123 protein-coding genes and 8 pseudogenes (1 of these 131 running past the window's edge) are annotated in these 115,343 nt (G+C 40.1%); 26 read left to right on the forward strand and 105 right to left on the reverse strand.

The genetic code is table 11. The annotated features are described in order from the left end of the window. Both LC033_RS00005 and LC033_RS00010 read right to left on the reverse strand, forming a co-directional pair. On the reverse strand, positions 1–389 hold a 389-nt coding region (locus LC033_RS00005), incomplete at its 3' end, for a helix-turn-helix domain-containing protein (protein WP_226566266.1). 66 nt (positions 390–455) lie between these two features. Next, positions 456–1,724 carry a C40 family peptidase gene (locus LC033_RS00010; protein ID WP_226566267.1) on the reverse strand — a complete coding sequence of 423 codons (1,269 nt, stop codon included), beginning with the start codon at positions 1,722–1,724 and terminating at the stop codon, positions 456–458. 546 nt (positions 1,725–2,270) lie between these two features. Here LC033_RS00010 and LC033_RS16740 point away from each other — a divergent pair. Next, positions 2,271–2,396 carry a hypothetical protein gene (locus tag LC033_RS16740; protein WP_264188571.1) on the forward strand — a complete coding sequence of 42 codons (126 nt, stop codon included), beginning with the start codon at positions 2,271–2,273 and terminating at the stop codon, positions 2,394–2,396. Between the two features lie 59 nt (positions 2,397–2,455). Continuing rightward, a complete protein-coding gene (locus LC033_RS00015; protein ID WP_226566268.1) occupies positions 2,456–3,826 on the forward strand; it encodes an MATE family efflux transporter in 1,371 nt (456 codons plus the stop codon). Positions 3,827–3,847: 21 nt separating this feature from the next. Here the strand turns inward: LC033_RS00015 and bshB2 are convergent, their stop codons facing one another. The 3 genes from bshB2 to rarD all read right to left on the reverse strand — a co-directional run bounded on the left by bshB2 (position 3,848) and on the right by rarD (position 5,980). Beyond that, positions 3,848–4,513, reverse strand: coding sequence for a bacillithiol biosynthesis deacetylase BshB2 (gene bshB2 / locus LC033_RS00020; RefSeq protein WP_226566269.1), 666 nt, complete (start codon positions 4,511–4,513; stop codon positions 3,848–3,850). An 18-nt stretch (positions 4,514–4,531) separates the two neighbouring features. After that, complete coding sequence (locus tag LC033_RS00025) at positions 4,532–4,882, reverse strand: YojF family protein (RefSeq protein ID WP_226566270.1); 351 nt, start codon at positions 4,880–4,882, stop codon at positions 4,532–4,534. 186 nt (positions 4,883–5,068) lie between these two features. Beyond that, positions 5,069–5,980, reverse strand: coding sequence for an EamA family transporter RarD (gene rarD, locus LC033_RS00030; protein ID WP_226566271.1), 912 nt, complete (start codon positions 5,978–5,980; stop codon positions 5,069–5,071). Between the two features lie 86 nt (positions 5,981–6,066). Between rarD and LC033_RS00035 the strand changes: the two genes are divergently transcribed. Then, the gene (locus LC033_RS00035; RefSeq protein ID WP_226566272.1) at positions 6,067–6,540 is read left to right on the forward strand and encodes an Hsp20/alpha crystallin family protein; all 474 of its coding nucleotides are present in this window, start codon (positions 6,067–6,069) and stop codon (positions 6,538–6,540) included. Positions 6,541–6,580: 40 nt separating this feature from the next. Here LC033_RS00035 and LC033_RS00040 read toward each other — a convergent pair whose 3' ends face one another. Both LC033_RS00040 and LC033_RS00045 read right to left on the reverse strand, forming a co-directional pair. After that, entirely contained in the window at positions 6,581–6,796 is a 216-nt protein-coding gene (locus LC033_RS00040) for a hypothetical protein (protein WP_226566273.1), read from the reverse strand. Positions 6,797–6,871: 75 nt separating this feature from the next. After that, positions 6,872–7,204: a winged helix-turn-helix transcriptional regulator gene (locus LC033_RS00045; protein WP_226566274.1), complete on the reverse strand. Its 333-nt coding sequence runs from the start codon at positions 7,202–7,204 to the stop codon at positions 6,872–6,874. Between the two features lie 139 nt (positions 7,205–7,343). Here LC033_RS00045 and LC033_RS00050 point away from each other — a divergent pair, with 139 nt between their 5' ends. Both LC033_RS00050 and LC033_RS16960 read left to right on the forward strand, forming a co-directional pair. Continuing rightward, the gene (locus LC033_RS00050; RefSeq protein ID WP_226566275.1) at positions 7,344–7,961 is read left to right on the forward strand and encodes a nitroreductase family protein; all 618 of its coding nucleotides are present in this window, start codon (positions 7,344–7,346) and stop codon (positions 7,959–7,961) included. Positions 7,962–8,281: 320 nt separating this feature from the next. Then, positions 8,282–8,628: pseudogene (locus tag LC033_RS16960) on the forward strand (sodium:solute symporter family protein); the annotation flags it as partial. A 37-nt stretch (positions 8,629–8,665) separates the two neighbouring features. Here LC033_RS16960 and LC033_RS00060 read toward each other — a convergent pair. Then, entirely contained in the window at positions 8,666–10,051 is a 1,386-nt protein-coding gene (locus LC033_RS00060) for a S41 family peptidase (protein ID WP_226566277.1), read from the reverse strand. Positions 10,052–10,201: 150 nt separating this feature from the next. Between LC033_RS00060 and LC033_RS00065 the strand changes: the two genes are divergently transcribed. Both LC033_RS00065 and LC033_RS00070 read left to right on the forward strand, forming a co-directional pair. Continuing rightward, positions 10,202–10,900, forward strand: a complete 699-nt coding sequence (locus tag LC033_RS00065; RefSeq protein ID WP_226566278.1) for a class I SAM-dependent methyltransferase — start codon at positions 10,202–10,204, stop codon at positions 10,898–10,900. A gap of 92 nt (positions 10,901–10,992) precedes the next feature. Continuing rightward, positions 10,993–11,256 (forward strand): hypothetical protein, encoded by a 264-nt coding sequence (locus tag LC033_RS00070; RefSeq protein WP_226566279.1) that lies wholly within the window; start codon positions 10,993–10,995, stop codon positions 11,254–11,256. A 50-nt stretch (positions 11,257–11,306) separates the two neighbouring features. Here LC033_RS00070 and LC033_RS00075 read toward each other — a convergent pair whose 3' ends face one another. The 11 genes from LC033_RS00075 to cgeC all read right to left on the reverse strand — a co-directional run bounded on the left by LC033_RS00075 (position 11,307) and on the right by cgeC (position 19,711). Further along, positions 11,307–12,137, reverse strand: a complete 831-nt coding sequence (locus LC033_RS00075; RefSeq protein WP_226566280.1) for a M15 family metallopeptidase — start codon at positions 12,135–12,137, stop codon at positions 11,307–11,309. Positions 12,138–12,205: 68 nt separating this feature from the next. Further along, complete coding sequence (gene deoD, locus LC033_RS00080) at positions 12,206–12,901, reverse strand: purine-nucleoside phosphorylase (RefSeq protein WP_226566281.1); 696 nt, start codon at positions 12,899–12,901, stop codon at positions 12,206–12,208. Positions 12,902–13,014: 113 nt separating this feature from the next. Beyond that, the gene (locus LC033_RS00085; RefSeq protein WP_226566282.1) at positions 13,015–13,332 is read right to left on the reverse strand and encodes a YodL domain-containing protein; all 318 of its coding nucleotides are present in this window, start codon (positions 13,330–13,332) and stop codon (positions 13,015–13,017) included. A 54-nt stretch (positions 13,333–13,386) separates the two neighbouring features. Further along, positions 13,387–13,986: a phosphatase PAP2 family protein gene (locus tag LC033_RS00090; protein WP_264188578.1), complete on the reverse strand. Its 600-nt coding sequence runs from the start codon at positions 13,984–13,986 to the stop codon at positions 13,387–13,389. A gap of 57 nt (positions 13,987–14,043) precedes the next feature. Next, positions 14,044–14,214, reverse strand: a complete 171-nt coding sequence (locus LC033_RS00095) for a YozD family protein (protein WP_099680891.1) — start codon at positions 14,212–14,214, stop codon at positions 14,044–14,046. A gap of 250 nt (positions 14,215–14,464) precedes the next feature. Then, complete coding sequence (gene yodN, locus LC033_RS00100; RefSeq protein ID WP_226566284.1) at positions 14,465–15,145, reverse strand: germination protein YodN; 681 nt, start codon at positions 15,143–15,145, stop codon at positions 14,465–14,467. A 143-nt stretch (positions 15,146–15,288) separates the two neighbouring features. Next, positions 15,289–15,513, reverse strand: a complete 225-nt coding sequence (locus tag LC033_RS00105; protein WP_226566285.1) for a YozE family protein — start codon at positions 15,511–15,513, stop codon at positions 15,289–15,291. 79 nt (positions 15,514–15,592) lie between these two features. Beyond that, positions 15,593–15,874 (reverse strand): YokU family protein, encoded by a 282-nt coding sequence (locus LC033_RS00110; RefSeq protein ID WP_226566286.1) that lies wholly within the window; start codon positions 15,872–15,874, stop codon positions 15,593–15,595. Between the two features lie 2 nt (positions 15,875–15,876). Next, on the reverse strand, positions 15,877–17,277 hold the full coding sequence (gene kamA, locus LC033_RS00115) for a lysine 2,3-aminomutase (protein WP_226566287.1): 1,401 nt from the start codon (positions 17,275–17,277) through the stop codon (positions 15,877–15,879). Positions 17,278–17,394: 117 nt separating this feature from the next. After that, positions 17,395–18,771, reverse strand: a complete 1,377-nt coding sequence (locus LC033_RS00120; RefSeq protein ID WP_226566288.1) for a sigma-54 interaction domain-containing protein — start codon at positions 18,769–18,771, stop codon at positions 17,395–17,397. Between the two features lie 619 nt (positions 18,772–19,390). Beyond that, on the reverse strand, positions 19,391–19,711 hold the full coding sequence (cgeC, locus tag LC033_RS00125) for a spore maturation protein CgeC (RefSeq protein ID WP_226566289.1): 321 nt from the start codon (positions 19,709–19,711) through the stop codon (positions 19,391–19,393). 205 nt (positions 19,712–19,916) lie between these two features. Between cgeC and LC033_RS00130 the strand changes: the two genes are divergently transcribed. Next, positions 19,917–20,318: a hypothetical protein gene (locus LC033_RS00130; RefSeq protein ID WP_226566290.1), complete on the forward strand. Its 402-nt coding sequence runs from the start codon at positions 19,917–19,919 to the stop codon at positions 20,316–20,318. A gap of 15 nt (positions 20,319–20,333) precedes the next feature. Next, on the forward strand, positions 20,334–21,296 hold the full coding sequence (locus tag LC033_RS00135; protein WP_226566291.1) for a CgeB family protein: 963 nt from the start codon (positions 20,334–20,336) through the stop codon (positions 21,294–21,296). Positions 21,297–21,311: 15 nt separating this feature from the next. Here LC033_RS00135 and LC033_RS00140 read toward each other — a convergent pair whose 3' ends face one another. Continuing rightward, positions 21,312–22,034, reverse strand: a complete 723-nt coding sequence (locus tag LC033_RS00140; protein WP_226566292.1) for an acylneuraminate cytidylyltransferase family protein — start codon at positions 22,032–22,034, stop codon at positions 21,312–21,314. Positions 22,035–22,290: 256 nt separating this feature from the next. On the opposite strand from LC033_RS00140, the gene LC033_RS00145 reads away from it, so the two are divergent. Next, entirely contained in the window at positions 22,291–23,319 is a 1,029-nt protein-coding gene (locus LC033_RS00145; protein ID WP_226566293.1) for an SDR family NAD(P)-dependent oxidoreductase, read from the forward strand. A gap of 53 nt (positions 23,320–23,372) precedes the next feature. Here the strand turns inward: LC033_RS00145 and msrB are convergent, their stop codons facing one another. Then, the gene (gene msrB / locus LC033_RS00150) at positions 23,373–23,804 is read right to left on the reverse strand and encodes a peptide-methionine (R)-S-oxide reductase MsrB (RefSeq protein WP_226566294.1); all 432 of its coding nucleotides are present in this window, start codon (positions 23,802–23,804) and stop codon (positions 23,373–23,375) included. Further along, positions 23,804–24,337 (reverse strand): peptide-methionine (S)-S-oxide reductase MsrA, encoded by a 534-nt coding sequence (gene msrA, locus LC033_RS00155; RefSeq protein ID WP_226566295.1) that lies wholly within the window; start codon positions 24,335–24,337, stop codon positions 23,804–23,806. The genes msrB and msrA overlap by 1 nt, the downstream gene beginning before the upstream one ends. Before the next feature lie 136 nt (positions 24,338–24,473). On the opposite strand from msrA, the gene LC033_RS00160 reads away from it, so the two are divergent. From LC033_RS00160 to LC033_RS00170, 3 genes are all read left to right on the forward strand, one after another. Next, positions 24,474–24,905 carry a MarR family transcriptional regulator gene (locus tag LC033_RS00160; RefSeq protein ID WP_226566296.1) on the forward strand — a complete coding sequence of 144 codons (432 nt, stop codon included), beginning with the start codon at positions 24,474–24,476 and terminating at the stop codon, positions 24,903–24,905. A gap of 54 nt (positions 24,906–24,959) precedes the next feature. Further along, entirely contained in the window at positions 24,960–25,220 is a 261-nt protein-coding gene (locus LC033_RS00165; protein WP_226566297.1) for a DNA alkylation repair protein, read from the forward strand. A gap of 119 nt (positions 25,221–25,339) precedes the next feature. Continuing rightward, positions 25,340–26,002: a DUF4397 domain-containing protein gene (locus tag LC033_RS00170; protein WP_226566298.1), complete on the forward strand. Its 663-nt coding sequence runs from the start codon at positions 25,340–25,342 to the stop codon at positions 26,000–26,002. A gap of 29 nt (positions 26,003–26,031) precedes the next feature. Here LC033_RS00170 and ypmT read toward each other — a convergent pair whose 3' ends face one another. The 7 genes from ypmT to ilvA all read right to left on the reverse strand — a co-directional run bounded on the left by ypmT (position 26,032) and on the right by ilvA (position 30,863). Beyond that, positions 26,032–26,229 carry a protein YpmT gene (ypmT, locus tag LC033_RS00175; protein WP_226566299.1) on the reverse strand — a complete coding sequence of 66 codons (198 nt, stop codon included), beginning with the start codon at positions 26,227–26,229 and terminating at the stop codon, positions 26,032–26,034. A 24-nt stretch (positions 26,230–26,253) separates the two neighbouring features. After that, complete coding sequence (locus LC033_RS00180) at positions 26,254–26,820, reverse strand: YpmS family protein (protein WP_226566300.1); 567 nt, start codon at positions 26,818–26,820, stop codon at positions 26,254–26,256. 9 nt (positions 26,821–26,829) lie between these two features. Next, positions 26,830–27,591 (reverse strand): SGNH/GDSL hydrolase family protein, encoded by a 762-nt coding sequence (locus LC033_RS00185; RefSeq protein WP_226566301.1) that lies wholly within the window; start codon positions 27,589–27,591, stop codon positions 26,830–26,832. Between the two features lie 69 nt (positions 27,592–27,660). After that, entirely contained in the window at positions 27,661–28,212 is a 552-nt protein-coding gene (gene scuA, locus LC033_RS00190; RefSeq protein WP_226566434.1) for a cytochrome c oxidase assembly accessory protein ScuA, read from the reverse strand. A 63-nt stretch (positions 28,213–28,275) separates the two neighbouring features. After that, complete coding sequence (locus tag LC033_RS00195; RefSeq protein ID WP_226566302.1) at positions 28,276–29,118, reverse strand: fatty acid kinase binding subunit FakB; 843 nt, start codon at positions 29,116–29,118, stop codon at positions 28,276–28,278. Positions 29,119–29,306: 188 nt separating this feature from the next. Beyond that, a complete protein-coding gene (locus tag LC033_RS00200) occupies positions 29,307–29,558 on the reverse strand; it encodes a DUF2535 family protein (protein WP_312887849.1) in 252 nt (83 codons plus the stop codon). A 36-nt stretch (positions 29,559–29,594) separates the two neighbouring features. After that, positions 29,595–30,863, reverse strand: a complete 1,269-nt coding sequence (ilvA, locus tag LC033_RS00205) for a threonine ammonia-lyase IlvA (RefSeq protein WP_226566303.1) — start codon at positions 30,861–30,863, stop codon at positions 29,595–29,597. A 181-nt stretch (positions 30,864–31,044) separates the two neighbouring features. Here ilvA and LC033_RS00210 point away from each other — a divergent pair, with 181 nt between their 5' ends. Continuing rightward, the gene (locus LC033_RS00210) at positions 31,045–32,016 is read left to right on the forward strand and encodes a sigma 54-interacting transcriptional regulator (protein ID WP_226566304.1); all 972 of its coding nucleotides are present in this window, start codon (positions 31,045–31,047) and stop codon (positions 32,014–32,016) included. A gap of 13 nt (positions 32,017–32,029) precedes the next feature. Continuing rightward, the gene (trhA, locus tag LC033_RS00215; protein WP_226566305.1) at positions 32,030–32,668 is read left to right on the forward strand and encodes a PAQR family membrane homeostasis protein TrhA; all 639 of its coding nucleotides are present in this window, start codon (positions 32,030–32,032) and stop codon (positions 32,666–32,668) included. 35 nt (positions 32,669–32,703) lie between these two features. Here the strand turns inward: trhA and LC033_RS00220 are convergent, their stop codons facing one another. From LC033_RS00220 to LC033_RS00275, 12 genes are all read right to left on the reverse strand, one after another. Next, the gene (locus LC033_RS00220; protein WP_226566306.1) at positions 32,704–33,327 is read right to left on the reverse strand and encodes a lysophospholipid acyltransferase family protein; all 624 of its coding nucleotides are present in this window, start codon (positions 33,325–33,327) and stop codon (positions 32,704–32,706) included. Between the two features lie 19 nt (positions 33,328–33,346). Next, a complete protein-coding gene (gene folA, locus LC033_RS00225; protein ID WP_226566307.1) occupies positions 33,347–33,835 on the reverse strand; it encodes a type 3 dihydrofolate reductase in 489 nt (162 codons plus the stop codon). Continuing rightward, positions 33,832–34,626, reverse strand: coding sequence for a thymidylate synthase (locus LC033_RS00230; protein WP_226566308.1), 795 nt, complete (start codon positions 34,624–34,626; stop codon positions 33,832–33,834). Before LC033_RS00230 ends, folA begins: the two co-directional genes overlap by 4 nt. A 102-nt stretch (positions 34,627–34,728) precedes the next feature. Continuing rightward, positions 34,729–35,256 carry a phosphatidylglycerophosphatase A family protein gene (locus tag LC033_RS00235; RefSeq protein WP_226566309.1) on the reverse strand — a complete coding sequence of 176 codons (528 nt, stop codon included), beginning with the start codon at positions 35,254–35,256 and terminating at the stop codon, positions 34,729–34,731. 18 nt (positions 35,257–35,274) lie between these two features. Further along, a complete protein-coding gene (locus LC033_RS00240) occupies positions 35,275–35,892 on the reverse strand; it encodes a YpjP family protein (protein ID WP_226566310.1) in 618 nt (205 codons plus the stop codon). A gap of 280 nt (positions 35,893–36,172) precedes the next feature. Continuing rightward, complete coding sequence (locus tag LC033_RS00245; RefSeq protein ID WP_226566311.1) at positions 36,173–36,967, reverse strand: class I SAM-dependent methyltransferase; 795 nt, start codon at positions 36,965–36,967, stop codon at positions 36,173–36,175. A 66-nt stretch (positions 36,968–37,033) separates the two neighbouring features. Further along, positions 37,034–37,468, reverse strand: coding sequence for a BrxA/BrxB family bacilliredoxin (locus LC033_RS00250; RefSeq protein ID WP_099680918.1), 435 nt, complete (start codon positions 37,466–37,468; stop codon positions 37,034–37,036). 81 nt (positions 37,469–37,549) lie between these two features. Further along, positions 37,550–39,226 (reverse strand): dihydroxy-acid dehydratase, encoded by a 1,677-nt coding sequence (gene ilvD / locus LC033_RS00255; RefSeq protein ID WP_226566312.1) that lies wholly within the window; start codon positions 39,224–39,226, stop codon positions 37,550–37,552. A gap of 313 nt (positions 39,227–39,539) precedes the next feature. Beyond that, on the reverse strand, positions 39,540–40,676 hold the full coding sequence (locus tag LC033_RS00260; RefSeq protein WP_226566313.1) for a conserved virulence factor C family protein: 1,137 nt from the start codon (positions 40,674–40,676) through the stop codon (positions 39,540–39,542). Between the two features lie 34 nt (positions 40,677–40,710). After that, positions 40,711–40,917 (reverse strand): hypothetical protein, encoded by a 207-nt coding sequence (locus LC033_RS00265; protein WP_226566314.1) that lies wholly within the window; start codon positions 40,915–40,917, stop codon positions 40,711–40,713. Positions 40,918–40,930: 13 nt separating this feature from the next. Further along, entirely contained in the window at positions 40,931–41,413 is a 483-nt protein-coding gene (locus tag LC033_RS00270) for a glutathione peroxidase (RefSeq protein WP_226566315.1), read from the reverse strand. A 64-nt stretch (positions 41,414–41,477) separates the two neighbouring features. Beyond that, positions 41,478–42,434, reverse strand: coding sequence for a formate--tetrahydrofolate ligase (locus LC033_RS00275; RefSeq protein ID WP_226566436.1), 957 nt, complete (start codon positions 42,432–42,434; stop codon positions 41,478–41,480). A 166-nt stretch (positions 42,435–42,600) separates the two neighbouring features. Here LC033_RS00275 and metA point away from each other — a divergent pair, with 166 nt between their 5' ends. After that, positions 42,601–43,509, forward strand: coding sequence for a homoserine O-acetyltransferase MetA (gene metA, locus LC033_RS00280; RefSeq protein ID WP_226566316.1), 909 nt, complete (start codon positions 42,601–42,603; stop codon positions 43,507–43,509). A gap of 228 nt (positions 43,510–43,737) precedes the next feature. Then, complete coding sequence (locus LC033_RS00285; protein WP_226566317.1) at positions 43,738–44,889, forward strand: diglucosyl diacylglycerol synthase; 1,152 nt, start codon at positions 43,738–43,740, stop codon at positions 44,887–44,889. Between the two features lie 34 nt (positions 44,890–44,923). Here the strand turns inward: LC033_RS00285 and LC033_RS00290 are convergent, their stop codons facing one another. Beyond that, entirely contained in the window at positions 44,924–45,625 is a 702-nt protein-coding gene (locus LC033_RS00290) for an AIM24 family protein (RefSeq protein ID WP_226566318.1), read from the reverse strand. A gap of 264 nt (positions 45,626–45,889) precedes the next feature. On the opposite strand from LC033_RS00290, the gene cspD reads away from it, so the two are divergent. Next, the gene (cspD, locus tag LC033_RS00295; RefSeq protein ID WP_024422747.1) at positions 45,890–46,090 is read left to right on the forward strand and encodes a cold-shock protein CspD; all 201 of its coding nucleotides are present in this window, start codon (positions 45,890–45,892) and stop codon (positions 46,088–46,090) included. A 51-nt stretch (positions 46,091–46,141) separates the two neighbouring features. On the opposite strand, the gene LC033_RS00300 is transcribed toward cspD, so the two are convergent. From LC033_RS00300 to LC033_RS00310, 3 genes are all read right to left on the reverse strand, one after another. Then, the gene (locus LC033_RS00300; RefSeq protein ID WP_226566319.1) at positions 46,142–46,324 is read right to left on the reverse strand and encodes a hypothetical protein; all 183 of its coding nucleotides are present in this window, start codon (positions 46,322–46,324) and stop codon (positions 46,142–46,144) included. Positions 46,325–46,494: 170 nt separating this feature from the next. Further along, positions 46,495–46,677, reverse strand: a complete 183-nt coding sequence (locus LC033_RS00305) for a zinc-finger domain-containing protein (RefSeq protein ID WP_226566320.1) — start codon at positions 46,675–46,677, stop codon at positions 46,495–46,497. 1 nt (position 46,678) lies between these two features. Then, positions 46,679–47,350, reverse strand: coding sequence for a reverse transcriptase-like protein (locus LC033_RS00310; protein ID WP_226566321.1), 672 nt, complete (start codon positions 47,348–47,350; stop codon positions 46,679–46,681). A gap of 92 nt (positions 47,351–47,442) precedes the next feature. Here LC033_RS00310 and LC033_RS00315 point away from each other — a divergent pair, with 92 nt between their 5' ends. The 3 genes from LC033_RS00315 to LC033_RS00325 are packed head-to-tail and all read left to right on the forward strand — an operon-like array spanning position 47,443 to position 48,698. Further along, positions 47,443–48,132 carry a queuosine precursor transporter gene (locus LC033_RS00315; protein ID WP_226566322.1) on the forward strand — a complete coding sequence of 230 codons (690 nt, stop codon included), beginning with the start codon at positions 47,443–47,445 and terminating at the stop codon, positions 48,130–48,132. A 1-nt stretch (position 48,133) separates the two neighbouring features. Continuing rightward, a complete protein-coding gene (locus LC033_RS00320; RefSeq protein WP_226566323.1) occupies positions 48,134–48,529 on the forward strand; it encodes a reverse transcriptase-like protein in 396 nt (131 codons plus the stop codon). 43 nt (positions 48,530–48,572) lie between these two features. Then, positions 48,573–48,698 (forward strand): small, acid-soluble spore protein L, encoded by a 126-nt coding sequence (locus tag LC033_RS00325; protein ID WP_226566324.1) that lies wholly within the window; start codon positions 48,573–48,575, stop codon positions 48,696–48,698. A gap of 16 nt (positions 48,699–48,714) precedes the next feature. Here LC033_RS00325 and LC033_RS00330 read toward each other — a convergent pair whose 3' ends face one another. The 7 genes and pseudogenes from LC033_RS00330 to LC033_RS00360 all read right to left on the reverse strand — a co-directional run. After that, positions 48,715–49,602, reverse strand: a complete 888-nt coding sequence (locus LC033_RS00330; RefSeq protein ID WP_226566325.1) for a 5'-3' exonuclease — start codon at positions 49,600–49,602, stop codon at positions 48,715–48,717. A gap of 202 nt (positions 49,603–49,804) precedes the next feature. Beyond that, positions 49,805–50,068 (reverse strand): YpbS family protein, encoded by a 264-nt coding sequence (locus LC033_RS00335; RefSeq protein WP_226566326.1) that lies wholly within the window; start codon positions 50,066–50,068, stop codon positions 49,805–49,807. A 41-nt stretch (positions 50,069–50,109) separates the two neighbouring features. After that, positions 50,110–53,703 (reverse strand): dynamin GTPase, encoded by a 3,594-nt coding sequence (dynA, locus tag LC033_RS00340; protein ID WP_226566327.1) that lies wholly within the window; start codon positions 53,701–53,703, stop codon positions 50,110–50,112. 305 nt (positions 53,704–54,008) lie between these two features. Then, positions 54,009–54,518 carry an isoprenylcysteine carboxyl methyltransferase family protein gene (locus LC033_RS00345; protein ID WP_264188573.1) on the reverse strand — a complete coding sequence of 170 codons (510 nt, stop codon included), beginning with the start codon at positions 54,516–54,518 and terminating at the stop codon, positions 54,009–54,011. Continuing rightward, positions 54,515–55,615, reverse strand: a complete 1,101-nt coding sequence (locus LC033_RS00350; RefSeq protein ID WP_226566328.1) for a type III polyketide synthase — start codon at positions 55,613–55,615, stop codon at positions 54,515–54,517. Before LC033_RS00350 ends, LC033_RS00345 begins: the two co-directional genes overlap by 4 nt. Positions 55,616–55,850: 235 nt before the next feature. Continuing rightward, positions 55,851–56,059 (reverse strand): annotated as a pseudogene (locus LC033_RS00355) (purine permease); the annotation flags it as partial. Between the two features lie 69 nt (positions 56,060–56,128). After that, a pseudogene (locus tag LC033_RS00360) lies at positions 56,129–56,206 on the reverse strand (hypothetical protein); the annotation flags it as partial. A 137-nt stretch (positions 56,207–56,343) separates the two neighbouring features. Here LC033_RS00360 and LC033_RS00365 point away from each other — a divergent pair. Next, on the forward strand, positions 56,344–56,763 hold the full coding sequence (locus tag LC033_RS00365) for a hypothetical protein (protein WP_226566329.1): 420 nt from the start codon (positions 56,344–56,346) through the stop codon (positions 56,761–56,763). Positions 56,764–57,039: 276 nt separating this feature from the next. Here LC033_RS00365 and LC033_RS17515 read toward each other — a convergent pair whose 3' ends face one another. The 3 genes and pseudogenes from LC033_RS17515 to LC033_RS00370 all read right to left on the reverse strand — a co-directional run. Then, positions 57,040–57,138 (reverse strand): DUF7878 domain-containing protein, encoded by a 99-nt coding sequence (locus tag LC033_RS17515; RefSeq protein WP_442895644.1) that lies wholly within the window; start codon positions 57,136–57,138, stop codon positions 57,040–57,042. Positions 57,139–57,143: 5 nt separating this feature from the next. Continuing rightward, on the reverse strand, positions 57,144–57,272 hold the full coding sequence (locus LC033_RS16745) for a hypothetical protein (protein WP_264188574.1): 129 nt from the start codon (positions 57,270–57,272) through the stop codon (positions 57,144–57,146). Then, positions 57,248–57,455 (reverse strand): annotated as a pseudogene (locus LC033_RS00370) (SAR2788 family putative toxin); the annotation flags it as partial. The gene LC033_RS16745 and the pseudogene LC033_RS00370, both read right to left, overlap by 25 nt. On the opposite strand from LC033_RS00370, the gene LC033_RS00375 reads away from it, so the two are divergent. Beyond that, positions 57,448–57,516 carry a hypothetical protein gene (locus LC033_RS00375; protein WP_376776388.1) on the forward strand — a complete coding sequence of 23 codons (69 nt, stop codon included), beginning with the start codon at positions 57,448–57,450 and terminating at the stop codon, positions 57,514–57,516. The pseudogene LC033_RS00370 and the gene LC033_RS00375 overlap by 8 nt on opposite strands. A 24-nt stretch (positions 57,517–57,540) precedes the next feature. Here LC033_RS00375 and LC033_RS00380 read toward each other — a convergent pair whose 3' ends face one another. Together LC033_RS00380 and LC033_RS00385 are read right to left on the reverse strand one after the other, a co-directional pair. Beyond that, entirely contained in the window at positions 57,541–57,990 is a 450-nt protein-coding gene (locus LC033_RS00380; protein ID WP_226566330.1) for an OsmC family protein, read from the reverse strand. Between the two features lie 81 nt (positions 57,991–58,071). After that, positions 58,072–58,806 carry a poly-gamma-glutamate hydrolase family protein gene (locus tag LC033_RS00385; RefSeq protein ID WP_226566331.1) on the reverse strand — a complete coding sequence of 245 codons (735 nt, stop codon included), beginning with the start codon at positions 58,804–58,806 and terminating at the stop codon, positions 58,072–58,074. Between the two features lie 565 nt (positions 58,807–59,371). Between LC033_RS00385 and LC033_RS00390 the strand changes: the two genes are divergently transcribed. After that, positions 59,372–60,697 carry a S8 family peptidase gene (locus LC033_RS00390; RefSeq protein ID WP_226566332.1) on the forward strand — a complete coding sequence of 442 codons (1,326 nt, stop codon included), beginning with the start codon at positions 59,372–59,374 and terminating at the stop codon, positions 60,695–60,697. Positions 60,698–60,785: 88 nt separating this feature from the next. Here LC033_RS00390 and LC033_RS00395 read toward each other — a convergent pair whose 3' ends face one another. The 3 genes from LC033_RS00395 to LC033_RS00405 form a co-directional block, all read right to left on the reverse strand. Next, complete coding sequence (locus tag LC033_RS00395; RefSeq protein ID WP_226566333.1) at positions 60,786–61,934, reverse strand: Rap family tetratricopeptide repeat protein; 1,149 nt, start codon at positions 61,932–61,934, stop codon at positions 60,786–60,788. A 242-nt stretch (positions 61,935–62,176) separates the two neighbouring features. Beyond that, positions 62,177–62,362: a poly-gamma-glutamate hydrolase family protein gene (locus LC033_RS17125; RefSeq protein ID WP_226566438.1), complete on the reverse strand. Its 186-nt coding sequence runs from the start codon at positions 62,360–62,362 to the stop codon at positions 62,177–62,179. A gap of 365 nt (positions 62,363–62,727) precedes the next feature. Further along, positions 62,728–63,201, reverse strand: coding sequence for a CarD family transcriptional regulator (locus LC033_RS00405; RefSeq protein WP_226566334.1), 474 nt, complete (start codon positions 63,199–63,201; stop codon positions 62,728–62,730). A 594-nt stretch (positions 63,202–63,795) separates the two neighbouring features. Between LC033_RS00405 and LC033_RS00410 the strand changes: the two genes are divergently transcribed. Beyond that, the gene (locus tag LC033_RS00410) at positions 63,796–64,197 is read left to right on the forward strand and encodes a hypothetical protein (RefSeq protein WP_226566335.1); all 402 of its coding nucleotides are present in this window, start codon (positions 63,796–63,798) and stop codon (positions 64,195–64,197) included. A 149-nt stretch (positions 64,198–64,346) separates the two neighbouring features. After that, positions 64,347–64,861, forward strand: a pseudogene (gene bslA, locus LC033_RS00415) (biofilm surface layer hydrophobin BslA). A 37-nt stretch (positions 64,862–64,898) separates the two neighbouring features. Here bslA and mutL read toward each other — a convergent pair. From mutL to infB, 45 genes and pseudogenes are all read right to left on the reverse strand, one after another. Then, entirely contained in the window at positions 64,899–66,800 is a 1,902-nt protein-coding gene (gene mutL, locus LC033_RS00420) for a DNA mismatch repair endonuclease MutL (protein WP_226566336.1), read from the reverse strand. Positions 66,801–66,821: 21 nt separating this feature from the next. After that, entirely contained in the window at positions 66,822–69,398 is a 2,577-nt protein-coding gene (mutS, locus tag LC033_RS00425; protein WP_226566337.1) for a DNA mismatch repair protein MutS, read from the reverse strand. 125 nt (positions 69,399–69,523) lie between these two features. Continuing rightward, the gene (gene cotE, locus LC033_RS00430; RefSeq protein ID WP_226566338.1) at positions 69,524–70,069 is read right to left on the reverse strand and encodes an outer spore coat protein CotE; all 546 of its coding nucleotides are present in this window, start codon (positions 70,067–70,069) and stop codon (positions 69,524–69,526) included. 262 nt (positions 70,070–70,331) lie between these two features. Next, complete coding sequence (gene ricA, locus LC033_RS00435; protein WP_226566339.1) at positions 70,332–70,766, reverse strand: regulatory iron-sulfur-containing complex subunit RicA; 435 nt, start codon at positions 70,764–70,766, stop codon at positions 70,332–70,334. Between the two features lies 1 nt (position 70,767). After that, positions 70,768–72,294 (reverse strand): tRNA (N6-isopentenyl adenosine(37)-C2)-methylthiotransferase MiaB, encoded by a 1,527-nt coding sequence (gene miaB, locus LC033_RS00440; RefSeq protein ID WP_226566340.1) that lies wholly within the window; start codon positions 72,292–72,294, stop codon positions 70,768–70,770. Between the two features lie 90 nt (positions 72,295–72,384). Continuing rightward, entirely contained in the window at positions 72,385–73,494 is a 1,110-nt protein-coding gene (locus LC033_RS00445) for an MrcB family domain-containing protein (protein ID WP_226566341.1), read from the reverse strand. Between the two features lie 105 nt (positions 73,495–73,599). Then, positions 73,600–74,781 (reverse strand): glycine C-acetyltransferase, encoded by a 1,182-nt coding sequence (locus LC033_RS00450; protein ID WP_226566342.1) that lies wholly within the window; start codon positions 74,779–74,781, stop codon positions 73,600–73,602. Then, positions 74,778–75,842, reverse strand: coding sequence for an L-threonine 3-dehydrogenase (tdh, locus tag LC033_RS00455; RefSeq protein ID WP_226566343.1), 1,065 nt, complete (start codon positions 75,840–75,842; stop codon positions 74,778–74,780). The genes LC033_RS00450 and tdh overlap by 4 nt, the downstream gene beginning before the upstream one ends. 174 nt (positions 75,843–76,016) lie before the next feature. Further along, a pseudogene (locus LC033_RS00460) lies at positions 76,017–79,062 on the reverse strand (efflux RND transporter permease subunit). A 203-nt stretch (positions 79,063–79,265) separates the two neighbouring features. Beyond that, positions 79,266–79,526: a stage V sporulation protein SpoVS gene (spoVS, locus tag LC033_RS00465; RefSeq protein ID WP_003211281.1), complete on the reverse strand. Its 261-nt coding sequence runs from the start codon at positions 79,524–79,526 to the stop codon at positions 79,266–79,268. A 202-nt stretch (positions 79,527–79,728) separates the two neighbouring features. Further along, positions 79,729–80,523 (reverse strand): 2',3'-cyclic-nucleotide 2'-phosphodiesterase, encoded by a 795-nt coding sequence (gene ymdB / locus LC033_RS00470; RefSeq protein ID WP_226566344.1) that lies wholly within the window; start codon positions 80,521–80,523, stop codon positions 79,729–79,731. Positions 80,524–80,612: 89 nt separating this feature from the next. Further along, positions 80,613–82,175, reverse strand: coding sequence for a ribonuclease Y (rny, locus tag LC033_RS00475; protein ID WP_226566345.1), 1,563 nt, complete (start codon positions 82,173–82,175; stop codon positions 80,613–80,615). Positions 82,176–82,475: 300 nt separating this feature from the next. Beyond that, positions 82,476–83,519, reverse strand: a complete 1,044-nt coding sequence (recA, locus tag LC033_RS00480; RefSeq protein WP_226566346.1) for a recombinase RecA — start codon at positions 83,517–83,519, stop codon at positions 82,476–82,478. 177 nt (positions 83,520–83,696) lie between these two features. Further along, the gene (locus LC033_RS00485; RefSeq protein ID WP_226566347.1) at positions 83,697–84,947 is read right to left on the reverse strand and encodes a competence/damage-inducible protein A; all 1,251 of its coding nucleotides are present in this window, start codon (positions 84,945–84,947) and stop codon (positions 83,697–83,699) included. Between the two features lie 16 nt (positions 84,948–84,963). Continuing rightward, positions 84,964–85,545, reverse strand: coding sequence for a CDP-diacylglycerol--glycerol-3-phosphate 3-phosphatidyltransferase (gene pgsA / locus LC033_RS00490; RefSeq protein WP_226566348.1), 582 nt, complete (start codon positions 85,543–85,545; stop codon positions 84,964–84,966). Positions 85,546–85,618: 73 nt separating this feature from the next. Continuing rightward, on the reverse strand, positions 85,619–86,518 hold the full coding sequence (locus tag LC033_RS00495; RefSeq protein ID WP_226566349.1) for a helix-turn-helix domain-containing protein: 900 nt from the start codon (positions 86,516–86,518) through the stop codon (positions 85,619–85,621). Between the two features lie 23 nt (positions 86,519–86,541). Then, a complete protein-coding gene (locus tag LC033_RS00500) occupies positions 86,542–87,333 on the reverse strand; it encodes a DUF3388 domain-containing protein (protein ID WP_226566350.1) in 792 nt (263 codons plus the stop codon). Positions 87,334–87,464: 131 nt separating this feature from the next. Beyond that, entirely contained in the window at positions 87,465–87,722 is a 258-nt protein-coding gene (locus LC033_RS00505; protein WP_226566351.1) for a DUF3243 domain-containing protein, read from the reverse strand. Positions 87,723–87,794: 72 nt separating this feature from the next. After that, positions 87,795–88,523: an elongation factor P 5-aminopentanone reductase gene (gene ymfI / locus LC033_RS00510; protein ID WP_226566352.1), complete on the reverse strand. Its 729-nt coding sequence runs from the start codon at positions 88,521–88,523 to the stop codon at positions 87,795–87,797. Positions 88,524–88,552: 29 nt separating this feature from the next. Then, a pseudogene (locus LC033_RS00515) lies at positions 88,553–88,759 on the reverse strand (hypothetical protein); the annotation flags it as partial. 140 nt (positions 88,760–88,899) lie between these two features. Continuing rightward, positions 88,900–89,181: pseudogene (locus LC033_RS00520) on the reverse strand (MarR family winged helix-turn-helix transcriptional regulator); the annotation flags it as partial. Positions 89,182–89,327: 146 nt separating this feature from the next. Continuing rightward, the gene (gene yfmH, locus LC033_RS00525; protein WP_226566354.1) at positions 89,328–90,620 is read right to left on the reverse strand and encodes an EF-P 5-aminopentanol modification-associated protein YfmH; all 1,293 of its coding nucleotides are present in this window, start codon (positions 90,618–90,620) and stop codon (positions 89,328–89,330) included. Then, on the reverse strand, positions 90,617–91,897 hold the full coding sequence (yfmF, locus tag LC033_RS00530) for an EF-P 5-aminopentanol modification-associated protein YfmF (RefSeq protein WP_226566355.1): 1,281 nt from the start codon (positions 91,895–91,897) through the stop codon (positions 90,617–90,619). The genes yfmH and yfmF overlap by 4 nt, the downstream gene beginning before the upstream one ends. A gap of 344 nt (positions 91,898–92,241) precedes the next feature. Next, positions 92,242–93,471, reverse strand: coding sequence for a bacillibactin exporter BcbE (gene bcbE / locus LC033_RS00535; protein WP_226566439.1), 1,230 nt, complete (start codon positions 93,469–93,471; stop codon positions 92,242–92,244). A gap of 100 nt (positions 93,472–93,571) precedes the next feature. After that, positions 93,572–94,297, reverse strand: a complete 726-nt coding sequence (locus LC033_RS00540; protein WP_226566356.1) for a GntR family transcriptional regulator — start codon at positions 94,295–94,297, stop codon at positions 93,572–93,574. Positions 94,298–94,461: 164 nt separating this feature from the next. Continuing rightward, positions 94,462–96,831, reverse strand: coding sequence for an FtsK/SpoIIIE family DNA translocase (locus LC033_RS00545; RefSeq protein WP_226566357.1), 2,370 nt, complete (start codon positions 96,829–96,831; stop codon positions 94,462–94,464). Between the two features lie 110 nt (positions 96,832–96,941). Further along, positions 96,942–97,178, reverse strand: a complete 237-nt coding sequence (locus LC033_RS00550) for a YlzJ-like family protein (RefSeq protein WP_226566358.1) — start codon at positions 97,176–97,178, stop codon at positions 96,942–96,944. Continuing rightward, positions 97,175–97,903: a ClpP family protease gene (locus LC033_RS00555; protein ID WP_226566359.1), complete on the reverse strand. Its 729-nt coding sequence runs from the start codon at positions 97,901–97,903 to the stop codon at positions 97,175–97,177. Before LC033_RS00555 ends, LC033_RS00550 begins: the two co-directional genes overlap by 4 nt. Before the next feature lie 119 nt (positions 97,904–98,022). Further along, the gene (gene rnjB / locus LC033_RS00560; RefSeq protein ID WP_226566360.1) at positions 98,023–99,690 is read right to left on the reverse strand and encodes a ribonuclease J2; all 1,668 of its coding nucleotides are present in this window, start codon (positions 99,688–99,690) and stop codon (positions 98,023–98,025) included. A gap of 172 nt (positions 99,691–99,862) precedes the next feature. Next, complete coding sequence (gene dapA / locus LC033_RS00565; RefSeq protein ID WP_226566361.1) at positions 99,863–100,729, reverse strand: 4-hydroxy-tetrahydrodipicolinate synthase; 867 nt, start codon at positions 100,727–100,729, stop codon at positions 99,863–99,865. 30 nt (positions 100,730–100,759) lie between these two features. After that, the gene (gene dapG / locus LC033_RS00570) at positions 100,760–101,974 is read right to left on the reverse strand and encodes an aspartate kinase (RefSeq protein ID WP_226566362.1); all 1,215 of its coding nucleotides are present in this window, start codon (positions 101,972–101,974) and stop codon (positions 100,760–100,762) included. A gap of 92 nt (positions 101,975–102,066) precedes the next feature. After that, positions 102,067–103,086, reverse strand: coding sequence for an aspartate-semialdehyde dehydrogenase (gene asd, locus LC033_RS00575; RefSeq protein ID WP_226566363.1), 1,020 nt, complete (start codon positions 103,084–103,086; stop codon positions 102,067–102,069). A 131-nt stretch (positions 103,087–103,217) separates the two neighbouring features. After that, positions 103,218–103,811: a dipicolinate synthase subunit B gene (dpaB, locus tag LC033_RS00580; protein ID WP_226566364.1), complete on the reverse strand. Its 594-nt coding sequence runs from the start codon at positions 103,809–103,811 to the stop codon at positions 103,218–103,220. Further along, positions 103,808–104,710, reverse strand: coding sequence for a dipicolinic acid synthetase subunit A (gene dpaA / locus LC033_RS00585; protein WP_226566365.1), 903 nt, complete (start codon positions 104,708–104,710; stop codon positions 103,808–103,810). Before dpaA ends, dpaB begins: the two co-directional genes overlap by 4 nt. A 126-nt stretch (positions 104,711–104,836) precedes the next feature. Continuing rightward, complete coding sequence (locus LC033_RS00590) at positions 104,837–105,109, reverse strand: YlmC/YmxH family sporulation protein (protein WP_008344726.1); 273 nt, start codon at positions 105,107–105,109, stop codon at positions 104,837–104,839. Between the two features lie 242 nt (positions 105,110–105,351). After that, entirely contained in the window at positions 105,352–105,534 is a 183-nt protein-coding gene (locus LC033_RS00595) for a phosphotransferase (RefSeq protein ID WP_226566366.1), read from the reverse strand. A gap of 70 nt (positions 105,535–105,604) precedes the next feature. Continuing rightward, the gene (locus LC033_RS00600) at positions 105,605–106,834 is read right to left on the reverse strand and encodes a M16 family metallopeptidase (RefSeq protein WP_226566367.1); all 1,230 of its coding nucleotides are present in this window, start codon (positions 106,832–106,834) and stop codon (positions 105,605–105,607) included. A gap of 33 nt (positions 106,835–106,867) precedes the next feature. Further along, a complete protein-coding gene (locus LC033_RS00605) occupies positions 106,868–107,821 on the reverse strand; it encodes a polysaccharide deacetylase family protein (protein ID WP_226566368.1) in 954 nt (317 codons plus the stop codon). Positions 107,822–107,933: 112 nt separating this feature from the next. Next, complete coding sequence (pnp, locus tag LC033_RS00610) at positions 107,934–110,063, reverse strand: polyribonucleotide nucleotidyltransferase (protein ID WP_226566369.1); 2,130 nt, start codon at positions 110,061–110,063, stop codon at positions 107,934–107,936. A 181-nt stretch (positions 110,064–110,244) separates the two neighbouring features. Continuing rightward, positions 110,245–110,514, reverse strand: coding sequence for a 30S ribosomal protein S15 (gene rpsO / locus LC033_RS00615; protein WP_008354438.1), 270 nt, complete (start codon positions 110,512–110,514; stop codon positions 110,245–110,247). Positions 110,515–110,654: 140 nt separating this feature from the next. Next, the gene (gene ribF / locus LC033_RS00620; protein WP_226566370.1) at positions 110,655–111,620 is read right to left on the reverse strand and encodes a bifunctional riboflavin kinase/FAD synthetase; all 966 of its coding nucleotides are present in this window, start codon (positions 111,618–111,620) and stop codon (positions 110,655–110,657) included. 18 nt (positions 111,621–111,638) lie between these two features. Beyond that, complete coding sequence (truB, locus tag LC033_RS00625; protein ID WP_226566371.1) at positions 111,639–112,568, reverse strand: tRNA pseudouridine(55) synthase TruB; 930 nt, start codon at positions 112,566–112,568, stop codon at positions 111,639–111,641. A 68-nt stretch (positions 112,569–112,636) separates the two neighbouring features. Next, entirely contained in the window at positions 112,637–112,987 is a 351-nt protein-coding gene (gene rbfA / locus LC033_RS00630) for a 30S ribosome-binding factor RbfA (RefSeq protein ID WP_226566372.1), read from the reverse strand. Between the two features lie 17 nt (positions 112,988–113,004). After that, positions 113,005–113,283, reverse strand: coding sequence for a DUF503 domain-containing protein (locus tag LC033_RS00635; protein ID WP_226566373.1), 279 nt, complete (start codon positions 113,281–113,283; stop codon positions 113,005–113,007). After that, positions 113,280–115,343, reverse strand: partial view of a translation initiation factor IF-2 gene (gene infB, locus LC033_RS00640; protein WP_226566374.1) — the 3' portion only. It continues 57 nt past the right edge of the window; the window shows 2,064 of its 2,121 coding nt (coding positions 58–2,121); its start codon lies beyond the right edge, outside the window — the gene reads right to left on this strand; its stop codon occupies positions 113,280–113,282. Before infB ends, LC033_RS00635 begins: the two co-directional genes overlap by 4 nt.

Here is a 115,343-nt window from a genome sequence, read left to right on the forward strand (position 1 = left end):
CCTTTCGTTATTTCTTGTTTTCCAGTTTTCTTTTTCATAGACGGACGCCCCTTTTTCTTAGGTTGAAGGGCGTCTACTCCTTGAGTTTCCATGATGCGTTGCCAGTTCCAAAGCGTGGTATCAGATGGCAGATTAAAGAGTGCAGCTGTTTCCAGGATAGACGTCCCATGTTCATTCATATAGTCAAGTACGTCTAGTTTATATCGGACTGGATAATTTGTATATGACTTTGAAAAAGCTTTTTCGCCATGATATTGATACTTTCTGACCCAATATTGAAGTATACTTTTGTTCACGCCAATCTGTTTTGCAATTCTAAGCAAGCTCTCACGGTCAATGAGGTATCGTTTTACCGCTTTGATTTTATCTTCAATTGTAAATTTAGCCAAAGAAAAGCACCTCCAAATGTTAGACTGTGTCTAATATTTGGGGTGCACTTCAATTTCGGCTTTTTTTTAGAAGAAACGTTTCGCACCGAGATAGGCTTTTTTCCAATATGGGTTACTTAAATTAGAAATACCTACTCCGCTGTCACTTGCATGAAGGAAATCTCCTCCACCAAGGTATAGTCCCATGTGAGAAGGACCCGCTTTGTATGTTGTGAAATAGACAAAGTCTCCAACTTGTGGGGTGCTAACAGGCGTCATCATATTCCAGTAGCCCGCTGTGCTCAATCTCGATACAGATGAAACCTTATTTATGAGATAGTAAACAAAGCCACTACAGTCAAAGCCAGCAGGTGTATTGCCGCCCCATCTATAAGGAACTCCTGTTAGCTTTTTACCTTCTTGAATCATCGTCGTGATTTTTGCATTCATTGGAACATTGGTTTTGTTGTTGTCGGTCGGACTAGTTGCCCCGTTAGACGTAGAACCAGAAGCCGTTCCGTTAATTTTTAACACTTGTCCAATTCTAAGTACATCACTTTTCAGGCTGTTTGCTGTACGAATGGATTGAACCTGCACATTAAACTGATTCGCAATCTTCCATAATGAATCACCTGATTTTACGGTGTAAGAGGTTGTTTTTCCACTTGAGGGCGGGTTGCTTGGATTAGCAGGTGCCTTCGGTTGACTTGGTGTAGATGTAGCTGCCCCTTTGACTTTCAATACTTGATTTGGATAAATCATATCCGATTTTAACTGGTTCAATGTCTTGATTTCACCAATTGACATATTTAACGAATTCGCAATTTTCCAAAGAGAATCGCCTAATTTAACCTTGTATGTACTAGATGCTGATGACGAACTATTTGAGTTCGTTGTCTCATTGTTTGAGCTTGAATTAGATTTTGAATTTGATGACTGACTGCCGCTAGTATTTGTGCTTCCAGACACTTTCAGCTTTTGACCAGGACGAATCAGATCACTGTTTAAGCTGTTTAAGCTTTTCAAGTTTGCGACTGACATTTTGTGATTCTTCGCAATCAGCCATAGTGAATCTCCTAGCTTTACAGTATAGCTAGATGTAGTAGGAGCTTTTGAGCTTTTTGACGAGCTACTTTTTGCCCCAGGAATTTTTAAGCTTTGTCCTGTAAAAATCATCGTCGTTTTTAATTGATTAAGAGATTGAAGCTCCGAGATACTCGTATTGTACTGTCCGGCAATCTTCCAAAGTGAGTCACCGCTTTTCACCTTGATCGTCTGTGCTTCTGCCGGTGCAGCAATAACAGCTGAGCCCGCAATCGCTGAAACTGTGAGGCCGGTTACTACTTTTTTCTTCATAGATGAATCTCCGCCTTTCATAATTTCGTTCAATAAGACTTTTGTGCTAGTTTTGAGTTTAGCATTTAATGGTTCTGCTTCTCTTGCACTATTTTATCTTTATTTCTATTATATTACTCGACATGAAGACGTTAGGCAATAACAAATAGGTTAGAGCAGCAAACTCAAAATGCTAAAACAAAGCCATATAAGTTCTATCGGCCGTTTGCTGTATTTATAAACATTTTTAAGTTGACGTTTAAAAATTTGTCAAAACAAGCACTTTGCTACTTTCATAGTTCTATTCTACATGACAAATTTTTCTGTATCAAATGAATTTTTACTTAATTTCCTTTTTTTCTTGAATGAAAAATCATCCTACCTAATAAAGAATGCCGTCCATTTCCTTCTGTTTAAGCGAATCGACGATTTTCCTTTCATCCATCATGATTTGCATCAAATATTTCTTCGTTTGTGCGATTGATCATCTGACATTTCCTCCTTTTTTGGCTTGTGTCATAAAATAACAAATTATGCACATTCTATTTGTAGGGAGGTGAACTCAATATGACCATTCAGAAAGTCATCCAATATGCTTGCAGCATTTTAGGTGTTGTCAGTCTTTCTTTTATTTATATTCAAATGTTTAGAAAAACGAAGTCGTCAAAAAAAAATAATCCGACGGAGAATTGATTTTTTTACATAGCGTGATATAATTCCTCTCGTTATTTCTGTTCAGAGAGGAACTTAAAATGAGAGAAACGAATAGCATTCTACTAAAGCTGAAACAATTTTTAACCATTTTGATACCGATTTTAATCACACAAGCAGGTCTTTCACTTATTACGTTTTTAGACACAGTCATGTCTGGAAAGGTGAGTGCAGTAGACCTTGCAGGTGTTGCGATCGGCTCTAGTATTTGGACACCTGTTTATACAGGACTTGCGGGTATATTAATGGCCATTACTCCTATTGTGGCACAGCTAATGGGTGAAGGCCGTAAACAAGACGTGCCTCGGGCTGTCTTTCAGGCCATTTATTTATCCTTCCTTTTAAGTGTCGTTGTAATCGTCATTGGAGCGATTAGCATTCCTTTCATATTAGGAGGACTTGGGCTTGAACAATCCGTAGAAGATATTGGCCAGCATTTTCTCAGCTTTCTTGCTTTTGGGATTATCCCGCTTTTTGCTTATTCTGTGATGAGGTCGTTCATTGATGCATTAGGGAAAACACGTGTGACGATGTTCATTACGTTAACAGCACTTCCTATTAACTTTGTTTTGAATTATTTATTTATTTTTGGTCATTTCGGGTTTCCGAAACTAGGAGGTGCGGGAGCTGGCCTTGCATCTGCGATGACGTATTGGGCCATTTTCATCATGAGTATTTGGATTGTCATCAAAGCCGAACCATTTGCTTCATTTCGTTTGTTTCAAAAACTTCCTCGGTTTAACACCTCCCGAATGGGGCACATCCTGAAAATCGGTCTACCTATTGGGTTTGCTATCTTTTTTGAAACAAGCATCTTCGCAGCTGTCACCCTTTTAATGGGACATTTTGATACAATCACGATTGCAAGTCACCAAGCAGCGATGAACTTTGCTTCTATTTTATATATTTTACCTCTTAGTATTTCAATGACTTTAACGATCGTCGTTGGCTTTGAAGCCGGTGCCATGCGGTATAAAGATGCACAAAGCTACAGCTATATCGGAATTGGGACGGCTATTCTATTCTCATTATGTACAGCAGCACTTATTTTGTTATTTAGACCTGAAATCGCAGGGTTATACACTTCTGAATCGTCTGTTTTACAAATGACACAGCACTTTTTGATCTATGCAATCTTTTTCCAACTGTCTGATGCGATCGCAGCTCCTATTCAAGGGGCTCTTCGCGGCTATAAAGATGTGAACTATACCCTGATTGCCGCCTTTGTTTCTTATTGGATCATCGGCCTTCCGGTGGGTTACTTGATTGGTACTTATACTTCTTTTGGAGCGTTTGGGTATTGGATTGGACTCATTGCCGGACTTGCAGTTGGTGCAATCGTCCTCTTTATCCGTCTCAGGTTGATTGAAAACCGTTTACTTCACCTTAAACCGATACAAAAAAGCAACTGACCTAATTCAGCTGCCTTTTATTTAGTCATTCCATTGATACGTCCAGAAAATTTCTTCATCGAACCATTTTTGTACGACTGGTTCTTTGTTTTTCAGCTTTTGCTCAAGTTCTCTCAGCATTCCTTCTGTTTGGGTTCTGTGCGCTCTAAGGGCATTTAATTTAATATCTGCTACATCCGTAATATCAATCACAATATCGGCATTTCCTAGTACTTCTTCTCTATTTTTCGTAATGGCCATGCAGTATGTGACAGGGCGGTCTTCTTTTTTCTTGCGGTAAAGAGCCCGAATGACAGCTTCTCCTGTCGCATCATGATCGGGGTGTACCCCGTGTCCTGGATAAAACGTGACAATGAGTGTTGGTTTGACGTCATCGATAATATTTTCCATCACATGCGCCAAATACTCATCATCTTCAAATTCCAATGTTTTATCCCTGAGGCCAAGCATACGTAAGTCCGTGATATCCATTTCTTTGCATGCGTTGATTAGTTCTTGTTTTCTTAACTCAGGTAGTGTCTCACGGTTAGCATATGTTGGACTACCCATATTTCTGCCCATTTCTCCAAGTGTCCCGCATGCATACGTAACTGGAATTCCGCGCTTTCTGCTTTGTGCAATGAGACCTGCGGCCCCAAAGGATTCATCGTCGGGGTGAGGCAGCATCACAAGTACATGTTCGTTCATCTCTCGTCACCCTTTCTCCTACACCTGAAATGGTCTTTCACTAATTTGAAATGAGATCGCTAGTTTCCCGTCTGACAGGTGCCCAGCTAATAGCAGGCGGTCTTTTTCATCAAACACATAGTCGGTCAATCCTTCTGCGTAAATCCAGCCATCTTCTGTTTTCATCCCAACACGGTACGGCCCTTGTCCTTTTATTTTCACCTGTGAATAGATAACTTTCGCATTGCGGATATACGCCACGATCGTCATATTTTGTTCATTCACATGAGCTGAATAAGAACCAGTTGTCGTTTCAAGATGAACGAAGACTGGACGATTTAAAAACGATTCAAGATGTGCTGTGACATCTTTCGTTTGAATTGGTTTCATGAGTGGTTCCTTCCTCCATTTTGAATTAATTCTCGCAGCTTTTTCGTATGTAAGCTGATAAGCTGTAGTTAATAATCATGCTTAACAGCCTAGTCATTGGCTGATGACATGTGATTACCTCTACAGATTGGTAACAACTTATTATGACATGAACCGCCTTCAAAAAAAAGCAAACTGCTGATTCCCTTAATGAGAATTGGCTGGTTTTTTTATTCGTAGTTGAGAGGTGGTAAACAATAAAATCGCCAACCAAATACATAGGAAAGTCACGATTTTCGCTGCGGATAAGTGTTCATGATACACAAATAATCCTAAGAACAGCGTAATTGTCGGAGCAATGTATTGCAAAATGCCAACCTGATAAAGAGGAATTCTTTTTGCGCCTTCAGAAAATAAAAGAAGCGGCACAGCTGTAAAGACTCCTGCAAAAAATAAGAGACCAAGAGATCCGAAGTTGCTCGGCTGCATCGTGACTACAGGTTCTTTTAAGAAGAATAATAAGAAGATAAGTGCAGCCGGTGCGAGAAGAAGCGTTTCAATGGTTAAACCAATTGCACTCGTGAAGCTCATCCTTTTTTTTATCAATCCATAAATACCAAAGCTAAAGGCCAATAAGAAAGCAACGACAGGAAATGAGCCATACTGAACCGTTGAAATCATCACACCAGTCGCAGCAATAAGAATCGCACTTGTTTGTATTTTATTCAGTCGTTCTTTCAAAAAAATGATGCCTAGTAAAACCGATACAAGCGGATTAATATAATACCCTAAACTTGCTTCAAGCATGAGATGATGGTTGACTGCCCAAATGTACACATACCAGTTGACCGAAATTAAAATAGCAGATAAAAGTAATGAGAAAAGTGCTTTTCCATTCATCATAAGCCCCTTCACAGTCTGTATTGCTGGGCGGACTTGCTTTAGGTATAGGAGGATAAAGCACATAAAAACAAATGACCAAACAATTCTGTGCGCTAAAATTTCGCCTGACGAAATATGCTCCATCAGTTTCCAATATAATGGGAATAGGCCCCATAATGTAAAAGATGATGCCGTATACAGAACACCTTTTGATTGCTGTTCATTCAATCTAACCATTCCTTTCTAAACCTATCGTATATTATAGCACGCCTACCGTTGAATGGGCATATACTAATTTAGGGCATTTAGAAAGGATGATTTGCATGTTTGACTGGAACCGATTATTCCCTTTTCAAAAGCAATTTTCAAAGGAAGCCTTAAAGAATTCAGATCCTAAAGACGTTGAGCAATATGTCAACCAAGTGATGGAAAGTGTATTCGGCTCCAATTATTCTGCTCAGTTCCCCTTTCAGGATCCGCTGTCTCCGCATCAAAAAAAAAGAGAGCCAGACGTCAAAAAAGAGAACGAGCCGAATATTGAAGTGTTTGAGACAACTGATCACGTGTTTGTCAAAATAGAGCTTGCTCGACCGAACACAGAAAAAGTGAAAATCAAACATACAGCCAATCTGCTGTTTATTGATCATTTTCCTCAAGAGAATGAACAAAAGAAGATCGTCCTCCCTGCTGCTGTGAAAAGAAAAGGAACGAAGGCTTCGTATCAAGATGGTATTTTGGAGATTATGTTCTTAAAACATGATGATCCGGGGATTTCTGAAATTGATATTCCATTATAAAAAGCCTGCTTTAATATGGAAGCAGGCTTACTCTCTTTTCTTAATAATATGGTGGATATCCGCCGCCATAAGGTGGTGGAGCAGGCGGTGGTGGTGGCGGGTAATATGGACGGGGATAATTAAAAATCGCACTTCCTAGAAATCCGCCAAGCAGTCCGCCGACTAAAGGAGCGCCAAAAAAAAACAAAGGGACTCTAGATTCATACGGCGGAATGCCAGGGACGCCGCCTCGAAAATACGGAGTATGAGGGTACATGCAATTCTCCTCCTTTGTCATGTGCCTAACATCAGCATATTCATCAGGAGTTAAAACGTTTGGGCAAACCTGAAACTAGGCTTGCTCCTTTTTTTCATGAGATCCAGCATACTCCCCTGCCCAGCGCGATACCTCTTCAAACACATCGTTCAATGCATTCCCTTTTTCGGTTAGACAATAGATGACTTTGACAGGTGTCTCAGGGAGTACAGTTCGCGCGATAATTCCTTCTTGCTCCAGCTCTTTTAAACGTTCTGCGAGCATTTTTTGACTGATGGAGGGAATAATGTCCGTCAGCTCTTTAAACCGCTTTGGACCATCAAGCAATACATGAATAATGAGACCATTCCACCTTTTGCCAAGAAGTAAAAAAGCTTGCTGAATGTGTGGACATAATTGGAATTCCATATATTTCAGCCTTTCTTTTCATGAATGTTTGACAAACTATCGGTATACAATTTAAAATATCTCTAGTTACAATAAGTAAGTTTCTCACTTTTTTATTTATTGTACCATACTATTTGCAGAAACGGGAGGAAATATCTATATGGCGATCGATCAAAAAACGATTGAAATTTTAAAAGAAAGAGCTTCAGTAAAAGAGTATGATACATCTCAAGAAATGACAAGAGAAGAGTTAACAGAACTTCTCGATGTCACTACAAAAGCACCATCTGCATGGAACCTTCAGCATTGGCATTTTACTGTTTTCCATAGTGCTGAATCAAAAGCAAAGTTATTGCCAATCGCTTATAACCAAAAGCAAGTCTCTCAAGCATCCGCTGTTATTGCTGTACTAGGTGACCTTGAAGCTAATAAAAATGGCGAAAAAATCTACAGCAAGCTAGCAGAACAAGGGGTTATTACAGAAGACATTAAAGAAACACTCATGACTCAAATCAATGGCGCTTACCAAAGTGAGCAGTATGCACGTGAAGCAGCGTATTCAAATGCTTCATTAGCAGCAATGCAATTAATGATCGCTGCTAAAGCAATGGGATATGATACATGCGCAATGGGTGGTTTCAGCAAAGAAGCTTACATCAAAGAATTCAATGTGAGCGGCCGCTACGAACCTGTCATGCTGATTTCTGTCGGTAAACCAGCGAAAAAAGCTCATAAAAGCAATCGTTTTGACATCGAAGAAGTATCTGATTTCCTATAAAAAATCCCGAGTCCCAGCCTTATGCGGGGGCTTTTTCATTTGCTTTAAATATTATTCCCCCATACTTATTATAAGCATCCTCTTTTTAGTTCTTACTTATCTCTCTTTTTAGAATGAACACGTTATATTAGTATGATATTTGAAAATGATTGTTTTTTCTGAAAATGGTCTTGTGATCTAATCTGACAACTGTTATTATTAAAAATTACAAAATATTCAGGAGGAAATCATGAATAAACATTGATGCAAGCACTACTCATCGGATTCCATTAATTGGACATCTCGCATTGCTTCCCTTTGTGAATCGTATTCATCCATTCGTGATTGGGCTTGCTCTTTTATTCTGTATACTGTTCCTAACTGCACTTGTAACGCTTTCGCTGATCGGTGTTTCAAGAAGTTCAAATCTTCCCAGCGATCGCAATCAGCCTATTGTGGAAAAAATAATCTAGAGAAGCATCCATTGCAGGACTGATCGCCTCAATCATCGTTACCTTTACAGCCAATATCTCACAAGTTACGTTCGGCCTTTATGAAGGCTTTCTCGGGTTACTAGCAAACGTTCTTGTCATCTTGATATTGAATGAAGGTCACATCCAATTCCGTCACAAATGATCTGTTTGAAAAGGACGATGATAAAGCAGCAGCGATCGTAAATGAAGCGTAAGCACAAGAAAAGCAGTCCCCTGATAAGGACTGCTTTTCTATTTCATTTCTTTTTTCAATACTTCGATTGCTTTTTTCATTTGCGTATCATTTTTCTTTAGCTTATCTTGGATGTTTGTCATCAGTACAGTCGTTGTGTCCCCTGTGAGAATACCATCTGTCTTCAGATCGTGATCTGCTTGGAAATTTTTCACGATAGACTGGAATGCTTGATCGTACTCACCATTTGCTTTTGCTTTGTAGCCAATTGCTTGGAACATCTTTTGAGCCGCTTTGACTTCATCTCCATTATCATTCAGCTGGTAGATCTTTTTCGGGCTTAAGTATGGCAGCTTCGCATAACTTGGCAGAGATGCTTTCACCTGTGGTTCAATTCCTTTTTTGTGAATCCAAGAACCATTCGGTGTCAGCCACTTTGCAATGGTTAACTTGACACTAGAGCCATCATTAAAGCTTTGCGCATTTTGAACAGTTCCTTTACCAAACGTCTTTTCACCAACAATTTGAATGCCTGATGATTGGTGCAGAGCCACCGCCATGATTTCAGCAGCGCTGGCTGAACCGCCGTTTACAAGGACAACTGCCGGCTGATGAACTTTCCGTTCCTTTTCAGCCTTGTACACTTGTTTCTTCCCTTTTTCTTCAACCTGCATGATGACTTTTCCTTTATCGATAAAGTCATTACTCATTTCAATAGCTTCTGTCATAATGCCGCCTGGATTATCTCTCAGGTCAATGACAAATCCTTTCGCCCCTTTTTTCTCGAGTTCACCAATCGCTTTATCTAGCTCTTTAGATGTCGTTTCAGCAAAGGACGTAATCTGGATTTCTCCTATTTTATCTTTTGTTAGTTTTGTATAAACCGTTTCAAGCGGAATGGTGTCTCTTGTGATGTTCACATCCACATTTCCAACACCTTGCCGTCTCAGATGCAGCTTTACATCCGTTCCTTTTTTACCTCTGATCAGTGATACTGCTTTATTGACAGACATTCCTTTTGTGCTTTTTCCATCTACCTCTAAAATACGATCATGAGGTTTCAAACCAGCTTTTTCAGCAGGAGAGCCTTTGATCGGCGCGACAATTAAAATTTGTCCATCCTTTTCTTCTACTTGGGCACCAATTCCTTCAAATGAGGAAGAAATGGTGTTATTAAACCCTTCGGCTTCCTCCTGATCCATATATGTAGAGTATGGGTCATCAAGTGATGCAATCATTCCTTGAATTGCACCATCTACTAGTTTTTGATCATCCGTTTTGTCGTAATACTCATCTTTTACCTTCGTATACGCAGCCATAAGTTTACTAAACTTCTCATCTCCTGAGACGCTGACAGCAGCTTGTTTTGTGATTACAAATGTAATGGCTGAAGAAAGTGCTGCTGTCACCAGAATGGCTATCACGAACTTGAATTGTTTTTTCAAAAAAACACCACCTTTATCTCCTTTCATTATTATCAAGGACGATGCTCCATCCGTCAACCAAGGATCAAACTTCTAATTGAAAAGATAAGCCATTTGACCCTGCATTGCATAATCTTTAGAGAGGAACATGATAAGGAAAGAAGGGATTTTATGAGTGACTATGTAGAAATGCTTGCCTATTTTGGTGTATCAGGTGCACATCCTGGTGGAATTGAGTTAACAAAAACCATGATTGAGCATATAAAATTGGACCGTGACGAGCGAATACTTGATGCCGGGTGCGGTACAGGACAAACCGCTGCGTATTTAGGAAATTTAGGCTTTGAAGTGGAGGCGGTTGATATGCACCCTTTGATGATTGAAAAGGCCAACCTTCGATTTAAACGAGAGGAGCTACCAATCCGCGCCCTGCAAGCATCCGTTGAAAACCTTCCATTTGCAGATGCATCGTTCTCTCTACTGATCAGTGAATCTGTTCTTAGCTTTACTCATTTATCTGTTGCGCTTGCTGAGATAAAACGGGTTCTTGCCCCTGGAAGTAAATTGATCGCAAATGAAGCTGTGCTAAAAGCACCTCTTACACCCGAAGAACAGGCGGTTGTTCGTGGATTTTATGGCTTCCACTCCCTCCTTTCTCTATCAGAATGGAAGGAGCAGTTAACAGCGTCAGGCTTCCGTGACATTCGAATTCTCTCATTCGATGAGCATATGGTACAGGAGGAGCCAACAGAAATGGAATTATCTGATCAAATCCCGCCTTCTCTTTACGATACGCTGCAAACACACTACGATCTCATTCAAGCGCACCGAAAAAGCCTGAGTCACATTTTATTTGAGTGTACAGTATAAAATGAGCGAATCTCCTATATGTTTTGTCCAAACTCTATGATATCTCTCGCATAGGATAAGAGTGAAAAGAGTTTGTCATAAGGAGGAAAAACATGGAGCGCTACTACAAACTTTGTCAGCAGCATATGGGGAAAGTCGCTAGAATCACCGATCATAATGGGAGAGTACATGTCGGCCGTATTGAGCGGGTGACAAACCGCAAAGTCTATATTCGCCCTATTGGAAGGTCCCGACAAGGCTTTGGCTTTGGTTTTTACGGAGGTTATTATGGCTGGGGTTGGGGCTGGGGAGCAGCTTATGGCATTGGCCTCGGTTTTATTACTGGATTCGCTTTAGCAGGATTGTTCTTTTTTTAAAAGGAGAATAAAAGAAGGCCCCCCAAATAGCTGGGAGGCCTTTTATTTGTTTATATTTTCTTCACTTTGTTCACGTACTCTTCAAAAGTTAAGTCGTGATCATGCATCGCTTTTGCTGCTTCTTTCCCAACATAGCGCAGGTGCCACGGCTCATATTCGTATTTCGTAATGTCTTCTTTTCCTTTTGGATAACGGATGATAAAACCGTATTTATAGGCGCTTTTAGCAACCCATTTGCCCTCGGGTGTTTCACCAAATTTTTCAGAGATCTCAAAGTCGACACTTTTTGAGGAAATGTCCATAGCGAGACCTGTTTGATGTTCACTTTCGCCTGGTAAAGCTACTGCTTCTTGGGCTTTTTCTTTCCCTTTTAATTTGACCTCACTATCAAAAATGACTTTTTGACGGTCATAGGAGCGATAGCCAGATACTGCAGCCAACTCAAAGTTTTTCTTTTTTGCCTCTTTGAATAACTTCTCAAGTGCTTCGGCTGCTTCTTTACGAATATATCGTTTTTCAATATCATCTAAAAAAGAGAATTCTACTTTTGGTACAACGAGATCAGAAGGTTTATAGGTTCCTGGTAATGAGTATTCTTTGTTGACAAGTGCTAGCACATTTTCAGGGTTTTGAATGGTTTTTTGCCCACTAACAACCTTGATGTCATTGAAATATTCACTCTTTAACGTCAGCTCTTGATTAGATGAATCTGCCGTATCATTTGAGTTTTGCTGGGATGATGAACTTGCTGTGTTTTTTTGTTCGCTTGTTTTGTTAGATTCAGATGTACCGCTTTTTTGGTCTAGCAACTGGCAGCCTGATAATGCGGCCGTCAAACCAAGAATCGATGCAATTGAGAGTATTTTATAGCTGTTCTTCATGACATACCTTCCTTCTTCTCTACTAAAAAAATAAAGATGCGCTACATCGTAGCACACCCTTTATACTATTATAAAACAGAGTCTAGTGCAATTAAGATCATTTCGTCAAAAGTCGTTTGACGCTCTTCAGCAGTTGTTTCTTCTCCTGTTACTACATGATCACTCACTGTGAGAATCGATAACGCTTTTCTACCAAATTTTGCAGCAAGCGTATATAGAGCTGTTGTCTCCATTTCAATGGCTAGAATACCGTATTGATCCATGAGCTCAAGTGGTTTTTCATTGTAAAATTGGTCTGCTGTAAATACATTTCCGACACGAACGGCTACATTTTTTACTTCTGCTGTGTCATAGGCTTTCTTAAGAAGACCAAAATCAGCGCAAGGTGCGTAATCAATCGGTCCAAATGCCACACGGTTCATTTGAGAATCTGTTGATGATGTTTGGGCTAATATCACATCACGTACATTGACATCCTTTTTGATCGCTCCGCAAGACCCAACTCGGATTAGATTTTGAACATCATAGCTTTGAATGAGTTCATTCACATAAATCGAAATAGACGGTACGCCCATTCCAGTGCCCTGTACAGAAATACGCTTTCCTTTATAGATTCCAGTAAAACCATACATTCCGCGCACTTCATTATAGCACACGACATCCTCTAAATATGTATCTGCAATATATTTCGCACGAAGCGGATCGCCTGGTAGCAATACCGTTTCTGCAATTTGTCCTTTTTCTGCTCCAATATGTACACTCATTTTTTAGCCTCCACTTACGTTTAACATGTGTTTTGTCCTATTTATTATAAACGATTGAGACAAAAAAAGAAAATAGCCAGCTGGCTCATAAGCTGGCACTAGAAACCATCTATTTAACTCATCGTCATTAGTCTGTCACTACGTTTCCATCCTGTCGGAAAAAGCTGATAATAGCACTTCCCCTTTTTCCTGTCATCAATCACAACGATATCACCTGTTGTCATAAACCGCGCATTGTAATCATTAGGGACTGTATCATGTACATTAAATGTCGAGAATGCTTTTTCCAGTACATCATGGTGTGTTCTGCCGCCAATCTTTGTCCGGTACACAGGCTGATGCCCGTTCGTTTCACCATAAGCAGGTGTCTGATAAATGGTTAAGTGATAAGCTGAAGGTTTCTTTTGAAAAAATCTCAACGTCAATTGCATTCAAATCCCTCCCCTTTTATATAAAATTGGCTGGGATCTGTCAATCTCCTTCTTCTATTTTTGTCGAATGACGGACAATTTTTCGTCAATCTTTTTACATATGAGAAATAATGCTAGTCCTATCGCAAAGCCTCCCGCTACATCTGTTAAATAATGAACACCGATATACATTCGGCTAATGCCAATCACAATGACAAATAGTCCCGTAATCAAGTAGACCATTATTTTTCTTTTTTTCAGCCAGGGAATCATCTCAACTAATAGATATGCTATAAACGGGTAGATGGTGGATGCATTCATTGAATGTCCACTCGGAAAGCTGTAATAGGTTTCATTGACAAGCTGATCAAAGGCCGGACGCTCTCTAGCAAACAGCCCCTTCAGTTCGTGATTAACCGTTTTTTCTGTGATATATAATAGAAAAAGTAACATGATAGAGTAGTACCGCTTATACATAATCAGTACCACACTAAAGATGAGCATGATCGGAACTAGCAGAGCGCTGATGCCAAAGTCCGTTACAGCGAGCATCGCATCGTTTAAAAAAGGGAGTCTGATTTTTTCAAACCATAAAATGATCTGGTTGTCCACTTCTTGAAATACACCAGATATCATAAGCGCAGCGAAGCCGCCAAATAAAATGAAAAGAAACATGACATACACGCTAAAGAATTCCCCCCTCCCTCTCAGAATCTCTTCAAAGTATAATTTCTACCACGCCTCTTCTTCAACTATCATTGCTTTTTTTAGCATATACTCAAACGTAATGTCAGCAAGCTCAAACGTTTCTAGCTCAGTTGGTATGTACCCTCTTTTGACCAGCTCCATGTAGAAGAATTCCGCAATTTCCTCTGTATCAATCACCAAGTCTGCTTCTTTCATTGCTTTCCGCCTCCTTTTTTATGATGTATGAACGCCGCCTTATTTTTATTACAGTTTGTCATAATGGCTCATTTCATTCATATAAATGCAGTAAACAAACAGAAAAGGGGCTTGAAGCCATGAAATGGTTAAGCATATTAGATGGTGATACTTTTGATCAATTGATGGGCCGTATCTTGAGGGGATGGTTTTATGTGATTGCTTTTTTCTGTGTGCCTTATTTTTTATTCGTGTTAGGACAAGTCTTTTTTTAACCAAAATGCTCGTTTAAACTTTCCAATATAAAATCCATCATATCCTTATATTCTGGATCTTTGAAAAATTCGTAGAGAATTTTATAATCATTATAAATATCAAGAAGCTCATCCACTATAGATACAGCGAGAAATTCTAGTGATGCTTCACTTTCTTGTGTCTCTTCTAACTGTAATAGTGCCGTTTGTACCATATCTTCTTCTATTCCTTTTGAGGTCTCTCCGACGTAATGCACAAAAAGAAGCTGATGTACAAACTGGTCCACCTCATATTTCCTCAGTACAAGCGTTAAGTCTTCCTCCTCTGTTTCCAGCCACTCTCCATCTTTTAGCCTCGTGAGTTCGTAAATGACATCTTCCCAGCCATCTTCAAGGTAACGCCAAATTTCAGTCCGATGGCCAATGATTTTAAAGAGCTCTTTTCCATAATCTTTTACATATACAACATCGCCAATGAGGAATTCATATTCAATATCCAGCTTTTCTGTATCCACAATCATCCCATCGTACTCATCATAAAGCTGAAGTGATGTTTCAAAATAAAGCACCTCATTATGATTGACCTCGTACAGATAGTGCTGGTCAATTTGATGGACTTTTGTTATCGTTCCGACTGTGCCGTACATGACAACGACGACAATATCCCCTACATTATATTTTGGTGCTTTCGCCTTCATTCTGTCTCCCCCTTGCCCGACTTTTGGTCTTAACGTATCGTATGCCGGCACAAGGAATTCTGCATGGGCAACCACACCATGCAAAACGTTTTATTTCTTCATCAAAAACCGCCTCTCCCATTCGGAACAAGCGGTTGTGTGTGTTATTTTTTTTTGACTTCTACTTCGTATTGTTCAAACGCTTCGTCAAAAGTGGTCATGGAGCTTAAATAATCTCCATTCAATTCTAAATAGGCACATAGCTCTTGATAATCAGTGGAAGCTTTAGGAAAGCTGTGATCTTCATAAGCAGCATTTGCAAAATGACTGATTTCATCTTGCGGTTTTGGATGTCTGTATTTCATTAAATAATGGTAAAACGACTTCACCTGTTTTTCCCTCCGCGATACTCTATTTTGTTGTTATATTATACAGGAATTTGATCACTTGTATAGGCGGAGGTACAACTTATGAAGAAAAATCAAAGTAATTTCGCTTTAACAACCGCTCCATGCTCATTAATTCTTCAAATGAGATTTTTTCTGGAAGCTGTGTTTGATCCACTAAAATTAATTGATCCTCTATCTCTTTTACCGTCTCATCCTTCTGATACGTCATGCCGCAATGCATGCAGGAGATCGACGGCGTCTCGATAATTTCAATCGATTGTGTGCCAGTGATCAGCTCCCAATAGACCGTTGTCTGCTCTTCGTTTGCTTTATTTTCCTCACACCAATCACATGTCAGCAAGGTTATTTCTCCTCCTTTACAGTTTGTTCTTTTTTGAGCTGCGCTTGATATTTCTTCTCTTTTAATTCATCCCGTTTTTCACGTTTATTTTTGAGGGTATCATGCTCAGGATTTGTCTCATAGGCTTCTCTTCGTTTCATTCGGCTTAAATTTTCAGGCGTAAACGATCTAGCTTCATCCTGAAATAGAGCTGTCACGCCAATTGCAGGTTCTTGTTTCTCTTCGTAGATTTCATTAAAATACGCATCTGCCTGGCCTGCGACGTAATGCTCTGGCTCTGGATAAGAGGTGATGACGCCTTCAAAGTTACGAAGGACAACTTTATCAGGGCTTTGCGATAATAAATAATTTGGCTGTAAAGCGATCTTTCCTCCGCCTCCTGGCGCATCTACAACAAAGCTTGGCACTGCATAGCCGCTCGTATGCCCTCTTAAGCCTTCAATGATTTCAAGTCCTTTTGAGACTGGTGTTCTAAAATGGCCAATCCCCTCAGATAAATCACATTGGTAAATATAATAGGGTCTGACGCGAATCTTCACCAGATCATGCATCAGCTTCTTCATAATCGGCACACTGTCGTTAATACCGGCAAGGATGACGGCCTGATTACCTACAGGGACACCAGCATTGACAAGACGTTCACACGCTTCTTTTGCTTCTTTTGTGATTTCAATGCTTGTATTGAAATGGGTATTCAGCCAAACCGGATGATATTTTTTCAAAATCTCACACAGTTCATCTGTAATTCGTTGCGGAAAGACAACAGGAGCACGGGTTCCAATCCGAATGATCTCAACGTGTGGAATGTCTCGTAAGTTTTTCAAAATGTATTCAAGGACTTGATCATTGATTAATAGCCCATCACCGCCCGAAATTAAAACATCTCGCACCTCAGGTGTTTCTCTAATATACCCAATGGCAGCGTCTAATTGCTTTTTAGGGACGCCCATCCCGATCTGTCCGGAAAAACGTCTTCTCGTACAATAGCGACAGTACATGGAGCACTGATTTGTGACAAGAAACAGCACACGATCTGGATACCGGTGCGTTAAACCTGGGACGGGTGAATCCTCATCTTCATGAAGCGGGTCTTCTAGGTCATATTTTGTTTTATGAAGCTCCTCTGCAATTGGCACAGATTGCATACGTATCGGACATCTTGGATCGTCTGGATTCATCAATGAGGCATAGTAAGGTGTAATGTTGAGCGGAATCGTTTTGGTGGAAATCTTCACCCCTTCTTTTTCCTCTTCTGTTAAGTTCACTACTTTTTCTAAATCTTCAAGCGTTTTAACAGTATGCGTCAGCTGCCAAATCCAGTCGTTCCACTCTTCCTCGGGTACATCCTTCCAAAGCTCAATGTCCTTCCAATGACGCGTTGGTTCATACAATTTTTGATTCATATCCATTCCCCCTATCAGCATTCACTTTATACTATGCAAGTTATGTGCCAACATGGGAAAGTGCCCCTATTGTTTCAAAAAGGAGCATTTTCTTGCATCTTATAATGGAATAAGTGCCTACATTTGGGCATCTACATATTTTTTCAGTTTATACTGCAGCGTTTGTCGAGGGATTTTTAAAGCTGCGGCGGTTTGCTTAATATTCCCATCATGCTTACTTAATGCTTCTTGAATCAATCTTTGTTCAAAAAAAGCGACCTGACTTTTTAATGAGGACTGCGGCGGTTCGTTTTTTATCTTCTGCTCACGTAAATGAGCTGGAAGATATGTCGGGCTTATTTCTTCAGCTTCCTTTGGCATCATCAAAACGGCATGTTCTATTGTATGTTTTAATTCTCTTACGTTTCCTGGCCAGTGGTGGGCCATAAACAATTGTATCGTCTCGTCAGAAAGGCGGGTGACATGTTTAGAAAACTGCTGATGATAGATTTTTATGAAATGGTCAGATAACAGGTTGATATCTTGCTTTCTAGCTCGAAGCGGCGGGATATGAAATGATGATACATGCAGTCTATAAAATAAGTCTTCTCTTAAAATTCGTTTTTCTACTGCTTCAAATGGGTCTATATTGAGTGCAGTAATGACTCTGACATCTACTTTAATGGCCTTTGTATCACCGATGCGTCTCACAACACCATCCTCTAAAACACGTAATAGTTTCGTCTGAAGTGTAAGCGGCATCGCTTGCAGCTCATCAAGAAAAAGCGTACCTCCATCAGCTAATTCAAAAAGACCCTTGCGATCAACTGCGCCCGTATAGCTACCTCTGACAGATCCGAACAATAGACTCTCAAGTAATGATTCTGGAAGAGCTGCGCAGTTTTGCGGTATGAACACCTTGTCTTTTCGATCTGATTCATGAACAATGGCTTGCACCAGCACTTCTTTTCCAGTTCCTGTTTCCCCGTAGACAACAACAGACGATGGATAGGCAGCTGTTTTTTTTGCCTTCTCAAGCATTTCCTTTAATAACGGATCATTTGTTAAAAATGAAGAAAAATCGTGCATTTGATCTGTCTCACCTACGCCATTCGCTCGTTTCTTTTGATCTAAACGATTAGAAAGCGACGATAGCTTAGATACATCTTTAGCCACTTCCACTGCTCCTATTAACTTGCTATCTTCAATAATGGGCAATGTGGTGTTGACTGTTTCAATTTTTTCTCCATTTTTATTCAAATACGTTTGTAAAGAATGATAAATGGGCTTCCCCGTTCTGAGCACATGCATTAACGTGCTTGTTTTTTCAGTTAATGATGGATACACATCAAGGATATATTTACCAATCACCTCTTCTTTTTGTATACAGTCAAACTTAGCCGCATTATGATTATAAAAAATTGTGACCCCTCGATTATCTACAACATGAATGGCTTCATCAATGGCTTCTAAAATTAATTCAAACCAATCCGCTCTTTCGACAACCTTCCCCATACTTTCCCCCTCACTATCAGTGCTAAAAAACCGGCATCCACTGCCCAATTTTCAGTAGCTTGATCATTTCATATGGTTTCATTCCCCTGTCCTTTTCACGTTTCGCTTTTTCCTACCGATCTCCTGCTTTTTTCGCCTAATGCTTAAAAAAGTATCCCTCTTATGAGTAGTCCTTCCGTTCTGATGTTTGATAAAGAGACATATCGAATTCTTACAGCGATTCCAAATACAGCGGCACAATTGGCATCCCTTCTTGGAATAACGTAAATTGAGAAGCGTATATCTTGATTGGCTGATGATCAAACGCAAATAGCTTTACTACCTTAGGAACAATACGGCAAAAGGTATCATGCACAAGTAAATAGACATCTTGTTTCCATTTAAAAACCCTGCGATTTGGCGGTCTGAATACAGTGAAGATACATGAATCATGCTGCCATCCTCAAACCCCTGAAGCGGTTCGTTTGGAAGGGTATATATCATCTTTGGATGAAACTGAAAATATTGCACTTCACGTTTTGACGCAAATTGTCTTTTTTTCTGATCTTCAATATAAAGGTTTATTTGTAGCTTGTTATAATCACCGATAATTTCATGATCATTATCCTTTTTAATTAGATTAAAAAGCCCCCCAGCTAACAATGTTCATATATGGAGCACATACTCTTAGCTGGTTTGTCGCATTTTTAAAGACAGCTACTGAATCAAACAATTGCACGACAACCACGTTTTGAAGCACATTTCCATCGACTAAGTGAACACGTGGCAACGGAATGCCAAGCTCAAGCCATGGACGCAGCAATTTTTTGATGTCCGAGGCACTTTCTTCCTCACTTTCCTCTAAAAGACGAAGAAGAAGCAAAATTAATATGACTTCAAGTACTCCTTCTACTTCTAGTAATTCTTCGTTCCAATCATTTAATAATTGGTCAAATCCCATTCAAAATCCCTCTCTCTTCTTGTTTCATCTTTACTAGAGTATGAGAATCACTCCATTTAGCCTCAGCATTTAAAAACCTTTTTTAAAATGTGTGAAGTGATTAAATGAAAAAAAGAAAAAGGAATGAGCATTCTACTTATACCAAAAAAAGTGAACGGCATATACATAGTGGTGTGTTTGAATTGATGAAGAAAGGATGGGAAAAATGAGCGAAAAGCGTGCGGAATTAAAAAAAGAACTATTGAAAGTGCTTTTCAAACCGCTTAGTCATGCGTTAACAGTCAATCTCAAAGAAGGAGGAGTTCAAGTGGAAGAAAAATTAAACGATTTATTAAGTGAAGTGGCATCTGAGGCATCACCTTCAAATTCTGCTACAACACTTGACATATCTAAACCAGCAAGATGGATTTTTGCAAGACTTGAACCAGGAACAGTCATTAGCATTGTCATGGACTCAGGAGACTTAATGGGCTCCGTTCAATTCGTTGCATTCAATCCTTTAACGGGTGTTGTATTTGTCACACAAGAAAGCTCTGTGACACCTACAAGCTCTGCAACGACTCTATTAGATGTAGATAAAGTTGAAAGTGTTACGTTCACATCATAAAGTGAGAGGGCCATCATGAAGCTTATTTATATCAGCTCTGGCTACGGCGGGATCTATCAAGCTTTTGATCAATGGATAGCAGACAGCTTCATTGATTCCCCTATTTCATGTGTAAAGTTGGAAAGGGACTCAATACCCGCTCACATGCACAAAATCCGGACATTTTCTCCGGATTTTGTTTTGATGATGATCGGTGATCATGTTCCGAAAGAATGGCTTCATCAATTCAAACAAGAAAAGATCCCTATTATTTTGTGGATGACAGAAGATCCTTTTTATACAGATGTGTCAGCTGCTTGTGCATGTAATGCACAGCTGATATTAACCATTGATGAAGGGACTTTGTCTTTTTACAAACAATTGGGAGCTGATCACACGTACTATTTTCCCATTCCGACAAATACACGAGTATTTCAGAAAAAGAAATCGCCATATGAGGCGTGCACCTATGACATTGCACTCGTTGGTTACCCTTACCCAAACCGCATCAAAGCCATCGATACACTCATACATCAGAACAAATGGCGGATTCTCGTTGCAGGTAAGGAATGGCACCGTCATGTAAATAAGTTACGGAAACGATATCGTGATTTAACACTCGTGACCAACTGGCTGATCCCTCAGCAAATGTCGGAAATATATGAACAATCAGCCATTGTCCTTAACCCACACAGGCCAGCTCAATTCGCCTATAATCGAAACAAAGCCATGATTCAAAACATGAGCCTGAACAACAGAGCATTTGACATTGCTGCAAGTGGAAGTTTTCAATTGACGGATATCAATCCGCCAAATGCTTTTTCAAGCTTCGCTTTTTACACAAATGAAGACGATTTGATTGAGCAGGTTGAGTATTATGTATCAAATGTTGAGAAAAGAAAGGAGGTTGCGCTAAACAATTACGAGCAAGTCATTCGCTGGAACACATTTGAGACGCTGCCATATAGGCTTTATGAGATAGTAAAAAGCGCCCTCTAAATCGGGCGCTCACCCTTATTCTGTGTCTTCCGCATCTCGGCGAGCCAATAGGACTTTCTCGGCCATTTTCCTATCTTCTTCACTTTTCACTACTAGCGATTGTGTCTGATCCATCATATATGCCCCAACAGATCCTTCTAAAAAGGAATGGATGCATTCTTTAGCATAATGAGCATGAAAAGCATAGATTGCACCATTTAGACGGCCATACGTATAAGGGTGTTCATGCTTTGGAATGAAAAAATAGTGATTGTCCTTATATAAAGTCGCTTCATTGCTTTCATGCAGTGTCCATGTTTCGTTAGGGTTTTCTAGTGCCTCTGTAAAAGAAGCCGTACAGTCATAGCCTCCCTCTACAAGAAGCTGCAAGCACCTCTCAATATCTGCCGGCTGTCTAAGAGGAGACGATGGATGAAGATACAGGACAATATCAAATGTCTTCCCCTCTCGTTCTAAAAAAGCCAGTGCATGCTTCACAGCAAGTAATGAAGGCGCTTGTTCAGTCACGTGTGTGCTTGGAAGTTCAATAACATTTGCTCCGTAGTGGGACGAAATGATCTGCGTATTCACATCCTCCGACGATACGATGACTTCATCTAACTCAACCATTTGCAATAACGGCTGAATGGTCCAATAGATGAGCGGTTGCTCCGCCAATACACGAATGTGTTCATCATGATGATCTTGCTGGCTGCTAAAAGCTGGTATCATGGCTAAAATACGATTTCCCCTATACATATATTCTCTTCTCCCCTCGCGCACAGCTCAATGTCCGAAAAAGCTTTCTCTTTGTTGAGCTGATCCTAGTACTGAAGTGTTCAGGTCTCTTACTTTTTCTACTTATTCTTTTATCTCTCCATATTCTATTAAGACGTCAAGCAGATGGTTATAATTTGTTCACCTAATTTATGCATGAAGTGGTTCTTTTCCTCAAACGTCTGCCACTCTTTTACATATGATGCAAAGTAGAGAAATGAGAGTTGGGGGATTTGATATGTCCAAACAGATAGAAACGTGTATGAAGACCTTTTTTCGTGATAAAACGATTTTAGTTACTGGCGGTACGGGCTCGATCGGCCGACAAATCGTTAAGAAATTAACAGCCTGCTCTCCAAAAAAGATCATTGTATTCAGCAAAGATGACAGCAAACAATACATGATGAAAAATGAGTATGTAGAGCATCCAGAGGTCGTATTTGCTCTTGGCGATGTGCGAGATGATAGACGCGTGAAACATCTCGTCAAAGGTGTTGATATCATCTTTCATGCAGCTGCCTTAAAACAAGTACCCACTTGTGAAGATAATCCGTTTGAAGCCGTACAAACCAATATCATCGGCGGGCAGCATGTCATTGAAGCAGCCATCGAACATGAAGTCAGTCATGTTGTCAACATTTCAACTGACAAAGCCGTGGCTCCTACAAATGCAATGGGTGCAACAAAATTGATTTCAGAAAAACTATTTTTTCAAGCAAACGAAAGTATTCCTAACCGAAAAACAATGTTTTGCTCTGTGCGCTTTGGTAATGTGCTTGGATCAAGAGGTTCCGTCATTCCGATTATGCTCCAGCAGCTATTAAACGATAAGCCTTTGACCGTGACAGACCCTAATATGACACGTTTTTTTATGTCCATTGAAGAGGCTGTAGACCTCACACTTGAAGCAGCCATCATGATGAAAGGCGGCGAAACCTTCATTCTCAAGATGGAGTCATTACAGCTTGCTGATCTAATAAAAGCGTTTCATGAATATGCCCGTCAAATCAACGCCAAAGTCCCGGATATTCTCGTTGTCGGGAAAAGACCCGGAGAAAAACTTCACGAGGAGCTCACATTCCCACATGAGGCAGATGCACTATTTGAACACGAACAGTTTTATGCAATCTTACCGAGACCACATCAGCACCCTGCTTTTCAAAAAGTCGATTTGACCAATTACACGTCAAATCAAGCCCCGCTCATTACAAAAGCGAAGCTATTTCACATTATTGAACAATTACATCACACGCATCATAAAAAATAAAAAATCGTCACACGGAAACAGATGCTTTCCATGTGACGATTTTTTTAGTTAAATCATTCAAATAGATGTTTCAAATTGCTGTAACCTTCTTTTTCAAGATCATCCTTTGGGATAAAATTCAAAGCGGCTGAGTTAATACAGTACCGAAGACCGTTTGGCCCTGGGCCATCAGGAAAGACATGACCAAGATGAGAATCAGCAGTCTTGCTGCGAACCTCCGTTCGAACCATGCCATGACTCGTATCAACCTTCTCTTCTACTTCCTCGTCTTCGATAGGTTTTGTAAAACTTGGCCAGCCGCAATGGGCATCAAACTTATCTAAAGAAGAAAACAGCGGCTTGCCTGAAATGATATCCACGTAAATGCCTTCTTCATTGTGATCCCAAAATTCATTTTGAAATGGGGGTTCAGTGCCATTATTTTGCGTGACTTCATACTGCATTCGGTTTAAATCTTTGATACGCTGCTCTTTTTCATTTGCCATTATTTATCACTCCAATGGGATTGAATAAAACCCGCTCTACCTGAACCGACATGGTATCGTTCGTAATGCATTTTGTTCTTTTTATAATAATACTGATGATATTCTTCCGCAGGATAAAAAGGGCCCGCCTCTAAAATTTCTGTAACGATTGGCTTTTGGAAGATCCCACTTTGACTCAGCCTTTCTTTCGATGCCTCTGCAAGCTTTCGTTGCTCCTCATGATGAACATAAATACCTGTACGGTAGGACTCTCCTCTATCACCAAATTGCCCACCATCATCTGTTGGATCTATTTGCTGCCAATACAGTTCTAAGAGTTTCTCATATGGGAAGAAGTCAGGATCAAACGTGATTTGAACCGCTTCTCTATGCCCCGTTGTATTTGTACATATTTCCTCATAGGTTGGATTCACTGTATGTCCGCCAGTATACCCTGATTCAACTTTGATAATGCCTGGCTGTTCATCAAAAGGCTTAACCATACACCAAAAACAGCCTCCTGCAAATGTGGCTAATTCTTGTTTTTCAGACATATTAGTGCCCCCCTTCATTTAAAAAATGGTATCATCATATTATAACATGATAAAAAATAATGAAAATGATACGACTTGTGTACCTAACTTGTAAAGGAAGCATTCTGTCGTATAAAATATAATGGGGGTTTAATGATTGGAACAAAGAAAACAAATGATGTATGAAATGGATACTTTACTGAGAACCGTATTTAAGCAGATACGTTATGAAATTAACAGCCTGCTCGAAAACGAATTATCTCGGAATGAATTTCTCATCTTAAATCTACTACGTGAGCAAGGTGCAAAAAAAGTAACGGAATTTGCCTCAATTCTTGGGGTATCAGCAAGCCATATTACAGCTGTGACCGACACACTTGTAGAAAAAGGCTGGATCACCCGTATTCGTTCAAAAGAGGATCGTCGCATCATTAAAATCCACTTAACCGATAAGGGTAAGGAAATTACTCAGCATTTCGAGAAAAAGAAAACAGAATACTTTATGGAGCGATTTGAATCTTTTGATAATGAAGAACTCAAAACGATGATCAAATTATTCAAAAAACTGGATAAAAGTCAAAAGGATTGAGCATAGATTTTAGTGCTTAGGACATGCTACGGATAAAAAGAGGTGGAATGAACCATGACAAGCCCTTATCTTTGTCCAAACTGTAAAACAAACAGAATGCGCTTTAATCTCATCAAGCAGCTTTCAGAACCTGTAAAACTTGATCCTGCAACTGGAGCAGTTGTCGAAACATACGAAGGTGATCAGCTTTCACCTTTTCACATGAGCTATCAAGGTCCTCACATCAAAGTCCAGTGCGGAGTTTGCGGATTAATTGAGGATGAAAAAACGTTCATTAAGTTGGCAGAATATCATCAATATTCTTCTCCTTCTTAACATACCCGCCTGACGGAAAACGTCAGGCTTTTTTCTCTGTTTCTTTAGCCTATACAGATCGTCCCTCTCATGCATACGCTACAAAAAACACCATCGCATGAGAAAGAAGGGATGATGACATGCAGCAGCTCTATGATATGAATGACTTCCCATACCGTCCATCAGCAACCTTCCACCAGCACAGCAACACTTCTCAAAAAGCCGTTATCCGATTATTTCACACTGCACCTGATCTAAGTGAGCTCGCTGTCTTTGTAAATCACCAGCAGGTCGACAAAACGATGTCTTATGGCCAGCTGACATCTTATATGGAATGGGGTGAGGGTGTTTATGAGATTGAAGTGTTCAACCTGGCTTTAAAAGAAAGGGTTCTTTATTCTCGTATGCTGATCAAGGGAAGCGAAACTTACACACTATGTATCACAGGGGCCCGTACAGGCTTCGCATTGCTAACAGAGCGGCAAGACCCTCTCATCAAGCAAGATGATCTGGCGGCACTGACGTTCGTCCAGCTGTCTCCAGACCTCCCTCTCATTGATATATATGAACGGGATCAAGGGATTTTATCAAAGGACCTTGGTTATGTGAGCAGCACTCAGACACATCACTTCTCTCCGAATAAATATCATTTTGAATTAAAAGCCTCTGGCACTCAAAGTACACTGCTTGATATCCCAAAAGTTCACCTTCAAACAAAGCGTGCATACCTCATTTTGCTTCATGGGTTTGCAAATGGAGAACCAGAGCTCATGGCAAAGGTCGCCTTGTCTCGTCAAATGTAAAAAGAGCCTTTCTATATGGAAAAGGCTCCTTACGAGACATCCTCAGCTTTTTCTTGCTTTTGAAAATCAAAAGCAAGAATCATGGTCGCTAAAAATAATGCACAATAGGCAATATTTAAGTAAAACTGATTGATATTTTCTGCTTTTAAATCAGTGGCAGCCGTCATGCCAAAGTACACAGCAAATAAGAGCGACAGCAAACTAAAATATTGATAAACTCGCTTCATGATTTCACTCCTGACTAGCACATTCTATTGTTGTGGATGATAATATGAGAATTCAATTTTATCGTTCTCAAGATCAATTTTGTTCGCTTTGACATACATATCATTCGTCAGTGGCATTTCTGAAAGACGAACCTCCACTGTTTTTTGATCTGGCTTCACATGAACGAATTCTGGTAGTTCATAAAATTGGCCCATATAGCTTAAAACAAAACTAATCGGAATGCTCAATTGTCCAATTGAAAAGTCATCCACTTTCAGCAAAACATCACCATTTTCTTCAACAGTTGGCGTAAAAGAGACGTTTGCATCAATTGTTGAAGAGAAGGCTTTAATGGCACCTGTCACTTTCACATCTTGATCAATCGCCACATGAAAGTCAGGCATATCACTTGATCCTTGATTTTTCAGATAATCATTTACAAAGCTGGTCAGAGATTCTTTCGAACTAGAAATGTTAAAAGAATACTCGCTTTTCACTGCTTTTTTTGAAGCTAGTTGACCGCCCTGCAGCAGCATCAAGATACCACAAGCAAGAACAATCAGTAGATTGATTGTCAGTAAAATAAAAAATAAGCTTTTCCATTTTTTCATATTTTCACCCTATTCCTTCGGCAGTCCTTCTTTTTTTACTTCTGAGAATAAACGATTTGCCATAAGAGAGTACCCCTTTTGATTTGGGTGAAAATCATCATCTGCGAGTAATGTTTCATCAGATTCTTCTTCAAATAAATCTGCCACATTGACCATATCGGCGTTGCCGTCTTTTTTCAGTTCTTTTTTGGCGACTGCATTCCAGTCTTTGACGACTTCATCAATTTCTCTCAGCTCAGACAGACTGAGCTTAAAAGGATTGTACATACTTACATACATGATCTTGGCCTTGTCATTATGCTCTCTCAGTTGAGCAAGAATGGTTTTAAAGCGCTCTTCAAAAGGACCTTTCTCTTTTTGAAAAGGAGCAAAAGTCAAATTGAGCACATTTTGACGGACAACGTGCATTAAGTCATTGCCGCCAATTGTAAAGAAAATATAATCAGCTTCTTTCAGTCCATCTTGCACCTTTTTTTCTTTTAATCTTTTTAATAAATCTTCAGTCCTACTGCCTTTAATGGCATAGTTTTTTAATGTAACAGATTGCACGCCGTCCATCGCTTCTATCTTGTCGCGGGTAATACCTGCATATCCCTTTTTATTCTGATCTCCAATTCCTTCAGTCAAGGAATCGCCAACTGCTACGATGGTAATATGTTTTTTTACGTGGTGTGAGTCTTCTAGTTGATCCTTTATGCCAGCCTCTTGTGCGGAACATGCAGAAAGAACAAAAGCTAAAGACATCACAATGAAAATCAAACGAGCCCTCAAACGATGATGTCCCTCCTTTTTCCGATTAAAAAAGTGTATCATGTTTTCGCTCATTTGAACATCCTTATGCTAGCTCATGTTAAGCGTTTTGATGTCCTTGATGATTTCATCATATGGTGTATTTTCAACGCCATCATAATTTTTCATCACTTTCCCTTCTTGATCCACAAGGAAAAACAGTGATTGATGAATGACTTGATCTTCATCTTCAGGTTTTTTCACGATGGTTTTAAAGCTTTTCATGGCGAATTTTTCAATCGTTGACTGCGAGTAGCCAGTGAGAAAATCCCAATTTTTAAAGGACAATGGATAGGCTTTCGCAAAATCCTTTAGCTTTTTCGGTGAATCCACTTCTGGGTCTACACTAAACGAAATGATATGGGCATCCACTTTTTCTTCTTTTAATCGTTTTTGCAGCTCTGTCATATGAGCCGTCATAGGCGGACAGATTGTTTCACAGCTTGTGAAAATAAAATCTGCCACCCACACTTTCCCCTTTAAATCATCCAGTGAAACCTTTTGACCATCCTGGTTTTGATACTCAAACGGCTCGATTTGATAATTTAACGCATCCTTGATTTGTCCATTTGAACACGAGACTAAAAGAAGCACGCTTATCATTATAAGCGCACGAAACAAGGCTCCCCTTTTTCTATACATGATCATGCCCATCCCCTTTTTCAATCAATCGGTATAAAAAGTAAAGCCTATTGCTCCCTTTCCAGTATGACAGGAAATAATCGGTGTTGTGTAGGCGATGTCAACAAGTGCATCAGGTGTATGATCAAGTAGCGCTGATTTGAGCTTTTCAGCAAGCTCTAATGCATCTGCATGAGCAATCCCAATGGCCTGAACTGTTTTTCCTTTCACAGCCTGCACATACTGTTTTGTCAGATAGCGAACAAGAGCAGAGTAGCTTCTCACATTCGCCTCTGGCGTGTAGATTCCCTCTGTTAAGCTGGCAATTGGTTTAATATGAAGAAGAGACCCAATAAGCGCTTTTCCTCTTCCAATTCTTCCACCTTTCACGAGATTTTCTAATGTATCAATTGTCACATATAGTTTTGTTTTAAGGCGGATTTTTTCTACTTCTTTGATGATGTCTTCACGGCTGGCACCCTTTTTAGCAAGTTCGGCTGCCTTGATGACTTGAAATCCTAGTCCTTGGGAGATAAAAGCAGAATCAATTACCGTGATGTTTCCATCGACCATTTCCGAAGCGCTTTTAGCAGTTTGAACTGTACCACTCATTCCACCGGTTAAATGAATACTCATCACTTCGCTTCCATCCGCCGTCAGCTTTTCATATAATTCGATGAATTGACCGATCGCAGGTTGAGACGTTTTCGGCAGTTCTTCAGCGGCCTCCATTTTCTGAATAAACTCATCAGGCTGTAAATTTACTCTGTCAATATAATCGACGCCTGAAATGGATATATTGAGCGGAATCACATCAATGGAAAGATCATTGATTTTCTCTTGCGGAAGGTCCACAGTTGAATCTGTTACAATTTTAATTTGCTTCACTATCGTCTCATCCTTGCTGTCTTAGTCTTTACTTATGATATTACCTTATTTCCTGCAATCTTGAAAACAGCTGTCAGAACGTTTTTGAAATTGTCACATTTTCCTCTTTTCTTGAAAAAAATCCTTGCCAAATTGAGTCTCCGCCATACCAAAACGGCCGCTCACTCCTTTTGACAAAGATTTCGATTTTACGCATTGTATTTTAGTGTAGGCTGCTGATAGATCTGTTCATATGTGCTCCACTTGACATTGCGTTTCACATCCTCCTTGAAAGAGAATACATCTCTCTTTCCTTTAGATACATAGACTTTTTTCAAAAAAACTTCGAGTCTAAAGGTAAGCATGAAGCCATACGTTTCATCCCCCTTTATAACAGGGACTTCTGTTACCTTAATCTGAGCTCCATCCATCCGTCTAAAACATATTGTTTTGAGCACCACAAACGATCAATCCTCTTTTCCAATTATCTGTTAAGCCTAAATAAATAGGTGGAATAAATCTTGATCTTTATTCACTTCAACATAGTGGAAGCCTTTTTTATTCATCCGTTCAATCAGCGCCGCATAGTCATCTCTTTCTTTCAATTCGATACCAACAAGTGCAGGACCTTTGCTTCTGTTATTTTTTTTCGTATATTCAAATCGTGAAATATCGTCATTTGGCCCTAACACTTCATCTAAGAATTCCCTGAGGGCTCCTGATCTTTGGGGGAAATTGACGATAAAGTAATGTTGAAGCCCTTCGTAGATCATCGACCGTTCTTTGATTTCTTGCATTCTGCCAATGTCATTATTTCCCCCACTGACAATACAGACGACATTTTTGCCTTTAATCTCATCGCGATGTGCATCTAACGCCGCTATCGGCAAAGCGCCAGCTGGCTCAGCTACAATTGCACATTGATTATATAGCTCTAAAATGGTTGTACACACTTTCCCTTCTGGTACAAGACTAATGTTATCGACAACGGACTGAAGGGACGTAAACGTCTTTTCGCCAATCCGCTGAACCGCTGCCCCGTCTACAAACTTATCAATTGAATCAAGGGTCACGACCTCTCCCTTCTCATGGGAAGCATGAAGTGAGGCAGCGCCAAGTGGCTCGACTGCAATGATTTCAGTTTCTGGTGCAATGTTTTTGATATATGTGCCAACGCCAGATAGCAGACCTCCACCTCCGACACTTGCAAATAAAAAGTGAGGCTCTACTTCGATATCGTTTAATATTTCTACAGCAGTGGTTCCTTGTCCTGCCATCACATCCAAATCATCAAACGGATGAATAAACTCGCGCTTCTCTTCATCTCCGCATTTCACTGCTTCATGATAGGAATCATCAAACGTATCTCCGGTTAAGATAATGTCAACATATTCTTTTCCAAATAGCTCGACTTGAGATACTTTTTGCCTTGGCGTCGTTGCTGGCATAAAAATCTTCCCGTGGATGCCTAAATGTTTACAAGAATAGGCAACACCTTGCGCGTGATTTCCAGCACTTGCACAGACAATGCCATTTTCTAGTTTATCTTTTGGCAACTGGCTCATTTTATTAAAAGCGCCTCTTAATTTAAAGGAACGAACTACTTGAAGATCCTCTCTTTTTAAGTAGACATTACATTCATATCGTTCAGAAAGTCGCTCATTTTTTTGAAGGGGTGTATGAATCGCTACATCCTTCAAATTTTGATGGGCTTTTAAGATGTCTTTCACTTGAATTAGCGTGTTTTCTTTGAGCAACGGTTTCATGTACAAGATCCTTTCCCTTTAACCTTATTTAATTTGTCATTATAACATGAATATTCAAAAAATAAACCAATAGATTATGGATCAAACATCAATTTCATGAACTTTTTCTTTTTTCTATACAACAGTTCTATTTGGGTGTTATAATTGAACCAATTAGAACCAAAAAGAAAGGAATCACCCTATGACAACACGTCCGTTTACTTCTATATATGGAGAACACCAAGATATAAAACATGCGATTCATTTGGCAAAACAATTTACAAAAAACAAACGGCCTGTCTTGATAACGGGAGCAATTGGAACAGGCAAAACATTATTTGCGCAAGAAATAGCAAACGCATCTGTTCCTCACGCTGCGCTGACACACATATACTGCCCCACTATGGATGAAGACACCTTACACGAAGCATTCTTCACTCAAAAGACGAATCAAGTCTTTTACTTAGACGAAGTCGGCGCATTAAGTATGCCTATGCAGCATCAGGTCATTCGTTTTTTAGAGACTTCAAATGCAACAAAGATTATTGCTTCTTCGTCTTTATCATTAGATGCACTTAGGGTTTCGTCTTCCTTTTTACCTGAGCTGTTTTATCGCTTAAATGTGTTTCATTTGCCTCTGCCGTCATTAGCAGACCGAAAAACAGACATTCCTGTATTAACAACTGCTTTCTTTCAGGAGCTGAACATGTCTCCCGATATTGATCCAAGTGTCTGGGAAACCTTGCAACAATATCCCTTTGAAGGAAACGTGCAGGAACTCAAAAATATTGTTCATTATGCCTCAGCTATCCTTGAGGGGCAAACGGTATTTTTACACCACTTACCGCCTTTTGTGTTGTCACCTCAGCACACGACTGGAAAAGGAAAAAAGGAAGAACACCAGCTCACGCTTATGGAGAAACAAGAATTTATTTTCTTACTTGAAGCCATTAAATCACTGAATGAAAAAGGAGAAGCAGCAAGTAGACGAATCTTGTCTGAATTAAGCAAACAAGGGGACATTCCGCTAACTCCTCAGCAGGTGAGAAGCCGATTAGATGATCTTGAGAAAAAGGAATATGTGACGAAAGGAAAAGGCAGGGCTGGAACAAAAATTACACTTGAAGGTCTCTCATTCCTGAAGTCGCTTGATGGTTATATACCGGTTCAATAAAGGGGGACATCCATTGTTTACTGTAAAAGAAGAAATTGCAAACGCCGTTACACACGGCATTGGGGTTGTTTTATCCATTCCTGCCATTGTCTTTCTCGTTTTATTCGCTGTTCAATATGGCACAATCACAGACATTATTAGCTTTTCGATATTTGGCGCATCCATGCTGCTGCTCTATTTAAGCTCGACCCTGCTTCATAGCATTCAGCACAAAAAAACAAAAGATGTATTTGAGATCCTCGACCATTCTGCTATTTATGTATTGATTGCCGGTACATACACACCTTTTTTACTTGGACCATTAAAAGGTGCGCTGGGCTATACGCTTCTTATGATTGTATGGGCTCTTGCGGCAGGTGGCATTGTCTTTAAAATTTTTTTCGTCAAACGGTTTATCATTGTGTCAACCATCGTTTATTTATTAATGGGCTGGATGATTATCATTGCGATTAAACCTCTATATATGCAATTAACGGCAGCTGGATTCGGTCTATTGCTGTTAGGCGGTATTTTATATTCTATCGGAACCATCTTTTATATTTGGCGTAAAATCCCCTATCATCATGCTATTTGGCACAGTTTTGTTCTCGGCGGAAGTGCTTCGATGTTTTTCTGTATCCTATTCTATTGTGTCAACATTCCAGCTGCATGAAAAAGACCAGCACCCACTTTCGGATGCTGGTTTTTCTATGCGCGCTTTTGGACATAATCACTGATCATAACTGGTGCTTTAATATGAATATCGATATTGACAGGGCGCAGTCTTTTCACAATCTTTCCTGTTAAAAGATGATCCGTTCCGCTTGTTTCAATCGGAACAAGTGGACAATCGAATTCTTCTGCAACCGCTTCTGAAAGAACACGATATTTTTCTGAAAGCAATACACTCTGTCCAGACATGATTCTTTCTTTTGCCTCTTCTAATAATCTCTCATCTGTCTGATTCTGAGGGATGACGGCCATCTTTTTTAACCATTGTTTTAAAATAGGATAGCGAAAGAGATGCGGTGTCGCCATGAAAGCAAATGGCTTCTCAAGATGTCCAATCAATAATGTCGTCGTCACCGGATTAAGCTCACGGGTCACATAAATGACCGGCCCTTTTGGCAGCTCCTTTTGCTGATAGATGGTCATTACTGATCCTGAGTGATCAATACATTCTCGAGCAAATCTTTTCGCATGCTCATGAATGAGATGCATTCGTTTCGTATAGGAAATGCGGGGATCAGTTAATTCATGATCGTACAAATGCCTCATACTTTTAAAAAAGGATACAACAACATAAATCGTTAAAAACCAATAACGAAACAACCTTACTCCTCCTACTCATTTATCCTTCTTTTCTGTCATATACAACAAATTCATAATTGTAGGGGTTCTTTTCGTTACTATGGCCTTTTTCTCGTGATACAATCGTCCACTCGTCTTCATCGTAATCTGGGAAGTAGCGATCGCCTTCAAAGGCATGATGAATGTGTGTGATGTAAAGGCGATCTGCATATGGTATCATTTCCTCATATAGCTTTGACCCGCCAATGATAAATAATTCTTTCTCATTTTTCCCTATAGTTAAAATGTCAGCAATTGAATGGACAACCTCGCATCCTTCTGCTTGAAAAGAAGGACTTGTGGTTAAGACTAAGTTTCGGCGGTTAGGGAGCGCTCGTCCAATTGATTCAAATGTTTTTCTGCCCATGACAATGGTATGGCCGCCTGTGACTTTTTTAAAATAAGCTAAATCTGCGGGTAAATGCCAAGGCATTTGATTATCTTGACCAATGACTCTGTCTTTTCCTGTCGCCACAATCATGGAAATCATACACTGACTTCTCCTTTAATATGCGGATGCGGATCATAGTTCTCAAGCACAAAATCATCAAACGTAAAGTCAAAAATGCTCTTTACATCTCTTGTGATGCGAAGCTGCGGAAGCGTGCGCTCCTTTCGCTCTAGCTGCATTTTCACCTGCGGAAGATGATTTTGATAAATATGAGCATCCCCAAGTGTATGAATAAACTCTCCCGGCTCAAGATTTGTCACTTTGGCAATCATCATCGTTAGAAGTGCATATGAAGCGATATTAAAAGGCACCCCTAAAAAAATATCTGCCGATCTTTGATAAAGCTGGCAGGATAATTTACCGTTCGATACGTAAAATTGAAACAAACAATGACAAGGAGGTAACGCCATTTGATCAATTTCTCCCGGATTCCAAGCGCTGACGATCAGTCTTCTTGAATTCGGATTGTGCTCAATATCATGGATCAGCTTGCTGATCTGATCCACTGTCTCTCCGTCTCCGCTAGCCCATGATCTCCACTGCGCACCATACACACGCCCGAGCTCTCCATTTTCATCTGCCCATTCGTTCCAAATACGAACGCCATTTTCTTGAAGATATTTAACATTTGTATCACCTTTTAAAAACCACAGTAACTCATGAATGATTGATTTCAGGTGCAATTTCTTTGTTGTTAATAAAGGAAATCCTTCCTGTAAATCAAATCTCATTTGATAACCGAACGTGCTGATTGTGCCTGTTCCCGTTCTGTCACCTTTTTCATCCCCGTGCTGTAATACATGACGGCATAACTCTTTGTATTGTTTCATTTTTTTCATCCTTTATTTATGTTCTTGTTGTAGTTTACCTTATTTCTGCTTTTGTTGAAACCAAAAAACATGTCTGCGTGATGATCAGACATGTTTTTCTTTTTATACTTGATTCACTCGATCCTGCTCTTCGTCCTTAATATCCTGGTGAGAGTGAGCAATGCGGCTTGCTGCTGCTGCGGCAAGAGCAGCGACAAGATCATCAAGGAAGGTATGCACTTCACCTGGACGACCTTCATCTAATTCTCGAATAATCCCAAATTTTTCTTTATCTAAATAACCGAAGTTCGTCAAACCGATTGATCCATATACATTGACAATGGAAAGCGGAATAATCTCGTCAATTCCATATAACGGCTCATCTGTTTCAACTAAGTGCTGTAAAGGTTCTGGCAAAAGCTTTTTTTCTGCCAGCTGATCAAGAGCCAGCCCTGTCAAAACAGCGTGGACAATTTCCCTTTTATTCAGCACTTTTTCAACATTTTCAATGCAGACACTAAGTAGAAGATTGGGCTTATATTTTTCTTGAAGCTTGAGTACAATCTGTGCGATATCTTCAATTTTCACTCCACGTTCGTTTAACATTTGTTTTGTAATGCGAACCATTTCGTTCATTGTATACTTTTTCAATTGGGCTGACATCTCCTTCTAGTGGCTCATCCAGCTCGGCGGGGTGTTTTTGTCCCAGTAAATATTGCCGAGTTCATGATGCGTCTGGAATCCATCTTCTGCTGTATGGTAATGAAAGTTAAACCAATATCCGCTGTGAGGCGGCTGATCTCTTCTCACATGAAAACGAAGCAAATCTCCCCCGGTCTTCTGGTTGTATATGTGGAAGATTTTTTCGCCTTTTCCGCCACAAGGTTGATCAGTTAAAACCACATCTTGAAATTTTTCGTCATCTTTGAAATTTGTTAAAAAGTCCGTTAACACTTGTTCAATCTTCGGTTGAATCTCTTCTCTGTACTCGTCTTCAATGACAGGTGTGATTTTATCACCAAATTTGAGAAAGGATTGGTTTTCTGCACTTGATAGAACCGCCTGCTTATATTGCTCAAAGGGATCTATCTGCTCTTCTTTGTCCTCTTGTTTCAGTTCCCAGTTGTTCGTTTCATCTGATGTATCATAAACAGCTGTATAAATTGATTTATCAGATGAAGAAAGTTCAGATGGCTTGTCTGTCATCAAAGCCGATGGAGGAGAGATTAAACCAAAAGTTGCGATCGTAAAGAGTGCAACAAGCGTTTTTCTCATCCACATCTTCATGATATCTAATTCCTTCCATAAGTTATCATACTGCTATTCTAGCATATAATGAATTTTCAGTCATTCAATTTGGTCACTGATTTGAGACTTTCTTTTTCATGATAAAACGTTTACAATAACAGTAACGACGACTAAAATTTGGGAGGAATGGGTATGCTTGAAGGTTTTTTCGTCACAGCTTCCTTGCTGACATTATTTTATTTTGTCTATATGGAGATCACAGATTAAAAGCCCTGAATAAGGGCTTATTTCAATTGGTGACAAAAAACTGAAATACTGTTTATTTTCGTCCTTTGTCTTCTTTTATTGTGAGATATCCATAATGGAATTGAGCTGTTTTTCGTTTGATAACTTGAAATTGGTAGGAGTCCGCTGTAAATCGGGTGCTTTTCCAATGATCTTTTAACACAACTCTTTTTCTCGCCACTCTCATCGCTTCTTGCAAGGCCATTTCGTGGTGAAAATGGTGCTCTGCCACATGACGAAGCGGCCTTATACTTGTCGATTCTTGTATCGTTTCCTTGAACATTGGATCGAAATAGACGATATCAAATGAACGATCAGGGAGTTTTTTTAACTGCTGGATACTGTCTCCACTTATGACTGATATCCGTTTCATCGCTTCATCTGCCTCAGCTACACCCGTTTCCCATGTGTTTAGTCCTTCTCGAACAAGTAATGCCGTCATCGGATTCTTTTCGATACCGACCACTTTCCCATTAGGACCTGCTGCACAGCTTGCGGTAATCGCATCAGACCCTAAGCCAAGCGTACAATCTAAAAAGGAATCGCCCAGCTTAAGCTGGGCTGCTTCAATTAATGGATCCTTTTCGCCACGCAGGATTCGCTTCACTCTAAACATCGCTGAGCTTGGATGGAAGAAGAACTTTTCGCCATTTGGCTGATACCATTCAAACCTTTCTTTTCCAACAACAAGTACGTCCCCGCATTTAATCGCAAGCTGCTTCACGGATTGTTTACGCCGCTCTACATACTCACCTTGCAAAGCCTCTGCCAGTGACTTTGCTGTTTCAATCGTTTGTTCATTTGTTCTAAAGCTTGTTGTAATGAGCATGTCGTTCCTCCATCATGATCAAGAAAAAATGTCCTGAGCAGATCACAGGGCATTTTAACATTTGTATTAGCAATGTTTTTCAAATGCAGATAATACATTTTTCATGATATCTTCCATTTCATGACCTTCAATTTCGTCACGGGGGATAAAGTGAACAAGTTCATTTCCTTTTAAAAGTGCCATAGAAGGAGATGATGGCTCTTCACCTGTGAAGTATTCTCTCATTTTTGCTGTTGCTTCCCGATCCTGACCAGCAAATACTGTGACGATTCGATCTGGAGCTTTTTCTGCCTTCATCACAGCTTGAGTGGCAGCTGGGCGTGCTAAGCCTGCAGCACATCCGCATACAGAATTAACCACAACAAATGTTGTTCCTTCTGCTTCTTGCATCGTTTGTTCTACTTCTTCTTCCGTTGTTAGTTCTTGGAATCCTGCACTTGTCAGCTCTTGACGCATAGGCACAACGAGCTGGCGCATATATTCTTCATATGCCATTGACATAAAAAAGCCCCCTCTAAAATCCTTATGTTGTGAATAAAGGATACTATAGAGAGAGCCAATTTTCAAATGTTCGATTTCAGATTAAATTTTCATGATTCCGCCTGTATTGGCTGATGTCACAAGTTTTGAATATCTAGCCAGATAGCCAGTTTTCACTTTTGGCTCAAAGCCTTTCCAGTTCGCTTTTCTTTTTTCCCATTCTTCTTCTGGAATATCTACGCTTAAAATGCGCTGTTCAATATCGACCACGACATGGTCGCCATTTTCAACAAAGGCAAGCGGGCCGCCCTCAGCTGCCTCTGGAGAGACGTGTCCAATGGACAAGCCGCGAGAAGCCCCGGAAAAACGTCCGTCAGTAATTAAAGCAACCTTTGGTCCAAGACCCATTCCGACAATTTGTGAAGTAGGTGCAAGCATTTCTGGCATACCAGGTCCGCCTTTAGGCCCTTCATAGCGAATAATGACAACATGGCCTGCTTCTACCTTTCTATTAATGATGCCTTCAAGAGCTTCTTCTTGTGATTCAAATACGATCGCAGGTCCCTCGTGGCGTGTGATCCCATCTTGTACCCCGCCCGTCTTAATGATGGCTCCATCTGGCGCAAGGTTTCCAAATAAAACGGCTAAGCCGCCCTTTTCAGTAAATGGCTTGTCGATGGGGTAGATGACGTTATAGTCTTTGACCTCATGTCCTGCAATGTTCTCACCAAGCGTTTTCGCTGTGACGGTCATTGTATCTAAATGAAGTGCTCCTTCTTTCTTAGACAGTTCATTTAGCGCAGCTGTGACACCGCCAGCTTCATGTAAATCTTCAATATATACATCTGAAGCTGGAGCAAGTTTTGATAAATGAGGCACACGCTCTGCTACTTCATTGATACGTTCAAGTGAATATTCAACACCTGCTTCATTTGCAATCGCCAGTGTATGAAGAACTGTATTGGTTGAACCACCAAGTGCCATATCTAATGCAAATGCGTTATCAATTGCTTTTTCTGTGACAATATCACGTGGTTTAATATCCTTTTTAATGAGCTCCATCAATTGTTTTGCTGACTTTTTCGCAAATTCTCTTCGCTCTGGTGATGTCGCCAAAATCGTTCCATTTCCAGGAAGAGCGATACCAAGTGCCTCTGCTAAACAGTTCATTGAGTTTGCGGTGAACATTCCTGAACAAGATCCACAGGTTGGACAACCAAACTGCTCTAATTCATTTAATTCTTCTTCATTAATTTTACCTGACTGGTAAGCGCCAACGCCTTCAAATACGGAAGAAAGAGAAATTTTTCTACCATCACTTGTTCTACCTGCTTCCATTGGGCCACCGCTGACAAAGACAGTCGGAATATTGACGCGCATCGCTGCCATCATCATGCCTGGTGTGATTTTATCACAGTTAGGAATACAAACCATTCCATCAAACCAGTGAGCAGACACAACGGTCTCTACTGAGTCAGCAATGATTTCGCGGCTTGGTAAAGAATATCTCATCCCGATATGTCCCATTGCGATTCCGTCATCGACTCCAATCGTATTGAATTCAAAAGGGACCCCGCCAGCTTCCCGAATGGCTTGTTTCACAATTTTTCCGAATTCCTGAAGATGGACATGTCCAGGGACAATATCAATATAGGAATTACATACGGCAATAAACGGCTTGCCGAAATCCTCATCTTTTACCCCCGCTGCTCTAAGTAAGCTTCGGTGAGGTGCTCTGTCAATGCCTTGTTTAATCATATTACTTCGTAGTTCTGCCATCTTATTAAAAGCCTCCTATACTACAAGTCTCGTTCAATGCATGATTTAAAATTGATTTTATTTTAAGAATTTTCTGTTTATTTAGCCACCTATGAATAACTGATGACCAATATAACTACTGAAGCAAGCGCTCAGCAAGGATCGTGTCATAAAATCTGACCTCCAATATTCTATATTGGTATTACTATATAGAGTTTTTTCGCATATTTCAACAATATTCAAAATAATTTTTCTAAAAAAATTTTTCTATCTATAAAAAGCATGATTTTAGAAAACAAGCTGCATTTTACTGGCAGCTTGTTCATTATCCTCATTATTCTGACGCATTTTTTCTGCTTTCTGTCATTTGTTTCCACACAGAACCTTTAGCTTCTTCCCCAAGCTCAATTCGCTCAATCGCCATTTTAACTTGAAGACTGACTTCAAATTCAGGATCCTGCTCCGCTTCTTTCAATGCTTCAAGTGCCGTTTCGTCCCCTTCTTCATAAAGGAACATGGCCGCACGCCAGCGGACGAGCTTACTTGAGTCCTTTAATGCTGCGATCATTGCTCCTATAGCACTAGGGTCGCCAAGATCGGAAATACAGTCTCCGGCTGTTCTGCGGACCGTGACTGTTTTGTCTTCAAGTCCTTTATATAAGATAGGCAGGATCGCAGGGTCTTCAATCATTCCAGCGTTGACAACTGCTTGTCTACGAATAGATGTCTTTGGATCTTCCATCGCTTTTATTAAAACGGGTATATCCTTTGTTTCAGGCTGCATTTGCTCTAAATGGGCAAAACGTTTTTTCCAATCTTCCTCGCGCAGCATCTCTTCTGTGACGTCATATGCTTGACGATTCACCTGTTTATCTACAGCCTCTTGTCCTTCCTTGACCGCCTCTGTTAATCGGGTTAAACGATCGTCATCATAAGCTGCTTGGAGCTCTTCTGTGACCTCTTGGCCGATATGAGCAAATTCTCCAAAACGAACGCCGTGTTCTTTCCACACACGTTCAAATACAACATTGTCAGAACTACTTCTTAACTTTAAGATGGCTGCTTGGAAGCATTCAGGCATTCCAAACCGCTCTTCCCTTTCACCGTCCGTCAGCTTAACCTGCATCGGAATGCCATTAAACATTTGAACAAACACTTTCACTTCTCCAAATGTGTCATCCCCTGACTGCGCTCCTTCCTGAAGTGCTTGTGTGTCTTGACCAAAGGCTTCTCGGACCTGCTGTAAAATGCCCTGCCAGTCGAACTTTGCATTTCGCTCGACAGCTAAAAAATCCGCAACGTGATAGACCCCTTTTATACCTTCAATGTTTAAGATGCGCTTGATCATCTCAGGCGCTTCGTCTTTTTGATCTTTCTTATAGTTGTTGCTTTTCCCACCGGCTAGCGCTTCAGTCAAAATGACTTTCATTGTATTCGGACTTGGCGTCGGTTCTATTGCAGTTATTTTCATCTATACATCCTCCTTACACACATAAAGACCCTACTCATCTATAAGGCCGAATTCTTCTTTCCACATCTTGATAAATAATTTCACATGAATTCATGACGCTCGTTAGCAAGCTGCCTTCCTGCGTTGCGATATTGACCGCAAGCAGGCGCACACGATCGATATGAGCGGCAACGTGTCCAGTCAGTTCACACTTTAGCTTGTTTAAGGAGGCAGCTGTCTCCAATTGTTTAAGTTGCTTCAAAGAATGCATCATCTTATTTGTCCAATAAAGCGATGATCGAGCTTTCTAATTCTTTTGGCGGTGTTTTAGGCGAGAATCGTTCAGTGACTTCTCCGTTTTGGTCGACGATAAATTTTGTGAAATTCCATTTCACTGTTTTCGTGCCAAGCACACCTTTTGCATGATTTGTTAAGTGCTTGAAAAGCGGGTGCGCATGATCGCCATTGACATCTACTTTCGCAAACATCGGGAAGGTCACACCATAATTCAATAAACAGAATTCTTGAATGGCTTCTTCTCCTTCCGGCTCTTGATTCATAAATTGGTTACACGGAAATCCTAAAATTTCAAGGCCCTTCTCATGATATTGATCATACAACTCTTGTAATTGTTTAAATTGAGGGGTAAGTCCACATTTGCTAGCTGTATTCACAATCATCAGCACTTTCCCTTTGTAATCTGCCATTGATTTTTCCTGACCGTTAATGGTCTTGACCTGAATATCATAAATTGACATCTCATCGCCTCCTAGGATTCACTTTTACCTATCGTAACATGCTTCTTTTAGCTTTTTATGCTTCCTAAAAGAGTCCTGTCACGCTACCGTCTTCCAATAAGTCCATCTCCAGTGCGGCAGGTTTTCTAGGCAGTCCAGGCATGGTGAGAATGCTGCCGGTGAAAGCGACGATAAACCCTGCTCCTACAGATGGTTTTAACTCTCGTATCGTAATGGTAAACCCTTTTGGTCTACCAATCAAAGCAGGATTATCCGAAAGAGAGTATTGCGTTTTTGCCATACAAACAGGCAAATCCGCCCAGCCGTTTTGCTCTATTGCTGCCAGCTGGTTTCTTGCTTTTGATGTCAAGGTTACGCCGTCTGCCCCGTAGACCACTTGCGCTATTTTCGATAGCTTTTCTTCAATGGAATCTTTCTCCTCATACAAATAGGAAAAGCTGTTCTTGTTCTTTTCAATGAGTGTCGCTAGTTCCTCTGCAATTGCTGTCCCGCCAGCACCTCCTTCTTCCCACACATTCACCGCTTTGACTGGATGCCCATGCGTTTCGCACCAATCTTCTATCGCTTGAATCTCTTCTTTTGTATCTGTGATAAAACGATTCACTGCGACGATGTATGGAAGACCGAAGGCTTGTACTGTTTCAATATGCTTTTCTAAATTATGTATACCTTGTAATACTGCATGTACATTCTCTTCTTGGAGCTCCGTTTTTTGCATTCCGCCATGCATCTTTAATGCTCTGACAGTTGCCACAATCACAACTGCACCTGGTTTGAAATCTCCTGCTCTTGTTAAGGCTTGACCTAGCCCGACTGTCACGGTGGATTTTCCTTCACCTGCTGGCGTTGGGTTAATTGAGGTCACAAGAATCACTTTTCCTTCTTTTTGTTCCTTTAAACGATCAAAAATGGTCAAAGAGATTTTCGCTTTTGTGAAACCATAGCATTCTAATTCTTCGTCATGTATTTGCAGCTTTGCTGCAATGTCTTGAATAGGTCTTAGCTTTGCCTTTTGGGCAATTCAATATCTGATAAATGCTTTGTTATCATCAATATATGGCCTCCTTTTTTACAGAAACAAGTGAGTTTTTGCTCTATTTTTCATTGTAACATAATTGAAACATTGAAATATCGCCAGAAAGTTCCTATAATGAAGTGAAATTAGCTTTGGTTCAGGGGGTGGCGAGTTGCCTATTAACATACCAGTTCATCTGCCAGCAAAACAGATACTAGAGAGCGAAAATATTTTCGTCATGGATGAGACAAGGGCATTCAAGCAAGATATCCGTCCTTTGAATATCGTGATCTTAAATTTAATGCCAAAAAAAATACAAACTGAAACACAGCTTCTGAGAATGCTCGGTAATTCTCCTTTACAAGTGTACTTTACGTTTTTGATTCCAAGTTCTCATACACCGAAGAATACATCAAGAGAGCATCTAGATGAATTTTATACAACCTTTGAATCGATTCGGAATAAAAAATTTGATGGAATGATCATCACCGGCGCACCAATTGAGCTTTTATCTTTTGAAGAAGTTTCCTATTGGAAAGAGCTGCAAGACATTTTGGACTGGAGTAAAGCCAATGTGACGTCTACCCTTCATATATGCTGGGGTGCACAGGCAGGCCTATATCACCACTACGGTATTGAAAAAATCAAGCTTCATGAGAAAAAATTCGGCGTGTTTGAACATCTTGTTAAAGAGAAAAAAGAAAGATTAGTTAGAGGTTTCGATGAAGTATACTATGTCCCACATTCTAGGCATACAGATATTAATACAGAACAATTAAAAAACACACCAAATCTAAAGGTATTAAGCACGTCTGAAGAAGCTGGTGTTTGCTTAATTGTTTCAGATGATGATAAACAAGTCTTTTTAACTGGACATCCTGAATACGATACAGACACATTGAAGCAGGAATATGAAAGAGATTTGTTGAAACATGATAAAGTCAAAAAACCCGTCAACTATTTTATAGAAGATGGTGACACATTAGTCCCTGTGAATCGCTGGAAAGCCCATGCAACCTTACTTTTTATGAATTGGCTTAATTATTATGTTTATCAAGAAACACCCTATGTATGGGAATAAATTAGACTCTGGTCTGATGATAAATATTCAAACTGTGTTAAAATACAAATGGTGCTGTCTTCCATTATCAATTTAGCCTGTTTGTTTTTTAAAATTAGTTTAATTCTTTCGTAAAGAAAGACCTGCTCTAGCTGCTTATATGTTATCTTTATTTATATGTAGACCTATGAGATTCATAGTTTTCTTACGAAGTTTTGTTGTTGTTGATTACATTTGAGGTGAATATTCTTGAATACCAATAAAAAAATATTAATCTTGACCGCAAATTATGGAAATGGACATATGCAGGTAGCAAAAACACTATATGATGAATGCAAATCCCAAGGATTTGAACATGTAATGGTTTCTAATTTGTATCAAGAATCGAATCCCATTGTGTCAGAAGTGACGCAATATTTATACTTGAAGAGCTTTTCCATTGGGAAACAATTTTATCGCTTGTTTTATTACGGTGTAGATAAAATTTACAATAAACGCAAATTTAACATTTACTTAAAGATGGGAAATAAGCGTCTTGACGAATTAATTCAGTTACACAACCCTGACATCATTATTATCACATTCCCGATGATTGTTGTACCAGAATACCGAAACAAAACGGGCAAAGTGATTCCGACATTTAATGTCATGACAGATTTCTGTCTTCATAAGATTTGGGTACATGAAAACATTGATCGATACTATGTTGCAACCGATTATGTGAAACAAAAATTAGTGGAAATCGGCACACATCCAAGCGATGTCAAGGTGACAGGCATTCCTATTAGACCACAATTTGAAGCAGACGTGCCAAAATCGATGATTTATAAAAAGTATGGATTATCATCAGACAAAAAAGTCCTTCTCATTATGGCTGGTGCTCACGGGGTACTAAAAAATGTCAAGGAGCTATGTGAAGCGTTACTTCTTGATAGTGAAGTGCAAATTGTTGTTGTATGTGGAAAAAACGCAGCGCTAAAACAATCGCTTAGCGACCTGGAACAAGGTCACCCAGATCAATTGAAGGTGCTTGGATATGTGGAACAAATTGATGAATTGTTCAGAGTAACAGATTGTATGATTACAAAACCAGGCGGTATTACATTAACAGAAGCAACAGCAATCGGTGTCCCAGTCATACTTTACAAACCTGTTCCAGGACAAGAAAAAGAAAATGCTCTTTTTTTTGAAGATAATGGTGCTGCCATTGTCATCTACAAACATGAAGACATTTTAGAATCTGTGACCAATTTGCTACAGGATGAAGAAACATTAGAAGCAATGAAACAAAACATCAAAAAACTGCACTTAAAACAATCTTCTCAAACCATTTTGGAAGATATCGTCGAACAATCATATCTCATCACGAGTAACAAAACGTATGCTCGTGCATTATCATAAAAAGGTGTCCGTCAATGATGGACACCTTTTTCATTTAGCCTTGATTTCCATTTGTTGTATACACTTCTTCATACGGCTGAACGACAACAAAGCCGCTTCCGCTAAATTTCATTTGAATGGACTCTCCGCTCCCTCTGCCAATAAAGGTTTTGAAGGAAACATCCGTCACAAATTCAGTTTTTAAATCTCCTGACCACGCGACCGTTGCATTCGGGTCTGTATAGACGGAGTCACCTGGCTGAACAATAAGTGTGAGCGGTTCGTAGTGACTCGTGATCGCAATGAGGCCTGCTCCTTCAAGTTTGATGTTAAACAATCCACCTGCAAGCATGCCAGAAACCTTTTTCATCAATTTGATATCCCAGAGGACCGTTGGTTCAAATGCGAGCAGATCATTTCCATTGACGAAAATGGACTCACCTTGAGCCAAACGAAGAATGGAGATCTTTTTGCCTTGGTCTGCGACATATAATTTGCCGTCACCTGTTGCCTTCATGAGTGAAGTGCCTTCTCCTGATAACATTTTCTTAAACATCTTTGAAACGCCATGCTCAAAAACACCTTCACGTTCAAACTTGATTTTGCCCCGATATGAAACCATGGAACCTGTTTTTGTCCAAATAGTATCAGTCAAATTTATTTCTAAAAGCCTTGGTGTTTCAAGCTCAAAAACACCTTCTCCTTTTTCTTCTTGCTGGGTATTCTGAACAAATTCTTCAATCGTGTAACGATGCATGATCTCACCTCTTTCTGTATTTTTTATATACGGACAAGATACACGTTAGGTTTCGGGAAATTAGGACGTTTTATATATAATTACCATTCACCAAAAAACAAAAAAATCAAATATTCTGCTCAAAATTTGGCTTGCCTGCTTGACGCTTTACTTTTGATGGTGTATAGTAAAACCATCATTTAACAACTATTTAAGGCGTTAGGTGATGAAAATTTTTTTTAGCATGCTAAAAGGTATGCTACAGTACTAGGAGGAAAAAGCAATATGCAAAACGGTAAAGTAAAATGGTTCAATAATGAAAAAGGTTTCGGCTTCATTGAAGTTGAAGGCGGAGACGATGTATTCGTTCACTTCACAGCTATCGAAGGTGACGGTTACAAGTCTTTAGAAGAAGGACAAGAAGTTTCTTTTGAAATCGTTGAAGGTAATCGTGGACCTCAAGCTGCAAACGTAACAAAACTTTAATCAACTAAATCAATGATGAAACGACAAAATAAAGAGAGGCATTTGCCTCTCTTATTTGATTTTTAGCTGAATTTCAATCGCTAAAATATTTTGCTTTAGTCTTTGTTCAATTTCAGAGATATCTTTTTCGAGAAAAGGTCTTCCCTTCTTTGCTACATTTACTAGTTGTTCTAGATCGCTGTACACCTCTTGAAATGTTCGATATAATACCGTTTCAAAATCCTTATTATCCATGCCGGTCTTCCCCTTTTCCTCTAATATCCGTCACTTAGTCAAAAAGTAACTCAACCAAAACTTTCTATAGTTATATCGGCTCATTTTTCAGAATATGTTCTTTTTTTACACATTCTATCCGTTTTTTTTGATGAGCGTATGTTTGATCAGGGAAAACCGGTGTGCGCCGTTTACTTTTTGAGCAGTGCATTTCCGTATTCTTTGATTTTCTCTCCTACCGTGCATTGCTGAATACAAAAGGAGTGGGCATATTTTTTGCCAAATCCTTTTCGAAAGTGTTTCTTAATAAAACAATCTGAACAATACGTGTCTTGAAGACCCGTCAATTCTTTTACTGCTGTTTTTTTATCCACATTATTCAGCTCCGTCTGCTTCTAATTTCAACTTACTTTCGATTGGGACGCCTGCAAGAATCTGCCTTGCAAGCTGATCCGCTTCTGCATTTTCTTTACGATCGATGACTTCATATGTTGGGGTGAGCTTCAGCTCTTTTATAGCAGCCTCAATTCGGTCTAGCCATTTGTTATGCATATCATCATAGCAAGGCCATTCCCCTTTCAGTTGATTTATGACAACGAGTGAATCCCCTTTAATCGTAACAGAGTTTCTACTGGCACCCAGTTCTTTTAAAGCCTTTACTGCTTCAAATAAAGCCGCATACTCCGCTTCATTATTGGTGGTGCCCTGGAAAAGCTGATTCTTCCTCAATCGATAAGCATCTTCTCCAAGGTGATAATACACGACAATTCCAAGTCCAGAATCACCCATTTCTTTACGAAAACTTGCATCAAAATAGACCTGAAGCTGATCAGGTTCAAGCCTAAGTTCTTCAGTTAGCTTTTCAAGTTCTTTTATAGACCATACCGCACCCTTTTCATCCTCAAATGATAGAAGAGAGTTCGGTTCTTTTTTATCTATATGCTTTGCTAAAAGCAAGGCTTCCTTTAGCTCCATCCAATCTTCTTGAAAAAAAGCAATGGACCCAATCCATTTCACTTTCATTGTATAGTGTGCTCTTAATTTCATTGATCTCATCGCCTTCCCGTTCTTTTAAGGTAAACGTTCGTTATGCTATAATCAAAAAGTTACATTACAATCAGAAAGGAAGTTCATATCACTTGTATAATGAAGGTATTTGGATCTTATTTGCGATCATTAATTTTATCATTGTTCTTCTATTTTATAAAGGATTTGGCAAGATGGGCCTTTTCGTCTGGATTGGTTTTGCAACGGTTGCCGCAAATTTACAAGTGGTCAAAACCGTTGAATTGTTTGGCTTAACTGCGACACTAGGAAATATTTTATATGGGAGTGTGTTCTTTGCAACGGACGTACTAAATGAAAAATATGGACAAAGAGAAGCCAGGAAGGCTGTCTGGATTGGCTTTGCCACTCTTTTAACGTTAACGATTGTCATGCAGGAGGCTTTGCTTTTCCATCCCGCTCCATCTGATATTTCACAAGCATCTTTAGAAACGATTTTTGGCTTTATGCCGAGGGTCGCACTTGGTAGTCTTGCTGCTTATATCATCAGTCAAATGTTAGATGTTTATGTATATTCGTTTATCCGCCGGATACTTCCTTCAGATGGTACGCTTTGGGTGCGCAACGCAGGAAGTACGATGATTAGCCAGCTACTCGATACGCTTATCTTTACGACCATCGCCTTTCTTGGTACGTATCCATTTCATGTATGGGTAGAGATCTTCATCACAACATACGTCATTAAATTTATCGTAGCCGCAATTTTCACACCATACGCATATGCGGCGAAAAAAATGATTCCACTTGATGAAAGGGGAAAATGATTTGCCAGCTGAAATATACATTGACGGAGCTAGTGCAGGAAATCCAGGTCCCTCTGGCATTGGCATTTTTATCAAACATGATGGAAAGGCTGAATCTTTCTCTATCCCTCTTGGGTCAATGAGCAATCACGAAGCAGAATTTTCCGCCCTAATCGAAGGAATGAAAATTTGCGTGGAGAAAGGTTTGCGAATCGTTTCCTTTCGAACAGATTCGCAAGTAGTTGATCGTGCGGCCAATGCAGGATTTGCGAAAAATCCAGCTTTTCAGCACTTTGTTGAAGAAATGATACAGCTTCAAACCCAGTTTGATTTATTTTTTATTAAGTGGATTCCAAGCAAGGAAAATCAGATAGCTGATCAGCTCGCTAGAAAAGCGATTCACCTTTCTAAAGGATGAATCGCTTTTCTTTTGGTTATGCTAATGTATGAGGTGATACTGATTGGATAAAGAGAACAAAGGTCGTGTCACAAACGGGACAACCCCTCAAGGTGATGCACAAACAAAAGATAAACAGCCTCTATCTCGGCTAGAAAATAAGGCAAAAAAAAGCAATACAAAGGGATAGACCATAGAGATCAGCCTTAGCTGATCTCTATTTCACTTATGCGTTTGACCATTGGTTCAATCCCTTTGATTTGATGTAAACGCAGCATGGAAGCTGCCCGCTCTGGATTGATGTTCATTTTTGTTTCATCAATTGGACAGCTAAGTGGTACATCACATTTGATTTCAGCCAGTATACGGGAAATCTTCAAATCCTCTAAGCCTGCTTGCATTTTCTTTTGCTGGGTAGCAGTTAGTTCATGGACATTCTCTAACAAGCGATCAATTGTTTGATACGTTTGGATAAATTTCAGTGCTGTTTTTTCTCCGATTCCTTTTACACCAGGATAATTATCACCTGAATCGCCCATCAATGCTTTCATATCAATCAGCGCCTTTGGAGAGATTCCCATTTCCTCCTCAAATAAGGCTTTTGTATATTGCTTATAATTCCCGATTCCTTTTTGCATCAAAGCCACTGTCACATGCTCATTTAAAATCTGAAGCAAATCTTTATCTCCAGTCAAGACGGTCACACGTGCCTCTTTTTGATAGAGTGCAGCAAGCGTACCTATACAATCATCTGCTTCAAAGCCTTTTAAACCAACGTTCACAATTCCTAGTTCTTCTGTCGCCTCTTTTGCTAAATCGAACTGAGGGATGAGCTCGAATGGCGGATCTCCTAGATTGGCTTTATAAGCTTGAAACAATTCATTTCGGTAAGTTTGACTCCCCATATCCCAGCAGCAAACAATATGAGTTGGCTCAAATGTCTGTACAGCCGTTAATAAATGCTTCATATATCCATTGACTCCATTTGTTGGTACACCACGATCATTTATCATAAAATTGCGATGGACAGCCGTCGCATAAAACGATCGAAAGAGAAGTGCCATTCCATCTACAAGTAGTACGTGTTTTTTCATTCTGATAAACTCCCTTTGAAGTGGCAGCCCGTTTACTTTTGACCGTACTGCATTTTTTTCGTTTCAGCTTCTGCGTAGGATGGCATGTCTTTTTGTTTAGGCATGTGCTCTTTCTGGTTCTTTGCGTTTTGTTTTTTTTCCAACATCATTCCCCTTTCTCGGTTCCTTAGTTAAGATGACCCAAAAAAGAGAAAGTTACTCTTTACTTCTGTTTACGCTCGACATACTCCTTTACCATCTGGATTGTGACATGCTTTCGCAATGGAACAATTCCGCCTCGTGCAAGCTCATTCATTTTCGAAGTAATGGCATTGATTTCGTCTGTTGTAAACGGTTTTTTTTGTTTACACTTTGCTACAGCAGTCTCAATCAATTGTTCCCTTTTCTGTTCAAGAGTCAGAAAGGATTGGATATGAGCATGCTGCTTTTGTGAATGTGCGGAAATTTCTTCGTGTACGCTTGTCATTGTGTATCAACTGCTTTCTTTTTTATCTAGTCTATCATGAATCAAATGGTTTTCAACTGGTTCTTCCATTCATTTGTTTGTTCATATACTTGTTCAATGCGGGCCTGCTCTTTGGCATCTGTCGTCAAGCTCGTGACAAATGTTTGTTTTTGCTCATTCAGTTGTCGGAGTGCGTCTGTTTCATACCTTTCAGTAAAGGTCTCGACCATCTTTTCGTACCTGATCAGTAATTCTCCTTTTTCTTTATCTGCCCACCTTGTCGTCAAATGAAGAAGAATATCTCGAACCGCCTCAATAAACGAAGCCTTCCCATTTTGTTCAAAAAAGGCCTTTGCTGTTTTTTGTTTCTTTAATAGCGGCTCAAATGCGGCAAACTCTGCTTCGACCTCAATTTGTTTCAGCTCAGCGTTTTTCTCATCAGGTGGTGACAGTCTAAGTGAAAAGTAAGAGTCTTCAGCACATGCCGCCTGCATGCCTTTCTCCCATTCCTCATGAAAATACTGATTGATAAACGATTCCATTCGGATATCGAGCGCTTTAAGCTCCTGTACAAATTCAAATTCATAAACCTTTAAAGCCTGCTCAAGCGCCTTTTTCAATTCATTTCCGAAGTTTCCTTGAGATATTCCAGGATAAAAGGCTGGCTTTAACAGATCATTTGCAAATAGTGATAGTCGCTGAACAATGTGGTAAAGCTGTTCTTGCAAGTCCTTTTTCACACTTTCTGTTACTAGCTTAGATCGTTTGATATCCCTCATTTTTTCAAGAATGGCTTGATATGACCTTTCTATATTTTCTTTTTCTAGTTGTTTCTCATCTTCTGATTGGTGCAAGTTTGCATACAGCTTTTCGACCGTTCCACAAAGTGTATTGGCTTCATAATTCAAAAGCTCAATGGCCTCTTTCGTTAATTCTTCATCAATAAAATAGTCCAGTTGTTTTCTTAGCTGTTCATATTGATTAAAAGGAGTTGGCCCTTTCCCTTCGATCTCTTCCTTACTAGACACATGATGCACATTTGGGTTGCGGATTCCTTCTTTTGTAAGTTCATTTCTTACATAGTCAAACACGGTTTCAAGCTCTGCTTGATCGCTTGCTAAATCGGCTGCATTAATAATAAAGAACATTTTATCCATGCTAAATGAATCTTTCACAAGTCCAAGCTTACGTAAAAATGATCGATCGGCCTTTGAGAAAGAATGCTGATAATATGTTAAATAAAGAAGTGCATCTGCATCCTTCATATATTGGAAGGCAATCTCTGTGTGACGTTTATTCATACTGCTGGCGCCCGGTGTATCAACAATCGTCAGCCCTTTATCTGTCAATGGGTTACTTAAATACACCGTCACTTCCTTGACCACACAAGAAACAGTTTCTTCTGCCACATAAGGCTTTAGTTCTTGGAGCGTGACATGTAATGGGGTTTGCTTGTCAATGTAATCGTGAAACCGAGCATGCGCTTGCAGAAAATGTTCAACAATGGTGCGGTGATCCTGTTCAAGCTGTCTCTTTTTCAGCACTCTTTCCAGTTTTACCCTAAACGTATCGCCCTTTTCTTCCGCAAGAGAAAATCCAAGTATCTGATTGAGCTCCTCTAGGATATCCTGATCGGTTTTGAACAACACTTTCACACTTTTATGCGGGTGATCTTCCGTCGGTCGTGTTAACTTGTTGATCGTTGCAGTGGTTGGTGTAGGTGATGATGGTAAAATCTTTCGCCCAACAAGGGCATTGGCAAAGGAAGATTTTCCTGAACTAAAAGCACCGAATAATGCCAGTGTAAACTCTTTTGCCTGCAATCGCTCTGTTCGTTTTTTAAAGGATTCCCTTTGGGATTGGAGGGCGTCTAATGGTAATAACATTTGAGAAAGTTGTTGAAATCGCTCAATCGATTGTGCCGTCGTTAAATAATGCGACTGACGTATTTGATCACGATCTGTTTGTTGATTCTCTTGTCTGCTCTCTTCAGCATCACATAGCGTGCTATGTTGCATCAGCTGCTCATGCTGCATCCATTGCTTTTTCGCATAAAACCAGTCATCTAAAATCAGCTCATCAGTCCCGTTTTGCCATATATCCCATAGGTGCTTGATGTCTTGTCTGATTTGTTCATTTTTTTCGTTGCACTGCTCTAACGCTAGGAGCTCTTGTTTAGCCTGTGCCCATTTTGCTTGTTGTTTTTCCTTTTCATTGACCAGCTGGTCTTTAAGGGCCTTTGTCAATAATTCAATTAGTTGCATCGCTTTCTGTTTTGCCTGTCTTTTCAGGGCTTCACCAGCATCTTTCGCATATTGAAGGACGTATTCATTAGAGAAAGTTGCACCAGGATGAATAACCTTTTCAAGCAGAGACTCTTGAACAAGTGTTTCAAATGCCATCGCTTGATTTAATACCTCTTCACCAAGCTGATGGTGTTGAACTTCTTTTTTGAATAGCTCAGCAATATGCCAGTCAACTTCTGCTTTCATTCTCGCTTTTACATCTGCTAAGAAAGCGTTCGCCCGTTTTTCTTTTTCCTGCTCGGTTTTATTTTTAGCAAAGAAAAGTCCGACTTTAAAACCAGGTGCTTTCGATTCAATATAGTCACTTGCGAGCTCTCTCATCTTAAATGGAGTCAAGTTCGCATTTTTTAAAATGTTCTCTACTTCAGAAGATACTTCGTCTTCTAGCTGTTTTGCGCCATTTTCTATATAACGGCTTTTCGCTTCAAGTTCTTTGATTTCGTTTCTTTTTTCTTGAAGCTGTGTATCAATAGCCTCTTGTTCGAGCTCTTCTTTTAACGACTCAATATGTTCTTTTAATACATGCTCAATTTTTTGCTCTGTGTAAGCTCGAAGTGATGCTTTAGGCAAGGTTTGTAATTCTTGTAGTTTCTCAACTAAGCGAATCATTTCATTTCTTGGGTGCGCCTCATCGGTTACAGATGTAAAATACAGATGATCTTCCTCAATCCCTTCTTTCAGGAGCATCTCAACCACTTGTTTTTTGTACTCTTCAAAAAGTGTCTCATGTTCATTATGTCGATCGACTTGATTGACAATGAAATAAAGATTTGGTACTCGATCTTTGATGGAGCGAATGAAACGAATGTTTTCTTCAGAATGAACATGGTTATAGTGAACGACATAAAAAAGAGCATCTGCTTGATGAAGAATAGACGCAGCAGACAAAAAGTGCGCATGATCCGTTGAATCAATTCCTGGCGTATCGATCAGTGCCACCTTTTCTTCAAGTCCTTTATAATCACCGCTCAATTCGACCATTTCAATCTGTTCTCCATCCTTACAAAAACGCTGCACCGCTTCTTTATCATAAGAACCACTCATTTTTGCAAAACGGCCATCAGAAGTGTGAAGCTGTACTTCGCTTACTCCTTTTCTCACAACGACCAAGTTTGCACTTGTTGGAATTGGGCTCGTTGGCAGAATTTGATCATGAAGCAGATGATTCACAAGTGATGACTTACCAGCAGAATAGTGGCCGGTAAATGCGATATACACTTCGTCTTCTGCTTCCTTTTTCATAATCGATGCTAGTTTGGCTGCGCGCTCATGATCATTCCTTTTGAGCAGGCTTTGATATAAAGAACCAGTAGTTTGAACGAGCGAATCTCGAATAGACAAGTCTTTCATGACGATAAACCCCTTTGTTTTTAGAAAAGTCAGTTATGTATGTGATACCATTTTACACAAAATAAAGAGATTTTTCTTCTGATCTGAGGAAATAAAAAAATCTGCTGCCCGATCAGTCGCAATTGACTGCAATCAGGAAGCAGATTTTTTTGAAACACCTTTTAATACAAAGACAATTAATAGGCTATATACACAGACTGTACCGAGTAAGAAGATCATTGTCATGTGGTCACCGTCCACCCTTCATTATTGAGAAAGTTTGTCAATTAATAAAAGTGTATCACAATTGATAATGATTTTCAATATTAATTTAGTAAATACTCATTCAGCGCTTTTTCTTCCGTCTGTATTCTGACCACCATCATCCAACCATTTAAACACGTAAACAAAATGGCGGTAAGATACGCTTGAAACAATAACGGAATAAAGAAAAGCTCAATCGCGACCACCACATAGTTGGGATGCTTTAACCAGCGATAAGGCCCCTTTTTTATAATCATCGCATGTGGAACCACTAAGATTTTTGTGTTCCAGTACGTGCCAAGGGAGCATAATGCCCAATATCGAACCACCTGTGTAACCAGCAGTAAAACGAGCAGCAAAAGGAAAAAGCGGGATTGCTCACGCTGAAACAGCCATGTCTCTCCAATGAGTGAGAGAAAAAAAGCAGCATGCATGGCGACCATATAAGGGTAATGGCTAGCACCAAATTCAATTGCGCCTATTGCTTTCACTTTCTTCTCATTTCTTTTGGCAACAAGCATTTCAATCAGACGCTGACAAATGAAAAAGCCAATAATCAGCCAAAAGATCATGACGAGACCTCCTCCCATTTCATCAGCAATAACTCTGAGGAAAAGCCTGGACCAAGCGCTCCGCAAAGCCCCACCTCTCCCGCATCAGCTGACAGATGTTCAAGAAAATGCTTAATAACATACAAAACTGTGGCAGAGGACATATTCCCGTGGTGTTTCAGTACTTCTTTTGAAGAAAAAAGCTGATGCTCCTGTAGAGATAGGCTTTCAAGATAAGCATCAATCACTTTTTTTCCGCCAGGGTGGGCAAGAAAAACGGATAGATCATCTGTTGAAAACCCCTGCTGATTTAAAAATTGATCCACCTGCTCTTTTAACCAGCCTGAAATAATGGATGGAATGTCACGTGAGAAAATGACCTGAAAACCATCACTTGTAAATTCCCAGCCCATCACATCCTCAGAATCTTTCATGGTAACTGACTGTGTACCGAGCACTTTAGGCACTGTTTTTAACCGGGTATAATCAAATGTAGCCTCTTCTCCAGCTAACAGTACTGCCGCAGTCCCGTCTCCGAATAAAGAGGTACCGATTAAATTGCTTTTTGATTGATCTTGCGGCTGAAAGGTTAAACTGCAAAGCTCACATGCCACGACTAGAACCTTCGCTTCTGGGTACGCCCTTATGTATTCATAAGCCCGGGACAATCCTGCCGCTCCGCCGCCGCATCCTAACCCCCAAATCGGTACTCGTTTTGTATAAGGCGAAAAAGGGAGAACGTTCATCAGCTTTGCATCAAGACTTGGTGTCGATAATCCGGTGCTCGAGATGAAAAACAAGGCATCGATCTCTTCGTACGGAATAGACTTTCTCAGGAAATTCGTATCATGTAAACAGTGAAAGACGGCTTCTTTTGCATGGGCCAATGCCTTATCTAAATAGATGTTATTTTTCTCTTCAAAGGAGTGGTGTTCTTGATACCATTCAATTGGCTGTACAAACTGTCTGCTCTGAATTTCTCCATTATTAAAAGCCCTTAGCAGCCGGTCAATATCTTTAAACGATCGTTTAAATTGTGACTTTGCAAATTCAGCAGCTGTTTGCTGATTGACATGATGATTTGGAAGACTGGTTCCAACTGAAAGAATATAGGCCAATCGGATTCACCTCTGTTTTTGGTTAATATCCCCTATTAAAAAAAGGATATACATGCCAGTTCGTCACAATTCAGCCAAAATATTTTCCTTCATCTAACTTTTTGTCTTGACGACAATTGATAAATATTGGATAATATAGATGAAAACATGATGTAGTTTTCCTCCTTTACAGGTTCGTTCCAAGCCAAGCGAACCTGCTTTTTTATGAAAAAACAAACCTCTTATCAAGAGGTATTTACATGACAGACTGTTTAGGTTCTTCCACTCATGCTTTGCTTCCTTTTTAAATGGAAGCATGTGATAAATGATAAGAAGGAAGATGGCGGTAAAACACCCAGCCACAATTCCGTTACTCGTCAATAATTTAATGGATTCCGGCAGATTCTCAAACATTGGCGGGACGACTGTTATCCCTAAACCGATGCCAACGGAGCAAGCGATGAGGAAGTATTCCTACTTTGCAAAATCAACGCACTGTCACCATACGGACTTCCACGTTAAGAGAGGAAGCTAGAACTGCTTCACATTTTGGTTGTAAAACATTTGTGTAAAATTGTCTTCGTGTTTTGACCAGTTGGCTGCAGTGTACAGTTTATTTTCATTTTAATTTTGACAAATCTGCGATTTCCATAATTTTTCTATTCCTTCACAGTATAAAAAAGAGGGAATTCTTGAGAAATGCAGTAATTTATATAATGTAAGATATTAACTTTTTAGGGGGATCATTAATGAAAAAGAAAATTGTTGTTGGTACTATCGCTTTAGGTCTCATTCCTTTTGCTGGGACAACCGATGTTTCCGCAAAGTCTTTGCCAAATCATGAAAAAAACTTTAAAACTATGGCATGGGCATGTAATGCTCCATATTTAGTTTGTCAATCTTTTTCTGATGGTACTGGAAAAATTTCTTTCGATTATCAAGGAAGCTCAGGGAAAATAAGAGTTTTTGTAGCAAATAATGGAAGCAAACCTTTCAAATTCACACTTTATTATCCTAACGGAAATATACTTCATTCCACTAAAACACTAGATGCAGGGAAAACTTTTATTCAAGAATTTAATATTGATCAAACAGGGAATTACAGTCTAAAATATGACAGTGGAACAGGTAATAGCGTTGATGGATTCTTTAGAGCCGTAGAGATTTAAGTCTATTAAGAAAGTCGGGTTTTCCGACTTTCTTTTCTTATCCCTTTGTTTAAAGTACTCTCATCCATATGTTATTTAAACTTATTACAGCGAAAGTATCTTACTCTTATGAAAATATTTTGTACCACTTAGATTAAACGACACAGCTAAGGTAACTTTCCTGACAGTATCTTTAGTTATCGCAAAATAAAGCGTTTTGATTTCCCAAATGGTCGTGAGTCGTGCCTTATTGTCAAATGGTATCAATGGGCTCGTCCTCCTCATACTCCATAATATCTATACTCTGATACTTTGTTTTTTCTTGATCTTTTTCATCCACTCATTCAAAGTAGCATAAAACTCTAATAAAGCAATATTTTCTTCAAAATATACCATTCCATTTATTTTAATTTAAACTCTCCCTCTACTCTCATCACTGCCGAAGGGTCTTTTTTCATTTTCTTTGGGATATCTTCTTCTTCAGATGTGAACTTATAAACAAATTCTACTTGATTGGATACGCCGTCCATATCTTACCATCCCAACCGATTACTATCTTTGTCTCTCTTTTGTTCCGATTTTCTTTTTTAATTTGCTGTAATGACAAAGGATAATTTTTTATTATTGTTTAAGGTAAAGGAAATATTCTTAGATTGTAAAGCTTCGGGTGCTATTGGATTTGAATGCGCCTTTACTTTCCTCAGTCTGCCCCCCAAAACAATTGAGCTGTCATCATCATATGCCACTTGGTCTGATGTTGGAACAGCACTCTAGGACTCGTATTGTTTAATTTTTATCTTAACGCCCGACTTGAATGGTTACTTCCAAGGAAATGTCCACATTTCCCTGAACAGCTCTTGAAATCATACATGAGCTTTCGGCTTTATATGCAAGCTTACGAGCCAGCTCAATATCATGTGTGGAAGCGGATTCTTTGAGGATCACGACAGTCCGATGGATAATTTTCTCATATGTAAACACACCATTTGTCACATCTACGACTCCTTCAGAGCTCATCGATAGATCCTCTTTCTTTAATTGACTCCGCTCCATCAATGCTGCAAGAGTAATAATGTAACACGTGGCCGCTGCACCTAAGAGCATCTCATCTGGATTTGTTCCGATGCCTGGACCTTCCATTTCCTTTGGAATTGAAATCTTCGTTTTTAATTGTTCACAAGCGATTGTACCAACATCGTTACGCAGACCAGGCCAATTTGCCTGGAGATGAAAATGATGACACGCCATATCTGTCTCTCCTTTTGTTATCACTTTTTATAGTGTAACAAGAATTCCCCCTGATTGTCTTAAGATGTGCACAATCAATCCTTAAGTAAATTCTTCATCCAGTACCGTCCGGATCGCCCTCACATAACGGTAGAACGTCTCATTTTTTGTACTTGACCGCCGCCGATAATCGAAACTGTCAAATAATGCTTCGCGTTGACTCCTACTAATCTCAAGCTGCACACTTTGCCCTGTTTTTGTAAGATTATTAATATTATGATTGCTCGTTCCGCTTAGGGTTGCATGTGCAACAGCAAGTTTAGCCGAAAATCCGTTCCGCTCTAATGAGTTCACGATTTTCTCAGCACGGTCGTAATCTGTTCCGCCAACAAGTGTATGGTCAATTCCTTCTTCACCTTTGTATCCATGTACTGCTAATACGTAATCATGTGCTTTTGCCTGTGCGACTCCGATTGGTTCATCAAAGTTTGCACTTGTAATATGAAGTTCTGATGCATTCTCTCTAAAACCTTCAAATAAATACGTTGAAAAATCGTTATCAAAAAAATGGACGATCTCACTAACGCCACCTTCAATTCTCCCGCCATGAGGTGACATCACAAGAAGGCTGCTGCCGGGCATAGGGTTGGCTGTAATTTGATAACTGGTTGTTGATTCGTTCTCTTCCAGTTCTTTAAAATTGCGATACAAATCATTTGAACCGCTTTCGTCTTCCTCACGTGATGACACTGGCTCATCATGTTCCTGTGCTTGCATGGTATAATAAACGCCCCATCCGATTGCAAGCAGGAGAAAAAAAGCAAAAAACTTCTTCATTTCCGTTCTCCTTCAACAGATTTCTAAGCCGTTTCTATGATTAATATTGAATCATCAATTATTTACATTTTTTCCACATTAAAATTTGATCATGACACTCTAGATCATAAGATTCCTCAAAAATAAGATAATTGCATTTATATACACAGAAACTCCACTGCTATTTGAAAACAGAGTTAGAATAGTATGACAACCAAATGAAATTATGTTGAAAATGCCCTATTCCTATCAAAGTCTTTTTCTTTAATTCAGCTTTTATATATGTGGATTTGATTTTTTCCGTCTGTGACGAATCAGATTTGTATGAGCAATGACCCTGTCCATAACCCCCTTTTTTTCTGCAAATCCATTGTTTCACTGGTTCTATAAGAAGAACTCTCCCACCTATCATCGGCAGATTCTACATAACTTCCACCTTTTTCTATAAAATGTAAACCTTCTCTTTTCAAAAAATAAGCAAGCCGCCAATATAAAGAAAAGGAGGGACAAGAATCCGAACAAAGCAGCTGTCATTCTCATAACGTAAGAGTGAACGAGAATGGATAGCTAGAATGGAGGACAACACATGTTTGGATTTTCCATGGTGCAAATGGTTAGAACGCATGCTAGTAAACTAGATCAACCTTTAAGAGAGACCGTTCTTCACCTATATAAACCTTTTAAATGGACGCCTTGTTTTCTTCATCGTTTTTTTGAAGGAAAATTAAAGAAGAGAAAGAAGCTTCGCGTAATCATCGAATTTAAGGAAGATGCCGTCGAAGCGGGAATTCAAAGCACAAAACAACTCATAAAAAAAATCCGAAAAACAAACATTAAACAGCATTTCTCACGCATTGACTGCTGTGCAGCTGATCTTACGCCTGCTGCTTTAGAGGAACTGTTAGCGAACGGTGAACATATTCGCAAAATTTATTTAGACCGACAAGTTCATGCACTACTTGATGTGGCATCACAAGCAAGTCATACTGATCAAGTCATCCGAAATGGCACGACATTAACCGGTAAAGGCATTACGGTAGCTGTCATTGACACGGGAATTTATCCACATGAAGATATAGATGGGAGAATTCGCGATTTTGTGGATTTAGTGAAACAAAGAAAGAAACCTTATGACGATAATGGGCACGGTACTCACTGTGCTGGAGATGTGGCTGGAGACGGAGCAGCCTCAGACGGCTTATACAAAGGATCTGCTCCAAAAGCAAATGTTATTGGCGTGAAAGTGCTAAATAAACAAGGAGCTGGATCACTTTCTACTATTATAGAAGGTGTTGAGTGGTGCATACAGTTCAACGAGGACCACCCTGATGATCCAATTCACATAATGAGTATGTCACTAGGCGGAGATGCCCAGCGTTATGATGACGAGCAAGATGATCCAATGGTGAGAGCTGTCAATGCGGCTTGGGATCAAGGCATTGTTGTCTGCGTTGCTGCCGGTAACTCTGGTCCTAACAGTCAAACGATTTCAAGCCCTGCCGTCAGTCAAAAAGTCATTACGGTCGGAGCCTATGATGATCGAAACACACCAGAATCAAGTGATGATGTCGTGGCACCATTTTCGGGCAGGGGGCCGACTGTCTATGGAGAAGCAAAGCCTGATATTCTCGCACCAGGAGTGAATATCGTCTCCCTCAGATCACCAAGATCATTTCTGGATAAACTAGATAAGTCAAGCAGAGTCGATGATGATTATACAACGTTATCTGGCACATCTATGGCAACACCGATTTGCGCTGGTATTTGCGCTCTCTTATTAGAGCATTCACCAGATTTAACGCCTGATGATGTCAAAACCCTATTAACAGAAAATACAAGAAAGTTGTCTGGAGATGATCCGATGATTTACGGAGCAGGTGCGATTGACGCAGAAAAAGCGATCAAAGAATAAATAAAAAAACCCTTTACGTTTTTTCGTAAAGGGTGTTGTGTTACGTTTTTAAGTGTGCAGTCTTTCTTCTACTTGAGCAGCTGACATGTTATGCTTCGTTCTCATACATCTCATCTCCTTTTTGTATGTACGTACGCGCTTCGATCACAATCTCAAAAAAAGTGGAAGATTCCTTGTACATGTCGCGTTCCTTATAATAATTAGCCGCATCAAGTGCTAATTCCTCTAAATCAGCAAACATCTTTTTGCTTCTTAAACCAAAAAGTACTGATCTCAATTGATCACAGCTGTCTTTCTCTATATAAAGCGCCTGCAAAAATTGGAATTTCAACTGATAAATCTCATCTTCCAATAAACAAGCCTGGTTCATTCCTTCGGTTAATGCCTCACTCGCTCTCTCTATATATCCGAGTTTAAAACAAGTAAGGGCAAGTGAAAACAATGACTTGATCATCGTTGACGCTTGATCTTTTTGATAAAGTGAAATGGCCTTTTCAAAAAAGACGGTCGCGGTATGGTACGTTCCCATACTATAATGACAAGTACCTAAGTTATTGAGGGCCATCGCTTTAAAATAAGACGAACACTCTTGTCTTTCCATCGCGTCACAGACTTTTAACGCTTTTTCTAAATAAGGAAGCGCTTTTTGGTGCTGACTCACATCAATCCAGTTACCTGCCATGACAAAATCACATTGAATGCTTCTTTTTCCATAAAGCTGATGTTTCTTATAGATGTCTCTCGCTTTTTTGGCATAATGCATAGAGAAATAGGTTTGTTTCATATGATAGTATACTTCAGCAATTTTATAGTAAAATTCCGCTTTTTCGATCTCATCGGTCACCAAGATCAGTTGATGTTCAGCATGCTTGTAATATGAAATGGCCTCGATATACCGGCGCTGGATAAATGCATACATTCCATGAAAAAAATGGAAGTAATAGCCCAGTAAGCCCGTCATCTCATCTTCTGCATCTTCAATTTCTTTAGGAAAGGACACCGCTTGAAGCATTTCACTCCCTGTATCGACTGACGATAAGTACTGAAGCATCATTTGATGGCGAAAATCCATTAGAGAATAATAAAGTAATAAATCTTGATCCTCCTCCATATCATGAATCTCTTCTTCAACAAGACGCTTCATGTCGTTTGCCTGTTCGACTTCAAATTTGCAAATATGTGTGTACCATTGATTGATTTTTACACCTACTTCGGAAGATGGTATTTTGTGTGCCATCTACTTCAGCCCCATTCTATCATATCAAACTGATAACTATTATTTTACATAATTTATGATTTTAAGGCAAATTGTTATTTATTTCATATTATATGACAAATTTGCAGATTTCTATCTTTTTTACCAAGTTTAAATAGAGTGTTTTTACCCATGAAAACCTTTTTCTAAGAAGATGGATCGAATTTTCTGAGCACTTCTTTTATAGCACTAATATAGCGTCTAAATGCTTTTTTTACTAATTTCTAGCTGAACACTTTCACCATCGAATTTTGATAATAATGTTTTTTGAATCTGTTCCAAAAAGCCGCGCACTTCTTGAACCATTTCTGCAGAAAAGGCTCGATCCTTACGACAGCTCTTGCCATTTTCTCGTTTGTTCCACCAACAAGCGTATGCCTTTTATCACTTTTATAACCATGGATGGAAATAGAAAAGGGATATGTTTTTGAACCAAAATGGGTTCATCAAACTTTGTACTCGTGATATGCAAGCTCGATTGTTGTTTTGGAATGACTGCATTTCACCATTAAAAGAGCACACAGGATCAGAAATATGAACTCACATATAAGTAGCCTTTTCATCTCACCGCATTATTTTACTATCAGTGGCTAAGAGATTCCAAAGAATGTCCGGCCCAATTGAATGAATCAGGAGAACTAAATCCTATGACCTTATTTCAGTTTTAGTCCAAAAAACCCACAAAAATGGAAATATTACTCTTCTTTAGACAAAAAAAGCTGCAAACAAAAGGTATATGCCCATCTGTTTACAGCAAGTCTCTGTATATCCATCATTAAATTCTTAATTCATTTTCTAAAGCTGACAGCACTTCATCTTGCGACAGTCCTTGCGCAAGTGAAATTTCACTCACTAACATGCCCCGTGCATCTTCAAGCATCTTCTTTTCGCTAGAATTTAATGCTTTCTTCTGATTTCGTCTCATCAGGTCTTTGACAACGGCTGCACCATCTTCAATTGTACCTGTTTTTAGCTTTTTTAGATTTTCATCATATCTTTGCTTCCAAGTAAGCGTGTCGTCGTTTGTTTCTTCTGCAAAATTGTTCATCACAACTTTCAACGTTGCTTGATCAGCTACCGGACGTATACCTAGTTGATTGATTCTGCCTTTTGGGATCATCATCTGCATATTGGGCATTTGAATCAGAAAATATTCCTGCGTCTTACCTAAAATCTCTTTTTCTTCCATTCCTTCAATCACACCGGCTCCATGCATAGGATAAACAATTTTATCACCTATTTGAAACAAATCCGCCACCTCCGAAAGTATTCACATTATGATTATAACACATTTCATCAGAGGATAAAAATTTATATTTTATCATGTTAATTTAGCACTAGTCAATTCTTTTTATTTAAGTTTTTAGAGAATCAGCCTTTTTTTACAAAAGAAGCGCCTTTATCCAGTCCTCATGCATCTTCCTTGCATATACTAGCATTGAGTCACATTTAGGAGGGATAACAATGCGCAGGTGCAAATGCAAGTGCAAACATTCCCACTCAAACTGCTATAAAAAGCATGACGATCATCACCATGTTGATCCATGTAAAGAAAAAAAGTCTTATCATAAAAAAGATGATTGGTTTGAGAACGATTTTTGGGATACTTCTAGAAGCTACGATCCCTATTATTATCCTAAAAGTGTCTGCATAAGATGTAAGAAGCGTCGCAAAAAAAGACATCGCAACTCATTTTAGTGTTTGACGCTTTACCTGCTTTTTCTTTTCCCGGCTGAAAAGCCGGTTTTTTTCATGTGTAATCTCTTTTCTTTCATATGGAAAAGCTCATGAACCTGGTGATCTTCATAGGATATGGTAACCTGACAAAAAGGATGAGATACAAATGAACAATATGAATAATCAGACCAATCATGAGCATCAAGGAAATCCCTATCACACGTTTGAAAATGTGTATACAGCCAATCATGAGCATGTGATTGCACCAAATATGCATGACCCTATGAATATGCCAAATCATTATCATACCGGTAAAAAAGATGCTTATAGCGGACACTATCCGCACCACCATTCAGGATATTCCCCATTTACGAAACAGTATGATTCATTTTCAAATGTTCCAATGAACGATCACCAACATCTAGGCCACTATGGGGGATATGGGGTTACTCCTTATCATCCATATGGGTATCAAGATATGCATATGATGATGCCGCCAAACCATCAAATGACTGGTCACACTTACGGAATGAATCAACCAAATTCGTTTCACCATCGCTATTACTAAACAAAAAGGAAGAAGAAGGGTATAATATACCATTCAACCCCATATAGGAATATGGCAAATTTATAGGTAAATAATGGATGAAATCATCTATTATTTACCTATAATCAACTGTGGGGGGAATCAAGAAATGGAAAAACATGACAATTTTAATGATGGGAATGCTTACACTAGTCATGGCATTATCGGTACCACCTTGCCACATCTGCCGAAGGAACCAAAACGGAGGATTGCAAAGCTTCGACCAATGCAAGACCAGCTGCACTTTATGCAAAAATTACAGGAGCAAGTAAGCAGGAATGGTCTTTTTCTGACATTGAGCTGACATATCGTCCAAATTATATCCTAAGTATCGGTGCAGTTGAGTTCACGTTACCTGCGGGCTTTCAAGCCACAACAAAAGATATCATCAACGGAAAAGCGTTAAAAAACAGCCACATTTTGAACAGCGGAAAAACCGTCCGCATTCCGGCTAGAATCGATTTATTTGGAAGTTCACAAAATACATTACAGCTTTCACATAAAGTACTACCTGCTACAGGTACATATACGTTCCACGCAGAAAATCGTGCGATCAGCATTTGGTTCCACATTTTATGCAGAAGATACGATTGATATTAATAAACGACCAGTTGTCGTCACACCGCCAAATACTTTCGGATGCTAATTAACAAAAGCGCTCTAATATCGCTTTTTCTAATTGGTCACATCACCCGCTTAAACATCTTCTCCATTTCATATGTCGAATGATGAATGATGATCGGCCGGCCGTGAGGACATGTAAATGGGTCTTTTGTTTGCCGGAGTTCATCTAATAAGGCTTTGATTTCATCATGACGCAAATGACGATTTGCTTTAATAGAGCCTTTACAGCTCATCATGATCGCCGCTTCTTCTCTCAGCTTTTTGATATCAACACGCTTCTCATCAAGCACTTGCTGAATGATCTCTTCGATGAGTTCGGCCTCTTCCCCTTTTGGAAACCACTGCGGGTGAGACCGAATGATATAGCTTCCTGATCCGAAGGGCTCTAAGAAGACACCCACTTTTGCTAAAATATCTTTATGCTCTTCAATTATCAGCATGTCGTCTTTAGAGTAGTGAAAAGTTAATGGGACGAGCATTTCTTGCACTTCCTGTTCGATTTCTCCTACCTTCTCACGATAATACTCATATTTGATTCGCTCTTGAGCCGCATGCTGATCGACAATATAAAGCCCTCGTTCATTTTGGGCCAAAATATACGTGCCATGCATTTGGCCAATCGGATACATCACAGGAACACGTTCGCTTTCAGAAGTGTTTTCAGTTTCATCTTCTTTGAGCACAGTCTCCTCATATTCAAGAGAAGCTGCGGCTTCCTCTATTTGAACACTAGCGGACTGCTTTTCTTCATTCGATACTGGTAAAAATGCTCCCTTACTTTCCGGTTCAGGGTTCCCGTATGCTTCGTTCTGACTCGTCTCCTCTACAACCGATTCGAGCGAGACATGCTGATAGGATAGAGGTGTTTCCCTTACGCCTGTATTTGCTTGTTTTGAATCGAAGGTTAAGGATTGCTGCTCATTTTTCACAACTGGTATTAGTGCTTTTTTTGACACCTGAGCATTTGGAATGAGCTGCTGCTTTTGAAATAATTCCTTAATACCTTGTTTGATCAGCTCATGAAGTTCTTGTTCTTTACTAAGTCTCACTTCAAGTTTTGATGGATGTACGTTTACATCTACTAGGATAGGGTCCATGTTCATTTCGATAAATGTAATCGGATGGCGGCCGATCGGAAGCAACGTGTGATACCCTTCATGGATGGCTTTCACGAGTGGGAAATGCTTCACATATCTGCCGTTTACAACAGAAGACATATAATTCCGCGATGCTCTTGTCACTTCTGGTAAGGAAATATACCCTTTCACTTCAAAATCAAGTGACTCTATGTGCAATGGCAGCATTTTTTTCGCCACGGCCGTTCCATAGATGGCCGCAAGCACATGTCGCACATCCCCGTTTCCATTTGTCTGAAGTAAGACTTTCCCTTGATGACGCAAGCGAATCGATACTTCTGGATGAGCAAGCGCAATTCGGTTGACGACATCCGATATATTGCCAAGCTCCGTATGAACGGTTTTCATGTATTTTAAACGGGCTGGCGTATTATAAAATAAGTTGGTGACCACAATTTCTGTGCCGCGCCGGCCAGAGGTTTTTTTCTCTGAAATGATCTTTCCGCCTTGCAGGGCAAGGTGTGTTCCAGCTCCTTCACCGGTACTTGTCTTCATTTCTAGGTGAGAAACAGAGGCAATACTTGGCAGCGCCTCTCCCCTAAAACCGAGCGTTCTAACACGAAACAGATCATTTTCATCTTTTATTTTGCTCGTCGCATGTCGTTGAAAGGCGAGCTTACAATCTTCAGCATCGATCCCAACGCCATTATCAATCATTCTAATAGAAGAAAGACCCGCTTCTTCTACATCAATTTCAATGACTGTACTGGTTGCATCGATCGCATTTTCAACAAGCTCCTTTACAACAGAGGCCGGACGTTCGACTACTTCACCAGCTGCAATTTTGTTTGATAGGTCATCAGATAACTGAATGATCTTGGCCATTTATGCTCACCTCACCGTACATTATAATTTCTTCTGCAATTCATATAGCTTTGTCATGGCTTCAAGCGGTGTCATATCCATTAAGTTGAATGACTTCAATTCTTCAATCACCGCTTGATCTTTATTTTTGAGAACAGCATTGGTTTGCGGTTTTTCTTCCACTTCAAAGAAAGAAAGTTGCTGTTTCTCCTCGGTCTTTTCTGCTTTTGGAGATGCCGATACCTGCGAAATAACTTCATGTGATCCACTCTCAAGTTCCGTTAATATGGTCTGGGCTCTATCGATGATCGCATGAGGCAAATCAGCAAGCTGCGCTACATGAATGCCATAGCTTTTGTCAGCTGCACCTTCTTTGATTTGATGTAAGAAAACGACCGTCCCCTCATGCTCTTCAGCTCGTACATGGACATTCCTCAGCTCGCTTAATTGGGATTCGAGTACAGTGAGCTCATGGTAATGTGTGGAGAAAAGGGTTTTGGCACCAATATGATTGTGAACAAACTCAATGATCGCCTGTGCAAGAGCCATCCCATCATAGGTGCTTGTCCCGCGCCCAATTTCATCAAATAAAATCAAGCTGTTTTTCGTTGCATGCACCATTGCATTTTTTGCTTCGAGCATCTCTACCATAAAAGTACTTTGACCAGAAATCAAATCATCTGCCGCACCAATACGTGTAAAGATTTGATCAAATATCGGAAGGGTCGCCTTTGATGCCGGCACAAAACAGCCAATTTGCGCAAGAATCGAGATAAGTGCCATTTGTCTCATATAAGTGCTTTTCCCTGACATATTCGGTCCAGTAATGAGTAAGGTTTGTCTCCCTTTTCCCATATGGCAGTCATTCGGCACATACTCCTGATGATCCATCACTTTTTCAACGACAGGGTGACGGCCATCAATGACATCTACCGCATCCTCTGAAAATCCTGGACGGACATACCGGCGCTTTTCACTGACAGTGGCAAAGCATTGCATCGCATCTAGCTCACTCATTTGCTTTGCAAGCATTTGTAATCTAGGAATGTATGCTTTCACTTGTTCCCTGAGTGCGGTAAATAGTTCATATTCCAATTCGCTAATATTTGATTCTGCCTCAAGAATAAGGGCTTCTTTTTCTTTCAATTCAGGTGTAATATACCGCTCTGCATTGGCAAGGGTTTGTTTTCTTTCATAACGGCCTTCTTCCAATAGATGCGTATTCGCCCGTGTCACTTCGATATAATAACCAAATACTTTGTTAAACCCGACCTTTAGAGAACGAATGCCTGTATATTCTCTTTCTTGCTGTTCAAGCCGCACAATCCAGTCCTTGCCGTTTCGACTGGCATCACGATATTCATCTAATTTTGCATTGTAACCATCTTTAATCAAATTGCCTTCTTTTAACGTCATCGGCGGATTCTCATAAAGCGCATCTTCTAATAAATCAAGCAAGTCGCCGCAAGGATCCATATCATTTGCTCTAGACTTCGCCATTTCCTCTGGCAAGGAATGAACGAGCTCTTTAATAGCCGGTACTTGCTTTAGGGATTCCTTCAGTTGAATGAGATCGCGGGCATTCACATTTCCAAATGCCACACGGCCCGCTAGACGCTCAAGATCATATACTTGCTTTAGTCGTTCACGCAGATCCTCTCGATCAAAGAAATGATCCATGAGGATTTGGACCATTTCCTGACGTTCCTTAATTTGCGGAAGGCGAATGAGCGGTCGATCAATCCATTGCTTGAGCAGTCTTCCGCCCATCGCTGTTTTTGTTTCATCTAGCAGCCATAATAAAGAACCCTTCTTGCTTTTTGAACGGATGGTTTCTGTTAATTCAAGATTTCGCTTTGAGTACAGATCAATTTTCATGGTTTGTTCAAGCTCAAACACTTGTACTTGCTGAAGATGATCAAGACTTCTTTTTTGCGTTCTTCTTATGTAAGCATATAGTGTTAAAAATGCTGACCGTAAATTATGATCAAGGTGGGAAACAAGCGACTTTGGTTCATCTATTAATTCTTCGCTATCTTCGTAAGAAATTGTAGCATGACAGCGCTCTTTAAGGATCTTCACTGTTTCTCCATTCAACTCTTTTGAAACCACAATTTCTTTTGCACCGACAGAGTAAATTTCAGACACGACCTCATCTAATCGTTCGATGAAAGCAGCCATGTTTTCCCCTGTTGATAAATCGGACAGCACAAGGCCATACCCATTGTGAAAACTGGAAACAGATGCAATGAAGTTGTTCTCGTTTTCACTAAGCCCTTTGACGTCCATCACCGTACCTGGTGTAATCAGTTGAACGACCTCTCTTTTGACCACACCTTTTGCGGTTTTAGGGTCTTCCACCTGCTCACAAATGGCGACTTTGTAGCCCTTTGAAATCAACTGTTCTATGTATGCAGAAGCAGAATGATAAGGAACGCCGCACATTGGGATCGTCCCGCCATCTCTGCTTGTTAAAGTAATTTCTAGTTCTTGTGCCGCTTTTTTTGCATCATCAAAAAACATCTCATAAAAATCGCCTAATCGAAAAAATAAAAAGGCATCTTGATAATCTGCCTTGATCTTTAAATATTGCTGTATCATGGGCGTATAACTTGCCATATTTCTAATCCCTCACTATATTACTTTTGAATTCATACCAACTTATATTATAGCATAAAAAACAGCCTGTTTTCGCCTAGATCAAGACACAAAAAAACTAGGGGAATATGCGCCCTAGTCATCAATTACTCTTCTGGATCACCTGCTAGGAATTCTGGATGAATATCCTCTAGTTCTTCATCCACTTCCTCTTCCCATTCATGATCATCTTTTTCTTTCCAGCTTGAATTGACCTCTACGACAACTTTTGTTTCTCCTACCACTTCAGCAATAAATTCCCGCTCTGCCTGAACGACAATTTTATTGCCATTTGGAGAAATTGTCACTTCTAAGCAATTGGGCTGCTGCAATACTTTCGCAATCACTTCATGTTCATCATCTAGGAAATTTTTATCTTTATATCTCAGTTTGATGATGTCTACATATTTTACACGTTCTGTGACCACTTCTGTTTTCGTGTTGTCAGCGTAAGAGTACCACACGTTAATATCAAACGTTCCTTCAATCTCAACAGTTTTTCCGACCTTTTCAGCATCATACTTATGATTAATGATCCAACCACCTAAGATACTGGTTGGTTTTTGCGATGGAGAAATGGTGTGTGTGCTTTGGGTGAATTTCCTCCCTTTTGCAACCACCGCTTTTGTAATAATCTCTCTGTATTCAGACATTCCGGCATGCCTCCTTGTTCTTGATCGTTTTATCTTATGCTGGGCATTCGTCTAGTGTGTCACGATTTTAAGCTTCATGTTCAATTAAATTCATTTCTGTTTCAGTGTATGCATGATCGCCCATAAACTTGCCTTGAAAATTGGAAAAGTTGGAGAGTGGTAGAATGAGGGGTGATTGAGTTGAAGATATGGTAATTCGATTTTCAAAAATATATATCATAGGTAACAAAAAACCCCGCATCTGCGGGGTTTTGGGGTTTTCTCATTTAATGGAGCAACTTGGTGATGAGTTTTCCACTTTTGAACCTGTTTCTCCTAATAAGAGGTCACCGCCGGTTGAAAGAATGATTTCATCCGTTACTTGATTAGAAATCGTGTGCGCTACGAGTTGGAGTAATGAGTTAACTTCCATTTGTGATTCTTTGAATTCTTGAATCACCGGGATGTCATCCAGTTCTTCTTGCAGTGCATCGATTTTTTCTTCGACTTGCTTCAAGGCTTCATGTTTGCCGTAATGCTTTAAATTTACAGCTTGCTTTTGAAGTGCCTTAATTTGATTAATGATCGTCGAAATTTTTGTATTTTCATTGATTTGCGCTTCTGCTTTCTTGAAGAAATCAACTTCTTCTGTTTCAGAAATCATTTTAGCGAGCTCTCTTGCACGCTCGACAATCTCTTTTTTTGAATAAAGCGTCATTTTAATTCACCTCGATAGCTTCTCCAACCATTTCTCCGTCAAGAGACCAAGTTTTCGCTTGTGTGATTTTCACTTTGACGATGTTGCCAATCGCTTCTTTTGGTGCTTTAAAATTCACAAGCTTGCTTTTACTTGTATATCCGGCTAGGATCTCAGGGTTGTTTTTACTCTCACCCTCTACTAATACTTCGACAGCCTGCCCTTCATATTCCTTCATTTTCTTCGCAGAAATTTCATTCACGAGTGCGTTGAGGCGCTGCAATCGTTCTTTTTTCACATGCATCGGCACATTATCTTTCATTTTTGCTGCTGGTGTTCCTTCCCTTGGAGAATAAATGAACGTATAAGCCGCATCAAACTCAACCTCACGATAAAGGGAAAGTGTTTCTTCAAACTGCTCATCTGTTTCATTTGGGAACCCAACAATAATGTCCGTTGTCAAGGAAGCATTTGGCATTGCTTTTTTGATTTTGCGCACAAGATTAAGATAACGCTCACGGTCATATTTTCTCGCCATCAGTTTCAGCACAGAAGAACTCCCTGATTGAACTGGCAAGTGAATATGATCGAGCAGGTTGCCGCCCTTGGCAAGGACATCAATTAAGTGGTCATCAAAGTCACGTGGATGACTTGTTGTAAAGCGGATACGCGGAATATCAATTTTACGCAGCTCATCCATAAGATGGCCAAGACCATATTCCATGTCCTCAAAATCTTTACCATACGCATTCACGTTTTGACCAAGAAGCGTAATTTCCTTATATCCCTCTGCCGCTAAACGTCTTACCTCTTGAATAATTTCGTCTGGTCGGCGGCTTCTTTCCTTACCACGCGTGTAAGGAACGATACAATATGTACAGAACTTATCACAGCCGTACATAATGTTCACCCAGCCTTTGATTTTGCCTTGACGGGCTCTTGGAAGGTTTTCAATGACATCCCCTTCCTTCGACCAAACCTCGATGACCATTTCTTTTGAAAGGTAACATTCAGATAAAAGCTCTGGTAGACGATGAATATTGTGCGTACCAAAAATCAGGTCAACAAATGGATGTTTTTTTAAAATACGGTTGACGACGGATTCTTCTTGTGACATACATCCGCAGACACCTAAGATCAAATCTGGCTTTTCGCGCTTTAATGCTTTTAAATGTCCAAGCTCTCCAAACACTTTATTTTCAGCATTCTCACGAATGGCACAAGTGTTTAATAGGATGACATTCGCATCTTCGGTCGAGTTTGTCGGTTCATAACCAAGCGCCATAAAAATACCTGCCATCACTTCTGTATCATGCTCATTCATTTGGCAGCCATATGTGCGGATATAAAACTTGCGGCCGTTCCCTAACCCTTTAAACCGCTCGTCAATTTGAAATTGATTGTATTCTACTTCTTCTTTACCCCTTTTTTTTGCATCTTTTAATGATGGCGGAATGTAAACAGCCTCAAAATATTGACTGTAGTCCTTCTCGGATTTTTTGTCCGATGAACTTACTTGTCCGCTCACTTTTCTCTTCTTTTCATTCATGAATTTGTACTCCTTTCAAACCAAGCTCCACCCTACAGTATAGACTATTTTGTTATAAATTGAAAATAAATTCATATGTGATATCACTTTTCAATCCACCCGAATTCTACATGAATATTGAGTAGGTTTTAGAAGTAGGTTGTCTTTTCCAAAAGGGTTTTGTATTTCTTTAACAATCTTCATATTTTGTGTACCGACACTTTCAACTAAAGAAATCACATACGCTTCTTTTTCCTCTTCTGCTACCATTCTTTCTTGATCGGACAAGAAAAATTGAAAGTCTTGACGAGTGAGTTTAGACCCTTTTACTTCTATTAGCTTTTCTTTTCCATCAGGATAATAAGATTTGATATCAAATCCGTGGCCATCTTCTGTTTCAGCCACCCAATTGACATCTTGCGCCAATTGTTCCTGACCAGCTGCTAATAATCGCTCTACTTCCATGTCATAAACAAATTTCTCTGCTATCCTGCCTGTCTCCTCATTTTGCTTTGCTCTTTCTTCTCTTAATTGTTTATAAATGTCTCTATGAATAATTCTTTTAAATTTTTTCCGATGTTCCTCTTTTGGTGTAAAATCCTGCTCCAAATATACTTCATAAATAAAATCATAAAAAAAATCGTTTAAAGAAATGATATCCTGTATGAAACGATGATGGTCAAATTTAAAAATATTATACTTTTTATAGACTAATGAACTTGCTACATATTTTCTAGGTCTTACTGATTTGCCCAAATAAAAATCACCTATTTGAAAGTCCTTTAATCTTTTATTACCTTTCAATTCTGGCTTCAATCGTGTTCTCCAAATATCTGCCTCTTCCTTAATTTCAGATAAAGATAAATTTTCAGTTCCAGTTTCAATTGTTAAATAAAAATCTTCGCCGTTCTCAGCAAATAAAATAACAAGATAGATTCCTTTTTGTGTAGATGTTTTTTTGGAAGTAGAATTCGTCGTCAATCGGTTGTCTAAAAATGCAATCCAAAAGCATTCTGCAACCCGTCCATTTCCTGTAGATGCTTTAATATCTATTTTATTTATATTTCTCATATGAAGTTTTTCCAACTCTAGCCGAATTTTATTTGGTAATTCTTTGTTAAATAAGTTGTGAAAAGGGTGACTTTTATCTGTTCTTGTGTTGTTCTTATAATCTAGAAATTGCTCATAAAAATTATCGGTATTGAATAACATTTGTTTCATCACTTACCTCAACATATCTTTTTTAAATATATTATACATAAAAAACAGTAGATTTGATGAATTATGGAAAGAATAGTACAAAAGAAAAAGAGAGCCCTCGCTCTCTCAATCAAGTATGTTCAGGTTTTTCGCTTCTTCTTCGATGATCGTCAGTGCACGGTCTAGTTCTTCTTTTGTATGCTCTGCTGTGATGATGGCTCTTATTCTCGCTTTTCCTTTCGCCACAGTTGGGAAGGCAATGCCCTGAGCAAAGACACCTCGCTCTATTAATGCCTTTGAAAAACGGAAAGTCAGTGCCTCGTCCCCAATCATCATTGGAATAATAGGTGTTTCTGTTGGCGCAACCTGAAATCCAAGACCTGTGACCTTTTCTTTAAAATAGGCAGCGTTTTCCCAAAGTGTATCAATTCGCTCTGGCTCGTCTAACAACACTTCAATGGCTTCTTCACACGCTCTTGTCACAGCCGGTGGATGTGAGGTACTGAATAAAAACGGTCTTGCTTTATGCTTTAAGTAGTCGATTAAAACCGCAGAACCAGCCACGTATCCGCCAAGCACACCGACAGCCTTGCTAAGTGTCCCAACCTGAATGTGCACTCTACCGTCAAGTTTAAAATGGTTGACCGTCCCGCGCCCATTTTCGCCAAGTACACCTGACGCATGTGCATCGTCAACCATCACAAATGCATCATATGCTTCTGCTAGCCTTACAATTTCAGGAAGGGGCGCAATATCTCCATCCATCGAGAACACGCCATCTGTCACGATAAGACGCACGCGGTAATTCATGGATTTTTTTAGAATTCTCTCAAGCTCTTCCATATTAGAATGGGCATATACTTTTTTATCTGCCTTTGTTAATCGAATGCCATCGATGATCGAGGCATGATTGAGCTCATCTGAAATGACAATATCATCTTTTGTGAGGATACTTGATAAGACCCCTTGGTTGGTCGTAAAGCCTGATTGGAACACAAGGGCTGCCTCTGTTTTTTTAAATGCAGCGAGCTTTTTTTCAAGCCGTTCATGCATCGTCATGGTTCCAGCGATGGTTCGTACGGATCCCGTCCCAGCCCCGAATTCATCAATCGCCTCTTTTGCCGCTTTCATCAGCCTTGGATGTGAGGTTAGGCCTAAATAGTTATTTGAGGAGAGTTGTATCACGAATTGTTCATTTAACGTGACGGTGGATGATTGTTTTGAGTCGATCTCTTTTAACGTTTGGTGGATACCTTGCTGCTTCATTGATTCTAATTCATCTTGTAAATACGTAAATTCTTTCATCATTTCTTCCCCCTTTGATATGTTGGCATCATAAGTACGACCTTTCCACATGTACCATTTCTCATGAGTTCAAATCCCTTTGTGAAATCTGCAAATGGCAGCGTATGGGTAACAACCGGCTGTACATCAATTGTATTCGTTCTTAAAAGCTCAGATACTTGACGCCACGTTTCAAACATTTTTCTCCCCGTTATCCCTTGAACGGTTAATCCCCTAAAAACAATTTGATTCGTAATGTCAATGGTCACTGGTCGCTCTGGCAAACTTAGTATATTGACTTTCCCTCCATTTGCACAAGCTTCGAGTGATTGATTAATGGCGGCAGGGTGTCCTGACATCTCACACATGACGTCTGCCCCTACCATTCTCGTGAGCTGTTTAATCATCGCGACAGGATCATCTTTTCCGATATCCACGATATGGTCTGCACCCATTTTCCGGGCAAGCTCAAGCCTGTATTCGTTTTTATCAACAGCAAATACTTGAACAGCCCCGGAGGCTTTCGCGACTGCGATCGCCATTAAACCGATTGGCCCGCAGCCAAAAATCGCCACTGACTTTCCTGAAACAGGTGTGTGCAGAACTGTATGAACAGCATTTCCAAGCGGCTCTTGAATGGATGCAAGCTCTACTGGCATTTGAGCTGGGTTATGCCACACATTTTGTTCAGGTACTTTGACATATTCAGCAAAGCATCCATCAATGTCTACCCCTAAAATTTTCGTTTCACTGCACAAATGCTGCTGCCCTGTTAAACACATATAGCACTGATTACATACAATATGCGTCTCAGCCGATACAAAATCCCCTACTTTTGCACGTGAAACTTGTTTACCAACTTTGACAACTTCCCCTGTAAATTCATGTCCAAAAATGTACGGTGCTTTGACTCTTCCCTTTGCCCAATCATCCCAATTATAAATATGCACATCTGTTCCACATATCGATGTGGCTTTCACCTGAATGAGCACTTCATGATCATCGATTTCTGGAATCGGCATTTCCATCAGTAGCGCTCCGTAAGCGCTTTCTTTTTTTACAATTGCTTTCATCGTTCCACACATGACGTACAACCCCTTTGTAAAAAAACTTCTCCCAATCAGATTTTACCACGTGTCATTTTAACCGTAAATACCTATGTCCACTTGAAAAAGACAAATGAACACTCCAGATAATTTTTTTGAATATTTTTCTAAAAAAAAGCAAATCTCCGAATAGAAGGAGATTTGCTTTGGGTCTCAGCATTTTTTTGAAACGACCACATATAGAGCCGGCACAATAAGAAGTGTCAGAATTGTTGAGAAAAAGACACCCGATACAATACAGATCGCCAGCGGTTTAAAAAGTGGATCATTACTTAATGCAACAGGCATAAGGGCAACCATGGCCGTAAATGCCGTTAACAAGATCGGTCTAATTCTTGCTCTTCCCGCTTCAATCACGGCTGTACGTTGATCGAGTCCTAGCTTGCGCCGCTGCTCAATAAATTCGAACAAGACAACCGCATTACGGACCACGATACCAGCTAATGAGACAATTCCCATGGTTGCCATGAAGCTGAACGGTGTTTGTGTGACAAACAGTCCAATAACGGCACCAGAAATCGCCAAGTAAACGGTTCCTAGTACTAAAAGCGGCAACATCAGTGAATTAAATTGGAAAGCGATGGTCACATATATAAGAAGCAATACAAATCCAAATAAGAGACTAATTTCAATGAAGAATTGTGTCTGGTCTTCATTTTCTCCACCTTGAGAAATGGTCAGATCCTTTGCATCATCACTTTTTATGACTTGACTTACGACCTCTTTCATATCGCCCTTAAACGTATCTGACGAACCAGGATACGCCTTTAACGTGATGGTCGGAATACCGTTTTCATGTGGAATACTCTCGTACTGCTCTGTTTCTTTTTCTTTCACATATCGGCTAAGTGGCTCTAGTGATGGCATACCGCCATCATTTGTATTCACAGGCACTTTGATTTCTTTTAACTTCAATCCATTTTGATGTTTGCTCATATCCTGCTTGACCACTAGGTCGATGTCACCTGTTCCTTTGTTTAAAGGTACCTAATGGAATTCCTTCTGTTACAAGACCAAGCTGTCTGCTTACAAACTGAGTACTGAGTCCATCCTCTGCCATCCGATCACGGTTTAATTCGTATGAGATGGTTTTGACTGGCTGGTTGACATCGTCGGTGATCAGGCTTGCTCCGTTTTCTTTCATTTCTTTTGTCAGCTTTTCTTTGACATCAACTAGCTTTGAAAATGGTTCTCCCGCAACGGTAACGGTCACAGGGGCTCCAGTTGGCGGCCCTTGAACAATGGTTTTCATAAAGATATCAGCATCTTTGAATTTCTCTCGTAAAGGCTCTGTCATACGATCGATCAGTCCTTTACTTGTCATCTGATCATTGTCCACTCTGACCACAACCTGCCCCGTATGGTCACTTGCGTTTGAGATGCTATCATTAAACAAGTTCGGCACACCACCCCCTGCAAAAATAGCCGTCTCTTCAATTCCTTTTTGCTGTTTAATCTCTTGTTCTATTTTTTCTAGTGTTTCATTTGTTTTGTCTAATGTCGTTTCACTTGGAAATGTGACAGTGACGACAACCTCTTTCTTATTCGCCGCAGGGAAAAATTCAAATGGTGTGACGAAGATGAGTAAAAAGGCAAGTGTTGCAACGAGTAAACCGGTTAGTCCAATCAGAAGCGGACGCCTCACGATTTTTGTCAACACACGATCTGCATAAAAATTTGCTAATCTTTTTAATGGTTTACCTAAAAACCCTGGCTCCTTTTGTATCGTCTTGTTCTTTCTTTTTCGGTTCGCTGTATATTGATAAACTGGGACAAGTGTCAATGAAATGACCATAGACGCAAGCACAGTCGTCACAAGTACTGACGGTAATGCTCGAATAAATGAACCGTTCGCTCCAGATAGGAAAACAAGTGGTAAGAAGGCAAATACAACTGCAAGTGTTGATGTTAAAATGGACCCAGCGACCTCTTTTACCCCTGCCATCGTTCCTTTAAGCGGACTTTCGTATTTTTTCAGTTGCCTTAAAATATTATCGTTGACCACAATGGCATCATCCACAAGTATTCCTAATGCAATAATAAAGCCAATGATCGAAATTTGATTAAGGTCCACTTGTAAAAAGGGCAGCGGGATGGTCCCAATGGTGATCGATAATGGGATCGCTAGTGAAACGATAAACGCGCCGCCAATGGTTAGACCAAGTGTGGTGACGATGATCACAGCAATGACTGCAACGATGGCTTCTTTGATTAAATCGTTAAAAATAGCATCAACATCGCTTTTTTGTGAATAGTAGTCTACCCAATCCACACCATTTGGCAGCAGCTTCTCTTTTTCAATGACATCACTTACTTTGTCATACATTTTAGGAATATCAAGACCTGGTTTAATATTGACAGTAAACGAATAGGCTGGTTTACCGTTATATGAAACAATATCACTTTTCTCTTTTTCTATTTCTTTTAAGCTTCCCAGTTGACTAATTGCCACAGGCTCTCGATTCGTTTTTGAGAAAAGCTCAATCTTTTTCACTTGATCTAAGCGGTCATAGGCATCGATGGACAGTTTGACCTTCTCTCCATCTGCCTGTATGTCTCCTAGTGGAGATGTGTCAAATTCCTGAGTGATGGCGTTCGTGACATCGGTCACATTTAACCCTTCATCCTCCAGCTTACTTGAATCTAAGTTCAATATCGCTTGTTTGTCATTGAATCCTTTGATGACGACACCATCAACACCTTTGATGTCCTCTACTATTTCTTTTAATGCACGCAGCGATTCCTGACTTTTTGCTAAATCAGATGACTTACTCGACACAATCATGTAGGAACCAACCGGCACCTTACCAAACTCATCCTTTACATCTGGCTCCATCACACTGTCAGGAAAGGAAGATGCGGCGTTTGTGGTTTCATTCTTAATTTGACTTGCAACCTTTTGAAAATCTGCTTGATCATCAATTTCAATCACAATATTTGAAAAACCAATGGCAGAAACAGAGCTCATTTTCTCTACACCATTGATGTCAGAAATGGCCGATTCGAGCTTATTGGTGACATCACTTTCCACCTGTTTTGCATCAGCACCAGGAAAAACGGTGGAAATGGTGACGATATTCGCTTGGAATTCTGGCAGTTCTCGTTTAGGAAGCTGTGTAAATATATAGCTTCCGGCAATGAGAACGATAAAAAATAAAATAAAAACAAGCTTTCCTCTTTTTAAAAAAAATTCGAACATTGTTTCACCTACTTAATTATTCATTATAGATGAATTATTTTCAACTTAATCTTAATTTATCATCATGGTGAAAGAATGCAAGCTCTAATATGTGGTTTTTTATCTAATGTGCGAAGGAAATATGTTATATAAGAAATGTATATCGGTAAACAAAAACAACCTGCTTACATGATGTAAACAGGTTGAAAATAATAAAATTAGAATTATCGTGGCTCAACAATCAGTTTGATTGCCGTTCTTTCTTCTCCATCGATAAGAATGTCAGTAAAGGCTGGAATGCATATCAAATCCACTCCGCTTGGTGCAACAAACCCTCTAGCAATAGCGACAGCCTTGACCGCCTGATTCAGCGCTCCAGCACCTATCGCCTGTATTTCCGCTGCACCGCGTTCACGTAATACGCCGGCTAATGCTCCTGCTACTGAATTCGGATTTGACTTTGCTGAAACTTTTAATATTTCCATTTTTGCTCCCCCTTAAATTTACAATGGATAAGTGAGTGTTCATTAGAACAATCTTTGTTAGATGTTGCTATTTTTTTGAAAATCCATCCCCGAAATGTTTTTCAAAAATAGCAGGCTACCTACCATTTTTACTATATTCACTATAGAGGGTGCATATTCCTTCTTTCTGATTAATATTTTTCTGAAATAAATATGTAAACATTTATTCAAAGAAAATATGGTCATCATTTATCAAAATTCGATCAATTTTGACAGCTTTTTTCGACTGTTCGTCAATTTCTACGATTACTGCACTTAATGTCGTGCGTCCTTCCGCAATTTCAAACCGTACTGGAAGGCTCGTTTTGAATCGTTTAATGATGGTTTCTCGGTCAACACCTAAAATGCCATCATAAGGGCCGGTCATCCCAACATCTGAAATATACGCAGTTCCTTTTGGCAGCACGCGGTTATCTGCTGTTTGAACATGTGTATGCGTTCCAACGACACATGATGCACGACCATCCGTATACCAGCCCATTGCTTGCTTTTCACTTGTGGCTTCACCATGAAAATCAATAAAAATAAAAGGTGTATGTTTTGATGCTTCTGCGATTAGTTCATCGACTTTTTGAAATGGGCAGTCAATTGGCGGTAAAAATGTGCGTCCTTGTAAGTTGATGACAGCCAATTCTTTTCCTTGTTTTTTGATAAAGGTGAGTCCTTTTCCTGGAGTACCTTGCGGGAAGTTGGCTGGACGAACAATATTGGCTGCGTCATCAATGAAATCGAAAATATCTCTTTTATCCCATGTATGGTTCCCCATCGTGAGTACGTCAGCTCCTGCTTGCAAAAGCTCGTGATAGATTTTCTGATTGAGCCCTTTCCCGTGAGCAGCATTTTCTCCGTTTACAATTGTAAAGTGTGGCTGATATTTTTTCTTAAGCTTTGGCAAATATTCTTTTAGCGTATCTCTGCCAGGTGAACCGACAATATCTCCAACAAATAATATTTTCATTCGTTTTGAACCCTTTCTCTTATAAATTGATCTTCCTATCAGTGTTGCATATTTACATAAAAAAATAAAGCGGCGCTAAGCGCACCGCTCTATTTTGCATACTCTACTGCGCGAGTTTCTCGAATGACCGTCACCTTAATATGGCCAGGGTAATCGAGCTCGTCCTCAATTCGCTTACGAATATCCCTTGCTAGACGGTGAGCTTCAAGATCATTAATTGAATCTGGCTTCACCATAATACGTACTTCACGTCCAGCCTGTATCGCAAACGATTTTTCAACACCTTCATAAGATTCAGAGATATCTTCTAATTTCTCAAGTCTCCGAATGTAATTTTCAAGCGTCTCACTTCTTGCACCAGGGCGTGCTGCAGATAATGCATCAGCTGCCGCAACAAGAACAGCAATAATAGATGTCGGTTCTTGGTCACCGTGGTGAGATGCAATACTGTTGATGACAACAGGATGCTCTTTATATTTCGTCGCAAGCTCAACGCCAATTTCTACGTGGCTTCCTTCTACTTCGTGATCAATGGCTTTTCCAATGTCATGCAGAAGACCAGCTCGTTTTGCAAGCTTTGCATCTTCTCCAAGCTCTGAAGCCATGAGACCTGCAAGATGCGCAACCTCAATTGAATGCTTCAGGACATTTTGTCCATAACTTGTACGGAATTTTAAGCGACCGAGAATTTTGATGAGATCCGGATGCAGACCATGAACCCCGACTTCAAATGTCGTTTGTTCACCCATCTCTCGGATGTAGTCATCGACTTCACGGCGTGATTTTTCCACCATTTCTTCAATTCGTGCAGGATGAATGCGCCCATCCTGGACTAGCTTATCGAGAGCTATCCTCGCTGTTTCACGTCTAATCGGATCGAAGCCCGATAAAATTACAGCTTCAGGTGTATCATCAATGATCAGGTCAATACCTGTTAACGTTTCTAACGTACGGATATTTCGTCCTTCACGTCCGATAATACGACCTTTCATCTCATCATTTGGAAGATTGACTACAGATACCGTTGTTTCAGCGACATGATCAGCTGCGCAACGCTGTAACGCAAGTGAAAGAATGTTTTTCGCCTTTTTATCAGCCTCTTCTTTCGCTCGGTTTTCAGATTCTTTCGTCATGACTGCAATGTCGTGGGAAAGCTCATTTTCAACTTGATCCAGAATGATTTGTTTCGCTTCATCTCGAGTTAGGCTAGAAATGCGTTCCAACTCGGCTTTCTGCAAACGAATCATATCATCCACTTTGCTTTCCATCTCTTCAATATGTTGTTGTCGTTCATTCAGAGAATGATCTCTCTTCTCCAACACGGACTCCCGTTTATCTAAAGATTCGTCCTTTCGATCAAGATTTTCCTCTTTTTGAAGTAAACGGTTTTCTTGTCTTTGAAGCTCATTACGTCTTTCACGAACTTCTTGCTCCGCCTCTAACCGAAACGAATGAATTTCATCTTTCGCTTCCAAGAGCGCTTCTTTCTTCAATGCTTCCGCATCACGCTTTGCATCCTCAACAATTTGTTCGGCCATGTTTCTTGCACCGGATATTTTTGCTTCTGCAATGGTTTTTCGAACAAAGTAGCCAACAACTAAACAGATTAGGCTCAGCAAAATGGAGATGATCGTAAACATCGTAGGCGACATATTTTCACCTCCTCTTGCTATGAACTTGGTTTTACAAATAAAGTGTCGGCATGTACATTGTTTTGTGTCTCAACATACAGGGCCTTCACAGGGAATGAGATCCTCACTGCCCTTGTCAAGTTTAAATTAGTTATCAATCATGTTAAGAAAAACAAGTGATACATTCCCATTGTAATTGTGTCGGAAATACTTGTCAAGCTAGTCAGACTGAGGCGTAAGTTGTTATTTCAAGCAAAGACAGAACTTTTGACCCACTAGCTGTCATGTAATTGTAAAAAAAAGACGCTTTTAAGCGTCTTTTTAGTCATTAAACTCCAATTCTTCTTGTCCTTCTTCTTCGGTCTGTTTCACTCCGTTTGTATTCAAACCATAGTACTCCCTGATTTGTTCTTGAATCATGAGAAGGATATCCTTGTTTTCCTTTAAGAACTGTTTCGCGTTTTCGCGACCTTGTCCAAGACGTTCCTCCTGGTAAGAATACCAAGCACCACTTTTTTGCACGATGTCTAGTTCGCTTCCAAGGTCGATGATTTCTCCCTCTTTCGAGATCCCTTCACCGTACATGATGTCTACTTCCGCAATACGGAATGGCGGTGCGACTTTGTTTTTCACGACTTTAATTCTCGTTTTATTTCCCATAATGTCATTGCCTTGTTTCAGCTGTTCAGCACGGCGAACTTCTAAGCGAACAGACGAATAGAACTTCAGTGCACGTCCACCAGGCGTTGTTTCAGGGTTACCGAACATGACCCCTACTTTTTCACGAATTTGATTAATAAAGATGGCAATTGTTTTCGATTTGTTGATAGCACCTGATAGTTTACGTAGTGCTTGAGACATCAAACGTGCTTGAAGACCAACGTGTGAATCCCCCATGTCTCCTTCAATCTCTGCTTTTGGTACAAGCGCAGCAACTGAGTCAATGACAACAATATCAACTGCACCACTGCGGACAAGAGCTTCTGCAATTTCAAGTGCTTGTTCTCCTGTATCTGGTTGAGAAAGTAACAACTCATCAATGTTAACACCTAGCTTTTGAGCGTAAACTGGATCTAGCGCATGCTCTGCATCGATAAATGCAGCTTGTCCTCCCTGCTGCTGAACCTCAGCAATTGCATGAAGTGCCACTGTCGTTTTACCAGAACTCTCTGGACCATACACTTCAATAATACGACCGCGAGGATATCCACCTATTCCAAGCGCAGTATCAAGTGCTAACGAACCACTAGGTACTGTTGAAATATGTGTATCTGTTTGCTCTCCTAGTTTCATAATAGAGCCTTTACCAAACTGTTTTTCTATTTGTTTAAGAGCCATATCTAAGGCTGCTTGACGATCACTCATTCTATTGTTTCCTCCTTTATCAATTCCACTATCTATACTATACCTTGTTTCACGTCATTTGCCAAGAAAAAAACGAACACATATTCGATTTTTCTTGGCAAATCATTTTAAAAAAAGAGCTGTTTCTATTAGAAAAAACGCTCTTTTCTAAAGGAGTAAACTTAACAAAAAACAAAATTAACTCTCTTTTAATAATTTGAGCAGGTGATGCAAACCATATTTGACAGCCCGTTTTCGAATGCCTGATCGACTGCCTGTAAACATCCATTCATACACGTCTGTCTGATCTTTTGTGGCTAGCCCAATAAATACTTTTCCGACTAGCTGTTCTTCTTGGGTAGCAGGTCCTGCCACACCAGTAAAGCTAATACCGATATCACTTCCTGTCAGCTTTCGAACGCCTTCAGCGAGCTCTAAAGCGCACTCTTTGCTGACAGCACCATGAGAAGACAACGTTTCCTCGCGGCAGCCTAGCACCTGCTGCTTGACTTGATTTGTGTAACAAACCACACTTCCGTTAAAAATCGACGATGCCCCTTCGAGATCTGTCAACCATTCAGAAAACATTCCGCCAGTCAAGCTTTCAGATGCTGCCACTGTTTTCCCATGTTCGTGCAAGGCCTTGGAAGCTTCACGGACAAGAGAAGTATCACCATATCCGTAGAAGTATTCCCCTACCCGCTCTAGAATTTGTGCTTCTGTTTCTTTTAAAAGACGTTCAGTCTCCTGTTCAACCTCGTGCTTGGCCGTTAGCCTTAGCGATACTTCACCGTCTGCTGCAAGCGGTGCAATTGTCGGATTGGTCTGAGCATCAATTATATCTTCAAGATCTGTTTCAAGCTGTGATTCACCTATCCCGAAGAAACGTAGAACGACAGACACAATTTTTTCCTTCAAGCCAAGTTTCTCAGAAATCAGCGGCTTCAATTCATTTTCAAACATCGGGTGTAGTTCACTTGGCGGACCAGGAAGCAGAATATAAAACGTATCTTCTTCTTGAATAAACATACCTGGTGCCATTCCGAACCGGTTCACCAGCACATCAGATCCCTCTAAAACGAGTGCCTGCTTGCGGTTGTTCGGAGACATGTCACGTCCTGTCTTTTGAAAGTAGTCTTGAATCGATTCAAACGCTTCTTCATTTAGCACAAGCTCTTTGCCAAGCGTATTGGCAATGGTTTCTTTTGTTAAATCATCTTTTGTTGGTCCGAGACCGCCTGAGAATATAATAAAATTAGATCTTTCTTGCGCCACTTGAATAGCCTGCTTTAAACGCTCCGAATTGTCACCAACTGCTGTGTGGTAATAAACATTCACACCAATTTCAGCTAGCTGTTTGCTGATGAATTGTGCATTCGTATTCGTAATTTGCCCTAGCAATAGTTCGGAACCGACTGCAATAATTTCTGCTTTTCTCTCTGACTTCAAAGCGTACACGTCCTTTTTAGTTAGAATTCTTTAAGGCTTCCCAGTTTTTCGCAAAGTAATCCCAGCCTGAGACAACAGTGAAGAACACCGCGACCCACATCGCAAGATCACCGAACGGGAATGATACAAGTTCAAACGGTAGGTTATGCAAAAGAAGTGCTGAAATCGCAATGATTTGCGCCCACGTCTTCACTTTTCCAAGCATATTTGCCGCTACCACTTCACCGCCTCCGGCTAAGACAAGCCTTAGACCTGTTACAGCAAATTCACGGCTAATGATCACAATCGCCATCCATGCCGGTGTGAGGTTGTATTGAACAAGTATAATTAAAGCAGCTGAAACAAGCAATTTATCTGCAAGCGGATCTAAAAATTTACCGAAATTCGTCACTTGGTTGAGCTTACGTGCATAGTAACCATCAATCCAGTCGGTTGTGGAAGCCACAATAAACAAGATCGCTCCGACAAGGTGAGTGACTTCGATGCTGACGTCACCAAAGCGTGCAACACCCCAGTCTAAAGGGGCAAGCATAATAATCATAAACACAGGAATCAAGGCGATCCTAGAAAGAGTAATTTTATTCGGTAAGTTAAACATGAAATCCAATCCTCCAATAAAGCATTTATTTATGTATATAATAGTAGGAACAAAAGAAAAGTCATCTACTTGCTTAAGATGACTTTTCCTTTCCTTTATTCACAATCACAATGTTTTGTGTCATGGTGTTCTTTGGGTCTAATTCGTACTTAAGCGTCTCGTCATTGACCTTGATATCAATTCCAGTGGCATTCCCGAGACGGATATCGACTTGAGAAAGCTCAGACAGGTCTGTTTGAAACGATTCGCCATCTTTTAGTTCACCCATCTTCAGCACTTTTCCAGCTTCGTCTCTCACGCGCAGCCACGAAGCTTGTGTTGCAGAAATGGTTAACTCCATATCATCTGCACCTGACACCTCATACATTGTCGTGGACCCTTCTGTATTTGTCGCCTTCAAAGAAACAGCATCATCGTCTTTTGATGAATCGTCCTTTTTAGATGTTTTTTCTTTATCATCTGACGAAGCTTTTTCTTTTTTCTTTTGATCCTTTGCGAGTGATGAATCCTCAGACACTTCGTATTTTGATTCTGACTGCTGAGGAGCCGTCTGATTATTCTGCTGTCCGCTATCATGATTGACCGCTTGAACGATCACATAAATGATTGCGATCACCACAAGAATGCCTCCAATGACTAATATTGTTGGCATTAGCTCCAGCACCTTTGAGGCAGACTTTGGAAGCTCTCTTTGCGGCTTAATATTTGATAATTTATCAGAAACTTCATCATTATACGTGCTTGGTACATCTTTACGAAATTCTTGGAACAATTGTTCAGGATTCAGTCCAACGGCTTCGGCATATTGTTTAATAAACGCTCTGACGTAAAATTTACCTGGAATAATATCATAGTTTCCTTGTTCGATTGCTAGCAAATAGCGCTTTTGGATTTTGGTAGCCGTCTGAAGGTTCTCCAGCGACATCCCTTTTTCCTCTCTGGCCTCAATGAGCCGTTTTCCCAATTCAGTCAAAACAAACACCTACCATTACCATATTAAAAATCGAAGCCAGAAAAACCAGAATGATCAAACACTTGCGGTTCTTCAGCGTGGTCGTATGTAATTTCTTCATCTGAACTATTACGTAGTTCAATGATATAGTCGAAATCATCCATTGTATATTCTGAATTTTGAATAAAGATATCTGGATGCTCTACCACTTTTGTTGCAGGCAATCTCATAATTTCTCTTAAAAGCTGTAAGTGCTTCTCTGAACCTCTTCTTGTCGACACAATCCCATCAATAATAAAAACGTTATCTGGGCTATATTCATCAGCAATTAGCTGACTGCGAATGGTCTGTTTCAAAAGAGTAGATGAAACAAACAGCCATCTCTTACTTGCACATACACTAGAAGCAACAATTGATTCTGTCTTTCCAACACGTGGCATCCCGCGAATCCCAATCAATTTATGTCCTTCTTTTTTAAATAGTTCAGCCATAAAATCAACAAGAAGACCAAGCTCGTCCCTTTCAAAACGGAACGTCTTTTTGTCATCAGCATCTCTCTGTATATATCTTCCATGACGAACAGCTAAACGGTCACGAAGTTTTGGTTTTCTTAATTTTGTTACTTTTATCGTTTCCATTGTATTTAAAATTGATTCAAGTCGCTTAACTTGATCTGTGTGGTCACAACGTAGAAGCATTCCGCGTCTTGATACATCAACACCATTAATTGTCACAATATTAATTGAAAGCATCCCCATTAAAGAAGAAATGTCTCCTAAAAGTCCAGGACGGTTCACCTGTATCTCATATTCAAAATACCATTCGAGCTTGGCCAAATGATATGACCCCCTTCATTGTGGCAAACTTTTACCTTCCTTTATCATAAATCATTTTCACATTTTTAGAAAGCACAATGTTGCGAAACGGTTAAAATAAAAAGAGAGGCACAAACGACCCCTCTTTTTGTTTAGTGCGAGCTATTATTTTCAACTAGCTTGACCATCATATTTGCAATGGCACGCTGCTCATCCTCTGATGCAACGCTCCAAAGGTCAGCAAGTACTCTTTCCTGCTCGTTCTTTGCCGCAACTTCGTTAGCCAGATATCCACCAATTTCATATGCAAGGTTGTTGATTGTATCATCTGATAAACCTTTATCCTGCGCATGATTTAAACGGTCACCTAAAAAGTTTTTCCAATGGTCCCAGCTCTCAAGTACAGACATGTTCATTCCTCCATTCAAAAAGATGAATTACAGCCATAGCTTTTGTCATGGAGAGATGAATTATACACATTTTTAACAGTACCAGCCGCCATTTACGGATAAAATTTGCCCCGTCATATAACTTGACTGTTTTGATGCAAGAAACCAAATGACATCTGCAATCTCCTCTGGCGTTGCAAGACGGCCGAGCGGAATCTCTTCTTCCAGCATCGCCAAGTTTTCTTGTGTGAAGTTTTGCATCATATTAGTATGAACAGCACCAGGTGAGACAGCATTTGCTCTAATTCCACTTGGAGCAAGCTCCTTTGCGAGTCCTTTAATGAAGGCATTTTGCGCACCCTTGACCATGCTGTACAGCACTTCACACGATGCACCAGTTTCTCCCCATATCGAGCTAACCGCAATAATATGACCTGCCTTTTTTTGAATCATCCCAGGCAATATGGATTGGGTTAGCTCATATGGACTTGTGACATGCAGCTGCACCATACTGGCTAGAATTTCTTTTTTTGTATCTGTCACTAACCCGACATGACTCTTTCCACTATTTAAAACAAGAATATCTGGACATAACGGCAGACGGCTGACAAGCTCAGCTGCTCCGCTCGTTTTGGCTAAATCCGCTTGAACGACGTGCGTCTCTATTTCATATGTCTCTTCTAAATAAGTGGAGAGACGAATAGCTGCTTGTTCATTTTGGTGATAATGGAGTATCAGATGGCAGCCTTCTTGGGCAAGCTTTTTGGCTGCCGCCCGCCCAATTCCGCCACTGGCACCAGTAATCAGCGCCCAACGACTCATACATTGTTCCTACTTTCTATATGGAATACCTATTCTTTTCGTATAAATGGGAACCAGTTTGCTGATCCGATCAATTTGACCATAACAGGTACGAACAATGTTAGCACAACGAGCGCATACAGTAAAAGTCATGTCACGACAAGTGTTGCAATCTGTAAGAGCGGCAGCACACCTAAAGGCAGCATCGCTGCAAATGTCCCCGCCAAAATCATGGCACCCATATTCTTCATTGATTCGGCAGGTTCAAACTCTTTAGCTTGTCATTCACTTTTTCTTTAAACAGATGCTTTGATTTTGTTGGAGTCATATGTAACTTTTAGGTCCCGTGATGAATAATACTGCCGCTAGTACGATCCAAAGGATGGTGATAAGCCATCTACCCTTTCTGATTACTCTCATTAGAACTTTGTGCATCCTCTTCGATGATCACTTGATAAATCTTTTCATATGTTTGAATAAATGATTCCATTTCCTTTTCTTCTAGCTTTTCAAAATAAGATCGAACAAGATCCTGAAGCTGTTTTTCCACTTGGCTGACCACATCTTTCCCCTCTGGGGTTACGTACAGGTGAACATTTCTTCTATCGGCTTGATCGTGCTCACGGACAATATAGTTTTTCGTAAAAAGACGGTTCGTCATAGATGTTACAGCACTTTTATTGACATTACATACGCTGCTCCTTTTAGTTTAGATGTTTAACTAGTGCACAAAACAGTTGTCAATCAATATTTACACAAATAAAACGCTTTTTTCAATTGAACATCAAAAAGACAAACTCTTTTGATCAAGTTTGTCTTTTTGATTTACTTTGTTTTTGGGATGACCTTGAAAACAGACATCCGTTCTTCGTCAATTTCTTCCTCTAATATGTGCAAAATATCTGTTAATTGGATTTGCTCTAACACTGGTAAGACATCAAATAAGCTCATTTCTAAGAACGCATATCTAGTGAATTGGTTGGCAATGTATTCTGGAGAGTTCATGGCCTTTAAAAAGCTACCGATTTTTTTCTTACGAGCGAGCTCAATTTTTTCTTCTGTGATGAGACTCTTGGCTTGAAGAAGGATTTCTTTTAATTGTTCTGCCAGTTGGTTAGGATCGTTTGTATCTCCGCCAACCGAAGTAAAGCCAAAACCGCCTTCTTCCGTATAATCGTAATTAAACGTCTCATCAATCAAGCCTTTTTCATACATCCGTTCATATTGTAAGGAGCTTTTGCCGAACAATGTCTCTAAAATGAGATTCATTCCAAGCTCATGCTTTAAAAGCTCTTTTCCTTTTTTGTGCGGATTTTTTGTCTTCAAACCGAACATACATTTAGCGCCTTGTACATTCATTTTAAGTTCGTATTCTTTTCGATAAACGCTTTCAGGCTCATTGATCTCTTTCCTTTTGATTTCAGGCTGGTCTGTAAATGGTTTTTTCACCTGATTTGCTCTTACTTGCTCTAATATTTGCTTCGGATCAACAGGACCGACAACAAAAAGGAGCATATTGCTCGGGTGATAGAACGTTTCATAACACTCATACAAGTGGTCTTTTGTAATAGGAGCAATGCTCTCTACTGTTCCAGCAATATCAATTCTAACTGGATGCTTTTGATAGAGGTTTTCTATAAGTCCAAAGAACAAACGCCAGTCGGGATTGTCATCATACATGTTAATTTCTTGACCAATGATGCCTTTTTCTTTTTCTACCGTTTTTTCAGTAAAATAAGGCTCTTGCACAAAATCAATGAGTGTTTCAAGGTTTTGTTCCACTTTTGCGGTACTTGAAAATAAGTAAGCCGTTCTCGTAAACGTTGTAAAAGCGTTTGCAGCTGCCCCTTGCTTACTAAATGTATGAAAAACATCACCATCTTCTTTTTCAAACAGCTTATGCTCTAAGAAATGGGCAATTCCGTCAGGCACTCGGATCATGTCTTCTTTGCCAAGCGGCACAAATTCATTATCGACAGAGCCATACTTTGTTGTGAAGGTCGCATATGTTTTGTTAAACCCTTGCTTGGGCAGCACATAGACGTCTAGTCCGCTTTCCATTTTTTCGTAATACACCGTCTCATGTAGCTGATCGAATTGAATTGTTTTCACCGTCATGAAACACCCTCCGTTCCTTTAAGAAGATAGGTCGTGTCCCACTTGATTTTCTGACCCACTTTGATAATGTCCTCTTTTGTCACTCGGTCTAACGCATCTAAAAAGGAATCAAGAGTCCCTTCTGTTGGCACGACTGCATGTTGGTATAAGTATTCCGCTGTTCCATAAGACGTATCAATCGTTTCCAGCAGCTGATTTTTAACGACAGCCTTTGTTTGCTCAATGGCTTCTTCTGAAAAATCACCTTTTTGCATCGCATCAAATTGTTCTTTAATAATGTCAACTGCCTGCTGATAATTGGCTACTTCAATACCAGACATGACCATCATCAAGCCTTTAAAGCTCTCAAGTCTAGACACAGCGTAATATGCAAGACTTGCTTTCTCCCGAACATTGATGAATAGCTTTGAATGGGAGAAGCCACCGAATATACCATTAAACAAATGCAGTGCCGGATAATCTTCATCTGCAATCCCTGTATGTGTGCGAAAGCCAATATTCAGCTTTCCTTGTTTCACGTCTTCTTCATCAATGACTTCTTTTGGATCGTTTTGTGCATTTAATGATTCAGCATTTTGTTTCACCGGCTCTCTTTCACTTGTTTTGAAATATTGCGAGACCATTCGGTTGATGTCTTGTTCATCAACGTCACCGACAACATAGAGATCAAGCTGGTTTGATTGAAGCGCATGCTCATAAGCTTCAAAGAGCGTGTTTGCTGTGATCGCCTGGAGGTCTTCCATTTCACCATTGACGTGCAGTGCATATGGTTCACCTTTACACATTTCCTGTAGAAGTCTTAAGTTCGAATAACGCATTTTGTCATCATAAACTGCCTGAATTCGCTGTTTTAATGTGCGTTTTTCTTGCTCTACATATAAATGACTAAACACCCCATCTTCAACATGAGGGTGGAATAATAAATCAGATAGTAAGGCAACCCCTTTTTCTAATAAAGGTGTTTGATCCTTTAAATATTTTTCATTCGCCATTTCCAGGCGGAAAGTGATGATGTGATTCTCTCCTTTTTTCGCCATGTCTGCCGAAACTGTTGCACCATAGAGCTCATCAAAATAAGTGCGCAATTCTCCTGTTTTCGGCATGTTTTCTGTTCCTCTTAACAGCACATGCGGGAAAAGAGAACGCATGGTTACGTCATCTTTGGATAGAGGCGCAAGCATTTTAAAAAGGATCGTGACTGTTTTAAATTTTTCTGTTTTGACAATATGAGTATGAAGACCAGATGTATTGAATGTCTTCTCTTGTAAGTACGTCATGAGAAACCTCCTTTATTCGTCATATTTATTATGTATTAGAACATAGCTGATATATACGTAAAAATAGCCATTTAATAGTCATTATATCATCAGAGGAAAGGATAGGAAATAAAACGCCTCTGCTTTTAGCAGAGGCACCAGTTGTTATTTCATTCTAAAAGACCACCAATTCCATTTACCAAAAATGTGAATTATGACCGGTATAAAGAGCGGTAAAACGACAAAAGCGTATAGCACTTGATTAAGCAGGAGGTCAAATGAGCTTATGAATTCAATTGTCCTTTCGTGTTATAAGCACATATACAATAGAAAAAAGATGGCAAAATACCGTCTTTTTTCTTTGCTTAAACTGGTTTCAGTTGTTCACTTTCATCCTTTTCATCTGGCTGAATGAAAAACAGCACCAAAAACAATGAAATGAGACTGCAAATCGTCGAGAGAATAAAAACGATCGAGTCCCCTTTATCCATAAGATATGCGTATATTGGAGGCCCTAAAGCGACACCGATAAACCGCATACTGCTATAAAATGACGTAATGGTTCCGCACTGCTCTTTTTCAATTCCTTCTGTGATCAGTGCATCAAGTGCAGGAAGGACAATACCGATCCCCACTCCGCCAATGCTTAAGCATATAAATAATAAGTAAAAACTGTGATTCCACCATAAAAAAAGATAGGTAATAGATAAAAGTATCATGCCTACGATTAAAAAAATTCTCATTTTCCCTTTCTCTTTTCCAATCGTCTTCCCAGCAATGTATGAACTTATCGACAAAAAAAGGAGCGGGATACTCAGCAGCAACCCTTTTTTGACCCCTTTTATTTGATAAGCTGCCTCAAGATTATCGGATAAATAAAAGAGCACACCAAAAAGAAGAAACATGATAAAACCGCCAATGGCAAAAATGGCATAAAGCCAGCGTCCCTCATGCTTGAAAATAGTCTTTGTCGATTTTAAAAATTCGTTAAATGTAGGCGAGACTTCCTCTTTCTTGGCAGACTCAACCATGAACAACACCATGAAAAAGCTTGTGATTGAAAAGAATGGTATAAACCAAAACGGCACATACCAAAACCAAGAAGCAAGAAGTGCTCCGATAATAGGGCTTAGTACCTTTCCAGCTGTATTAGAGGTTTCAATGGCTCCAAGCCCCGCACTTACCTCTTCATCATCATGATACAAATCACCTATAAACGGCAGGACAACAGGTGCTGCTCCAGCCGAGCCAACCCCTTGAAGGACCCTACCAAACAGAATCCACATGTAGGGTTCTTTCATGATCGTTGAGGCAACAGCTGCTACAGCCCCTCCAAGTCCTGCAATTAAGAGGCACGGCAGGAGCACTTTTTTCCTCCCAATTCTGTCAGATAAATAACCAGCGATTGGAATACATAAAATAGCCACAACGGAATATACCGTAATAATGAGTGAGACTTGAAAGGAAGTGATCGAGAGTTTCTTTTCTATCTCTGGCAATACTGGTATCAACATCGAGTTCCCCAGTGTCATGATTAGAGGCACTGATGATAATGCAATAATATTTTTTTTACTGACTGTTTTCTCGCCCAACATCATTCACCCAATTCTATATACTGTTACGTATTAGTGTGGCAAGTTTAGCGGTTATTATGTATGGGCAAACAAAAAGCAACCGCCTTCAGAAGTGACTGCTTTAAGAACGTTTACGTATGACATGAAAGCTAAATTTATCCGCTCTAAAGTAGTTGAGCGAGTATAAGACCGGCTGATCATCCTGATCATAGTGCATTTGTTTCAGTAATAATAGCGCCGTTTCGGGATCGCATTCTAGTATGGATGAGACGTGATCGTGATAGCCAATCGGTTGGATGTCTGCAACTGCATATTTAATCCCGCTGTGTGGTTCTCTTCCAAACAGCTCAAAAAGTGACTCTTCTTCATGAGTAAAAGAAGCGGGAAGATGCTTAACCGGAATTTTATCTAAACAATAGACGACTGGCTGTCCATCTGCCGTTCGAACCCGTTCCATTGAAAAAATCTCATCAGATTCATCACACTGAAAACGGATGACATCATTCTCTGTTGGCTCTCCTTCTTGTGAGGACAAAAAGATGGTACCTGGCGTCATATTCACCTGTTCAATCATTTTCGTCACACTTGTCAGCTGCTCAATGCCTGTTGAAAAGAGCGGTCTTGAATTGACGAATGTTCCAACACCATGTCTTCTAATTAAGTACTTCTCTTCTTCTAAAATACGAAGGGCTTCACGCAATGTCGCTCTGCTTACACCTAAAAGCTTTGAGAGCTCAAATTCTGAAGGCAGCTTTTCTTTTTCGGCATATACGCCTGTTTGAATATCTTCTTTAATACGGTCAATCACTTTCAAATATAAATGGCGATTGTCTGTTTTGGTCGACATGTTTTCCCTCCGTCTAATCAATGCAAATGATAAGGTGAGAAATCTCTATTCCGAAATAAGATGAACATAACTATAACATGATTTTGCAAATAAATAAATAGTCTGACATCTTGTTGACATAATAATGATATCGTTCACTTCATTTCAGGAAAGCTCTCTTCTCATTATGAAGAGAGCTCGTCATATTGTTCTTTTGAGAGCAGGACTTCTCTCGGTTTACTTCCTTCATATGGACCTACAACGCCTCGTTCTTCCATTGCGTCAATCAGACGTGCCGCACGTGTATAACCGATGCGGAATCTCCTTTGAAGCATAGAGACAGAAGCCGTCTGCATGCCGATGATCAGTTCAACTGCTTCATTATATAAGTCGTCTTCCACAGCCGCAAGCTGCCCCTGCGATTCTTCACTTGGAATCATTTCTTCTTGATATTGTGCTTTTTGCTGTGTGATGACATGATCAACGACATGCTCCACTTCTTCATCTGATAAAAATGCGCCCTGCACACGGACCGGCTTGTTTGCACCGACAGGTAAAAACAGCATATCTCCTCTGCCTAGCAGTTTTTCTGCGCCTCCCATATCAAGGATCGTCCTTGAATCAGTTTGTGAGGATACACTAAAGGCGATACGGGATGGAATGTTTGCTTTAATGACCCCTGTAATGACATCGACAGAAGGTCTTTGTGTTGCGATAATTATATGAATACCCGCAGCACGTGCCATTTGAGAGAGCCTTGTAATAGAATCTTCTACATCAGAGGAAGCAACCATCATTAAATCTGCAAGCTCGTCCACAATGACGACAATATAAGGAAGCTCTGGCTGTTTCGCCTCTTCTGATTGATTCATTCGTTTAATGTAATCATTGTATCCTTCGATATTTCTTGTACCTGTATGAGAAAACAGTTCATAGCGGCGTTCCATTTCACTGACTACTTTTTTGAGTGCCTGTGAGGCTTTCTTTGGATCCGTTACAACTGGAGCCAAAAGATGCGGGATGCCGTTATAGACATTGAGCTCAACCATTTTAGGGTCAATCATCATCATCTTCACTTCATGAGGCTTTGCTCTCATGAGAATACTTGTGATAATGCCATTGATACATACACTTTTTCCACTTCCAGTCGAACCTGCGACAAGCAAATGCGGCATTTTATTCAATTCTGCAAGCACGGCTTCACCGGAAATATTTCGGCCAAGCCCAATGAGCAGCTTTGCATTTGGACGGTCGTTTTGCTTCGATTCTAAGACCTCTTTTAACGAAACCATGGCGATTTCTGCATTCGGAACTTCAATCCCAATGGCCGATTTACCAGGAATCGGAGCCTCAATTCGGATGTCTTTTGCTGCTAGGGCAAGGGCTAGATCATCACTTAAGTTCACAATCTTACTTACCTTAACGCCGACATCTGGATATACTTCATATTTTGTCACGGCCGGCCCTAAATGAACTTGTGTGACTTTTGCCTTTACGCCGAAGCTTTGAAACGTTTTTTCAAGCTTTCTTGCATTTTCGTAAATATTTTTCTTATCTGTTTGCTGACCTGAATGCTGTGGATCAGCTAAAATATCTAGAGACGGCAATTCGTAATTTTTATTCTCCAGTTCAGTAAACGTCATTGGTGGTGCTTCTTTTGATTCATCAGCCAATTTCGGAGATGAATCATTTTGCACAGTCTCTTGAAGAACCTCAGAATCTTTTATTACCTGCTCTTTACGAACCTGCGGTGTGAGAATATCATCTCTGTCTGCAAAGCTTGAAATAATGGGCTGACTGCTCTCAACAACAGGTGTTTCCTCCTCGATCAAGATATGATCATCTTCGTCATCTTCTTGAACGCGTGAACGTTTTTTCTTTTCGCCTGTTTTCTGGGAGGCGGTGCTCTTTTTTGCCTGCCTGATCCCTTTCATATCTTGTACAAACGCCTTCCACTGCTTCATCATAAATTGTGATATAGGGACTATCACTTTTTTGACCATTTCTTGCAGTGACCGATTTGTGATTAGAACAATCCCAATCAACATTAGAACAATCGCCATAATTTGAGAGCCTGCTTGTGCAAACAAGAAATATGAGGCTGCAAATATTATGGCACCAATCATTCCGCCTCCTAAATCAGGCGAACCGGTCTCACCCTTCATGTCCATCAAGAAAAGCTCAAACGTATTTCTTATCACACTTTGAGAGCCGATGAATCCTGCAGCTGAAAGGTGCTGAAATAGCTTTACATGTGACAAAAGCAAAATACTAGCAATGATGCAGTATAAACCTACTTTTCTTCTTGTTAACATATCAGGGATTTGTTTTTTCCAAAAGATTGTCATACCAAAAAGAAATAACCCGATAAGGCAGAGAATGAACCATTCACCTGCAAAGAATCGGAATAGATGGACAAAGGTTTGTCCAACAATACCTAGCTGTAAAATGGCAATGATCGCTATGGCAATACAGACTAACCCATTTAATTCATATTTCAATTTTAGCTGTTTATTTTGTTTTTTTCTCGTTTTACGTTTTCTCTTTTTAGCCATACTCATCACCTTACTACGAAAGAAAATATAACCTACCGAAAGATCAGAAAGAAAGCAGCCTGGTTTTGGCTGCATCTTGTTGTAAGTTTTCCCTTTATTATAGCATAGAATCATTCATATGAGTCGGTTTGATTCGTGCTTAAATGTAACTTCAATCGCTTGCCTGGTGCAAGCTCTTGATTCAAGAAATCCATTGGATTGGTGCTCATCACTTGAACAATTTCCGCTTCATCTTCTTTCATTTCAACAATGACTGGCACGCCTTGTATTTGGACCTTCTGTAACTTGCGTTCTCCATGCTCCTCAACGTAAATGGCTTCATAAGGCATAGGTGTGTATAAAATCATTGGATCAGCCCCTCGTTTTGAGATACTCGCTCTCCAATCAGTTCGTTCAATTTTTTAATTGCTTGCCCTACGCCGCCTACTTCGTTCATGAGTCCGTACTCTGCTGCCTCATGACCAACGACATTTGTCCCGATATCTCTTGTCAAATTGCCTTTTGAGAACATGAGCTCTTTAAATTTCTCTTCTGTAATATCTGAATGGCTTGTGACAAAATTAATGACTCTTTCTTGCATTTTATCCAAGTATTCAAAAGTTTGTGGGACACCAATGACAAGGCCAGTTAAGCGTACAGGATGAATCGTCATAGTGGCTGTTTCTGCAATATATGAATAGTCACATGATACAGCGATGGGGACACCAATTGAGTGGCCGCCGCCAAGCACAATCGATACAGTCGGTTTAGATAAAGACGCCAGCATTTCCGCAATGGCTAACCCTGCTTCAACATCGCCGCCCACTGTATTTAAAATGATTAAAAGGCCTTCGATTTTTGGATTTTGTTCAACTGCTACGATTTGCGGGATGACATGTTCGTACTTGGTTGTTTTATTTTGTGGCGGAAGCTGCATGTGACCTTCGATTTGTCCAATAATGGTCAGACAATGTATATTTGTATCTTGTGGCAGTTGTGGAACATCTGTTTCACCAAGCTGCTGTATTTTGCTCATAATGCTATCTTTTTCTTCAGGATTTTGCTCAGGCTGCTGTTCATTTTTTTCGTCCATTTGTCTCCATCCTTTCCTAAAACTCTCCTCCTATTATGAACAAGAAGGTCATATTCCATCCGCATTCCTCTTGCCACATAAAAAAAGCCCAAAGAGCATGTATTCCTTGGGCTTTCTCATCATACTTCCATAATAATTGGAATGATCATCGGCTTACGTTTTGTTTTTTCATATAGGAATTGATTTAATACATCGCGCATGGATTGTTTCAGTGTTGACCATTCAACCACCGAGTTTTCCGTTTGTTCTTTGACAATGCCTTTTACAAGGTCTGTCGCTTTGACAATCAGCTCTTCTGATTCTCTCACATAAACGAATCCTCTTGTGATGATTTCAGGTCCAGAAATTAATTGTTTCTTTTGTTTATCGAGCGTAATGACGACAATTAAGATTCCATCTTGAGACAATAGACGTCTATCCCGTAAAACGATGTTCCCGATATCGCCAACGCCAAGACCATCAATCAAAATGTTCCCTTGGTGAACCTTTTCACCGATCTTTACGTTCTGTCCTCTGAATTCAACAACATCTCCTTTATCAATTAAGAAAATGTCACTTCGTTTCATTCCCACTTCCTCAGCAATACGGGAATGTGCTTTTTGCATACGATATTCACCATTCACTGGGATTAAATATTTCGGTTTTAGTAAATTCAGCATCAGTTTTAACTCTTCTTGACAGCCATGACCAGAAACATGCACACGCTTTTGAGCAAAAATCACCTGTGCTCCGCTTCTTGTTAGGAAATCAACCGTTTTTGAATACGTGAGTTCTTGTCCAGGAAGAGGTGTAGACGCTATCACAACAGTATCATCTTGTTCAATATGAAGCTGTTTGTGATTTTGTTTGGCCATTTTGGTTAAAGCAGCTAGCGGTTCCCCGTGGCTTCCAGCAGTTAGGATGACCACATCATTTTTCGCCATTTTCTTCACTTCTTGAACTGGTACAAATAATTCTTCATCTGCTGTCACATAACCAAGTTTGATCGCAAGTTGAAGGGTTGTCATCATATTCTTACCTGCAACTGCAAGCTTACGGCCATTTTGGTTCGTTGCATTAATGATCTGCTGTACACGGTTAATATTTGACGAAGATACAGCCACAATTACACGATTTTCAGCATTATACATTGCATTTGAGATTTCGTCTTGGACGAGCGCCTCAGAAGGTGTATAACCTGGTTTTTCAGCATTCGCACTGTCTGAAAGAAGTGCTAAAACGCCATTATTTCCGATTTTCGCAATCTCTCCGATGTCACAGGCCTGGTTAAGCGCTGGGGTTTGATCAAATTTAAAATCACCTGTGCATACGATTGAACCAAGAGAGGTTTTGAAGCTGATCCCGACTGAATCAGGGATACTGTGATTCGTTCTAAAGAATGATACCTTTGTTGTTTCAAATGTAATAACCGATTTTGCATGCACCTCACGCAAATCAGCTTTTTGATTGAAGCCGTATTGTTTTAACTTTTCTCGAAGTAACGCAAGGGTCAGCTTCGTTCCGTAGACTGGTACAGACAATTTGCTTAAGCAATGGAATACGCCTCCTATTGCCTCATCATGTCCGTGGGTAAGAAAAATTGCTTTCACCCGATCAGCTCGTTCAGTTAAATAAGAGATATCAGGAATGACCACGTCAATGCCTAGCATTTCGTTTTCTGGATGCATGAGTCCTGCATCTACGACATATATGTCGGAATCAATCTCAATGACATATAAGTTTTTCCCTATTTCTCCAACGCCTCCCAGTGCAATAATTCTTACGTTCTCTGTATTTTTCTTTTTCAAAATTCTTATCCTCCTAGTCTCAAGCCCGTCCATCATCGCTTAATGCTATTATAACTGAATCTAATTTTAGAAAACAAGATGAAGTCACATTTTAAGAAAGTGTTTATGTATAAAAAAACGGTCATACTCAGGGACATCTGAGAATGACCGTTTACGAAATTTTTTGTTTTGATCAGCTATTTAATACGTTGCTTAAATCCAGTCTCTCTTCTTCTGACAAAGGCAAAAGCGGGAGACGAACTGATCCGACATCTAGTCCTTTCAACTGAAGGGCTGTTTTGACAGGCGTTGGATTTGGCGCTGAGAAAAGCTGTTTCATGATTGGAAGCAGCTTTTGATGAATCAATGCTGCATTGGCTGTTTGACCTGAAGCATAGCTTTTTAGCATTTGCTGCATATCAAGTCCGACGATATGCGAGGCCACAGAGACGACTCCTTTTGCTCCAACCGCTACAGCAGGAAGTGTTAAGCTGTCGTCACCTGAGTATACGTCGAAATCCTCTGGCGTCTCTGCAATGATTTTTGTCATGGTATCTAGATCGCCGCTTGCTTCTTTGATCGCGACAATGTTTGGTATTTGCGCAAGCTTGATGGTTGTTTCTGGTAATAATGAAGCAACTGTTCTTCCTGGTACATTGTAAAGCATGACAGGAAGAGATGTAGACTCGGCAATTGCTTTAAAGTGTGCATACATGCCTTCCTGTGATGGCTTGTTGTAGTATGGTACGACAAGCATCACTGCATCAACGCCCGCTTCTTCTGCTTTTTTCGTTAGTTTGATAGACGCATTTGTGTTATTACTGCCTGTTCCTGCAATGATTTTACAACGACCATTTGCTAATTTCACCGTTTGCTGAAAAAGAGCGGATTTTTCTTCAGTCGATAAAGTTGGTGATTCGCCTGTTGTTCCTGCAACGACTAAAGAGTCACTGCCGTTTTTTAACAAGTAATCAATGAGAATTGATAGCTTTTGGAAATCAATGTTGCCTTTTTTATCAAAAGGTGTAATCATAGCTGTTGCGATATTTCCGAAATTCATTTTTTTCACCTCATCATGATTCAATCACATTTATCTTGAAAGTTCAAACACTTCGTGCAAAGCATTAACAGCCGCTCTCATGTTTTCTTCGTGCACTAACACCCAAATAGTCGTATGACTGTCAGCAGATTGTAAAATCGGGATGTTTTGCTCTGATAGAGCCGATACAATTTTAGATGTGACACCTGGCACACCCATGATACCTGCTCCAACAGCTGATACCTTGGCACAGTTTGTTGTTACAACCGGTGTATAACCAAGGTCTTTTAGGATCGTTGTTGCTTTTTCAGTCATTGCACCTGTCACTGTATAGACAATTTCACTCGGTGTAATGTTAAAGAAATCAACACTAATTTGTGCGTTTGCCATTGCTTTAAAGACCTCTGTTTGAACGCTGTATTGCCCTTCTTTTGCTGGGACTTTGATTTGCGTTACATCATTGACATGTGCAATACCCGTAATGAGACGATCATACACATCATGACTCATTTTATCTGAGTAGTGTGACGTCACGAGTGTGCCCTCATCATTAGAGTATGTTGAGCGAACCCTCATTGGCACTTTTGCTTGCATGGCAATTTCAACAGCCCGTGGGTGGATGACTTTTGCTCCTTGGTAGGCCAGGTTACAAATTTCAGTATACGTCACAACTCGTAGTGGTTTTGCCTTTTCTACAATGCGAGGATCTGCTGTCATGACACCTTCTACATCTGTAAAAATATCGATAAAGTCTGCCTGCAATGCAGCCCCTAAAGCAGCAGCTGACGTATCACTTCCGCCTCGTCCAATCGTTGTCACGTCTCCATTTTTCGCGGCTCCTTGAAACCCGGCAACGACAACTATATCATGTTCAGAAAGTGCTGCTTCAAGACGTTCACATTTCATGTCAATAATTTTCGCATTCGTATGCTCTTGATCCGTCACAAAGCCTGCCTGCGCACCTGTCAATGCTAAAGCCTTTAGACCGTTCTCATTCAGCATACTTGAAAAAACAACAGCTGAAATATTTTCACCGCAAGAAACGAGCAAATCTTTTTCTCGATTTGTCATGTGCTGAGCACTGCCATACAGCAGTCCAAGCAGCGTATCCGTCGCATAATGATCTCCTTTTCGTCCCATTGCAGAAACGACGACGACCGATTTATAGCCTTTTTCTTTTGCAGATAAGATATGTGCAAGTGCCCTTTTTCTACCTTGATCATCTTTGACAGATGTACCGCCAAATTTTTGGACAATTATTTTCACTGTTTTCACTCCAAGTTCATTCTGACGTAACAGAAGAGAGCAGGCGAAAGATGCCTAACTCTCTTCTGTTCGTCCTCATCATCCATTGAATGTTAAACTAATTTTAGTGCTTTTAAGCTTTCTGCAATTTGAACTGAGTTCCATGCAGCACCTTTCAGCAGGTTATCAGATACAATCCACAAATGGAACCCGTTTGGACGGTCTAAATCTTTCCGAATGCGGCCGACAAATACGTCATTTTTTCCAACTGCACCTGCAGGCATTGGATAAATTTGCTGAGATGGGTCATCTTGTAACATAATACCTGGTGCATTTTTTAAAATTGACTTGATGTCGTCCACTGTTGCACTTGTTGCATCTAGTTCAACGTAAACAGATTCTGAATGTCCTGTTTCAATTGGAAGTCTCACACATGTAGCCGCTACTTCTAGCTCTGGCAAGTGCATGATTTTTTTCGTTTCATTGATCATTTTCATTTCTTCAAATGTAAACCCATTGTCTTGAAATGTATCAATTTGGGGAATCGCATTAAATGCAATTTGATATGGCATAACTTCTGGTGTAACCTCTTCTTTATTTAAAATGGCTTGCGACTGACTGTACAGTTCGTCAATGGCTTCATGTCCTGCACCTGATACTGCTTGGTAGGTGGACACAATGACTTTTTTCATTCCATACGCCTGACGAAGCGGTTCTAGCGCCACCACCATTTGAATCGTTGAACAGTTAGGATTTGCAATAATCCCTTGATGGTCATGCAAATCTTTTTCGTTTACCTCTGGTACGACAAGAGGGGTATTTTCGTCCATACGAAAAGCACTTGTATTATCTACAACAATTGCACCTCGTTTGACTGCTTCAGGAGCTAGCACTTTGGAAACATTTCCTCCAGCACTGAATAATGCAATGTTGACCCCTTCAAAGCTTTCAGGTGTTGCTTCTTGAACGGTATACTCTTGACCTCTGAATGTCACTTTTGTTCCAGCAGAACGTTTTGAGGATAGTAGAGTAAGTGTATCCATTTCAAATTCTCTGTCAGCTAGTGTTTTTAACATTTGTTGACCGACAGCTCCAGTCGCTCCAACTACAGCTACATGCAATCCTCTTCCCATCAGTAAAACTCCTTCCGACCCATCCATAATTTCGAGTGGTCATCCTATGACTTTTTACATTTTATTTTACCATAGAAAAGCAAGGCTTGAAGTACCTTTTTTGAATCTTTCATGATTTTCTAGTGAATCTATTATTCGTTTGATCCAATTAAAATTGGTTGAATTTGTCTATGCTGGAGCGCCTCTTCTACTGTTTTAGTCAGTAGATCCATATGTGCTACCATGGATGTCGGTTTTTTGAATGGATCATCTTGGCCGAATGGAATAAAGAAAATGTTCTTTGTCGACATGAGCCTCATGAGATTTGTACCATTTAACCCTAATGCATCGTTTGTCGAGATGCCTAAAACGACGGGACGATGATTTCGAATGGTTGCCTTCGCAGCCATTAAAACAGGACTATCTGTCATGGCATTTGCGAATTTTGCCATTGAATTGCCTGTTAAAGGAGCAATGACCATACAATCAAGCGGAAGTTTAGGTCCGAGTGGCTCTGCTTTTACGATGGAGTCAATCGCTTGAAATCCTGTGAGTTCTTCAATCCGCTCGATCCAGTCCGCTCCTTCTCCAAATCTCGTATTCGTGCTTTGGACCGTATAAGACACCACAGGACGCACCTCAGCCCCTTCTTTAACGAGTGCTTCAATTTGCGGAAAAACGACTTCATACGTACAATGGGAACCTGTTAAACCAAAGCCGATTCTTTTTCCTTTTAATGTTGTCATGATTCCATCCCCCTTTTTTCCTCCGCAAGTTCACATAAGAGCCCAGAAAGCACTTTTGCAATGATTTGTCCTGCAGTCTTTGGTGCAACAATCCCCGGAAGACCTGGTGCAAGAAGCGCCTTCACTCCGTGCTTTTGCGCAAAATCAAAGTCGGTTCCGCCTGGGCGCGAGGCGATATCCAAAATGAGTGTCTTTGGTGTCATATTGACGATGACAGATGAATCTAATACTAAACTCGGAATCGTATTGATGATGATATCAACATCTGTCACTTCTTCTTTTAAGCGATCCATCGAAAACGGATCAATTCCCATTTCAAAGGCTCTCGCTAAATGCGCTGTATCAGCAGCACCTACTTTCACGTCCGCTCCTAATGCCCGAAATGTGCGAGCAATTGTGAGCCCGGTTCTTCCAAGCCCGAGAACGACGACATGTGATCCATGAATCGTATAGTCCGTTTGCTGAATGGCCATCATGATAATCCCTTCAACTGTTGGAATTGAGTTATATATGGCAATATCATCTCGCTCAAACAGCTTCACAAGCTTCCGGTTCACCTGCTTTGCCAGATTGTCTAAGTACGTATTCGAAATACCTGAATACAAGGTACAATGTGCAGGGGTTCTTTCTAAATATTTTTTTTCGAGCACGACCTTCTCATTTGAGAAAACCGTGGCAACGACGCCTTCATCTGTTGCGCCTGATACGGGAAGGATCATACTGTCTACCTGTTCAAATGGAAGCTCTGACATTTTCAGTTTTTCAGCACCGATAAACCCATGATCTAGCTGATCAAATCCTACCAAAAACACTTTGGCATGTTGCTGTGACAGCTTGCGTATAATTTCAAGCTGCCTTGCATCTCCTCCGATCACTGCAACCGTTAAACTGCTCAACATTCTGACCGTTCACCTTCTTTATTTTAAAAAAGTCTGTAATATTTTCTGAATCTCCCTTTCAGCATATGAGGAGAGGATTCAGCCTGTGAACAAATCTCGAGGAGAAAAGAAAAAGAGCACCCTCTTTTATGATGGGTGCTCTTTTTCCCCGTGCGGCTGAAGTTCTTCAGGCACATCGAGAATGATCATATCTGATCCTATTTTTTGAATGTGATTCCACGGAACGCGGATGTCATTTCCTTGTTTTCGAAATCCAAACCACTTCACGGAAGGAATAATGAGTGCTGTGATCTGACCGTCTTGTTCATTGATTTCAAGGTCAGTTTGTCCAAGCACGCCAAGCCGCTCCGCTCTTTTGATATCGACTATCTCTTTTCCTGACAGCTCACTTAGCCTCAAAATCGCATCACTTCCCTTCCTTATTATATATGCAGCAGGGAGGTGGGATAGACCGGATCCTCTTTAACATGATGCCAATTGGTATACCAAGTCGGTATAAGTAGGTTAAAACGACCATGGTCTATCAACATTCTATTCACTCGATTCATCATGTCCTTTACATGTGCCGGATCATAGAAAACGTCCAGACAATAGAAGAAATGCAACTCATTGCTGTGTAGATGGAAAAAAGAAGCCAAAAATCATTTGTGCCCTGCTGAATATGGAAGGCTGCTTTCTCGACTAAATAAAGACAGTTTATAAAAATCATAAAATGGGTCGCCCCGGTTAGATTGATCAAAATCGATCACGCCAGCATACTGATTACCTTGTATAAGGATATTCTCTAAGGAAAGGGGAAGCCGTTTCAGTTCTTCATTTTTCATAAGTGCAGATCCCCTTTCTTCATATAAAATAAACGACAGACCTCATGAGAAGCCTGACGTGTTATGTACATTATGATGGCTGATCACCCGTCGGACTAATAAGCGAGAGCGCATAATCTTCTGTAAAAATTCTTTTAGATAAGTTGTTCACACCGTCTAATGTGACGTGATTGATTTCATCAATAATTTCATCGAGCGTACGATGTTTGCCAAGGAGTAATTCATTTTTACCGTTTCGGCTCATCTTGCTATTTATACTTTCAAGGCTTAGCATGAGGTTGCCTTTCATGTGCTCCTTAGAGTTTTCAAGTTCTTTCTGTGTGATTCCATCACGTTTTAAGACATCTAACGTTTGTAAGATGGTTTCAGATAGAAGATTTAACTGCTTCGCTCCAGTGCCACCATAAATGGTCAGCATACCGTTATCTGCAAATGAACTGTGATAGCTAAATACGGAATAAGCAAGTCCTTTGTCTTCTCTCACATCTTGGAACAAGCGGCTGCTCATGCTTCCCCCAAGAACATTATTTAAGACGATTAAGTCATAGATGCCCTCATCTCCAGCAGGAAGACCATTAAAGCCCATGCATAGGTGCGCCTGTTCAGTTTCCTTTTTGCGTGTGAGCTTGTCATAGTGAAATTGCGGGTCTTCTACAGGTTGCTTTTTCCCTTTACCTTCATATGAGCCAAACAATTTTTCAACCTCGTGAATAAAGGTATCATCTACGTTCCCTGCAACTGAGATGACAACACGATCCGGGGTGTAGAATTCATCCATATATGCTCTAAGTGAGTCGCCGTTAAAGGTAGAGAGTGTTTCCTCTGTTCCTAAAATCGGGTAACCTAATGAATGGTCACCGTAAATAGCTTTGCTTAACAAATCATGAACGATGTCATCAGGTGTATCTTCGTACATTTTAATTTCTTCATAGACGACATTTTTTTCTTTTTTCAGCTCACCTTCATCAAAAGCGGAGTGAAAAAACATGTCACTTAATACATCGAGGGCGTAACCAGCGTGTGAATCAAGCACCTTTGCATAATAGCAAGTATATTCTTTAGATGTAAAAGCATTCACTTGACCACCAATGCGGTCAAAAGATTCTGCGATATCACGCGCAGATCTCGTTTTTGTTCCTTTAAAGAACATATGCTCTAAAAAGTGTGAGATTCCGTTAATCCCTGGTGTTTCATGTCTAGAACCTGTTCCAATCCAGACGCCAATTGCGACAGATCTCACAGTGGGATTGTTTTCGAGTACAATTCTTACTCCATTTTGGCATATATACGTTTTGACCAAGTTTTGCTCCTCCTATTCAACGAACAGATCGCATCACGGATGTCTTTTTTCACTTAGGAGGTCAGAAACCGTTCCTATTTCATATCCTCTTTCCTTGATTTGAGTGATAAGTGCGTCAAGACTTTTCGCCGTTGCATCTGTTGGATGCATTAATACCATCGCCCCATTGTGAATTTTCCCAAGCACCCGCTTTTGTAAAATAGCTGGTGACGGTTTTTTCCAGTCGATGGTGTCTACTGTCCACATAATGGTTTCCATGCCTTCTTGCTTGGCAAGCTTTACTGTTTCTTCTTTAAAGCTGCCGCTAGGAGGCGCAAACCATTTTGGTTTTTTCCCAAGGGATTCTTCAATTTGACGATTTGTTTTGATGATCTGCTCTAATGCTCGTTCTCTTGTCAGTGTGCGCATATCCGGGTGATTGTATGAATGATTTCCAATTTCATGACCATTTTCCACAATTTTTTTAGCAAGGTCTGTGCTATTTTTCACCCATTTTCCTTCTAAGAAAAAGGTCGCCTTGACTTGATGCTTTTCTAGCGTATTCAGCATCTTTATTAAATGCTCATCGCCCCAAGCCACATTGATGAGAAATGCATTCATTTTCTTATCCGGATGTCCCTTATAAATGGGTTCAGCACCAAGTTCATGTAAATGAATGGATGGTATTGTTTCTTTCAATACAAGTAGTTTTTCATCAAATGTTCCAAGTTTCTTCATTTTTTCGTAAGAAGCATCGATATCAACTGTCTGTCCATTTAAGCCAGGCACCTTTTTCCACACTTTATCAATCTTAGCATTTTGCGCCTTCACTTCATAGTCAGAAGACTTCGATTTAATTTCTTGATACAGCGTATCTTTTGAAACAGATGCAACCTCGGCATGCTCTTTCATTGATTCAACATATGTGACAGCAGCCTTCTGCTTCATCGTTTGATATGACACGAGCAGTAAAAATACAAACACAATAATAGGTAACATTTTTTTCATTGGTTGTCCCTCCCTTTTACCACAAATTATGATGAGGAGAAACAAGCTAGAACCATTGTTACCCGCAGGAAAAGAAAGAAGCCTGGCACGGATACCTGGCTTCTAACACATTTTATTTGTTCTCATTAAGACTGCTTTCTTTTTTTTCCTTTTCTTCACGTAAAACAGCTTTGCGAGAAAGGTTCACTCGGCCTTGTTTATCGATTTCAGTGACTTTGACAAGTAATTCATCACCAATCTTCACGACATCTTCTACTTTGCCCACACGCTCAAGCGCAAGCTCAGAAATATGAACAAGTCCATCTTTGCCGCTGAAGATTTCAAGGAAGGCACCGAATTTTTCAATGCGTTTTACTTTACCTAAGTAAAGTTGCCCAACTTCAACTTCTCTGACAAGATCTTCAATGATTTTCTTCGCTTTTTGGTTCATGTCTTCTTCTGTAGAAGAAATAAAGATTGTACCGTCTTGTTCAATATCGATTTTCACACCGGTATCTTCAATGATTTTATTGATTTGTTTACCGCTAGGTCCAATGACATCACGAATTTTATCAGGGTTGATTGTCATTGTTAGAATTTTTGGTGCATAACGTGACAATTCTCCTCTAGAAGCAGGAATCGTTGAAAGCATGCTATCTAAAATTTCCATTCTTCCTTTTTTCGCTTGTTGAAGGGCTTCTTCTAAAATGTCTTTTGATAGACCATCGATTTTAATGTCCATTTGAAGCGCAGTTACACCTTTTGATGTACCTGCTACTTTAAAGTCCATATCTCCAAGTGCATCTTCCATTCCTTGAATGTCTGTCAGCACTGTGTAGTATTCACCAGATTTAACAAGTCCCATTGCAATCCCTGCAACTGGTGCTTTAATTGGAACACCTGCATCCATCATTGCAAGTGTGCTTGCGCAAATACTTGCTTGTGAAGTAGATCCGTTTGATTCTAATACCTCAGACACAAGGCGAACCGTGTAAGGGAAATCTTTTTCAGAAGGGATTACTGGCTCTAATGCACGTTCACCGAGCGCACCATGTCCGATCTCACGGCGGCCTGGGCCTCGCATTGGACCTGTCTCACCAACACTGAATTGCGGGAAGTTATAATGATGCATAAAGCGTTTAGACTCTTCAACACCTAGACCATCAAGAATCTGCACATCGCCAAGTGCACCTAATGTACAAATACTAAGTGCCTGCGTCTGCCCTCTTGTAAATAATCCTGAACCGTGCGTTCTTGGCAGAAGTCCTACTTCTGAAGAGAGTGGGCGGATTTGATCGACACCGCGTCCATCTGGACGTACTTTCTCTTCAGTGATCAGGCGGCGAACTTCATTTTTGACAAGCTTGTTTAAAACATCCTTCGCTTGTTTAATCGTCGCTTCGTCACGCTCTGCTTCTTCAAATTTCTCAATCACAGCTTTTTTCACAGCACTGATCGCATCTTCACGAGCATGCTTCTCATGTACTTGAATCGCTTTCAGCAGGTCAGCTTCAGCAAGTTCTTTTATTTCGTCTGCTAATGTTTGATCGACTTCATATAAAGGAATATCGATTTTTTCTTTACCGACTGCCTTTACAATTTCTTCTTGGAATTCGATTAAGCGTTTAATCTCTTGGTGACCGTACATGATTGCTTCAAGCATCGTTTCTTCTGGTACTTCATCGGCACCAGCCTCTACCATGTTGATTGCATCCTTTGTTCCAGCCACAACAAGGTTGATATCGCTCTGTTCAAGCTGTTCAACATTTGGGTTAATGATCAGCTTTCCATCCACTCGTCCTACTGTAACGCCAGCGATTGGTCCCTCAAATGGAATGTCAGACACACATAATGCTAAAGATGAGCCAAACATTGCAGCCATTTCAGATGAACAATCTTGATCCACACTCATGACAATACTAATGACTTGTACTTCATTTCTAAATCCATCTGCAAATAATGGACGGATCGGTCTGTCAATTAAGCGGCTCGCAAGGATTGCTTTTTCACTTGGGCGACCTTCTCTTTTAATGAAACCACCAGGAATTTTACCTACTGCGTATAATCTTTCTTCGTAATTCACAGTGAGCGGGAAAAAATCAAGTGGTTTTGGTTCTTTAGAAGCTGTTGCTGAGCTAAGCACAGCCGTATCTCCGTAGCGTACGAGAACCGCTCCGTTTGCTTGCTTTGCAAGCTGGCCAGTTTCAACTGTCAGTTGACGTCCAGCCCAGTCTATGGTAAAGACATGTTTCTCTTGTCCCATTCTATGATAAACTCCTCTCTTGTCGGAAAATTTTAGGTTATTTCTTATTATGAACAAAATAGTTTCACATATCAATGTGAAAGCTGTATGTAGAAGGGTTTTTGCCATTCTTTCAACATTTTAACCACAAAATATTAGTGATTATACGATAAAAAAGCGGGAATCCTCCCGCTTTTTACGATTATCGACGTAATCCTAGTTTGTTAATTAACTCACGGTAACGAGTTACGTCTTTATTACGTAGATACGTAAGAAGATTACGACGTCTACCTACCATTTTCAAAAGACCGCGACGTGAGTGGTGATCTTTCTTATGAGTACGTAAATGCTCGTTCAAGTTGTTAATTGATTCTGTTAGGACAGCGATCTGAACTTCTGGAGACCCAGTATCAGATTCGTGTGTTTTGAACTCATTAATTAATTGAGTTTTACGCTCTTGAGTAATAGCCATCCTGTTTCACCTCCAAATCATGTTAGCCCCATCTACCTCGCAACCGTCGGTGAAGTCGGCCTGCCAAGTAAGTGGTTTTAAAGCTACAGGAATTATTATACTAAAAATATGCTCATTTTGCAAATGATAGAGCGGTTTTTCTATGATTTTTTTGTTTCATTGAGATGATCTTGAAAAAACTGAATCGCTTCTTCTTTATCTTGACTAATTTGAGCCGTTAATTCTTGGATTCCGTTAAATTTTTGTTCATTTCGGATGCGTTTGTACCACTGTAATTTAATCGGTTCTCCATAAATTTCTTCGTTAAAATCAAAGAGGTTCACTTCAATGGCAGGCTGATCGGGACGCTTTTCATAAAATGTTGGTTTGTAGCCAACGTTACAAACGCCGTCATACACCTTGCCATTCACTTCGGCTCTTACTGCATATACGCCTGTTGGCGGAATAATGTATTCAGCAGATAAACCGACATTGGCTGTGGGAAAGCCAATCGTCCGTCCTCGTTTGTCTCCATGAATCACAATGCCGCGCAACTGATAAGGTTTCCCAAGCAGTTCACTCACATATTCAACGTCTCCATGTTTTAATGCGGAACGTATGAGAGTGGAGCTGACTTTCCGGTCTTGATTGGACAGCTTAGGTACGATGGTCGCAGCGATACGCCCTTTCCCGTATTCATCGAACGTTTCCATTGTGCCTGCACCAAACCTTCCAAACGTAAAATCGAAACCGGCTACTGCATGCTTCACATTCAGCTTGGCCAAATATTGATCCACAAACTCCTGAGGGGATAACGCTGCAAAGCTTTCACTGAATTGTACAATGTATAAATAGTTAGCACCTAGCTTTTCAATGAAATCAATTTTATCCTCAAGCGGAGTAATTAAGTCTTTTGGTTCACATGCTTTCTGCAACACATATGAGGGATGCGGGTGAAAGGTCATAACAGCTAAGGCCAATCCTTCTTTTGTCGCTATGCTTTTTGCTGCGTCAATCACTTTTTGATGTCCGAGGTGAACACCGTCAAAGTACCCTAAAGCCATTACAGACGGGACTTGATCCTTTTGATTCAATCTATGTGGGTGTGAAATATGTATAGTCTTCACGAGATGGTCACCTTTTCTTTAAGATTGCTTGCCCTGAGATAAGATCTTCGCCGGCTTCATTAGCTTCTGTTTGGCCGGATGCTTCATGTAAATCCCCATACAACGACCTGAAGGAGCAAAGACCGCGACACGATCCTCCTCTGCCAAATGAGCAAAATCATCAGGCATTGGCAGGACTGCACCGTTTTCCACTTTCCTTGCTAATGTATCATTTATCTCCCATTTCGGCAAATGATTGAGCGCACGCTCGATCGGTACAAGATGCTCATTTACCATTCCTTTCTCACTGATCTCACGCAGATCGTCAAGGGTGATACATTCATCTAATGTAAAGTCACCTGACCCTGTGCGAATGAGGTGTGACATGTGGGCCGGAAACCCTAGTTTTTTTCCGATATCAACCGCTAAGGTTCTGACATATGTCCCTTTTGAGCACAGAACGGTGAACCTGAATGACACGTTGCCATCTTCAAATGTGACAGGTGTTGTCCGCTCGATGCGGTGAATGGTCATTTTACGGCTAGGGCGCTCGATTTCAATTCCTTCTCTTGCATATTCATACAGCTTTTTCCCGCCAATTTTGACAGCAGAAAACATAGGAGGAATTTGTTCAATGGTTCCTTCAAACTGTTTCAGTGTGGCATCAATTTCATCTTTTGACATCGGTTTTTCCACCTTTTTTTCTTCTACTACCTCACCTGTTTGATCTTCTGTCGTCGTAGAAAAACCAATCGTGATTTCTGCATCATACGTTTTCGATTTATCTGTTAAGTACTCAACAATTTTCGTCGCTCTGCCAATACAAATGGGCAGCACGCCTGACACCTCTGGGTCGAGGGTTCCTGTATGTCCGACTTTTTTCGTGTGTAATATCTTTCTCACTTTGAACACACAGTCATGAGAGGTCATTCCTCTTTCTTTATGTAATAAAAGAACACCGTTTATCATCTGCGTTCTCTCCTTTCATAAACGATGAAAAAGGACAGACGATCATCGCCTATCCTTATTTCAACGTCTTATTCGTGATCTTTTGTGTTTAGTTCTGCAATCAGGCTTTCGATTCTGTTACCATAATCAACTGATTCATCGAATTCAAATTGCAGCTCTGGTGTTTTGCGAAGTCTGATTCGATTGCCAATTTCAGAGCGGATATACCCTTTAGCCTTTGCCAGTCCTTTTAAGGTTTCCTCTCTTTTCTTCTCATCGCCAAGAACGGAAATGTAGACTTTGGCAATTTGCAAATCACCAGACACTTCTACATCGGTAACAGTCAAAAAGCCGATTCTTGGATCTTTTAGCTTTCTGCCAAGAATGTCGCCCAATTCTTTTTTCATTTGCTCACCCACACGGGTTGCTCTCATACTCATGATCTTATCACCTCTAATTAAAACCACTCTGTTTTCGTGATCGTTCGTTCAATTTCAGGAAAAGAATCGATAAAGCTTAAAATGCGCTGTAGTTCTTTTTCCACTTGAACCCGAGATGAGGAAATAACGGCGATTCCAATCGATGTACGCTGCCATGTATCCTGATAGTCCATTTCAGCAATGGTCACATTGAATTTTTGGCGCGTTCTTGTCAGTATACGCTGAAGAACCGCTCGTTTTCCCTTCAGTGAGGATGCATCATAGATCATGCACTCACATTCGGTATAACCGATCATTTTCTTTCAATTTCTTGCATAACAAATGATTCCATGACATCACCTTCACGGATATCATTGTATTTCTTAATGGTAATACCACATTCATAGCCTTGTGAAACTTCCTTCACGTCATCTTTGAATCGTTTTAACACGTCGACTTCGCCTTCAAAAATCACGACGCCATCACGAATTAATCGGATACCACTATCTCTTGTAATCGTTCCTTCAGTGACATAACCACCAGCAATTGTACCGATTTTAGACACTTTGAACGTTTGGCGAACTTCAACTTGACCAATGACTTTTTCTTCATATTCAGGGTCAAGCATCCCTTTCATCGCAGCTTCAATTTCGTCGATGACTTTATAGATAATGCGGTGCAAGCGGATATCTACGTTTTCTGTTTCAGCTGTGCTCTTCGCATTTCCATCAGGGCGTACGTTAAATCCAATCACGATCGCATTTGAAGCACTTGCTAAAATGATATCAGATTCGGTGATTGCTCCAACACCCGTATGGATGATTTTCACTTTTACCCCTTCTACTTCAATCTTTTGAAGAGATGCTGTCAGTGCTTCCGCAGAACCTTGTACGTCTGCTTTCACGATCAAGTTGATATCTTTCACGTCGCCTTGTTTGATTTGCTCAAATAGATCATCTAGAGATAATTTCGCTTTGTCTGAACGCTGTTCATCAATTTGTTTTGAAGCACGCGCCTCACCCACTTGACGAGCTGTTTTTTCGTCTTTGAATACGAGGAACTGATCCCCTGCATTCGGTACATCATTTAAACCAGTGATTTCAACAGGTGTAGATGGTCCTGCGGTTTTCACGCGGCGTCCGATGTCATTAACCATTGCACGAACACGGCCAAATGTATTTCCGACAACAATTGGATCACCTACATGAAGTGTACCAGTTTGAACAAGAAGGGTTGCAACAGATCCTCTTCCTTTATCAAGCTCAGCCTCAATTACAGTTCCTTTTGCCACACGATTTGGGTTGGCTTTCAGTTCTGCTACTTCGCTGACAAGAAGGATCATTTCGATCAATTCGTCAATGCCCTCACCTGTTTTCGCAGATAGTGGAACGAAGATCGTTTCGCCGCCCCAAGCTTCTGGTACAAGCCCATGCTCAGTTAATTCCTGCATCACACGGTCAGGGTTAGCTGTTGGTTTGTCAATTTTATTGACAGCCACAATGATTGGTACCTCAGCCGCTTTCGCATGGTTAATGGCTTCAATCGTTTGCGGCATCACGCCATCATCTGCTGCAACGACTAAAATTGTTGTATCTGTTACCTCGGCACCACGTGCACGCATTGTTGTGAAAGCTGCGTGTCCAGGTGTGTCAAGGAACGTAATTTTCTTGCCGTTTTCTTCGATTTGGTAAGCACCAATATGCTGCGTGATTCCACCAGCTTCGCCTTCGACGACTTTTGTTTTACGAATGCTGTCAAGAAGCGTTGTTTTCCCGTGGTCAACGTGCCCCATGATCGTAACAACTGGAGGACGTACTTGCATATCTTCTACTTTATCTTCAACTTCATACTTTTCAAGTTCAGTTTCTTCTAAAATGATCACTTCCTCTACTGGAACACCATATTCAGAAGCGATTAATTCCACTGTATCTTTATCCAGCTCTTGGTTAATAGTAGCCATTACACCAAGCATCATCAGCTTTTTGATGATTTCAGCTGTTTCTTTTCCAAGCTCTTCAGCAAGCTGGCCGACTGTCATTGAATTTGTAAATTCAATTTTTTCAGGAAGCTCTTTTTTAGGCTTCACAGGCCTTGCTTGCTGATGCTGCTGCTTGTTATTGCCACCGCGTTTATTTTTGTTTTTGTTTTGGTTGTTGTATTTTTTGTTTTTATTAAATTGATTATTCTGCACGTCATTCTTCTTTCTATCATTGTTTTTGTTAGATGATTGTTTTTTTTGTTCTGCGGGTTTCTCGTTAGCTGTCTCTTTTGCTTTGGGTTTTTTATAGATAGCATCTAGCTTTTTTACAGTGTCGTCTTCAAGCGCCGCCATGTGGTTGTTCACTTCAACGTTCATATCCTTAAGCGCTGCTATTAT

The sequence above is a fragment of the Bacillus stratosphericus genome, assembly GCF_020524495.1.
In the GTDB taxonomy this organism is placed as follows: domain Bacteria; phylum Bacillota; class Bacilli; order Bacillales; family Bacillaceae; genus Bacillus; species Bacillus stratosphericus_B.

Coding starts and splice junctions, on each gene's coding strand:
- LC033_RS00040 (WP_226566273.1), bottom strand. CDS start 6,796: ATGTACCCTCATACTCCGTATTTTCGAGGCGGCGTCCCTGGCATTCCG.
- scuA (WP_226566434.1), bottom strand. CDS start 28,212: ATGATAAGCGTGCTTCTTTTAGTCTCGTGTTCAAATGGACAAATCAAG.
- rbfA (WP_226566372.1), bottom strand. CDS start 112,987: ATGAGTATGAGAGCAACCCGTGTGGGTGAGCAAATGAAAAAAGAATTG.
- rarD (WP_226566271.1), bottom strand. CDS start 5,980: ATGGTTAGATTGAATGAACAGCAATCAAAAGGTGTTCTGTATACGGCA.
- LC033_RS00120 (WP_226566288.1), bottom strand. CDS start 18,771: ATGGGGAAGGTTGTCGAAAGAGCGGATTGGTTTGAATTAATTTTAGAA.
- LC033_RS00380 (WP_226566330.1), bottom strand. CDS start 57,990: ATGGCGTGTCATCATTTTCATCTCCAGGCAAATTGGCCTGGTCTGCGT.
- LC033_RS00180 (WP_226566300.1), bottom strand. CDS start 26,820: ATGAAAAAATGGAAAAGCTTATTTTTTATTTTACTGACAATCAATCTA.
- cgeC (WP_226566289.1), bottom strand. CDS start 19,711: ATGGGATTTGACCAATTATTAAATGATTGGAACGAAGAATTACTAGAA.
- yfmF (WP_226566355.1), bottom strand. CDS start 91,897: ATGACGTACTTACAAGAGAAGACATTCAATACATCTGGTCTTCATACT.
- LC033_RS00545 (WP_226566357.1), bottom strand. CDS start 96,831: ATGGCTAAAAAGAGAAAACGTAAAACGAGAAAAAAACAAAATAAACAG.
- LC033_RS00605 (WP_226566368.1), bottom strand. CDS start 107,821: ATGAAAAAAATGTTACCTATTATTGTGTTTGTATTTTTACTGCTCGTG.
- yfmH (WP_226566354.1), bottom strand. CDS start 90,620: ATGACGGTGAAAACAATTCAATTCGATCAGCTACATGAGACGGTGTAT.
- LC033_RS00310 (WP_226566321.1), bottom strand. CDS start 47,350: ATGAAATTAAGAGCACACTATACAATGAAAGTGAAATGGATTGGGTCC.
- LC033_RS00335 (WP_226566326.1), bottom strand. CDS start 50,068: ATGACAAGCGTACACGAAGAAATTTCCGCACATTCACAAAAGCAGCAT.
- LC033_RS00010 (WP_226566267.1), bottom strand. CDS start 1,724: ATGAAGAAAAAAGTAGTAACCGGCCTCACAGTTTCAGCGATTGCGGGC.
- LC033_RS00090 (WP_264188578.1), bottom strand. CDS start 13,986: ATGTTTCTTTTCATTTTATTTGGCGGCTTCGCTGCGCTTATGATATCT.
- LC033_RS00065 (WP_226566278.1), top strand. CDS start 10,202: ATGAGTGACTATGTAGAAATGCTTGCCTATTTTGGTGTATCAGGTGCA.
- LC033_RS00240 (WP_226566310.1), bottom strand. CDS start 35,892: ATGAAGATGTGGATGAGAAAAACGCTTGTTGCACTCTTTACGATCGCA.
- bshB2 (WP_226566269.1), bottom strand. CDS start 4,513: ATGAACGAACATGTACTTGTGATGCTGCCTCACCCCGACGATGAATCC.
- msrB (WP_226566294.1), bottom strand. CDS start 23,804: ATGGCAAATGAAAAAGAGCAGCGTATCAAAGATTTAAACCGAATGCAG.
- LC033_RS00245 (WP_226566311.1), bottom strand. CDS start 36,967: ATGCTCATTACAACAAGCTTTAGAACAAATGAACAAACGATTGAAACA.
- LC033_RS00035 (WP_226566272.1), top strand. CDS start 6,067: ATGTTTGACTGGAACCGATTATTCCCTTTTCAAAAGCAATTTTCAAAG.
- LC033_RS00390 (WP_226566332.1), top strand. CDS start 59,372: ATGTTTGGATTTTCCATGGTGCAAATGGTTAGAACGCATGCTAGTAAA.
- rny (WP_226566345.1), bottom strand. CDS start 82,175: ATGTCGCCTACGATGTTTACGATCATCTCCATTTTGCTGAGCCTAATC.
- ymdB (WP_226566344.1), bottom strand. CDS start 80,523: ATGAAAATATTATTTGTTGGAGATATTGTCGGTTCACCTGGCAGAGAT.
- LC033_RS00145 (WP_226566293.1), top strand. CDS start 22,291: ATGTCCAAACAGATAGAAACGTGTATGAAGACCTTTTTTCGTGATAAA.
- LC033_RS00170 (WP_226566298.1), top strand. CDS start 25,340: ATGCAGCAGCTCTATGATATGAATGACTTCCCATACCGTCCATCAGCA.
- ilvD (WP_226566312.1), bottom strand. CDS start 39,226: ATGGCAGAACTACGAAGTAATATGATTAAACAAGGCATTGACAGAGCA.
- LC033_RS00540 (WP_226566356.1), bottom strand. CDS start 94,297: ATGTCGACCAAAACAGACAATCGCCATTTATATTTGAAAGTGATTGAC.
- mutS (WP_226566337.1), bottom strand. CDS start 69,398: ATGGCAAGTTATACGCCCATGATACAGCAATATTTAAAGATCAAGGCA.
- LC033_RS00555 (WP_226566359.1), bottom strand. CDS start 97,903: ATGGACGAAAAAAATGAACAGCAGCCTGAGCAAAATCCTGAAGAAAAA.
- LC033_RS00300 (WP_226566319.1), bottom strand. CDS start 46,324: ATGGATAATAAGGATTTTGAAACGGTATTATATCGAACATTTCAAGAG.
- dynA (WP_226566327.1), bottom strand. CDS start 53,703: ATGAAAGACTTGTCTATTCGAGATTCGCTCGTTCAAACTACTGGTTCT.
- miaB (WP_226566340.1), bottom strand. CDS start 72,294: ATGAATGAAAAGAAGAGAAAAGTGAGCGGACAAGTAAGTTCATCGGAC.
- LC033_RS16745 (WP_264188574.1), bottom strand. CDS start 57,272: ATGGACGGCGTATCCAATCAAGTAGAATTTGTTTATAAGTTCACATCT.
- LC033_RS00250 (WP_099680918.1), bottom strand. CDS start 37,468: ATGTCAATGGCATATGAAGAATATATGCGCCAGCTCGTTGTGCCTATG.
- cspD (WP_024422747.1), top strand. CDS start 45,890: ATGCAAAACGGTAAAGTAAAATGGTTCAATAATGAAAAAGGTTTCGGC.
- dpaA (WP_226566365.1), bottom strand. CDS start 104,710: ATGTTGAGCAGTTTAACGGTTGCAGTGATCGGAGGAGATGCAAGGCAG.
- LC033_RS00140 (WP_226566292.1), bottom strand. CDS start 22,034: ATGTATAGGGGAAATCGTATTTTAGCCATGATACCAGCTTTTAGCAGC.
- folA (WP_226566307.1), bottom strand. CDS start 33,835: ATGATTTCCATGATTGTGGCGACAGGAAAAGACAGAGTCATTGGTCAA.
- LC033_RS00270 (WP_226566315.1), bottom strand. CDS start 41,413: ATGTCAATTTATGATATTCAGGTCAAGACCATTAACGGTCAGGAAAAA.
- tdh (WP_226566343.1), bottom strand. CDS start 75,842: ATGTGTGGAACGATGAAAGCAATTGTAAAAAAAGAAAGCGCTTACGGA.
- ymfI (WP_226566352.1), bottom strand. CDS start 88,523: ATGAGTCGTTGGGCGCTGATTACTGGTGCCAGTGGCGGAATTGGGCGG.
- LC033_RS17515 (WP_442895644.1), bottom strand. CDS start 57,138: ATGGTATATTTTGAAGAAAATATTGCTTTATTAGAGTTTTATGCTACT.
- mutL (WP_226566336.1), bottom strand. CDS start 66,800: ATGGCCAAGATCATTCAGTTATCTGATGACCTATCAAACAAAATTGCA.
- LC033_RS00595 (WP_226566366.1), bottom strand. CDS start 105,534: ATGAAAAATGAAGAACTGAAACGGCTTCCCCTTTCCTTAGAGAATATC.
- LC033_RS00165 (WP_226566297.1), top strand. CDS start 24,960: ATGACAAGCCCTTATCTTTGTCCAAACTGTAAAACAAACAGAATGCGC.
- dpaB (WP_226566364.1), bottom strand. CDS start 103,811: ATGACAACATTAAAAGGAAAAAGAATCGGCTTTGGTTTAACAGGTTCC.
- LC033_RS00365 (WP_226566329.1), top strand. CDS start 56,344: ATGAAAAAGAAAATTGTTGTTGGTACTATCGCTTTAGGTCTCATTCCT.
- LC033_RS00015 (WP_226566268.1), top strand. CDS start 2,456: ATGAGAGAAACGAATAGCATTCTACTAAAGCTGAAACAATTTTTAACC.
- LC033_RS00050 (WP_226566275.1), top strand. CDS start 7,344: ATGGCGATCGATCAAAAAACGATTGAAATTTTAAAAGAAAGAGCTTCA.
- pgsA (WP_226566348.1), bottom strand. CDS start 85,545: ATGTTTAACTTACCGAATAAAATTACTCTTTCTAGGATCGCCTTGATT.
- rpsO (WP_008354438.1), bottom strand. CDS start 110,514: ATGGCTATTACTCAAGAGCGTAAAACTCAATTAATTAATGAGTTCAAA.
- LC033_RS00505 (WP_226566351.1), bottom strand. CDS start 87,722: ATGTCTGTACTTGAGAGCTGGGACCATTGGAAAAACTTTTTAGGTGAC.
- LC033_RS00095 (WP_099680891.1), bottom strand. CDS start 14,214: ATGAAAGAAGCAGACTTGGTGATTGATACAGAGGAAATTGCGGAATTC.
- LC033_RS00260 (WP_226566313.1), bottom strand. CDS start 40,676: ATGAAAATAACTGCAATAGAACCGACGCCAAGTCCGAATACAATGAAA.
- dapA (WP_226566361.1), bottom strand. CDS start 100,729: ATGAATTTCGGAAATATCGCAACAGCTATGATTACACCTTTTGATAAA.
- truB (WP_226566371.1), bottom strand. CDS start 112,568: ATGATAAACGGTGTTCTTTTATTACATAAAGAAAGAGGAATGACCTCT.
- ricA (WP_226566339.1), bottom strand. CDS start 70,766: ATGACGCTTTATTCAAAAAAAGAGATTGTCGAGCGTGCAAGAGAGCTC.
- LC033_RS00450 (WP_226566342.1), bottom strand. CDS start 74,781: ATGATGAAAGAATTTACGTATTTACAAGATGAATTAGAATCAATGAAG.
- LC033_RS00130 (WP_226566290.1), top strand. CDS start 19,917: ATGAGCGAAAAGCGTGCGGAATTAAAAAAAGAACTATTGAAAGTGCTT.
- ilvA (WP_226566303.1), bottom strand. CDS start 30,863: ATGAAACCGTTGCTCAAAGAAAACACGCTAATTCAAGTGAAAGACATC.
- LC033_RS00635 (WP_226566373.1), bottom strand. CDS start 113,283: ATGATCGGTTATACCGAATGTGAGTGCATGATCTATGATGCATCCTCA.
- LC033_RS00330 (WP_226566325.1), bottom strand. CDS start 49,602: ATGAAAAAACACGTACTACTTGTAGATGGAATGGCACTTCTCTTTCGA.
- LC033_RS00395 (WP_226566333.1), bottom strand. CDS start 61,934: ATGGCACACAAAATACCATCTTCCGAAGTAGGTGTAAAAATCAATCAA.
- LC033_RS00385 (WP_226566331.1), bottom strand. CDS start 58,806: ATGAAGAAGTTTTTTGCTTTTTTTCTCCTGCTTGCAATCGGATGGGGC.
- LC033_RS00075 (WP_226566280.1), bottom strand. CDS start 12,137: ATGAAGAACAGCTATAAAATACTCTCAATTGCATCGATTCTTGGTTTG.
- LC033_RS00025 (WP_226566270.1), bottom strand. CDS start 4,882: ATGAAACCAATTCAAACGAAAGATGTCACAGCACATCTTGAATCGTTT.
- cotE (WP_226566338.1), bottom strand. CDS start 70,069: ATGTCTGAATACAGAGAGATTATTACAAAAGCGGTGGTTGCAAAAGGG.
- LC033_RS00210 (WP_226566304.1), top strand. CDS start 31,045: ATGACAACACGTCCGTTTACTTCTATATATGGAGAACACCAAGATATA.
- LC033_RS00085 (WP_226566282.1), bottom strand. CDS start 13,332: ATGCAATTGACGTTGAGATTTTTTCAAAAGAAACCTTCAGCTTATCAC.
- LC033_RS00045 (WP_226566274.1), bottom strand. CDS start 7,204: ATGGAATTCCAATTATGTCCACACATTCAGCAAGCTTTTTTACTTCTT.
- asd (WP_226566363.1), bottom strand. CDS start 103,086: ATGGGAAGAGGATTGCATGTAGCTGTAGTTGGAGCGACTGGAGCTGTC.
- bcbE (WP_226566439.1), bottom strand. CDS start 93,471: ATGTTGGGCGAGAAAACAGTCAGTAAAAAAAATATTATTGCATTATCA.
- msrA (WP_226566295.1), bottom strand. CDS start 24,337: ATGTCTGAAAAACAAGAATTAGCCACATTTGCAGGAGGCTGTTTTTGG.
- ypmT (WP_226566299.1), bottom strand. CDS start 26,229: ATGAAGCGAGTTTATCAATATTTTAGTTTGCTGTCGCTCTTATTTGCT.
- spoVS (WP_003211281.1), bottom strand. CDS start 79,526: ATGGAAATATTAAAAGTTTCAGCAAAGTCAAATCCGAATTCAGTAGCA.
- kamA (WP_226566287.1), bottom strand. CDS start 17,277: ATGAATCAAAAATTGTATGAACCAACGCGTCATTGGAAGGACATTGAG.
- LC033_RS00410 (WP_226566335.1), top strand. CDS start 63,796: ATGAACAATATGAATAATCAGACCAATCATGAGCATCAAGGAAATCCC.
- LC033_RS00550 (WP_226566358.1), bottom strand. CDS start 97,178: ATGATTTTATACACACCTATGCCTTATGAAGCCATTTACGTTGAGGAG.
- LC033_RS00230 (WP_226566308.1), bottom strand. CDS start 34,626: ATGAAACAATACAAAGAGTTATGCCGTCATGTATTACAGCACGGGGAT.
- LC033_RS00070 (WP_226566279.1), top strand. CDS start 10,993: ATGGAGCGCTACTACAAACTTTGTCAGCAGCATATGGGGAAAGTCGCT.
- yodN (WP_226566284.1), bottom strand. CDS start 15,145: ATGAAGGCGAAAGCACCAAAATATAATGTAGGGGATATTGTCGTCGTT.
- LC033_RS00290 (WP_226566318.1), bottom strand. CDS start 45,625: ATGCATCGTTACACGATTGAAGAATTTGTTCAGAATACCCAGCAAGAA.
- LC033_RS16740 (WP_264188571.1), top strand. CDS start 2,271: ATGACCATTCAGAAAGTCATCCAATATGCTTGCAGCATTTTAGGTGTT.
- LC033_RS00345 (WP_264188573.1), bottom strand. CDS start 54,518: ATGATCTTTTGGCTGATTATTGGCTTTTTCATTTGTCAGCGTCTGATT.
- deoD (WP_226566281.1), bottom strand. CDS start 12,901: ATGAGTGTACATATTGGAGCAGAAAAAGGACAAATTGCAGAAACGGTA.
- recA (WP_226566346.1), bottom strand. CDS start 83,519: ATGAGTGATCGTCAAGCAGCCTTAGATATGGCTCTTAAACAAATAGAA.
- LC033_RS00135 (WP_226566291.1), top strand. CDS start 20,334: ATGAAGCTTATTTATATCAGCTCTGGCTACGGCGGGATCTATCAAGCT.
- LC033_RS00445 (WP_226566341.1), bottom strand. CDS start 73,494: ATGAAACAAATGTTATTCAATACCGATAATTTTTATGAGCAATTTCTA.
- pnp (WP_226566369.1), bottom strand. CDS start 110,063: ATGGGACAAGAGAAACATGTCTTTACCATAGACTGGGCTGGACGTCAA.